Consider the following 108,122-nt stretch of genomic DNA (forward strand, 5'->3'; position numbering starts at 1 on the left):
GTCGGCTCGAAGCTCCCCGTCCGAGGGCGAAGCAGCACGGCATCGGCACGCTTGGGAAGAAGGGCATCCAGACAGCGCTTACGTTCAATTGCACGCAGCCGATGATGTTCTCGCCATGGCTGCGGCTTGGCGGCTGAAAGCCAGCCGCCAAGCCTGAACCTTGTCACGGGGTATTACCGGCAGCCGGCACTGCGCGGAGTACAAAGAGGCGGTGCGACGCGATGTCCACCATGCGGCGCATGCGTTCCAGCCACACCTTTTCTGCATCGGCCAAGCTGTGAAACGGGCCATGTAGCTCTTCAGTGCCAGCTTCTAAATCAGTGAAGCTGGTGTCGCGGAAGATTCCGCCCCAGACAACCCAAATCTCGCGACTGGCCAAGGGATCGTTCATCCTAGTCTCCTGATCATAGTCATGACGTTGACGCAGGCCATATCGCTCCGGACGTCAACGGCTGCAACGTATGCGGATCGTGACCCGACTGGCAGGGGGAGGAGCGACCTTCATCGATCGCATCCAGGTCGGTGCGTTACGCCAGCATACCAGCAGGGTCAGAAAGCCTGCTGCACACAGCGTGGCAACTAGCCCGCCGCCATCTGGCAAGGGCAGATCAGTTGCTGCCAAGAGGATGCCACTGACAAAAATGGCTAGGGGCCAGGGGCGACTGGTGTGCTGCATAGGAGTTCTTCCTCGTGTCCGGCTTTGCCGCCGATAGCGTAGATTATAGCAGCCGCAACTCACCGGCAAAGATTTTTCGCATAACTTTTTTATGCTGCTGCTGCGGATGATCATCCCCGAGCAAGACCAAAGCTAGTTCGGCTGTGGAACAAAGGGCGTTCGGGGTGTCGGTGAAAGGACGAGTCTGCCGCTTCCAATGCCTGACCACTGGAAAATTGAATTATCTTCGCAGACATCAACTTTAGGTTGATTTCTTCCTTCGAAGCCATTGGTGTTGCTCGTCCTTTCGCCGACACCCTTTTAAGGCCTTTGCTGTCACGGCCGGTTCTACCTTTCCGTTGTTCTCAAGCTTATGCGGGCGCTGTCCACAGGCCACCCGAGAAGAGTGTTGAAGAGTTTTAAAGTGAAGAAGTTACAAGGTTACCGCTCCAGAACTCGCAGCATAATCAGCTATTTACGGGGATATTTGTCGCCGTCGCGACGGGTAAGCGTCGGCTTGGCGCCGAGTCTCGGTCGCCTCCGGGACGAGTCTTTGTCCAGCAAAAGCCGAGTCTTTGTCGGCGTGGCGACGTCAGGCTCTAGTAGTGTCGGCGTGACGACGAGGCCGGCCATTGTGGATGACCAGATTGGCCCAGCTAACACCGTCTCCAGGGCCAGTGTCGGCGTCGCGACGAAGTGGTGTCGGCGTGACGACGAGTGCGACATCGGAAAAGCTCGTCGTGACGCCGACAGCTTGCAGCCAAGGCTGGCGCGCTGCTGCTCCCTCCTGCACAAAGATGCCCGTGGCGCTGCTCGCGGCGACACAGGGGCGGCCAGGATGGCGGACGCATGGACGAGCAACAGCAGGCCTTTCAGTTCGGACCGACCGACAGCCCGCTGGTGGGCAAGGTCAAAGGTGACCGCAACACCATGCGCTTCAACTTCTTCTCCCTGAGACGGGAGAAGGAGACGGAGCTACCTCGCTACGACGATGGCAAGACCTGGATTGAGGTAGTCGGCACCAAGCATGGCGTCGCCTCGATCTGGGACAAGGAATTGCTGGTTTATTCCGCGTCCTTGCTGGCCGACAAGATGAACCGGGGCGAGAAGCTGCAGCCTCGCATCACCTTCACGGCGCATGATTTTTTCCTGACCACCGGCAGCACGCCTGGCGGCTCGGCCTATGAGCGGCTCGAGGAATCCCTAGCGCGGCTGAAATCGACCTTCATCCGCACCAATATCGAGACGGGCGGAGAAGGTGAGGACCGCGGCTTCGGCTGGCTGGACGAATACAAGATCCTCTACCGCCGCGGTAAGGATGGCCAGAAGCACATGCGGGCGGTGGAGCTGACGCTTTGTGCTTGGCTGTTCCGCGCCATTGTGCAGGACAAGCACTTCCTGACCTACAGCCCGAAGTATTTCGAGCTGCCGCCGGTGGCCAAGCGCCTTTATGAGATCGCCCGCAGCGGCCCGCCGGGCGGCTTTCGCATGAATCTCAGCAAGCTGCGCAACCGGGTCGGCACCACGCAGGACCTGCGGCGCTTCAAGGCCGAGCTGGCGGCCTATTCCACGCATAAGCGCAGCCTGCCCGACTACGGCATCGCGCTGATCGATCCGCGCCTGCGGCGCGCGCTGGACAAGGGCTTCCCCAAGCCGACGGGGCAGACGCCATTGAAGGCCTGGATGGTGGCCTTCTATCCCACCACCAATATCAACAATGTCCAGCCGCTGGAGAGCATGCCCATGCTGGAAGAAGACGAGCCGGACCCGGCGGAAGCCAGCGAAACCCCGCTGCTGCCTGCCGCCTGAGCCAGCCCGTTCCCCGCCGGGAGGCAGCCTCTAAGGCCGCTGCACCCCGACGGAGCCGTCCCGGCGGAAGACCGCGCCGTGCTGCACCAGGATCTCCTGCACCTTGGCAAGGGTGCGGCTGGTGACGTTGCCCTCGCCCTCAATGCGACTGAGGGTATTGACCGAAATACCGGCCGCGCCCGCCAAGTCCCGCAGCGTCAGCCCGACCGCCGCACGAGCCATGCGGCACTGCGAGGCGGTGATCAGCATGGCCATGGCGCTCAGCGTCCCGGCGTGAGGTCGATCTCAATCTCTCGTACCTCCAGTGTCGGCGAAGTGCCGAGGCGCACGCGCACCCGGCCACCGCGTGCCAGGCGGCGGATCTCGCGCAGGCAGGCATCCTGGATGCGTTGCGCGATGCCGTCACCGAAATTCGCGATGCGGTCGCGGCTCACCTGGGCGCGCAGCCGAACGGCGGCCAAGCTGGCCGTGCTGCGGCGGTGATGGATCAGGCTGATAAGGGCGGCCATGAGGGGAATTTCCGGGCTGAAGGGGGCTTGGGGAGTCAGGCGTGGCGGAACAGGCAGCGCAGCAAGCCGCGCTGCGCCGTCTCGGCCAGCGTGGACAGGAAGCCGGCCGGCTGGGCCACGCGGCCGGCCATGGCAGGGCTGTGGCGGATTTCGGCCAGGAAGCGCATGGCGGCGGCGCGATAGGCGCGGCCGACCTCGGTGCCGGTCTCCAGGCTTACCGGGCGACCGGCGTTGGAGGCGCGCAGCACTGTCGGACTTTCCGGCACCACACCCAGCAGCGGCATGGCCAGGATGTCCTGAATGGCGGGCAGGGACAGCATCTCGCCACGCTTCACCCGCTCCTCGTTGTAGCGGGTGACGACCAGATGCTCCCGCACTGGCGTCAGGCCAGACTGGGCGCGGCGGGAACGGGCGGCGATATAGCCCATGATGCGGTCAGCATCCCGCACCGAGGTCACCTCGGGGTTGCAGACCACAATGGCATGGTCGGCGTGGTGCAGGGCCATCATGGCGCCGTGCTCGATGCCGGCGGGGCTGTCGCAGAGGATATAGTCGAAGGCCGGCGCGAGCAGGTTCATCACATGGTCGATGGCCTCCGGCGTCAGCGCCTCCTTGTCCGTAGTCTGGGAGGTGGCGAGGAGCTGCAGGTTCGGCACCCGCTTATCCCGCACCAGCGCCTGAGACAGGTTGGCCGTGCCATGCGCCACATGAAGGAAATCATAGACCACCCGCTTCTCCACCCCCATGACGAGATCGAGGTTCCGCAGGCCCATGTCGAAATCCACTACGCAGACGCGGTGGCCTTGCAGCGCCAGCGCGGCGCCGAAAGCGGCGGTGGTGGTCGTCTTGCCGACGCCGCCCTTGCCGGAGGTGACGGTGATAATGGTTGCGGACATCGGGTTTCTCCCTGAGGTCGGTGGTTCGGACAGGATCGGGGTCAGGGCAGGGGGGCGAAGCGCAGCGCGCCATCGTCCAGGCTGACCTGGGCCGGGCGCTTGGCCCAGCCGGGGGGAAAGTCCTCGGCGCCGAGGTAGAGACCGGCGATCGAGACCATTTCCGCGTCAAACGTTTTCGCAAAGATGCGGGCGTGAGGATCATCGCCTAGCCCCGCACTGGCGGCGCCACGCAAGGCGCCATAGACATGGATGCAGCCATCCGCCAGCAACTGCGCGCCGGGCGAGACGGAATGCAGCACGATCAGATCGGCCTCGGCGGCATAGATGCGCTGGCCGGAACGCACCGGTTCCTGGACGATCACCGGCGGGCGGCGGATGCGTTCGGCGGAGAGGTTCTGGCGCGGCTCAGGGTCCAGCACGCGGCCGAGGCCACTGGCCAGCGCCGCCTGCTCCACTTTAGCGTCGCCGGCGCGAAAGGCGGCGGGCACCAGGCCGCGCTGGCGCAGCAGCGCCACGGCCTCCGCCACCCGTGGCGCGGAGGCCGCAGGCAAGGCGGTGAGATCCAGGATGGCCGGGGCATGGCGGAACAGGCCCGCCATGGCCGCCAGGCGGGCGGAAAGCGCCCGGTCCAACTCCTGCACCGCCACATCGGCGATCTCGACCGTCAGAAAAGGATGCACCCGCCCGCGCAGCCGCAGCGGCGTCTCGCTGGCCTGGCGCCGCATGGCTGAAGGGGGCAGGGGTGTTGTCATCGATTAAACCGCCTTCTGTCGGTTTTCGCTGGCGCGTTTCGTGAACGCCGGCCTGGGCTATCCGCCTGCTGCGGACCTGTATGGGCTTACGTGCATCGGGAATTTTTCGCAAGATAAATCATGCGGCGTGCAACAGCCGTGGCGCGGTGGCCGTGGTCAGGCCATCCAGCCAAGCCAGGGCCTCAGCCATCCAGAGCCGGAACAGGGCCTGCCCGTCACGGAAAGGACCGTCCAGCCGCGCCTGCGCCACCGGCAGGCATTCGCCCCGTAGTTGCGCCAGCGCCAGGCGTTGTAACTGGGCGCGCAGGACGGGTTCCTCCTCCTGCGCCGGCAAGGGCAGGCCGGCAGCTTCTCGGAAGGCGGCGAAGCTGCAGCGCGGCAGGCCATCATCCTCCGGCAGGGACCCCAGGGGGCGCAGCCGTGTGCCATCCCAGGCCAGCAGGCGCAGGTCGTGCCGCGCCATGCCGGGCGGCACAATGAAGCCGGGTACCATGCCGGGCTGCAGCGCCAGTAGGCCACCCAGCCAGTCCAGTCCCGCCGAGAGCAGGGCCGGGCAGGGTATCAGGCTGGCGGAGGCCAGCAGGCGCGCTTCCCCCGCCGCCGCCTGCACAATGCGGGAGCCGCGCGTGGCATGGTCCAGACTCTCGCCCGTCAGCAGGACGGCGACATCGGGATGCCGGAACAGCGGATGCGCCGGCGGCTGCCGCGGCAGGCGGCCAGCCAGCAGCGCCACCAGCGCCTCCGCTTCCTGCAGCGGCAGTGGGTGGCGTAGGGGCGCGTCGAGTTCCAGCCGGGCTTCGCGGATGGCGGTCATGAGCCTGCCGCCTCCCGCGCCGCCAGCCGCCGCCGGCGTTCGGCCGCCGCCAGCGCCGCCTCCACCGCCGCCCGATCCGCTCCCACGCTGTGACGATGCAGCGCCAGCGGCGGCTCGTCATGCGGATCTTCCTCGATCAGCACGACTTCCGCCGGCCGGTCGGCCTGCACGGCGCCGAAGAGCCCCTCGCGATACTGCACCACCACGCGGGGCAGGGCGGCCGGGCGCAGCAGGTCTTCCAAGTGCGCCAGGGCCTGCTCGAATTCTTCCTCGCTTCCCTCGATCTGCACCAGGTCGAGAATCTCGCGGCCGTCCCGGACGAGGCTGGCCTCGCCGGGGCCACGACGGTTGATCTCCATCCGGCTTCTCCTGAAGTGGTAGCAACCAAGGCCGTGGTGACACGCCGCAAGACTCCTATCAACTGTTTTTCGCATAAGTGGCCGTTGACGCCGCGCGGCCCGGGCGGAGAATGGCTTTCTCCTTCTTGTGATTGTCCGCCATGCCGCATCCGAGCTTGCAGGATGGCCCGCTCGCCCGGGTCAACGCCTATGACCTGACCACCCCGGCGGGCCTGGCGTTGCTGCGCCGCTTCGATGCCCAGTTCCACCGCCTGCCGCAGGCGGCGCGTGAGGCCGCGCTGGCCGATCTGCAACTGGTGCTGCCGCTGGCGGACCGTGCCGAGGGCCTGCTGGTGCTGCCCGGTGGCGCCCTGGCTTGGCGCGACGGAGAGACGATTCTCCTGCCCGATCCTGGCTCTGCCACCGGCATCACCCAGGCTGCTCAACTTCGGCAGGCAACGCTGGCGGCGGGGGCCCTGATGGTCTGCCATGAGGCGGCGGGCCTGCGCATCGCCGGGGGTGCGTCCGGCATGCCGCAATCCGCCACCTTGCTGCCGCGGGCATCGGTCCTGGCGCCGCTGCTGCCGGCGCTGGCGGAATGGCGCGGACCGGCGGTGATCCACTGGCACGGCGAGGGCGCTGTGGTCTGGGAGATGGTGCCGGCGCCGCCGCCGCTGGCCCTGGCCGTCAGCCTTGTGGGCGAGCCTCTGCCCCCGGATGCCACCTTGCCGCGCTTTCTCTGGGCCATGGCAGGCGCGGATGAAAGCTACCAACTGCTATCCTCCGGCCTGTCGGCGCATCTCGACGAGATGCTGGCCAGCGAGATCAGCGACGCCCTGCGCTTCGCCCTGGTGGCGCAATGGACCGATGGGGGCGACAGCTTGGCCAGCCGCCTGGCCGATGGGCTGGCCCTGCTGCCCAGCGCCTTCGCGGCCGAGGCGGCGCAACCGGCGGGGTTGGCGGCACTGGCCGAATGGCCGCGGATGCGGGCCAGACTGGAGCCGGCGCAGGCGCTGATCGGCATCGCCGCCGCCGAGGCTGGCGGCCACTGGAACCTCATGCTGCGCCAAGCCTTCCTGGCCGCCCTGCGCGAAACGCTGCCCGCCGGCACCTGCCTGCTGGCCGAGGCTGCCCGCACGGAACCTGCGCCGCTGGATGATCTGGCGGCCGACCGGCTGGTCCGGGGTGCCGCGCCCGCCTTCGCGGCCCTGGCGCCCCTGGCGGCACAGGAGAAACCGCCGGCCTTGCTCCGCCAGGTGGGCGGCTTGGCTTTGCGCCTTGGCGTGCCGGTGCTGCTGGCGGTGCCGGACTGGGGGCTGTGCCACCTGCTGGACCCGGCGGGCACTTCCGGCTGCGGCAATGGCATGGGCTATGGCCTAGGCGCCGCCCTGGAACTCTTTGAGGACGAATAGGGGTCGGCACTGCCATCTGAGGCGCAAAGATCTCTTGCGAAAAATTCTTGCCTGCGGAATGCTGGCGCTGCCGCTCGCATCAAAAGGGACACGCGCGTGAAGATCTTGGTGGTGGACGATTACCCGACGATGCGCCGCATCGTGCGAAATCTTTTGGATCAGATCGGCTTCAAGGATGTGGAGGAAGCCGGCAATGGGGCCGAGGCGCTGGAGAAGATCAAGGTCTCCCGCTACGACATGGTGATCTCGGACTGGAACATGGAACCCATGACGGGCCTGGAGCTACTGAAGCATGTCCGTGCTGACGCGGCGCTGGCGAAGACGCCCTTCATCATGGTGACCGCGGAGAGCAAGACGGAAAACGTGATCGCTGCCAAGCAGGCCGGCGCTTCGCAGTACATCGTGAAGCCTTTCACGGCGGAAACGCTGAAGGCGAAAATCGCTTCCGTCGTGAACTGAGGGAGGTCGCGGTGACCGTGGCTCTCCCCGGGGCTTCCGCCGGAACGCCCCCAGGACCGGCTGCCCCCCAGCAGGGGCTGGCCCGCATTGCCGGCCATGTCGCCGCGATTTCCGGCGAGGTCGATCGGCTGCTCGGCCTGCCCTTCAGCGGCGCCGATGAAGACGACATGCTCGCCCGCGCCATCGCCGAGATGCGCGGCATGTCGAAGCTGCTGGCGGAAACGCGGGCCGAGATTGTCGGCCTGGCGCCGCCGCCCACAGGCCTTGGCGACACGCTAGACGCCGTGGTGGCGGAAACCGAGCAGGCCGCCATGGAGATCATGCGGCAGGCGGAGCGCGCCCAGGCGGCGGCGAAGCGGCTGCATGACGGCACCTCCACCGCAACCGCGGCCGACTTGGCCGAGGTGGATGATGCCGCGACCTGCATCCTGATGGCCTGCGCCTTCCAGGACATCACCGGCCAGCGCATCCGCAAGGTGCTCTCGGCGCTGCGCCATGTGGAAAGCCGCATCGCCACCCTGGTGGCGCTGATGGGCATCCGCCAGGAGGAAGCGCCGCAGCGCCTGGATGGCGCGGCCCCCGGTTCCGAGGCCGCGCTGCTGAATGGCCCCAGTTCCAGCGTCGAGGGCGGGCTGGGCCAGAACGCGGTGGACGACCTGTTCAACTGATGCGCCGGCCGCCTTTGCCCGCTAGGGCGGGTGGCCGGCTGGATTCCAGCCAGGAAGAATCTCATGGCGTTTTCGGTCGGCACTGATCTGGCGGCCCTGCTGACGGCGGCACCGCCGGATGCGGGCTCCCGCCGCGCGGCCGCATCTCCTGTCGCCACACCGGTGGCTCCGCCCGATTTCGCGGATCTGCTAACCGGCCTTGCGCAGGAGGATGGCGTCACCACCAATCCAGCCCTCACAGCGGGCCAGCCCACCATGCCGGCAGCGGCACAAGGCCCGCGCGGCTGCGCCGCCATGGCCACGGAATGGCCCTGGGCCAGCCTGGCCGCCGCAGCCGAGGAGACCGCCGCCCTGGCAGGCCAGTTCCAGCGCCCGTCCGCCGACACGGTGATGCCCGCCGGGGACGCCGCCCCACCCGAGGCTCCGTGGAGCGCTGAGCCAGACGAGCCGGCCCCAATACTCCTTCCGCCGGCAGTGCTGGTGGTGCAGGCGCCGTCTCATCCGCTGCCATCCTTCCCCTTGGCGCTGCCAGACTCTGAAGAGGCCGCCGCATCCTTGATGCGGCCCGCTCCCACTCCAGCGGTGGTGCCGGCTGCCGAACCCGGCATCCAGGCACCCGGCTCGTCTCTGGCCGAGGATATGGAACACCGGACGGCAGACACGCCGCCGGCACCAGACCCTGCTAAGGGTGCTCCCCCGGTTGAAGCCAGGAGATCTGAGGCAACGATGCCGGCCCTGATCGGCTTGAGCACGGATCGTCCGGCTTCGGCTCCGGCCGCCATGCCGGTGGGCATGAGCGCCTCACCCGCGGCGACATCCCCGGCGCCAGCGCCGCAGGCGGTGGAAGTGATCGCGGCTGAAGCTACGGTGGCCGCGATGGTGCCGGAACCGCTGAAGGCGGGCCCGCTGCCGCAGCGCCGCCCAGCCGAAGGGCGCAGGCCCCTGGGCCAGGACGCCATGACACCCGCATCGGGATCGGTGCGCGCTTCCCACCGCGACAACCCGCTGCCTCTTCCGGTTGAACTGACAGCCGCCCGCGACGCCGTGGTACCGGAAAGCCCGGCAGGGACGGAAACCTCGACCCTCCCGCCGCAACAGGGCCGTGTGGTGCCTGCTACCGAAGCCATCATGCGCATGGACCCGGTGGCCGAGGCCAAGGCTCCTGCCACAGAGGCCATGGCCCCGGCTCCCGCCGCGCCGGGATTCCGCGCCGAGGCCCCGCGCCAGGCCGCCCCGCCAGTTCCGGCGCGGCCGCATCTGCCGCCGGAAGCCGGGCAGCAACTGGCCCTCCGTGTTGTCACGGCGGCAGCGAACCGGGTGGAAAGCGTCTCGGTTGATCTGCGGCCGCCGGAACTTGGGCGGGTCGAGCTGCGGCTGACCTTTCACGACGGCACGGTCCAGGTCTCCATGGCGGCTGAACGTGGCGATACCTTCGAGGCTCTGCGCCAGGACCGCGTTCATCTGGAGCAGCAGATGCAGCAGGCCGGGCTCCAACTGAGCAGCGGCGGCCTGGACCTGCAGCATGGCCACCTGCCGCGCGAGGCGCCCGAGCCGCCCGCGACTCTGCCGGCCCCGACCGAGGGCGCGGCGGCAGCGGAGGACGAAGCGCCGCCATCGCGCCGGCCGCCTTCCGACAGCCTGATCGACCTCATCGCCTGACGAGACCCCCAGAGGAACCCAGCCATGGTCACCAGCACCAGCGCCATTGGCGCGGCCACCGGCACCGCCAGCGCCAACCCGACCACGCCCACCACCAGCCTCAGCAGCAGCAGCCAGGACTTCGACCGCTTCCTGAAGTTGCTGACAGCACAAATGAAGTATCAGGACCCGATGCAGCCGACGGACCCGACGCAGTTCGTGGCGCAGCTCGCTCAGTTCTCGCAGGTGGAGCAGCAGACCAAGAGCAACACCCTGCTGCAATCGATCCTGGAACAGGTCAGCGGCGCCGGCAGCCTGTCGCAGAACGCGGCGCTGATCGGCAAGAGCGTGCAGACCAGCGTCAGCAACATCACCCTTCCGGCCAGCGGCAATGCCGCGGCGGTGACGGTGAATATCTCCAGCGCCAGCACGCTGAAGAACCTGCGCATCGAGGTGCTGGACAGTGCCGGCAACGTGGCGCGCTCGGTGCTCGCCGCGAAGGGCGAGACCACCTTTACCTTCGACGGCAAGGATGGCAATGGCGCCCGCATGGCCGCCGGCAGCTATGCCCTGCGCGTGGTGGGAGAGGATGCCAACAACACGCGCCAAAGCGCTGGCACGGTCAGCAGCGCCGGGAAGATCACCGAAGTCCGCCGTGACAGCGCCGGCAGCTTCATGCTGGCCCTGGAGAACGGCAATGCCGTCTCGCTGGACGACATCGCTCGCCTGACCCAGTGAAGCAGCACCCGCCGCCTAGCTGTGCAGGAGGCGGGTGATCACCACGTCCCGCAGTCCTTCCTCGCGCACCTGCGCCAGACTGTCGTAAAGGCTGTCGCGAAGCATTGCGGGATCGGTCTGTCCGGCCCGCAACTCATTGCGCTCGGACATGGACATCAGCTTGCGCAGCACGGCCTGGCGCAGCAGCGGCGAGACATCCTTGAAGCCCTGTATCTCGGCACTTCTGGTCTCCAGCGTCACGGATACGACGACATAGCTCATCCGCCGGCCAGCGGCCGGCAGGTTCACCGTGAAATCGCCCAGTGCCAGGAATTCGTATTCCTTCTTTGCTGCTTCGGCCGCCAGGGCCGGCGCGGTCAGCATCATGGCGCCAGCGAGCCCGCCCAGCAGGGCGCGGCGGGATTGCGGTTTCGGCATCGCGTAACTCCGGCTTCAAGAGAGCCCGAATTTCGCAGCCGACCCCGCCAGCGGTCAAACAAATTGTCTCATTTTTTGTGACGCGCGACGAATTCATGACGTCCGCTTCACCAGACGCTGCTGCGCCCAGACAATGCCGATGACCGTGGCAACCGCCTCGAAATGCGCTGGCGGAATGGTGCCGCCCAGTTCCACCGAGGCATAAAGCGCCCGCGCCAGCGGCTTGTCCTCGACTACCGCGACGCCGGAGGCTTCCGCCAGGGCGCGGATGCGCAGCGCCAGCGCATCGACGCCCTTGGCGATGCAGACCGGCGCATCATCCTGGCCACGCTCGTAGCGCAGGGCCACGGCGAAATGGGTGGGGTTGGCCAGCACCACCGTCGCGGTGGGGACATCGGCCATCATGCGGCGCTGCGAACCCTGGCGCTGCTTCTTGCGCCGGGCCGCTTTCACATGCGGGTCGCCCTCGGTGGAGCGCATCTCCTCCCGCATCTCCTGCAGGGTCATGCGCTGGCGGCGCGCGTATTCGAACCGCTGGAAACCGATATCCACCGCCGCCACCACCGCCGCCACCAGGGTCATGGCGCCGAGCAGGGTGATGACCATGTGAAAGATGATCGGCGGCAAGGCGACCGGGTCGAGCGCGGTCATGCCGGCGCTGTCGTCATAGAGCGGGCGGCCGACAATCCAGCAGGCCAGGGCCACGGCGGCAGCCTTGAGCAGGTTCTTGCCGAACTCAAACAAGGCTTTCAGGCCAAACATCCGCTTCAGGCCCGCCATGGGTGAGACATGCGAGAGCTTGGGCCGTAGTCGTTCGCCCGAGAAGACCACCGTGTTCTGCAGCAGATGCGGCAACAGCGCGCCGACGATCAGCAACCCGAAGACCGGCAACAGTGCCAGGCCGATCGCCTGCATGGCGGCATGACCGGCAGCGCGGTAGCCGAGCTCGTTCAGCTCCAGGAAGGCCTCGGGTTGCTCGATCAGCGGCAGCAGCACCTCGCCGATGCGCCGCACGGCCAGGCTGCCGGCGAGGCCGACCGCCAGCAGCATGGCGGCATAAAGCCCGAAGGAGGAACCTTCGCGGGAGGCCGGGACATCGCCCTTCTGCCGCGCCTGTTCCAGCTTGCGTGGCGAAGCGTCGAGGGTTTTTTCCTGGCCACTGTCCTCTGCCATCAGCGAGGCAGCACAAAAACCTCAGCATAGGCGCCAAGGAGCTCATGGAGAATGCCGGGCGAGACCAGGGCCAGCAGCTGCAAGCCGGCCATCAACAGCGCCGGGGCCCCGATCATGAAGACCGGCATGGCCGGCATGGCGCGGTTGATGCCGGCCATGGCGAGGTTGAAGAGCATGGCCAGCGCCAGGAAGGGCATGGCGAATTGCATGGCGAGGCGGAAGGCGCGGGCCGCCATCTCCGTCACTACCTCGGCCGAGGCCGCCAGTGGCGGTGCCGCCCCCAGCGGCACCATGGCGTAGCTATCCGCCAGGGCGCGCAGCCCGCTGTGATGGCCTTCCAGGGTGAACAGCGCCGCCAGGCCGCCGACATAGAGCGCGGCGCCAACCACGGCGGCATTGTCGCTGCCGACGCCGAAGACGAAGGCGTTGCTGAGGCCGATATTCTGGCCGATGATCTGCCCGGCCGTCTGCACAGCGGACAGCAGCAGACGGGCCAGGGTGCCCAGCAGCGTGCCGGTGGTCACCTCCAGCGCCATGGCGGCCAGGATGGACCAGACGCCCGGCACCGGCACCGCCGGCCCCGCGAGGGGCGCGATGCACAGCGCGGCGGCAAGCCCGGCCAGCAGACGCACCCGCACCGGCACCGCATGCTCGCTCAGCCCCGGCAGCAGCATGAAGGCCGCCGAGACGCGGCAGAAGACCAGCGCCAGCCGGTAGATCTCGGCTGGAAGCCAGGTGGCCAGGGGCAGGGCCGTCTCCATGCCTCAGATCTGGCCCACCGTGCGCAGCTTGGCGCGTTGATGCACCTCGGCATGGGAGATGACGGCGATGGTCGGGTTGATGCGCTCCACCAGGTGCCGCACGAAGGGCCGCACCTGGGCCGAGGTCAGCACCGCCGGCCAGTCGCCCCGCGCCGCTGCCTCGGCGATGCGGGCGCGGGTGGCGGTGACCAGTTCCTGGATCTTGCTGGGGGCCATGGCGAAGGAGCGGTGGTCGCCTTCCTCATGAATGGCGGTGCCGACCTCCCGCTCCCACTCGGGGGAGAGGAGAATGGCGGTGATATAGCCATCCTCCTGCGCCAAGCCGCGGCAGATCTGCAACGAAAGGCGCTGGCGCACATGCTCCGTCAGCATGGAGACATTGCGGGTGAAACTGGCGGCCTCGTGCAGGGCTTCCAGAACCAGCGGCAGGTTACGGATAGAAACCCGCTCGGCCAGCAGCGTGGCGAGCACCTTCTGCACCGTCGCCAGCGGCAGGATGGCGGGGATGAGGTCGGACACCAGCTTCTGCTGCTCCTTCTCCAGCCCGTCCAGCAGCTTCTGGGTCGCCGCATAGCCCTGCAGCTGCGCCATGTAGCCCTTCAGCACTTCCGAGAGATGCGTGGTCAGCACCGTCTCGGCATCCACCACCGTCAGGCCCTGGGCCATGGCGGCCTCGCGCAGATGCGGCTCGATCCAGCGGGCGCGGATCTTGAAGGACGGCTCGTGCGTGTCGATGCCGGGCACGGTGAGGTCCTGGCCGCCAGGGGCGAAGGCCAGCAGGCGGCCCAGCATCAGCGTCTCCCGCGCCACCTCCACACCCTGGACCTGCACCGAATATTCGCCGGAGCCGAGGTCCATGTTGTCCTTGATGCGCACGGCCGGAAGGATGAAGCCGAATTCCAGCCCGAAGGCGCGGCGCAGCTTCTTGATCTTGTCCGTTAGGCTGCCCTGGCGGCCGGAGGTCAGGGACACCAAGCCCATGCCGAGTTCCAGCCGCACATCGTCCACCCGGATCAGCTCCGCCATGGATTCCTCGCGCGGCGTGGCATCGGGTTCCGGCTCACCGGCGGCAGCCGCGGCGGCACGGCGCTCCACGGCACGATGGGCGAACCAGCCGCCGCCGGCGGCGATGGTGGCGAGCGCCATGAAAGGCAGGAAGGGCAGGCCGGGCAGCACGGCGAAGAGCATGGAAAGACCCGCCGCCAGGTACAGCGGCTTCGGCTGCGCGCCGAGCTGGCTGATGAAGGCCTTGTCGGTGGAGCCGCGCACGCTGCCCTTGGAGACGAGCATGCCGGCGCCCACCGAGACGATCAGCCCGGGGATCTGCGAAACGATGCCATCGCCGATGGCCAGGGTGACGTAGTTGCTGGCTGCCGCTTGCAGGTCCAGCCCATGCCGCAGCGTGCCGACGACAATGCCGCCTAGCACATTGACCACGGTCACGATGATGGACGCGACCGCATCGCCGCGCACGAATTTCGAGGCACCGTCCATGGCGCCGAAGAAGGAATTCTCGTCCTCCAGCTCCCGCCGCCGGCGCTTCGATTCGGCATCGTCAATGGTGCCGGCCGCAAGGTCGGCGTCGATGGCCATCTGCTTGCCCGGCATGGCATCCAGGCTGAAGCGGGCGGCCACTTCCGCGATGCGGCTCGCGCCCTTGGTGACGACGATGAAGTTCACCACGATCAGGATGGCGAAGACGATCACGCCGATGATGAAATCGCCGCCCACAATGAAGCCGGCAAAGCCGTGGATGACGCTGCCTGCGGCATCCAGCCCCTTATGGCCATTGGCCAGGATCAGCCGCGTGGTGGCGAGGTTCAGCGCCAGGCGCAGCAGCGTCGCCACCAGCAGCACGGTGGGAAAGACCGAGAAATCCAATGGCCGCTCGATCCAGATGGCCACCATCAGGATCAGCACGGAGAGGGTGATGGAGGTGGCGAGGCCGAGATCGACCAGCCAGCTCGGCATCGGCAGCACCAGCACCGCCAGCAGCAGCACCATGGCGGCGGCGAAGAGCAGGTCCTGGTGGCCGATGGCACGACGGAGCCGCGCAAGAAAGCCCATGGTGTCAGAGCCCCACAATCATTTGCGCGATTTCTTCCGTATAGGAGCGCAGCGCCGCGAAGCCGAGCGGCAGCGACAGCATCACCACGACCATGGTCACCACGATCTTGGGCACGTAGGAGAGCGTGACTTCCTGGATCTGCGTCAGCGCCTGGAGAAAGGAGACGGCGACGCCGGTGACCAGCGCCGCCAGCAGCGGTGGCCCTGCCACGAGCAGGGTGGCGACAAAGCCGTGGCGCAGCACCTCAATGACATCGCCCTCGTTCATGACGCGCCTCAGACCGCCATGCGCAGCACGTCGGTATAGGCGCCGACCACCTTGTCCCGCAGCTGGGTCATGGTTTGCACGGTGAGCTCGGCCGCCGTCGCGGCCTGCACCACCTCCTGCACATCGGCCGTGCCGGCGACGCCGCGGGCACTGGTCACTTCCGCCTGCCGCAGCGTGGCGAGGGAGGAGCGGGCGGCCTGGCCCACCATGGCGCCGAAATCGCTGGCCGCGGGCGTGGCGGAAGCGCCATAGGCTCGCAGGGCCGCCGAGACCGGCGCAATGGCCGGGATCGCGTTAGACATGTCTAAGACCTAAGGATGTCGAGGGTTTTGCCGTAGAGCGAGCGGGCCTGCTGCATCACCGCGATGCCGGCCTCGTAGCTGCGCTGGGCGCTGCGAAGGTCAGCCTGCTCCAGCAAGGGATCCACATTGGGCAACATGACGTAGCCGCGCTCATCCGCCGCTGGATGCGCGGGGTCGTATTGCGTGCGGAAATCCCGCCGGTCGCCGGCGATGCTGCTGGTCTGCACCAGCTCAGCCCCCGTGGCGCGGTCCATCGACTGCCGAAAGGATACCAGCTTGCGCCGGTAGGGATCGCCACCAGGGACAGCCGCGGTGGATGAGGCATTAGCGATATTTTCCGCCGCGACGCGCATCCGCACTGCCTGGGTATTCATCCCGGAGGCGGCAGTGGCCATGGCCTGGGTCAGCGGCCCGCTGCCACCGATGGGATCGATGCGCAGCATCAGCGGCTGCCCACGGCGTTGCGCAGCAGCGCGGCGCTGCGTTTGTAGACGAGGGTGGCGAGGTCATAGTTCTTCGCCACATCGGCCTGCTTCACCATCTGCTCCTCCAGATCCACGGTATTGCCGTCCGGATCTTCGCTGTAAGATTTCGCATGACTGGCGACAACGGTCGCGCCACGACCTGTGCTGGTGATATGGCCGGGCTGCATGCCCGCCAGCCGCAATGGGGCCACGCCGCCCTGGTTGCGGAGCAAAGCGCTGTCGAACTGAAAGGGCTTTACGTCACGCGCGCGGTAATGCGGCGTATCAGCATTGGCGATGTTCTGCGCCAGCACATTCTGGCGTGCCGCCAGTTGGTGCATGCGGGCGCCGGTGATGCGGAAGACGTCGATGCCGTCGAGCATGGGCCGAACCTGCTTCTGGAGCCTGTGCCACAGCTATAGCTTGCGCCAACGGCCTAGTCGAGGATTTTTCGCATGGACAGCCTGCCCCATTATTGCCAGGATGCGACGACCTCTTGGGCCTGCTGTCAGGCCCGCTGCCACAAGGCGCATGACCTACATGGACTATTTTAGCAACATCGGCGCGCCACGCCCGAGCACCCGTCCCGCCGCCAGCCTGGCCGACGCGCCGGCGCTGCTGAGGCAGTTGCCGCCTCATCACCGCTGGGGCCGGCTGGCGGCGGTGCGGGGTGCCGCACTGTCCGTCGAAGGGCTGGGCGGCGGCCTCTCGATCGGTGACCGCATGATGGTGCGTCGTCCCGGCCAGCCTGCCGTCGAGGGCGAATTCGTGGCCTTCGAGGGCGGCACCGCCATCGCCGTGCCGGAGGGCAGCACCGAGGGCCTCGCCCCCGGCGCCCGTGTCTGGCTGGAGGAGCCCCTCAGCCTGGCACCCTGCGACGCTTGGCTGGGCCGCGTGATCGACGGGCAGGGGCGGCCGCTGGATGGCCGCGGCCCCTTGCCGGCGGGCCGCCGCGCCGTGCCCCTGCGCCGCCCGGCGCCGGATGCGCTGCGCCGGCGGATGGTCGGGCCCCGGCTGGAGACCGGGCTGCGGGCCCTGGATGTCTTCACGCCGGTCTGCCGGGGCCAGCGCATGGGCATCTTCGCGGCCTCCGGTGTCGGCAAATCGACCCTGATGGGCATGCTGGCGCGCTTCGTGGAAGCGGATGTCATTGTTGTGGGACTGGTTGGCGAACGCGGCCGCGAGGTGCGCGAATTCCTGGACCATACGCTGGGCGAGGAAGGCCGCGCGCGCTCCGTGGTGGTGGTTTCCACCAGCGACCAGCCCGCGCTGGCCCGCCGGCGCGCAGCCCAGGCCACACTGGCGGTCGCGGAGCATTTCCGCGCCGAGGGCAAGCAGGTCTTTCTGCTGCTCGACTCCGTGACGCGCCTGGCGCACGCGCAGCGCGAGATCGGGCTGGCGGCCGGCGAGCCGGCTACCGCGCGCTCCTATACCCCTTCCGTCTTCAACGAGCTTCCGGCGCTGCTGGAACGTGCCGGGCCAGGGCCGGAAGGCGAGGGCGACATCACCGCCATCTTCACCGTGCTGGTCGATGGCGACGACCATGATGAACCCATCGCCGATGCCGTGCGCGGCATCCTGGACGGGCATATCGTGCTCGATCGCCGGATCGGCGAGCGTGGCCGCTGGCCGGCCATCGACATCCTGCGCTCGGTCAGCCGCGCGCTGCCGCGCTGTCACTCGGCCGAGGAGAATGCGCTTTTGGGCGAAGCACGCCGCTTGCTCGGTGCCTATGCGGATATGGCGGAGATGATCCGCCTCGGCGCTTACCGTACCGGCAGCGACCCGCTGGTGGATCTGGCGATCCGGCAGCAACCGGAGCTGGAAGCTTTCCTCAGCCAGGCGGTGGACGAACGCGCCGCCGCGCCGGAGGCCTTCGCGCAACTAGCGGCGGCGCTGAAGGGCTGAGTATGGTTGGGGGCGGCCTCTACCGGCCGCCGATGACGGAGAAGAGTGCCGCCGCGCTGCTGCCTGTGAAGCTGTCACCGCCCCAGGCGATCGGCTGCACCAGCGTGGCGATGCCGGAGGAACTGGCCAGGGCCTGCGCCTCCGCCACGCCAGACTGCGCCACGTAACGGTCCAGCAGCTTGGCCAGCTTGGCGCTGTCCTTGAAATCCGCGATGTCCATGCGCCTCTCCAGCATCGCCTTCTGCTGGTCCACGTTGATCTGGCCGAAACTTTCCGGCAGGCCCAGCACGCCCTGCACCACGGAGGCGAGATTGCGGTCGGCGATCACGCTGTACCAGCTGGTGACGCCGGGCAGGCTGCGCTTGGCATAGACCGCCCTGCGCAGCGTCTCCGAGGTTTCCCCAAGCGATTCCTCGAAGCGTGCCTGGGTGAAGCGGGCGACGATCTCCTCCACTGTGGCGCTTTTGGTTACGGCCGGCCCGCCCTGTGCCGGCACTGCGACACTGCCAGTGGTATTGGCTGTCAGGGCGGCCTGCGCCGTAGTGCCAGGGCTGGCGACGAAGGCAAAACTCACCGCCGCTCCACGCCCTTTGCCGTCTGTGAAAGACAGCTTGCCGCCAAGCGCGGTGACAGTGATGTCGCTTTTCCTGCCATCGGCCTTGCGGAAGGCGGCCTGCAGGGTTGCCGCCAGATCGATGCGATTGCTGGCCTTGCTGAGATCCAGGTTCGAGACGGTAACGCCGCCAAAGGTGCCGCTGAAACTCTCAAAGGTCTTGCCCTGCCGGATACCTTCGACTTGCACCGTAGCACCGGAAGGCATTGCCGGAATCTCCGGAATGGCGATCCCACCATAGTTCAGCGTGCTGGAGATTTGCTTGTAGCGGCTGTCCACCATGCGTGCGGCAACCGAGCCCGAGTCAGCCGGGTCACTTTCCAGCACCTTCTGCATCAGGGCATTCATGCCGATCTGCGAATCCAGCCCATAGGCGGTCAACACCATTTCCTGCAGCCGGCGATCGGCCAGCAGGTCCCTGGCGGCCAACTTCGTTGGTAGCTTTTCGCGAAGATAGACGATATCGCGCTGCAGAGTCGGGTTCTTGGTGAAGGCCGTGAAATCGGTAACGCTCTTGCTTTGCAAGATCTTCCAGCCAGCGGTGCCGCTTGGCAGGCCGATGCTGATGGGCGTGATGCTCATGCTTCCAACCAAGCCCCGGCCGGCTTGTCCGTGCCTTCACCTTGAAAGGCGGCGGGCAGGCGGAGCAGGACACGCCCCGTCTCCGGATCGTGCATCTCCGTATAGAGGCGCACCGTTTCGCTATCCAGGTGCACATCGTGCACCGGGTCGCTTGGTTTCATCTGCTTCTGCCGTTCTGCCATCGCCACGGTTAGCGCGCCAGCGGTACTCTCCCGCGTCCCATGGAGGCGGGAAGGCAAGGGAGCCGGCGGCTCCACAGCCCGCTTCTTCACGTTGGGGGCGGGGGCGATCATCGCAGCAGCTCCTGGCCTAGCTGTAACGGAATGCGAGGTGTCCTCGACGGTCAGGGAATCCCCACCGGCCGCTCCGCCGACGAGGCGCCGCCGCGCTTTGATCGCATGCCACGGGCAGGTGGCAGCAGGCGGGAGGCGAGATCCTCCCGCGGAGCGCCGTCACGGCGGAATCGCTCCGGCGGCGCCATGTCCAGCAGTGCCGCCTCATACATCACCAGCTCACGCAGCGCCGAAAGCGCGCGATAGGTATTGCCTTCCTGCATCTGCGCTTCCGCTTCATCCAGCAGGCCGAGATGTTCGGGCTTCAGGAAGACGCCACGAAGGCGTGCCACCTGCTCGGCAAAGGCCTCGGTGCTGCCGAGTACGGGCTGCGCGTTCAGCAGCACGCCCTGTGCGGCAAAGTAGGCGCGCCGTACAGGGGTGGATACATCCTCGGCCAGCAGAACATCCTTCTCGCGCACGATCTGGGCCTTGGTTTCCACCATCAGGTAGGCGCGGCGGTCACCATTGGTGACCACGGCGCCATTGATGAAGAGCCGTTCTCCTGGGGCCAACTTCAGGATCAGGGACATCACATCGGGTCCGGCTGTGCGGCGGCGTCGGGCTGCAGGCCCAGCATCACCGCGCGGTTGACATCGATCAGCGCCTGCGGGCTCTTTCGTGCGCGCAGAACGCGGTCACTCTCGGCGAAAACCCAGCGCGCCAGCGACAGCAGCCGCGTGCGCAGCGTGGCTTCGCAACTGTTGCCATCCTCGGCTAGGTCGGCGGCAAAGGCTGTCCAGACCATGCGGTTCTCGTGAATGGCGGCAGGCAGGTCGGCGGGGCCGGCGCTGGGCAAGGCCGCCAGTTCGAGCATGGCGGCAGCGCGGGCGAGGACGCGGTATTCGATGGTCCGGGGGTCTTCGGTCTCCCGGATCACGGCGCCGTAGGCGGCCAGGGCGCCGGTGGGGCGCTGAAGGGCGCTGGCCGGCAGGCCTGAAGGGACACCAGGGATGGCAAGGCTCAACATCGGATTCTTCCTTTGTCACGCGCGGCGCCCCAAAAGGTGCCAGCGGTGTGCATGCGCGGGCCATGGCGCCAGCCAGCTTCACGGCTGCCCGGCGCCTGGAAGCCAAAGGGAGCGCAGCATGGCGCCGCGCTCCGAATGGCCTTACTGGAAGAGACGCAGGATGCTCTGCGGCGCCTGGTTGGCGATCGAGAGTGCCTGGGTGCCAAGCTGCTCCTGCACCTGCAGGGCCTGCAGGCGGGCGGCTTCCTCGGACATATCGGCGTCCACCAGGGCACCAAGGCCGGTGTTCAGCGTATCCACCAGCTTGTCCAGGAAGTCCTTCTGCAGGTCGATACGGGTCGCGGCGGTGCCGAAGCTGGCGGCGGCATTCGTGACCGCAGCCTCGGCATTGTCGATGTTCTTCAACAGGACGTTGTAGTCGGTCTTGGAGGAGTTGAAGGAATAGAGTTCGGCGCCAGTCGCATTGAGGGTGCTGATGCTCAGCAGGCCAGTGGTCGTGTCAACCTTGACGTTGAAGCTCTCAACAGCAACTGCAGCGGCAGAATCCGCTACGAAATCGGCTGTGCCGGCGGTGCCCATGCCTTTGCCTGAACTCGCCACATTCGTGGCGCCGACAGTCAGCGCCGCCTTGATCTTCGCTGCAATGTCCGCGCCCGTCTTGCTGCCGGTTACATCACTGGCCGCGATGGCGATGACATAGGTACGGTTGGTGTTGCTGTATTCCGGGTCACCCACCAACAATTCACCGGTGTCTTCCGAGCCGTCAACCACCTTGAGCTTCCAGGTGTACTGATTGGCAACATCATCGCGTTTGGAGTTCGAGCCGACCTTCAGTTCGAAGCTGTCACCCACCTGCAGCGGACCGTCAACAAAGGAGACGTCGATCCGGCGCTTGTCGGCATCCAGCGCAAGTCCCGTCACGGGGGGCGGACCAACAGGGTCTGCGCTCTTGAGCAGGCCGCCTGCACCCGACGTGGCATCAAGTGTCACAACGTTCGTATAGGTGACCGCCTTGGTGGCTTCATCGATAGTGCCGAGAGACTGCACGACATCGCGGTTCTTGGCGCTGATCGTGAGAGTATCGGCATCCAGGGTGGTGCCGCTGGTGTATACGCGGTCAGCCTGGAACATCTTGCTGAAGGTGGCGTCGGCATTCAGGTAGTTGGTCAGCGTTTGAACGTCCGTGATGTCCTTGGTCACCTTCACTTCCAGCGTGCGGTCGCTGTTGGTCTGGTCGACATACTTGAACTTCATGATATTACCAGCCTTCAGCGAGAGGCCGGCGTCGACGGAAATCTCCAGCTTCTGAGTGCCGTCATTGGCTTTGGCGAAGGTCTGGTCCGCACGTGACAGGACCGTCAGGTCCTTCAGGCCGGAAAGCAGGCCGTCGGCGCTGACATTCAGGTTCTGCTTGGCCACATCCGCATAAGCGGCGGTCGAGACACCATCGACCGAGTTGACAGAGGTGAGGACCTTCTGCGTTCCGCTGCCGTTGACCAGGTTCACGCCCTTGAAGGAGGCGGCACTGACGATGGACTTGATGGTTTCGATATAGCCGTCGATGTCGGCCTGGACCTGCGCCTTGTCCACCGCCGGGTTCTGCGCGGAGGTGACCTTGGTGCGGATTTGCTTGACCGCATCGGCGATCTGCTCAGCGGCCGTCTCGGCCGTACCGATAATGGAGGATGAGACGGAAAGGTTCTCGCTGACCTGCTTGGTATTGGCGATGTCGGAGCGCATCGCGGTGGCCACGGCCCAGGTCGCGGCATTGTCCTTGGCGGTCGAGACCTTCAGGCCGGTGGAGATGCGGTTCTGCGTGTTCAGCAGGCTCTTCTGCGTCGACTTCAGCGACTGCAGCGCCGTCATTGCACCGTTGTTGGTGAGGATCGAGCTGACCATGTTTGCGCCCTTCAAGGGTTCCGGTTCGGGGAGCGCCTTCTGACGCGGTCATCGCCTAGCGTGGGGGTTGAACACCCCGGCCGCGACACAACCGATCTAACAGACGGGAGTTGTTTTTCGCAAGCGCGGCGCGTGCCTCAGATGATTTTTTTGCGCAGGTCACAAACCATTAGTGCTGATGGCCGTGGGAGTGCTGGCTTGCCTCAACGTACCGTCGAGCGAGCATGATACAGGATCTGTCATGCCGTTCTGCATCCGTGTGATCCCAGCAGCAGGATAGCGGAGAGTGAGGCCGCTGCGCTTCCTCACGAAGAAAGGGCTGGGACTCTGAAGGCGGCAACCATCTCAATGGCTGCCGCCCAAACCTGCTGGCCCTAAGCCGTGCGATCAAGACTAGCGGCGAGGGTATGGCGTAGCGGCTTGCGGCGTGGCCCCGGGAAGGCGCTGCCTTGCGGTCCGTAGGTGCCAGGGTCGGCCGCCTGGGCCAGGTCGCGGCGCAGGCGGTCATGCACGGTGCCGAGGGCGTTGGCCACCGCACCCAGCACCATGCCGTTCTCCTCGGCCGCTGCCATCATGCCGCGCAGCGCCATGCGTTCCGCCACGCTCTCCGGCGGGCCCAGCCGGCTGAGCGCCAGCAGGGCTTCCCGCTTTTCTTCCATCAGGGCACCAAGAGTGGCGAGCGGCGCCGTGCCGGCCATCTCAGCCTCTCTCCATAAGACTGCTTCCAGGCGAGCGGCAGCCTCGATCAGCGCGCTCACCGCGCGGCTTCCGGCCGGGTAGCACGGCCGCTGATGATCCGCTCGATGGCCGGCGCCAGGCCGAGGCCGCCGCGGGCCGCCATGGCGTCTCCCAGCGCATGATCCATGAAGCTGTCGAAGGCGCCGGCGCCAACTCCGCCGTCGAACAGGCCCTGACGCTTCTGCGGCCGGGCGGCCTGCAACATTTCGGAGGCGAAGCTCGCCTCCAGCTGCCGGGCGACACGGCGTCCGGCGGGTGAGACAGAATCCATGATCTGGAACCTTTTCCACAGGATTTGCGCGAACTCGGGCAAAGAAGCGGCGCATTCTAAGAGAGTCTTAGGAAATCCTCGCATAGCTGTGCGTACAGAACCCGCCACCAGAACGGTCGGCTCCCGAATCTCCAGAAGGAGCTGAACCCAGCCGCGGAAAAGCGCGGCCAGACAGGACCGGCCAGCATGGGCGAGGCAATGGGCGAAATGTGGGACGAGGACGGCTTTGAGGAGGATCTGGCACCGGCGCCACGCCGGCGCCAGCAGCAGCGCCGCCGCGCCCTGGCGCCGGAACTGCGTGGTGAGTTCGACCGGCGGCTGCTGGCGGGCGAGGATATCCAGGCCTTGTCGCGCGCCTTCGGCATCGAGCCCTGGTATGCGCAGCGCCGTGCCAAGCGGGTGCTGGGTCGCGTCAGCCGCGAACGGGAGGTCGCGCCCTTGCTTGATCCGCTGTCGGAGATCGAGGAGGACATGACACCGCTGCAATATGCCTGTGGGCTGCTCGGCACCCGGGTTCGGCCGTTGCGCAACGGCTATTATATGCTGGATGGCCATGAGGCCGGGCCGCGCGAGGTCACCCGCGCCGCCAACCGCCTCTTGCGGGACCGTGGCCTGCGCGAGATCCCTTATCCAGGCCTGGTGCCGCTCTACAACTGAGAGGCCGGCGGGGCACAGGAGGGTCATCATCCTTGCCCCGCTTCGCTGGGCTTCAGAGTGCCGGGCTGGCCAGGGGCAGGCGAGCCGCGGTGTCGCGAAGCTCGCCTTCCAGCATCACCAGCTCGCTGATGCCGTTCTGCGCCAGCTCGGAGGAAGCGCCGGCGGCAGCCTGGGCGACCTCGGCCAGTTCCTGCAGTGCGGCCTCGGCAGCGGCCACCAGGGCACTGGTCGGCACGGCCGCCTCCAGTGCCTCGGCCGGCACCGGCATGGCAGTGACCGAGAGGGAGAGCGCATCCGCCTCAGCCCGCGGTGCCGGCTCAGGCTCGCGCCGGCGGTGCAGGCCATGGACACGCGCACCGCGGGCGATGCCGATCTCCTCATAAACCAGCTCAGCATCCACCATGGCCGTGCGACTGATCTCGACGTCGCGCGCGACCACGGTGCCGCGCAGCGTGCCGTCGATCTGCGCATGCTCCACCGTCACCAGACCCTCGATCAGTCCGCCCGGCGCCACCATCACGGAAGCAGCCACCAGCTCGCCGCGCAGGACGCCCTCGATTCGCACAGCACCATGCGAGCGCAAGCGGCCCTCCAGCTCACTGTCGGCCGCGATCAGCATGGCCGGGGGCTCCACCGTCGGGGCCGGGCGTACCACGGCCGTCGCCGCCGGGGCAGGGCGGGTGGTGAAGCTGGGCGCGGCCGGCGCCAGCACCGCGTCATTGGCGGTCAGGTCGATGCGTTCATAGGTGATGCGGGGCTCCCCGCCGCTGGGCTTGCCGAAGAAGCTCATCTTTGAGTCCCGTTCTAGGAAGGCCGGCCCGGCCCGACGGTCGGGCCGGCGCGTCGCCGTCCGCAACTTCTACAAATTTCGCATCCAGGTTGCAACAGTTTCGCACAAGATGGCGTGCGGATTTCCATACATGCCGTTTTTGTCACTATGCGCCGCTAGGCGAGGCCCGGCCGATGCAAGCCGGTCAGGACCATGACTTCGTCGAGATGGCAGCCATCGCGCAGGGCCAGTACCAGCCCGGTCAGCCACAGAGCCTCGGCAGTCAGTGGCCCGCATCCGAGCTTCTGGTCCAGGCAGGCCAATCCTCGCGCCAGGGCCGCATTGTCCAGGGCGCCCAGCAGCGGGGTAGCGTCAGGCCGGCCTTGCGGCCGTGGCAGCCCGGCCGGCCAGGGCCGTGAGAGTCCGCCAAGCCACAGACGGCCGTCGTTCCTGGCAAGGCACTGAGACAGAGTGGCGGCAAAGAGCAACGCGGGCGCGGCCCCCGTGGTCAGCAGCAGCGTCACGGCGCGAGCCAAATCAGAATCGCGGTTCTGCAGCAGCGACAGCAACCGGGCGCAGTCGGCCTCTTGCAGCAGCGCGAGGCCGTCCGGGGCCAACTGGAAAAAAGGATTGGATAGGTCGGGCAGGTACAGGTCGCGCAATGCGTCGATGGCCGCGGCCAGGGCCGCCTGTTCCAGCAGCATGGTGGCCTCGCTGCCTAAGGCGGCGCGGCGGCGGGCGCGCAGCAGCATCAGGTCTTCCGGCTGCAGGGCAGCCAGGGGCAGGGCGCAGACGGGATCCGCCATGACCCCGGCCAGACGGGAGACGGGGGCGAGGTGGGTGCCGCCCTCCGCCTCAGGCAATGTACCTTGGTCGATGGCCCAGCGGCGCAGGGCCTCGGCCATGGTGCCCAGCAGGCGGCGCGGGCCCAGGCGGATGGTGGAAGGCTTGACGTATTGAGCCGCCATCTCGGCCCAGGCGGCGGCCGCGGCGGCATTGGCGAAGCCGCCCCGCCCGAAGGCGGCTGGCCCCTTGCCAACTTCCACCATCCAGCCGCCATCCGGCCCCGGCTTCGGGCGCGTCACCATGCCGGGATCCCTTCGCTGCGCCTCGCAGCAAAGCCCGCGCTTCTGGCGATTGCAAGGCGGGGTGGCGCGGTGTCTCAGGCCAGCGCGGGCTCCAGCGCCGCAGGGACCGGTGGGCCATAGAGCGGGGTGGCGGCGGGGGGCGCTGGCCAGGTGCTGCCCTGGCGCAGCAGCGGCGCGAATTCATCCGGCAGCCGCGCCTCGATCGCCACGGCGGCGCTGTCGATCTCCACGGCGCCACCCGCCAGAAAGCGGGTTTCGAGCTCGACGCTCCGCGCGGAAGGGTCGGCCAGGCGCAGCGTGTCCCGCACCTGCGCCAGGGCGGCGCCGCGCAGTGCTTCCAGCACTTCGCTGCGGCTGAGGCGGATGGTGTGGCTGACAAAGAAGGGCGAGGTGCGGGTCATGAGGCTTCTCCTGCAATGATAGTATTTCGCTTATCCGTGCCTGCGGCACGCCCGCCGATTTTGGCGGCACCACGTTTCTAGCACCACACCACGGAAACTGCCATATTTCGCTTCGAGACAATGATGAAGCAAATCCATCCTTCCGGCCTCGGCCATCCGGCTATCTTGCGCCTCTACGCGGGGTACTGGAGGCATGCCAGGCGGGCAATTGGCGGGGCTGCTTCGTGTTTACCGCGGATGCGGCGAATTTTTGCTTCTAGGCAAGAAAGCGAAAAAAGGGTAAACGATCTTCAGGGCTGCCCCTTTGACGCTTCGGCGGCATGGCAGCGAAAGTCGGCAAGAGCGGCAGGAACGGAGACATCGGATGGCACGCGCGAAGGCGACCGCACGACAGACAGGCACCGGGGCCGCGAGGCAGCCGGCCCTGCAGGGTGGCCGCATCGTGCAGATCCAGGGCGGCGGTGCTGACGTGCCCTCTTTCTCGATCGAGCTGGTCACGCCCCAGGGCGCCACGGAACTGCTCAGCCGCAAGCGGCCCACCGCATCCGAGAACCCGGCCGCCATTGCCGCCTATGCCGAATCGATGCGCGAGGGGCGCTGGATTCTGAATGGCATGCCGATCATCCTCTCCCGCGCCGGCGTGCTGTTGGACGGGGTGCAGCGGCTGCGTGCCTGCATCAAGGCCGATACGCCCTTCCTGACCGTGCTGGCGCAGAACATCCCCGACGATGTGCTGCATACCATCGACCAGCAGCGCCGCCGCTCCTTTGCTGGCGTGCTGGAAACCCGCGGCATTCCGCATGCCCATGCCCTGCAGTCGGCGCTTGTCAAACTGATCCGCTACGACGACGGCAAGATGCTGCGCGGCGCCGGCACCGCCTCCTGGTCCCGCATGGACCGGGTCCTGCGCGCCAATCCGGACCTGGAAGCGGCGGTGAAGCTGTCGCTGGAGCATGAGGCCACCGTGCTCTCCGAGGCAGTGCGCACGCCGCTGCTCTTCATGGGCCAGCGGACGGCGCCCGAGGCGACGCGGCGCTTCCTGGATGCCATTGCCAATCCGGAGAATTACTCGCCGATGGAGCCAGGCGCGCGGGTGCGCGACCTGATCGACATCACGCGCGGCGACCCGACCACCCGGCTGAAGCCGGTGACGCTCTTCGCCGTCTGCATCAAGGCGCTGAATGCCACCATCAGCGGCCAGCACCAGCGCAGCTATACCTGGATCGACCCCACCGCCAACCCCACCAAGGGCGAGGACTTCCCGGCGCTGGACGGCTATGCCGGGCTGAACGACCCCGGCCATGCCGATGAGACGGAGGAAACCGCCGGCAAGCTGCGCGAGGCGGTGAAGAAGCTGTCCACCGAGGAAGGCGTCTTTCCGCTGGCGGTCGAGACCATCACGCCGCAGATGGCCGAGGAATACCTCACGCACAACACGCGCAACCGCAAGATCATCGCGGCGCATGTGGATGCCATCGCGCGCGACATCCGCGCCGGCAACTGGATGATGAACGCGCAGCCCATCTGCTTCGCGCGGGACGGCCGGCTGCTGAACGGCCAGCACCGGCTTTCCGCCGTGATCCAGGCGGGCGAATCGATCGAGGTGCCGGTGATGCGCGGATTGCCGGAGGAGGCTTATGCCACCTACGACATCCATGCGAAGCGCGGCCCGCAGCTCGGTGCCGCCTTCGACAGCTTCGGTGACAAGCCGCTGGTGGCCGCCGCCGCCGTGCTGCTGTGGAAGCACGAGCTGAAGCCCTCCGGCGTGCGCAATGCCAAGCCGACTCCGGCCGAGGTGATGAAGATCGTCGAGCAGCATCCGCGCCTGCTGGAGATGCGCACCTTCGGCCGCAAGATGATCGAGTTCGGCCGCGGCTCCGTGCTCGCCTATGCCGCCTATTGCATCGAGCGGGATGATCCGGAACTCGGCAGGATCTTCCTGGAGCGTTTCGAGACCGGCGCCGACCTGCCGCGCGGCCACCTGATCTTGGAGCTGCGCAAGCGCATGCAGATCATGCGGCGCGAGCGCACCGGGCAGGAGGAGCAGCTGAAGGAACTGCTCGCCGCCTGGGCGCGCTTCAAGGAGAACCCGGATCTGGAGCGTCTGCAGCGCGCTTCCTAGCGCGCGGCGCGGCGCAGCTCGGCATCCTCGGCCGCGCGTTCGGCGCGGCGTGCCGCCTGGCGGCGGGCGGCACTGGCCGCCGTGTCGCGGGCGATTTCCAGCCGCTTGATCTCCGCGAAATCCTCGCGCAGTGCCTCGCGGATCTGTGCCTCCTGCGCCTGGAGCATGGACAGGGCTTGCTGCAACTGCCGCTGGCGCCCGGCGGCGACGCGCGACCAATCCGCCCACAGCGCCATTTCCTCCGCTTGGCCACGTGCCCGCTCGGTTTCCCGCTGTAGATGGGCCGCGTGCCCAGCGAGCATCTCGGCAGCCAGCAGGGTCTGGCGTTCTGCCCCGGCCAGTATGGCGCGCTGCTCATCGGCACGTTTCCGCGCCAGGCGGATCAGGATGGGCAGGCCCTGCATCGTTGCTCCGATGTGATGGCGGCTTGGCAGGAGCGCCGGCGACATGGTAGCACATAGTTGTTTTTCGCAAAAAGGTCTGAATGCACATGAGGTGCTGGATCGGCGGAGTGGTGGCCTCCGGCCTGGGTCTGGCGCTTCTGGCGGCGGCCACGGCGGCCTGGCCGCTGCGGTCGGCCACTTCCCCCGTGCCGGAGGTAACCAGTGGATGGTCGGGCTCCGCCTTCGCGGTGGCGCCTGGCCTGCTGGTGACCAATGCACATGTGGCCTTGCGTTGCCGGGCCCACGGCCTGCCGTTGCGGGTGGAAGGTCGGAGCGGCCCATGGCAGGTGGCCATGCTGGATGCCGATGCCGATCTGGCGCTGCTGCAAGGCCCCGATGCGGGGGAGGCGGTGTTGCCGCTGTCCGCGGCACAGCGCCTGCCGCGCGGCACGCCGGTCCTGGCCCTTGGTTACCCGACCAGCGGCACCGAGCGACGCCTTGCCGGGCAGTTGCACGGCACGCGCGGCCCGATCCTGCGCGCCACCCTCACGGTACATGACCCGGAAGGCGGCCGCGCCGTCAGCTTCGTCATGACCGACCGGCAGGGCCATGAGATCGAGCCTGCCTGGGAAGACGGGCTGCGCTACTTCGGCCCTGCCCAGGCCGCCCGGCTGCGCTGGCGCCTGGAGATCGACGCGCCTTCCCATGGAGGCAGTTCCGGTGGCCCAGTGCTGGATGCGGCGGGCCAGGTGGTGGGGGTGGTCTATGCCGGTGGCCGGGGCCTGACCGCGGCGATCCCGCTGGAAGACCTGCGCGACCTTCTGATGCGGGCTGGCGTCACGCCCGTGACGCGGGCTCCCCCGCAGCAACGCGAGCCGGATTGGGCAGCGGTGCGGGACGCAGCCTCCCGGAGTCTCTATCGCCTCGCCTGCTGATCAGGCGGCGACGGCGGGTGCCCGCGGCAGAGCCTCGACGGGCTCGGGCGCCAGAAGGGCCTCCTGTGGCGGGGCCGGGATGGCAGCGAGCAGTGTGGCTTCCCCGGCATCGGCGAGCCGCAACATCAGGTCGCGCAGCGCCGCATCGAGCGACAGGCTGTCCAGACCGGCGCCGCTGATCCAGGCTGCCGGCTCGGAAGGTAGCGCCTGCCCTTCGGCGCAGGGATGGCTGGCGGGCAGGAGCCAGAGCCGCTCCTCATAACCCCGCATGGCATGCGGGGCATGGACGGCGCCGGCCGTGGGTGCACCGGCCAGCAGATAGACTTGGCCGTCGGCGGCTGGGCGGCAGTGAATCTGGCCGCCGCCCGGCAACTGTCCGGTCGCCTGCCACGGCGTGGTGCCAGCGAGCGCCAGGAGCGCAGTCTGCCGCCGGCCTGCTTCGTGGCCATTCAGGATGGCACGAACGCTGACAGCAGCCCCGGCAACCTGAAGTCGCGCGGCGACCTGGCTCAGTGTTGCGCGCAGCATGGCTTCCGCCGTGGCGGGAGGACCTTCCGCAGACAGGATCAGGGACGGGTCTAGGTATTCCGGGGTCAGGATGCCGATGTCCCGGCTGATCCGCGTGAGGCAGAGCTGGTCCAGCGCGGTCGCGGCCTTGTTCAGCAGCAGCGTCAGTCCCAGCATCGGCGCGTCTTCCAGTCAGGGCGGTTGGGCCAAGTGTGTCTCGAGGCCGAAACTCGCGTATTGCGTGCGTAAGAAATTTCTTACTCACCCTGAGGGTGAAGTCTACAAAAAAGTAAGAACGTTTGTTCTGAGGTAAAACGGTTCTACATCAATACGTTAAGGGCGTTTTAACGCGCACCGGCGACTGAGAGACACAATTTTCACGGGTCAACCTCGAGACTCCTACGATTGAATGCTATAAAATGAGACAAATCCCGATAAGAGAGTGTTCTGCCATGCGTAATCGTGTCAGCTTCTTGTTGCTTGCCAACTGCTTGGCGCTCCTCTCGGTGCCAACGCTGCCCGCCAAGGCTCAGCCTGATCTGCGGCACCAGAGGGAGGTCCAGGTTCCACCTCCATCAGCGGGCTGGCGCGAGAGGAGGGGCCACGTGTTTCAGCCTTCCGGCTCACACGGGCTGCAACTCGATGTCACGGCTCTGCTGGAGCCGCCCCTTCCCATGGCAGAGCCGCCGCCGCAGCGCCGGCCGATGTTCAGCAATGGCTGGACCCAGGACGGCTTCGGTGGCCGGCCGGAGGCGGAGGGGTGGCGATGACCGCAGGAGACCGCAACCGGTCCGCAGCGGCGGCCCGCGGCTTCGTGCTTGTTCATCAGGCGCTTGGCCTTTATGTGGGCCGCCTGCCAACGCAGTCCTGCTGGTCCAAGCTGAATGGCGCAGGCCGCCGCGCCGTGGCCACCTTCGCCACCGAGGCCCAGGCGCGCTGGCATATCGATCTCTGGGAAGGTGGCTGGCCGGAGGACGAGGTCGCCTTCGGACTCAGCCTGCATCCGGTACGGGTGGACCTGCCGGATGGCTGGGCCAGCCTGGCGGCATTGCGCGCCGCCGGGCTGGAGGAGCATCTGGGCGAGCTGGCCCATGCCGGCTGGCGCGGCACCGCCGGCCATTGCTGAACCCCCGCTTCAGATAAACTGCAGTTCCGCATGCAGCGCGCCGCTGGCCTTCAGGGCGTTCAGCACCGAGATCAGGTCGCGCGGCGCCAGCCCCAGGGCGTTCAGCCCATTGACCAGTGCCTGCAAGGTATTGGCCCGGGGCAGCACCGCCAGCTTACGGCCACGCTGATCGTCCACCTCCACCTGGGTGCGCGGCAGCACCACCGTCTCGCCGTTGGAGAAGGGCGCGGGCTGGCTGGCCACCGGGCTTTCGGTGACGCGAATCACCAGATTGCCATGGGTGATGGCCACCGGGTCCACCCGCACCTCGGCACCCACCACGATGGTGGCGGTGCGCTCGTCCACCACCACGCGGGCCGGGGTTTCGGGCCGCACCGTCAGGCCCTCCATCTGCGCCACCATCATCGGCAGGCGGTCGCGCAGGCCGAAGGGCACCTTCACCTCCACCGTGCCAAGGTCCAGCGCGGTAGCGCTGCCGGGGCCAAAGCGGGCATTCACCACCTCCTCGATGCGGATGGCGGTGGTGAAGTCGGGCGAACGCAGCGCCAGGCGAATGCTGTCCACGTTTCGCAGGCTGACCGGCACCTCACGTTCCACTAGGCCGCCGCCAGGAACGCGCCCCTGCGTGGTGACCCCGGAAGAGATGCTCTGCGCCTGCCCCGCCGCCTGGAAGCTGCCCACCACCACCGGGCCCTGAGCCACGGCATAGACCTCGCCATCCGCGCCCATCAGCGGCGTGACGATCAGCGTGCCGCCATTCAGGCTGCGGCTGTCACCCAGCGAGGAAACCTGCACATCGATCGGCGTGCCCTGCCGTGCGAAGGGTGGCAGGGTGGCGGTGACGATCACGGCGGCGGTGTTGCGGGTCTGCACCCGCGCATCGGCGACATTGATGCCCATCCGCTCCAGCATCGCGGTCAGGCTCTGCTGCGTGAAAGGCGTGTTGCGCAGCTGGTCGCCCGTACCCTGCAGGCCGATGACCAGCCCGTAGCCGACAAGCTGGTTGCCGCGCACGCCCTCAATGGAAACGATGTCCTTCAGCCGCACCTGGGCCAGGGCTGGCGTTGCGGCCAGGCAGGCAAGGGCGGCGGCATAGAGAAGGCGGCGCAACATGGCGGACCTCCCTGGCCTTCAGGCGCGGTAACGCAGGCCGGCCTCGGCCAGCGCGTCGAGCGGCATCAGCATGGGGGCGAGGCCCAGCAGCGCCCGCAGCGTGCCCAGCGCATCCCGCAGGTGCTGGGCGCGGAGTGGGGTCTGCGGCACGTCTGGCCGCGGCATCGTTGCCACGGCGCCACGCCACAGCATCACCGCCGCGTCGCGGGCCAGGGGCGTGGCCATCATGAAGGCCTCGCCGCATTCCTCAGGCGTGCAGCCCAGGCCTTCGGCGATGGCGGTGAAGGTGGCGATATCCTCCTCCTCCAGCGCCAACGGCAGAAAGGGGTTGCTGAAACCAGGGCTGATCAGGAGGTTCACGTCGGCTTCTCCGTCGTTCGGATGGGGGGTCAGAGGTAGTTCACCAGGCTCAGCTTCGAGAGCTGGGCCGTGATGGAGTAGGTCGCCTGCAACTGGATCTGCATGGTGCTGATCTGGTCGCTGAGGGTGTAGTAATCGGCCTGCTCCAGATCATTGATCTGCGCCGCCGCGGCATCGACGGCACGGCTCTGGATCTCGGCCAACCGCTCCAGCCGCGCCTGCTTGGTGCCCAGCGTGCCGGCGAGCGTGGTCAGGCCGCTCTGGGCACCGCGCATCAGCTCGCCGGCACGGTCGGCCAGTGCCACCTTGGCATCGTGGCTGAGCATGTCCCCGCCTTTGCCCAGCAGCGAGGTCATGGCCAGGGCCTTGAAGGCATCGCGGAAGGCGGCGTTGTCCGTGCGCACATCATAGGCCAGCGTCTGGCCCTCGCCGATGCGCACCATGTTCGGCTTGGTATCCCCCGTGGTGGAGGAGGAACCGTAATAGAGGCTGTAGAAGGCGGAACCGGGGCCGGCGAAGGCATCCTCGATATCCTGCATAAGCTCCGCCACGCCGGCGGCGTCCAGTGGCGCGCCGGCATTGGCGTTCACCGCCGCCTCCAGCATGGACTGGATCTGCGCCGGCAGCTTGGCAATGTCCCGCAGCGGACGGTTGCCGCTGTCGGTGCCGCCGAACACCTTCTGGCCCTGGAAGTCGGTGTTCAGCAGGTCGCTGATCGAGGCCAGCAGATCCGGCGTATCGGCCGCCAGCGTCTCGTAGCTCTGCTGCTTCAGGGCATCGGCCTGCAGGATCTGGGCTGAGACATCCTCGAAGATCTTGCCAACCGAGGTCATGGCGGTCTGCATGGTCTTCATCCGCTCACCGGCCAGGCTGGTGCTGTTCCTGATCGCACCGCCCTGCTGGATGTCGTCATGCAGCCGGTAGAGCAGCGAGGCGCCGACACCCATCTCGCGTGCCGGGTCGCTCTTGCGGCCGGAGGACATCTCGGCCGTCGCGCGTGCCAGCTGCGCCTGCAGGCTTTGCAGATTGGCCTGGCGGCCGATGGCGATGCCGGCGGGGGAAACACGGTCCATCATCACGGAATCTCCTGTCAGCCGCCGAGGCTGGTGAGTTGGTCGAGCATCTTGGTGGCGGCCTGGATGACCTGCACGGAGGCCGAATAGGTCTGCTGCACCATCAGCAGGCGCTGCAGTTCCTCATCCACGTTCACCGCCGTCTTGTTGGTCAGGTCCTGCCGCGCCTGCAACGCAATGGTGCTGCGGGTCGCGGCGCGGTCGGTCCAGGTCGCGCGCTCCCCCTGCATCAGGCCAACGGTCTGCGCTGCCGCCTGCGACAGCCCCATCGAGCCCGGCAGGCCGGTGGAGGCGGGATAGCTGCGGCTGGTTTCCATCGCATCCAGCCAGCCGAGGATGATGCTGTTGTTGGAGGCATGACCTTCGGTACTGGCCTGCATGCCGTCGCGCATCCGCCACAGCTTGCCGCCCTGGTCCGGGTCCACCTGTGGATTGATGGCCAAAGTCCGCGCCACGCCGGTGAAGGGCGCGGCGCCATCAAAGTGGGCCGCTCCCGCGCCGTCGCCATCGTCATCGCGGGTGAAAAGGCCGGCCTGCGTGCCGCTCCGCGACGGATCGGCCTGCTGGAATGTCTCGGCCAGATGTCCGGCCACCTGGTCCAGCATATCGGCGAACCGCGGCATCACCTCGTCGCGGATCTTCAGATTGGCGGCGATGCTGCCGCTGTCCGAGCCGCGCAGCTTCATGCCATCGATGGTGATATCCGACAGGCCATCGGTATAGGGCGCGGCGCCGTTGCGGCGGATATCGGAAGCGATACCCGGGGTATGGGTGAAGGACAGCCGGTGAACATTGCCGCTGTCGTAAAGCGTGTTGCCGCCATCGGTGGTCACCAGCAGCTTGCCGGGACCATTGTCATAGATGCGGATCGGCAGCTTGGTGGCGATATCGGCGAGGATGATGTCGCGCTTGTCCTCGTATTCGGCGGTGGAGGCACCGCGTGCTGAAGCCTGCGCCAGCTGCCGGTCCACCTCCTTCAGGTTCTGCAGCGCGGTATTGACCGCATCCACCTCGGTGGCGACGCCGAGGTCGGCATCGGTGCGCACCTTGGAGATGGCGGCATCCATGTCATGGAAGCTGCTCACCAGATCCTGCGCCGCTGAAAGCGCCTGGCTCTGCGCCACGGCATTCTCAGGTGTGACGGAGAGCGCCGTCATGGCCTCCTGAAAGGCGCCGAGGCGGGAGGACAGCGAGCGCTCATCCGCCGGCTGGCCGATCACGCTGGTATAGGTCTCGAGCAGCGCGCGCATGCGGCCGGCAAAGGCCTCGGCGCCATCGGCGGTGCGCGAGGCGGCGGCCAGCACCGCATCGGCCGCGCGCTGCGTCACGCCCGTCGCGACACCCTGGCCGCTGGAGCCCACCAGGTTCTCGCTGCGCGGCAGGTCGCGCCGCACGTAGCCAGCGGTCTGCGCATTGGCCACGTTGTTGGCGATCACCGCCGAGGCGCGCTGCTCGGCGGCCAGCGAGGTCAGGGCGGTGCTCAGCGCGGCTTGCAGGGACATGGCAGGAACTCCGTATTGAGAATTTTCGCATGGCGGCGGGACCGTGGCAGCGGCCCCGCAGGTGGCGTTACCGCTTCAGGTTGGTGGCTTCTTCCAGCATCTGGTCGGCCGTGCGGACCACGGAGGCATTGGAGCTATAGGCCCGCTGCGTCTCGATTAGGTTGGTCAGCTCCGTGCCGATATCGACATTGGAGGATTCCAACGCGCCGCCCGAGGTGGTGCCGGCCGAGCCCTCGCCCGCCGTCAACAGCCGCACGGAGCCTGCGGCGCGCGACATCTCATAGGCATCGCCACTGACCGGGTTCAGGCCATCGGCATTGGGAAAGACCGCCAGCTTCAGCTGGTAGATCGCCCGGCTCTGGCCATTGGAGAAGGTGGCGACCACCTTGCCGTCATCCTCGATCGAGACGCGCTCCAGCATGCCAAAGGCGGAACCATCCTTCTCGACCTTGGTCGGCACATAGTTGCCGCTGAGCTGCGTGAGGCCAGAAGCGCTTTCCGGCACGCCGATCTTGATCGGGAGGTCGATGCCGCCGCCCAGTTTCATGGTCAGCGTGCCGAAGTTGGGGTCATAGAGGCCCCTGGTCGCGTCGGCTGTCGGCGTGTAGCCGCTATAGCTGCCGGTCACCGCCGCCGTGGGCTCCGCATCGGTGACGCTTCTGATGGTGCCGGCCTTGTTGGCGCCGGCGCTGGCGCCCCAGAACTCGATCTCCACCTGGCCGACCAGCCGCTTCTCATCCGTGGCGGCCAGGGCGGGATCGCCGCCGGTGGCGCTGTCGAAGACCTGTACCAGCCATTTATTGGTGTTCGGGTCCGTCGCCGAGGCTGCCGTCTGCGGAATGAAGCGGTAGGTCAGGGTCTGGGTGGCGCCCAGCGCGTCGTAGTAATCGATGCTGCTGATATTGGTGTTGATGTCCTGCGGCGTATCCTTATAGGCGGTCTGGCCGGAGGGCAGATTGGCCCAGAAGGTCATGTTGGTGGTGGGCGCCGAGGCGACGCTGATGTCGTTGACATTCACCGTGGTCAGGCTGTCCACGTTGTTGTCGCCGACATTGCCGAGCGGCAGTCCGTCCGCCCCCAGCTTCACGCCTTGCAGGTAGTAGCCGCCCGCATTCACCAGATTGCCATTGGCATCGGAGCGGAAGGAACCCGCACGGGTGACGAGATACTTGCCGTTGCTGCCGGCGCTGTCGTTCACCACCAGGAAGCCATTGCCGTTGACGGCGATGTCGGTGTCGATGCCGGTGCTCTGCACCTGGCCGAGCTTGCTGATCTCCACCCGGTTGGTCGCGGACGTGCCGGCCAGCGCCGAGGCGCCGTTGGAGGAGCCTTCCAGCACCAGGCTCTCGAACTGGGTATCGACCCGCTTGTAGCCCACGGTGGAGCTATTCGCGATGTTGTTGGAAATACCGGAAAGCTTCGTGGCCTGGGCATTGAGGCCCGAGACGCTGGTGCGGAGTGCGTTGATGGCCGTCATCGGCGGCGGTCCCTGCTGTGGCTATGGGTCTTGGGGTTCAGGCGTTTGCAGTCGGGCCATGGCTGGCCCGGCTCGTTCTGGGCGGGACCGGCGTCGGCTTCTGCCGGACGGCCGGGTGGTGGCGCGGCGTCATCGCCGCGGTTCCGGCGCAAGCCGCGCGCTCTGCGCGGCGAGGTCGGCCCGCATCACCGTGATGGCGATGCGGCGGTTGCGCGGGTCGGCCGGCGCCTCGGGCAACAAGGGCTCCACCGAGGCCTTGCCTTCCACGCGATGCATCCGCGCGGGCTGCACGCCCTGGCGTTCCAGCATCCGCCGGGCGCTGTTGGCGCGGTCGGCGGAGAGTTCCCAGTTGCCATAGGCGCCGCGCGAGAAGGACTGGCCATCGGTATGGCCCGCCAGCACCACTGCATTGGGCACGGTGGCCAGCACGCCGCCCAGCACCTCCAGGATGCGAGCCAGGCGCGGCGTCGGCTCGATGGCGCCCGGGGCGAACATCGGGGCGCCGTCGCGGTCGAAGATCTGCAGCCGCAGGCCCTCAGAGGTCATCTCGATGCGCAGGTTCTGCGCGAAGTCGTGCAGCGCGCCGCCATCCGGGCCCAGCTGCCGCTCGATCTCGGCCTTCATCGCTTCCAGGCGCTGACGGTCGATCGGGTCGCGAACCCCGCCATCCTGGCGGGCGGCGGCGGCCTTGGCCGATTCGCCGTTATTCGCAGTCTCGCCGCCATCGCTGTCCGGCCGCAGGCCGCCGTCACTCGTCGGCGTCAGCGGGTCGCTGCGGGAGTCGCCCGCCGTCATGACGGAGGGGCCGCCATTCAGCACGCCGTTGCCGGCGGGCAGGCTGACAATCGAGGAAGCATTGAAGAACTGCGCAATGCCGTCCTTCTGCGCTTCCGTGGTCGAGGACAGCAGCCACATCACCAGAAAGAAGGCCATCATCGCCGTGACGAAATCGGCATAGGCGATCTTCCACTGGCCGCCATGGTCATCGTCATGCGGCGCGTGGTGCTTCTTGACGATGATCGGGCGCTTGTCGTGATCGGCGCTCATGCGGCGGGGTGATCCGGTTTCTGCTCGGCCATCACCTTATCTCCAAGATTTTTCGCATTCAAGTGCGGCGATCCTGTTCCGTGTGCCTCACCGTCAGGCTGCCGCCCAGCGCCAGGCGGTGCAGCACGGCGTCGAAAGCCTCGGCCACATCGGCCGCCGTGCTGCGCGGCAGCGGATGCGCGGTTTCCATCACCGCATCCAGCCGGCGGCCTTCCAGCCGCCCACGCAGCTCGATCCGCCCGCTGCCAGGCAACGCCAGGCGTATGGCGAAGGCACCGCGTTCCGCATGGCGCCCGGCCTGTGAGGGGCCGCCGCGCGAACGGTCCGGGCGCCAGAACAACTCCACCCAGCCGGTAGTGCCGCCGGCCTGCAAAGGCAGCCGCTGCCCGGCCCAGAGCGAGGCATCGCCCAGTGAGGCCGGTGGCAACGGCGCGCTGCCCAGCAGGCCCAGCAAGGCCTTCTCAGGCAGCTGCATGAGGCGGGCGGCGCGGGCCAGCCGCGCCTCGCCCAGCCAGAGGCGCAGTTCCGGTCGCAGCGCCGCCAGCACCAGCGGCAAGACCAGACCGGCCTCGGCCCCCGGCATCAGCGCATCCAGCCCCGCCGGCGCCGGCGGTGGGTCGAGCTCGGGCGGCGGTTCCTCCTCCCGGCTGCCGCGCGGCGGCACGATGCCGACCACGCGCGCCGTGGCGGCATAGCCGGCCTCGGCCTCCCGCCCCGGCGTGCCGGGGCGGGAGAGCGGGTCGATGGGATTGGCGCCGGCGGCCATGGTTACTCGGCGCTGCCGACCTCATCCTCATCGAGGATGAAGATGCGGCCCTCGTCCGCCAAGCGCTTGGCGATGGTGATGATGTCGGTCTGCGCTTCCTCGATGGACTTGCGGCGCTGCGCGGGCATGTTCTCGATCTCGTCGCGCATCATGGTGGCGGCGCGCTCGGACATGCTGGAGAGGAAGAGCTCGCGCAGTTCCGCGCTGGCGGCGGTCAGCGCCACCTGCAGCTTGTCGGCCGGGCATTCCGCCACCAGAGTCGCGAAGGTGGTGCGGTCGACGCGGATCAGGTCGTCGAAGGTGAACATGATGCGCTTGATGCGGCTGGCCGCATGCGGCTCGCGCGCCTCGATATGCTTCATCAGGTGCTCGACCAGCCCCTTGTCGGCGCGGTTCATGATCTCGGCCACGATCTGCGAGCTGTCGCGCTCGTAGGAGCGGCTGAGATTGGTGATGAATTCCTTCTGAAGCGTCTGCTCGATATCCTGCAGCACGCCCTTCTGGATGCTGTCCATCCGCACCATGCGCAGCACGATCTCGTCCACCGAGGCTTCGGGCAGCAGGGCCAGCACCCGCGCCGCATGCATCGCCGGCAGCTTTGCCAGGATCACCGCCGCCGTCTGCGCCAGTTCGGTGCGCAGATAGGTGGCCAGGACTTCCGGGGAGATATTCGCCAGCTTCTCCCACATGGTCTTGCCCTCGGGACCACGGATCTCGTCCATGATCTCGCTGACCTTCTCATTGGGCAGCAGGCGCTTCAGCAGCCGCTCGGTGGTCTCGGCGGTGCCGATCACCGTGCCGGTGCGGCCGACCTCGGCACGGAAGCGCATGATGACGCGCTCCACCGTGTCGATATCCACCTTGCCCAGATTGGCCATGGCGCGGGAGACGCGGCGGATTTCCTGTTCTTCCAGGCGGCCGAACAGGGACTGGATACGGTCCTCGTCCAGTGTCATGAACAGCACGGCGACATCGGCCAGCGGATCGAGCTTGCCGGCACTGGCTTCCACGGGGCGCAGGGCGCGGCGCGCTTCGGGGGCTCTCATGGTTCGGTGCTCCGGGCGGGCGGGGTGAGGAGGGGAAGAAGAAGGGCTGCCAGCATGGCCACCACTTCGGGCGGCGCGGCACCGCCGGGTGCGATGCGCGCCAGCCGCTCCGGCAGGTCGGCACCGGCGGGGATGGCGAGCTGCTGCTGTGCCGCGATGGCCTCCAGCCGCTCCGCCAGCGGTGCCAGCGCCCCGGCGGGAACCGCGGGCTGCTGTGTCACGGCCCAGCGCAGGGCGGCGGCCAGGCGGCGCTTGCGGCGGATGCGCAGCAGGGTACCGCTCACGTCGAGAAGCCCCGCACCAGCGCGCCGGCCACCAGTGCCCAGCCATCGATCAGCACAAAGAAGATCAGCTTGAAGGGCAGGCTGATCACCGAGGGTGGCAGCATCATCATGCCCATGCCCATCAGCACCGAGCTGACCGCCATGTCGATGGCCAGGAAAGGCAGGAACAACAGGAAGCCGATCTGGAAGGCCTTTGTCAGTTCCGAGACCAGGAAGGCGGCGGCAAGGATATGCAGCGGCACTTCGGTCCGTTTTTCGCGAGACAGTGGGCCGACGATCGTGCCCAAGGCCGGCTGCCACTTGGCGATGTCGATGAAGAGCGCCAGCTCCCGCTCCCGCACATTCGCTTCCATGAAGTCGCGGAAGGGGCGGATGGCGCGTTCGGCGGCCTGTTCTTCGGTGATGCTGCCTTCGATCAGCGGCCGCCCGGCGTCGTTCCAGCTTCGCTCCAATACAGGCGCCATGACAAAGGCGGCGAGAAAGAGTGAGAGGGAGACAATGACGGTGTTGGGCGGCGACTGCTGCAGCCCCAGCGCAGTGCGCAGCATGGAAAGCACGACCACGATGCGGGTGAAGGCCGTGGCCACCACCAGGATGCCGGGCGCGATGGCCAGCAGCGTGGTGATGACGATCAGGCCCACCACATTCGTGGTCAGGCTCTGCCCGCCACTAGCCACCGCATTGGCGCCCTGTGGGCCGAGACTCAGCGAGACGCTTTGCGCCAGCGCCGGGGCGGCTGTCAGCAGCAGCAGGCCCACGGCGAGCGTCAGGAGGCGGAAATGCGGCATTCTGCCTGCGGGGATCGGATGGGGTTGCGGATCAGGCGGCGGATGAGACAATCTCGGTGATCGAGATCGACAGCCGGCCGTCATCGGTGATCTGGATCTCGCCACGCGCGATCAGCCGCTCATTGGCCAGCAGGTCCACCGGCTCTCCCACCTTCTTGTCAAATTCGATGACGGAGCCGCGGCTGAGGTTGAACAAGGCCGCCATCGGCAGGCGCTTGTTGCCCAGCACCACCTGCACATTGACGGGAATGTCCATGATGCGCGGCTTGCGGTCGGAGAGGAACGGGTTCTCGGCCCCGGCGGGAAGTTCCGTGGTCATGGCTCAATCTCCTGCGAAGGATCGGAAGACGCGCACGGCGCGCCGAGGATAGCGAGGGCCCGGGCTGCCATGGCATCCGGGCGATGGATCAGGCCACCGGAGACCCAGGATGCCTCGGCGCTGCCAGGCGGCATGGTGGGTTCGGGCAGCAGCCGCAGGCGCGCGGGCGCCTCCTGCGGCGGGGGAAAGCCCTCCGCCTGGATGGCGGCCAGGGTATCGGGATGCGCGGTCAGCAGGATCACGTCCTCGCCGCGCTCGGTGAGGGCCTCCGCCAGCATCGCGGCCACCTCGGCGCCGGCGGCGCGGGCGAGGAGGCTGGGCAGCACGGCTTCCAGCGCGGCGACCAGCGCGGCCCTGGCATCGGCATCCATGGCGCGGCGGTCTGCCGCCCGGGCGGCCAGCAACTGCTCCAGCACCTGCGCGGCACGGTGGGCGCCCTGGCTGGTGCGTTGTGCAACCTCCGCCTCCAGCGCCCCCGCCGCCGCCTCGCGGGCCTCGGCGGCCCCTTCGGCACGGCCCTGCGCCAGGCCTTCCTCCAGCCCGCGGCGGCGGCCGGCCTCGAAGGCCGTGGCGCGCATCCGCTCCTCCTCCTGCAGCCGGGCGGCGGTGGAGCCGTCTTCCCCGGCCAGCAGGATACCGAGCGAGGGCGGCAGATAGGGACGGGACCTGGTGATCATGCCGGGGCCCCTTCCTCGATCCAGGCCCGCACCACCGCCAGGGCTTCCTCGGGCCGGGTGTCGATCAATTCGTTCAAGGCATTCAGGGAGGAGATGCGGATCTGGATGTCCTGGCCCACGGTGGCGATGGCCTCCTCCATCGGGTCCAGCGCCATGGCGGCCTCGGCAGCAGCAGCAGCCTCGGCGGCGGCCAGTTCCTCGGCCAGGCGGCGCAGGCGGGTGCGGCGGCGGCGCAGCAGGAAGAGGGTGGTGCCCAGGCTGCCCAGCAGCAGCAGGGCGGCAAGGGTCATCTGCGTCGTGCTCAGGCGCAGCCCGCCCTGGTCATCGGCGGAGGCCAGGCTGCCGGCGCCCTCATCAGGGATGAAGCGCAGCGTATCGACGGTGACGCGGTCGCCGCGCTTCTCGTCGAAGCCGACGGCGGAGCGGACCAGCGCCGCGAGGCGCTCCAGCTCCTCCTTCGGGCGGGGCTGCACGCTGCCATCCGGCGCGGCCACGCCATCCACCACGACGGCGATGCTGACGCGCTTCACCGCGCCCGGCTCCCGTGTGGTCTCCTCGATCTTGGAGGAGATCTCGTAATTGACGGTCTCGTTGTTGCGCTGGGCATTGGTGGCGCTGCGATTGGCGCCGCCGCCGGTCTGCTGGTTCGGCAGGTTCTGCCCCACCGTCACCGGCTGCTGCCCGCGCCCGTCCTCGCTGCTCTCGGCCTCGGTCTGGATCTGGCGGCCACGTTCCACCTGCCCCATCGGGTCGAAGGTTTCCGCCCGTGCGACGGTGCGGGCACCCTCGATCTCCACCGAGGCCACCGCGCGCACCTTGCCGCGCCCGACCAGCGGTTCCAGCAGGTCCAGCACCGATTTCTGTAGCGTGTGCTCCTGCGCCTGCCGCAACTCGCCGATCCGCCCGGCCACCGCGCCGGCGCCGCCATCGGCCGCCAGCACGATGCCGGAGGGATCGACCACCGAGACATCCTCCTGCCGCAGCCGTGGCACGGCGCCGGCCACCAGCAGCCGGATGGCGGCGGCCTGGGAACTGCCCAGCCGCTGGCCGCCGGACGTGGTCACGGTGACCGAGGCGGTTGGCTGCGGCGCGTCCCGCGAAAAACTCTCCCGCTCAGGCAACACGATATGCACGCGCGCGGTGCGCACGCCCTGCATGGTGATGATGGTGCGCGCCAGTTCCCCCTCCAGCGCCCGCACCCGCTGGATGCGCTGCATGAAGGAGGTCATCTGCATCGGGTTGGCCTGGTCCAGCAGCTCGTAGCCGGCGCCGGTCTGGCGCGGCAGGCCTTCGCTGGCCAGCTGCATCCGCAGCCGCGCCACCTGCTCGGCCGGCACCATCACCGTGCCATCGCCACGGGCTTCCACCGGCACCTTCATTTCTTCCAGCCGCGCGACGATCCGTCCGGCCTCGGAAGGCTCCAGTCCCGCATACAGCAGGCCGTTGGTGGCCTGGGGCGAGCGTGCGACCAGGACCACCGCCAGAATGGCGGCGGCCGCCACCACGCCCATGGCGCCCAGCTTCGCCGGCCCTAGCCGGGCCAGCGCGGGCCCCAGGGCAGCAAGGTCGAAACCGGGTCGGAGCGTGCTGACTTGCTGCATCGAAAACCTGTCTGTCCCGTTCTGGCCATCCGTCTTTCGCATTCCACCCGCCGGTCCTGGCGGACCGCATTGCCTGCGGGCCGGATGCTTTTTGGCGTGGAATGCGAAAGCGCATCGGGTTATATCTGCCGCCGTTGCTCTTGTCGCGCGAAAAATCGCTCTAGCCGGGAGATCCCCGCCATGTCGGCCACGACCACCGATGGTTCTGCGAAAAAATCAGGGAAGAAAGGCGGCCGCCTGCTGCTGTTCGGCGCGGCGGCTTTGTTGCTGCTGGGCGGGGGCGCGGGGGCAGCCTGGGTTTTCGTCCCCGGCGCGTCCGAGTCTATGCGAAAAATTATAGTTGGCGAGGTGGCCCCGGCGGAACAGGCCCTGGCCGCCGCCAGCCCTGCGAATGCGCGCCCCGTCTTCGTAGAGCTGCCGGAGATGACGCTGACCCTGCCCAATGCCGGCCGGCCGCGCCAGCTCCGCCTGAAGCTGGCGATGGAAGTGGCGGCCGATCCGAGCCAGCCGCCACCGGAGCTGATGAACCCGCGCGTCTATGACAGCCTCGTGCTCTATCTGCGCACGCTGCGGGACGGTGAGCTGGAAGGCGCCCTGGCCATGGACCGGCTGCGTGGCGACCTGCACCGCCGGCTCGACCTGCTGCTGGGCGAAGGCCGGGTGCGCGACGTGCTGATCACCGGCTTTGTGGTTGCCTGAGGTCATGAGCGGAACCGAGGATACCCCCTCCCAGGACCCGATGGCCGATGCCATGGCCGATTGGGGCGCCGCCGGCGTCGCCATGGGCCAGGGCGATATCGACGACCTCTTCGGCGGCGATGTGGTGAGCGAGCCGGAGCCGCCGAAAAGTGGGCTGGAAGCCCTGGTCGGCGGCGCGGTGCGCTACGAGAAGCTGCCGATGCTGGATATCGTGGTGGACCGGCTCGCCCGGCTGCTCACCACCAGCATCCGCAAGTTCACCGCCGACAATGCCGATGCGGTGATCGACCGCATGCGCCCGGTGCGCGTCGGCGCCTTCCTCGACACCATCACCCTGCCGGCGATGATCGGCATCATCCGCATCGAGGAATGGGACGGCTATTGCCTCGCCGCCCTCGATTCGCAGCTGATCGGATCCATTGTCGATATCCTGCTGGGCGGGCGGCGCAACGCGGTGCAGCCGATCGAGGGCCGCCCCTACACGCCGATCGAGCGCGCCTTCGTGGAAAAATTCGTGGGCCTGCTGACGCAGGACATGAGCCGCGCCTTCGAGGCCGTCTCCCCCGCCACCTTCCGGCTGGAGCGCTTCGAGATCACGCCCGGCTATGCGCTGATCACCAAGCCCACCGCCGCCGCCCTGACCTTCCGCGCCGAGATCACCATGGAGGGGCGCGGCGGGCATATCGACTTCCTGCTGCCCTATGCCTCCATCGAGCCGGTGCGCGACCTGCTGAGCCAGGAAGTGCTCGGCAAGAAGACCGGCGGCGACACCATCTGGCGTTCCCACCTGGCCGAGGAACTGCCGCGCGCCAGCGCCGACCTGACAGCGGTGATCGAGAGCCGGGTGATGCCTTTCTCCGAGGTGGCGCGCTGGCAGCCCGGCGCGGTGGTGACACTGGACCGGCGGCCGGAGGACAGCCTCGATGTCTTCTGCCAGGGCCTGCTGGTCTGCCGCGCCCGCATGGCGGCGCGGGACGACCGCGTGGTGCTGCGGGTGGAGGAATGCGTGATCGAAACAGCCTGGCCGGGCGATGCGTCCGCGCTGGAGGGTTGAGGAGAATGCCCATGAATTACGCCCAGATCCTCGATGCCGCGGCGCTGGCGGTGCTGGCCGCGCAGTCGGGCTGGATCGTCCTGCTCTACCGCCGCATGGGGCGGCTGCGCGTGGCGCTGGATTCGGCCGGAGACGTGATCGCGCAACTGGATGCCGCCTCCCGGCGCCTGGACCATTCGGCCGGTGGCATCGTGCAGAAGGTCAAGGACGGCATCGGCGAGGTGGATGGCAAGATCCAGGCTTGTCGCCGCGTGGCGCAGGAATTGACCGCCGCCTCCCGCCAGGCTGAGGAAGTGGCGGCGCGGCTGGACCAGGCGCTGCGGCAAAACCGCAAGCTGCAGGCTGCCCGCGCCGCCGCCCCGCCGCGCGAGCTAGCGGAGCCCCTGGGCCTGGCGGAGCGGCTGGCTGGCCGCGGCACGCCGGCGCCGGTGCTGGAGACCGGGCCCGCCGCACCCCTGCTGGCCGCCCCTTCCCCGCTGCTGTCCGTGCCGCTGCTGCCGGAGCCCGACGAAGAACTGGCCGAAGCCACCATCGAGCGCCTGCTGGCCAGCGAAATGCTGCTGGTGCCGCCGCCGGCCCTGGCCGAGCGGCGGATCTTCCGCCTGACGCTCGATTGAGCCTGAGGAGACCGCAAGCATGACCATCCCGGCATCTTACCCTTCCTGGCGCGGCCGGCTGTTCGGGCCGCGCCTCGGCCTGCCGCTGATGGCCCTCGGCCTGCTGGCCCTGGTGCCCGGTCGGCTGGAGGGGCTGGCCGAATTCTGGCCAGCCCAGGCCGGCCCCCTGCGGCCGCCGGCGCTCTCCTCTGTCCCGCCGCTGCATCCGGTGACCCTGCGCGATGGCGTGGTGGTGGTGCCCCGGATCTCGGAAACCCTGGCGGGCCCGGCCCGGCCCAGCCCGCTGGGCGAGGACCGCCCGGGTGAAGGCCGCCTTCTGCTGGAGGTTGGCCGCCGTCAGGCCGAGGTGGAGCGCCGCGAGCGCGCGCTGGAACTGCGCGAAGCCCGGTTGCAGGCCGCTGAGGGGCTGGCGCGCGGCCAGATCGCCGAACTGACCCGGTTGCGGGAGGAGGTGGAACGGCTGGTGGTGCGGGAAGGCTCGGCCGCCGAGGCCGATATCGACGCGCTGGTGGCGCTCTACGTCAATATGCGGCCGCAACAGGCAGCGAAGGTGCTGGACAAGCTGGAGCCGCCACGCGCCGCCACCATCCTGCTGAAGATTCCGGAACGGCAGGCCGGGCCGATCCTGGCCAATATGGAGCCGCTCTCCGCCCTGGCGGTGACACAGGAGATCGCCGGCCGGCGCGATCCCTTCCGGACCGCCGAGGCGAGGCGCTGAGCGAGGCCTGGCGGCCCTTGCGGCCGCCGGGCCTCGGTGCAGATCAGAAGGGCGCGGTGGGTACCGCGCTGCCACGGCGGATCAGCCCTTCAGCCGTCTCGGCAGAATGGCACGGCAGCCGTCTCCCTCGCACAAGGCATAGCCGCCTTCCGCCAGCATGGTGATCTCGCCTGCGTCCGGCAGTGGGAAGCGGAAGTCGCGGTTCAGAAGTTCCGGCTTCGCCATGCGTGGCAACCGCCTGCATCCTAGCCGCAGCAGCGCGTCCAGCGTGGCGGCGCCGGCCACTGGTGCCGGGGCTTCGCGCTGTCCAGCCGCAACTACCACCCGCCAGCCATTACGCTGAGCCTCCCAGCATCCTGGGGGCCTGCGGCATGGAAGGCCAACCGCCTTCGACGTCCCGCTAAAGGCTTCTGGCAGCGCCGCGCTTAAGCGCAGATGGCCCAGCCGCTTAGCCGCGCGGCTTTCCTGCCGGTGACGCAGCAACAGCGGCACACCATGCAATGGCAGGAGACCAGCGTCAGCCGGTCGAATGACAGAGACAGGTTCGGCAAGCCGCCCATCGGGGCACCGGTGCCGGCTAAGCCGATCGAGGCGACCAAGGTCAAAAGGCCGAAGCCGTTGTTGCTGCATGACGTAGCTGTGCGGAGGGATTTCCATCCTGCATCCTGCCGGATGTGGTGAAATAAATTGCTACGTTCCACACTGCTCAAACCTTTATGCGAAAAATAATTGACTGTGCGAGGCCTTGCTGCGAGGAATAGCCACCGCACCCGCAGAAAGGCCCCCGCCATGCGCCCCCAGCCCCTCCCCGCTTCTGACATCGCTATGCCCTGGCCGGCGCATGGCGAGGCCGCCATGATCAAGGCGGCCGCCCTGGGCCGCCGTGACGGGCTGGCCGGCCTTCGCCGCGACTTCGCCCTGGAAGAACTGGATGGCGGGCTGGCGGTGGTCGATACCATCCAGCGCGAGATCATGCCCGGCGCGCCCCTGCCCTGGCAACATTCCCGCCTGATGCTGGCGGCGGTGCGGCAATGCTATGCCGCCGGCCTGCACCATGGCGGCGATGTGCGGCTGGAAAAGCAGCGGCGCGGCGGCTTGGCCGCCGCGCGGGCCTGACGGCTCAGGCGCTGGCGCCGCCATAGGCGCGGCGCGCTGTTCCAGCGGGGGTGGGCACTGCCTCCTCCCGCAGGGCCTCCAGCAAGGAACCGGGCAGCCGGTTGCCCTCGGCTGATGCGGTGCCACTCTCCTGCGCCGCCTGTCCCCGCCCCATGCGGTTGAACACTTCCACCAGGGCGGACGCCATCATCCGCTCCGGCGCATGGGCCACCCTGGCCGGCGCGCCGCTGCCCCACCAGAAGGGTTCGGCGCTGGCAATGGCCTCGCCCGGCCGGGCCTCGGTGGTGACGGCGGCGAATTCAACCGGCCCCACCGGCGCCTGCAAACCGAGTTGGGCATAAACCTGCCCGACCTTGCCACGAATATTCTCCAGGAACTGCTGGGCGGAGAACGGCGCGCCATCGCCGCCGCGAAACAGCGTTGTGTTGGCACGCGCAGCCTCCGGCAGCAGGTCCGAGGCGGCGCGGCCAGGCTCAGCGGCCACCGCGCGCAGCAGCTTGGTGGCGCCCCCGGTGCCCAGGAAATGGCCCAGGTATAATTCCCCCACATCCGGCTTGCGGCCCAGCACCGGGGCCAGCGCGTCGGAGATGTCCTTCAAGTGTTCGGCGCCGAGGCGCGCCGAGATCTCGGGGTTGTCGCGCAACGCCAGGATGCGGGCGCGCTCGGCGGGCTCGGCCACCGTCAGGTGGCCGGAGGCACTGCGAGTGATGGCGGCGGCCTCCTGCGCCAGCCCATGCGCGGCGCCGTGCTGCCGCACCGCATCCAGCCAGGTCTGGTCGATGAACTGGAAGAGGCCGCGTGCCGAGGAACTGGGCGCCTGCGCCGCAGGCTGGAAGCCGCTCTCGATCGCCGCCTTGGCGGCCAGCACCTCGAAGCCGACGCCAGTGCTTTCCGCGGCATTGCGGAGCGCGCGGCCGACCGAACGCGGCACGGCGAAGCGGCCGAGTGTCTCCGAGGGACTCTGGCCATCGGTGGCCGAGGCGGCTGCGCGGGTCAGGCGATCCAGCGGGACAACGGGGCTGGGCATGCGGAACCTCCATGCTTATGCGAAAAATTTTTGTAGCACGCCGCGATGCGAAATGATAAGAGCAAAGCCGACGGCACCCGGAGCCTGCGCGCCGGGCGTCCGCGCCACCCGCAGCGTCACAGGCAAGGCCACCGCATCGATGATCCAGATCGCCGGAATAATCGGAGTCTTCGTCGCAATCTTTGGCGGCTATCTCATCGCCGGCGGCCATCTCGCCGTGATCCTGGGCGCGCTCGGGCCGGAACTGCTGATCATCGGCGGCTCCGGCGTGATGACCATGTTCATCGCCAATGACGGCGCCGGTGTCGCCAAGGTGCTCAAGTCACTCGCGAAGGTTTTTCAGGGTTCGCGCTGGAAGCGGGTCGATTACAGCGACCTGCTCAGCCTGCTCTACCTGCTGCTGCGGACGCACCAGAAGGAAGGCGCCGCGAAGCTGGAGAAGCATATCGAGAAGCCGGAAAATTCCCCGATTTTCTCACGCTACCCGCGCATCGCCCGCGACCCCGCCGTGGCCGGGCTGGTCTGCGACACCATGCGCACCATCACCCTGAACAACAAGGACCCGCATCTGGTCGGCGAGATGATGGAAGCCACCATCGAGAAGCGCGCGGCGGAGGAGATCAAGCCTGCCAAGGTGCTGCAGACGGTGGCGGATGCCTTCCCGGCGCTGGGCATCGTCGCCGCCGTGCTTGGCATCATCAAGGCACTGGGCGCCATCTCGGAAAGTCCCGAGGTTCTGGGCCATATGATCGGCTCCGCGCTGGTCGGGACCTTTCTGGGTGTCTTCCTGTCCTATGGCCTGGTCGGGCCCATGGCTGCGCGCCTGAAGGGCATTTTCGAGGAGGAGCGGCGGATGCTGGATGTCGCCCGCGCGGTGATCACCAGCTATCTGCAGAACCTTTCGCCACAGATCTGCGTCGAGGTCGGGCGGCAATCGGTGCCGACCAAGCTGCAGCCCAGCTTCGACCAGATGGAAGAGCAGTTGCGCGATGCCGGCCGCGTCAAGACAGACGCCGAAGGCGGCGGGGAGTAAGCCGGTGCGCCGCCCCCTCCTGCTGGCCACCACGCTGCTGACCCAGGTATCGCTCCTGGCACCAGCCGCCCTCGCCCAGCCTGCCCCGGCCGCCGTGGAGACCGCCGCCGTGCGCGTGCGCACCGGCCAGCATGCCGGCCATGGCCGCGTGGTCCTGCATCTGGGCCAGGTGCCGGTCCACTCCATGCGAAAAGCAGAAGGAGGCTTTGAGTTGCGGCTGCGCGGCCGGTATCAGTTCGACCTGTCCGATATCCGCCGCCTGGCCGAGCTGGCAGCCATTGAGCCGCGGCCGGATGGTGCCGACACGCTGCTGCTGCTGCGCGGCAATGCCGATCAGGCCGAGGCCGGTGCCTTCGGCGGCATGCTGTACATCGATCTGCGCGCCGCGCCGGCCAAGCTGGAAGCGGCGCAGCGCAAGCTGCTCGATGACGCGGTGCGGCTGGGCCTGATGAAGCCGGATCAAGCCCAGGCCATGCTCCGCGCCGCGCGCACCGGCGGCATGGAGCAGGCCGCTCCCATTCCATCCAGCGCCACTCCGCCCGCGCCGATGCCGTCGCCGGCCCCGGCTGCCCAGGCCCTGGCGCCGCAGCCCCCTGCCCCGCCTCCTCCCGCTAGCGATCTTGCCGGGCTGCGGGAGGCGGTGATCGCAAAGCTGGCGGTGCTGAATGGCCTGCGCTCGGCCGATACGCTGCCCGCCACGCCTGCCCCGCCTGAAGCCGTGGCGGCGCCTTCGCCTGCCCCCATCCCAGTGGCCACTGCACCCGCTCCCGTGGTGGCCGTGGCCCTTCCGACCTGCGCCGCGCCCTTCTCGCTGTCCGGCTGGCGTGGAGAGGAATCCTTTGCCGATCGCCTGCCGGTTCTGCGCGCCGCCCTGGCCCGCTCCGACCAGGGAGCGGCCGAGGTCGCGGCCCTGGCCGAATTCTATGCCGGGCACCAGCTTTCGCGCGAAGCATTGTCGGTGCTGGAGGCGGCCTCGGCCGAATGGCCCGTCGGTGCCCTGAAGGAGCGGCTGGAGCGGGTGCGCGACGTGGCGCGGCTGCTGCTGGGCCGCCCGATCTCCCCCGCCTCGCCCCTGCTGGCGGAAGCCGGAGACTGTGCGCGGGAAGACCTGCCACTGTGGCGTGCCCTGGCGGCGGCCGTTTCCAGCGATGCCGCCGCCCTGGCCCAGCTGGCCCCCCGCGCCCGCGCCGCCTTGCGCGGCATTCCACAGGACCTGCGGCTGAGCTTCGTGCAGCGCCTGGCGGATGCGGTGGAAAACGACCCGGCCACCCTGCGCGTCCTCCTGGGTGCCGTGCGAGCCGCCACGGGCCTGACGCCGGAACAGGCGGCGGCGCGCAACTGGCAATATGCCCGCCTCGCCCGCCAGGAAGGCAACCGGGCGGATGAGCAGCAGTATCTGGAACAGGCCCTGCGCGGCGGTGGCCGCAGCCTGCCGGAGATCTTTGCCCGGGCCCGGATGGCGGCGCTGAACCTGGGCCGCCCCGGCGCCGAGGGCCGGCGGGCGGAGGCGCAGATCCATGAACTGCTGCGCACCTACCGCCACGACGCGCTGGGTGAGGAAGCGGCCATCGCCTATGCCAGCCGGCTGCTGGAGCAGGGTGCCCTGGGCACTGCCCTGGCGGTGGCCGATGGTGCCAGTCAGGCCTCGGCCCGGCCCGGCGTGGAAAGCCGTGGCGCCCGCCTGGCCGCCACGGCGCTGCGCCGCCTGCTGGCCGATCCCGCGCCTGATGGTCCGCCGCTGCCGCCGCCGGATGAGCGCCTGGGGCTGTTCTGGCAATACGAAGGCTATGCCACCCCGGGCGAGCGCGGCGACGATATCCGCCTGGCCGCCATGCGGCTGCTGCTGCGGCAGGGGCTGGCGGAGGCGGCGCGCGACCTCGGCCAGCAGATCACCCCGGCCACCGCCCGTGCGCCGCAGGCCACCTTGCTGCTGGCGAGTGCCGAGGCGGAGGCGGCGCAGGGCGACCCGCGCCGTGCCCTGGCATTGCTGGCCAGCCTGCCGGTGGAAGACGCCACCCGCCGTGTCGCCGCCAGCGCCCTGGCCCGGCTGGACCGGCTGGAGGACGCGGCGGCGCAGCTCGATGGGCTGCGCGAGGTGGCGGACCTGTCCCGCCGGGCGGAGCTGTTGTTCCAGGCCCGCGCCTGGCGCGCCGCCGGCACCGCTTATGGCGCGCTGTTGCGCGAGCCCTCGCTGCCCGCCGCCGCACGGGCCGATGCCACCGCCCGGCTCGCCAGCGCCGCCACCCTGGCACAAGGCCGTGCCGAGGTACCGGCGGAATTGCTGGCGGCTGAGGGCGCCAGCGCCGCCATGCTGCGCCTCAATGCCTCCGCACGGCCGCCGGGCACCGGCATCACCGGCGTGCGCGAGGCCATCGAGCGCAGCCGGCAGATCGAGGCGCTGCTGCCGCCAGCCGCCCAGAACCCAGCCGCCCAGAACAAGGGGATCTGAGATGGAAGGCCCCAGCATCGTTGGCCTGTCCGGCCAGATGGCGCTTCGCCAGCAACTGGACGTGGTGGCCAACAATGTCGCCAATGCCAGCACCACCGCCTATCGCGGCGACCGCACGCTGTTCCAGTCGCATGTCAGCAGGCTGGATGTGCCGGGGCGCGAGGTCGCCTTCGTGCAGGACCGCGCCACCTATGTGGACACGCGCGCTGGCGCCATCGCCGCCACGGGCAACCCGCTGGATGTGGCCATCGACGGCAATGCCTTTCTGGCGGTGGAGCGGCCGGGCAATGCCGGGCGCGGCTATACCCGCGACGGCAGGCTGCGCGTGGCGCCCGACAATACCCTGGTGGATACCGCCGGACGCCCGGTGCTGGATGAGGGCGGTGGCCATCTGCTGATGCCGGAGCGCTTTTCCGCCGCCGAGATCCGCGCCGATGGCACCGTGCTGGCCACCACCGATGGGCGCTCGGAACAGGTCGGGCGGCTCGGCCTGTTCCAGCCCGGCGACCCGCGCGGCATCCGCAAGGGCGGAGACGGGCTGCTGGAAATCCCGCCGGCGGGTCTGCGCCCGGTGGAGCCGGGGTCGCGCGAGGTGCGGCTGGTGCAGGGGGCGCTCGAATCCTCCTCCGTGCAGCCCATCGCCGAGATCGCCAACCTCACCGCGCTGCAGCGGGCCTATGACAACGTGCAGCGCATCGTCGCTGATGACGACAGCCGAATCCGCAAGATGATCGAGGCGCTGGGGCGCCCGAACTGAGCATCAGGAAGGAGAAACCACCATGCGCGCCATGAGCATCGCGGCCACCGGCATGCAGGCCCAGCAGAGCAATGTCGAAGTCATTGCCAACAACATCGCCAATGTCTCCACCACCGCCTTCTCCCGCCGCAAGGCGGAGTTCCAGGACCTGATCTACCAGTCCTCCGAGCGTGTCGGCTCCTCCTCCTCCGAGGCGGGCACGGTGCTGCCGGTGGGGACGCAGATCGGCCTCGGCACGCGGTCCTCGGCCGTGAACCGCATCACCATCCAGGGCTCGCTGACCGAGACCGGCAACAAGTACGACCTGGCGCTGGAAGGGCGTGGCTATTTCGGCATCACCCTGCCGGATGGCACCGTGGCCTATACCCGCGACGGTTCCTTCAAGCTCTCGCCCGAGGGGCAGATCGTCACCACCGAGGGCTATCCGCTGGAGCCCGCGATCAACGTGCCGCAGGATGCCAAGGACGTCACGATCAACCAGGCCGGCGAGGTGATCGTCACCGAGGCCAATGGCCGGCAGCAGAATGCCGGCCGCGTCGCGCTCTATCTCTTCGCCAATGAGGCGGGGCTGGAAGCCACGGGCGGCAACAAGTTCCTGGAAACCGAGGCCTCCGGCCAGCCCAACCGCGGCCTGCCTTCCGATGAAGGCTATGGCAAGGTGCGGCAGAGCTACCTGGAAGCCTCCAACGTCAATGTGGTGCAGGAGATCACGCAGCTGATCCAGGCGCAGCGGGCCTATGAGATGAATTCCAAGGTCATCGAGGCCAGCGACCAGATGATGCAGACCGCCAACAACGTCCGGTAACGGAGACACGCCATGCGCACATTGCCGATTGGTGCCGCGCTGCTAGTGGCCTCGCTCTGCCACATCCCGCCGGCGGATTCCCGTGAGGTCTGGCACGCCACGCGCGACCTGCAGCCGGGCGACCTGCTGCGGCCGCAGGATATCGACCCGGCGGAGCCGCGCCGGGACAGCCCCGTCTTCATCGAAAGCAGCCAGGACATCGTGGGGCAGGAGGTGAAGCGCCGCATCCGCGCCGGCACCGCCATTCCGCAACGCGCCATCGGTGAGCAGGCGCTGGTGCATGCCAGCGAGCCGGTGCGCGTCTTCTGGAAGGCCGGCGGCATGTCGCTGGAGATGCAGGGCAAGGCGCTGGAGGACGGGCCGCTGGGCGGCGAGATCCGCATCCATAACCCTGGCAGCGGCCGCACCATCCGGGCGCAGGTGGTGGCCGAGGGCACCGCCGAAATCCGCGGCTTGCCCTAAACTGTGCGAAAAATATCCAGAAAGGACGGGGCATGACCATTGCTCGACCGCTGGGCGCCGCGCTGCTGCTGCTCGGCCTCGCCGCCTGCGACAGCTTCGGCCATATCCAGCAGCCGCCGCCCTTCTCGGCGCCCGGTTCGCTGGGCGCCATTCCGCCCGCCACGGAAGCGGACAGCCCGCTGGCCGTGGCGGCTCGCCCGAGGCTGGAAGGCACCGGGCCCACCGCCGTCGGCTCGCTCTGGCGGCCGGGCAGCCGTACCTTCTTCCGCGACCAGCGCGCCCGTACCGTGGGCGACCTGCTGACGGTGGAGATCGAGATCGACGACAGCGCGCAGTTCGACAACAAGACCGACCTCGACCGCGACAGCACGCAGAGCCTGAAGGTGCCGGCGCTCTTCGGCTTGCAGGGCTATCTGTCCCGCGCCTTCGGCGGCAGCACCGACCCGGCGCTGAGCGTCGGCGGCGGCAGCACCGCCAGCGGCGAGGGCAAGGTGCGGCGCAACGAGAAGATCAGGTTGCAGGTGGCGGCCACCGTGGTGCGCGTGCTGGCCAGCGGCAATCTGGAGATCGCCGGTTCCCAGGAAATCCGCGTCAATGACGAGCTGCGGGAATTGCAGCTGCGCGGGCTGGTGCGGCCGGAGGATATCCGCCCGAACAACCGCATCGCTTCCGAGAAGATCGCCGAGGCGCGCATCTCCTACGGCGGGCGCGGCACCTCCTCCGACATGCTGCGGCCGCGCTGGGGGCAGCAGATCATGGACCGGGTGCTGCCTTACTGAGGCGTGAAGCGCGCGGCGGCGGCGTCCAGCGCCGCGCGCAGCTGCTCGGCGGTGCCGGCCTCCAGCCCGCTGGCCAGCAGCAGCGGCGGCGCGCCGTCGCGGCGGTCCTGCAGCAGCCGTGCCTCGGCGGCGCGCTGCCGGGCGGCGATGGCGGCGGCCAAGCCGTGGATGCCGGGGGTGGGCGTCGGCCGCGCCGCTTCCGGCAGCCAGACATGGCGCCGGCCCAGGGTGGACCACGGCAGGCAGTCTCCGGCCAGGGAAAGGCCGCTGGCATCCAGGCGCAGGCTGTGCGGGCTGCGGCCCCGCAGCGCCCGCCACAAGGCCCAGCCGGCCAGCAGCAGCACCAGCAGGGCAAAGCCCGCCGCCGCCAGGGACAGCGGGTCGTGCCGCGCCGGGTTCAGCAGCACCGCCAGACCGGGCAGGCCGAACAGGCCGCCCAGCAGCACCGCCGCGGCCAGGAAGGCCAGCTCGGGCCGGGCGGGGCGGATCTCGATGAGCGTGGCATCGCCCTCGGTGCGGATGGTGAAGCGGCTGCTCTCGGTCCGGGGCATGGGTTTTCGCGGCTGTCCAGCCCAGGCTAGCCTGGATCGGCCGGCGCGGCGAGGCCGCCTTTTCGCTTGCATATCATCAGCCAAGCTCTTGTCATGCCACCCCTCCTTCCGGGATCATCCGGCCATGACCAGCGAACCTCTCTGGGATGAGGAGGCGGCGGAGGCCGACCGCCCGCCCTGGGCCAGCCGCGCTGCCGCCTCCGCCGCTGCGCTGCCGGCGGAGGCGCTGCTGCGGCCTTTGGCGGAAGCGGAAGATGCGCTGTCGCGCCTGGATGCCCTGGCAGGCGCGGCGTCGCCGGCCGTGCAGGCGGGGCTGGCGGCCCGCATGGCGCTGGCGGAGGCGGCCGGCTGGCTGGCGGTCGAGGATATCTGGGTGCATCCGCGCGACTTGGCGCTGCGCGAGGCGCGGCTGACCGGCTCCACCACCGCCGCCCTGCTGGGGGAGCGGCTTGCCGCCGTGCTGCCGGCCACCTTGCAGGAAGCCGAGGCGGCGCCAGCCGAGGCACCGGGCGATGCTGCCATCGAGCAGGCACTGGCCCTGGCCCGGCTGCTGCGCCGGCTGGCGACGCTGCAGACCGTCGACCCGCTGGATTCCGCCGAAAGCTTTGGGCTGGCCCTGGGCTTATTGGGCGCGGCGCAATGGCCGGCCGTCTCCGCCGTGCCGGGGGTGCCGGCGCCGGATTTCGGCCAATGGCGCACCCGCTTTCTGCAGGCCGGGGAGGATGCGCCGGCCTTGCTGGCCGCCGCGCGTGGCGCCAGCACCTGGGCGCGGCAGGCCGGCGAAGCGGAGCCCGCCCGGCCGGCCGCCGTGCAGGCCCTGCTGGTGGCGGCGGTGCTGGCCAAGCGGCGGGGGCGGCTGCGGTATGTGCTGCTGCCCTTCTGGTGCGCCTTCACGGGCCGCATGGCGCGGCAGCGGCCACGCCTGCACGACGCTGACTGGCCGGCCATCTTCCTGGCTGAGGTGGCCGAGGCCGCCCGGCGTGGCCTGTCGGAGCTGGACCGGCTGAATGCCGCCGCCGACCGCGCCGCCGCGCTGGCCGCCACCGAGCGCCGCCACGGCCAGGCTGGCAAGGCTGCGGAGATCGCCTTGCGCCAGCCGGTCGTAACAGCGGCCGGGCTGGCGCAGCAGCTCGGCGCCACGCCGCAGGGTGCCCTGCTGATCATCAAGCGGCTGATGGCGGCGGGCGTCCTGCGCGAGGCCACGGGGCGGGCGAGCTTCCGGGCCTTCGTGGTGTGACGCGGGGGCCGCGCGTGCCAGCGGCCCCCCTGGTGCCCCTTCCTGATGATTGGACCGGCGGCGTTGGCAACGCGGTGGCCCGCGTTGCCGTTCGGAAATTCCACCATCGGACTCCAACCTGGGGCGGCTGCCCCGCGTTAACGGCGGTGAACCGCTAGCCGGGCCCTGCCCGCCCGGCATGATCAATGCGGCCGAAAGCCACCTCAGGCGCGCTGCCCCGCGTCCGGCTTGCGGCTGCCTGCACAGGATGTCACCATGCCTGGAATCTCTGCTTCCCCTGGACAACTCGCCTCGGCTGCCGCCCTGCCGGTCAGCAGGCCGGCCGACGGCATCCCCATCACCCTCACCATCAACGGCACCCGGCGCCAACTGGCGGTGCAGCCCTGGACCACCCTGCTGGACCTGCTGCGGGAGGAGCTGAACCTCACCGGCACCAAGAAGGGCTGCGACCATGGCCAGTGCGGCGCCTGCACGGTGTTGCTGGACGGGCAGCGGATCAATTCCTGCCTCGCCCTGGCGGTGACCAAGGATGGTGCCGAGGTCACCACCATCGAGGGCCTGGCGAAGGCCGACGGCAGCTTGCATCCTCTGCAAGAGGCCTTTGTGGAGCACGATGCTTTCCAATGCGGCTATTGCACGCCGGGGCAGATCTGCTCCGCCGTGGGGCTGCTGCGGGAAGGCCATGCCCATAACGCCGATGAGATCCGGGAGCTGATGAGCGGCAATATCTGCCGCTGCGGCGCCTATCCCAATATTGTCGCGGCCATCGAGCAGGTGCGCCAGGATGGGGGGGCGGCCTGATGGAACGCTTTTCCTACCATCGCCCCTCCGGCCTGGACGAAGCGGTGCGCGCCGTCGGTCCCCATGGCAAGTTCATCGCCGGCGGCACCAATCTTGTCGACCTGATGAAATACGATGTGGAGCGGCCCAACCGGCTGGTGGATGTCGCGCGCATCCCTGGCCTCGACCGCATCGAGCCGCTGCCGGATGGCGGCCTGCGCATCGGCGCCTTGGTCAGCAACTCAGCCCTGGCTTACGATGAGCGGGTGCAGCGGGATTACCCGCTGCTGTCCCGCGCCATCCTGTCCGGTGCCAGCCCGCAGTTGCGCAATGCGGCGACCACGGGCGGCAATCTGCTGCAACGCACCCGCTGCTACTACTTCTATGATGCCGGCACGCCCTGCAACAAGCGCGAGCCTGGCACCGGCTGCCCGGCCAGAACCGGCCGCAACCGCATCCATGCCATCCTCGGCACCAGCGAGCACTGCATCGCCACGCATCCCTCCGACATGTGCGTGGCGCTGGCGGCGCTGGAGGCGGTGGTGCGGGTTTCCGGCCCCGGTGGCGAGCGCGCCATTCCCATGGCCGAGTTCCACCGCCTGCCGGGCGACCGGCCGGAGATCGACACCACTCTGGCGCCGGACGAGATCGTCACCGCCGTGGACCTGCCGGCCCCGCGCTTCCCGCGCCACTTCACCTATCTGAAGCTGCGGGACCGGCTCTCCTATGCCTTCGCGCTGGTCTCGGTCGCCGTGGGGCTGGAGATGGAGGGCGAGACGGTGCGCGACGCCCGCATCGCCCTGGGCGGCGTGGCGCACAAGCCCTGGCGGGTGCCGGCGGCGGAGGCGCTGCTGCGCGGCCGCACCGCAGGCAAGGAGGCCTTCGGCGAGGCGGCGGCGGCGCTGCTGCAAGGCGCGCGCGGCTTTGGCGACAACGACTTCAAGATCGAGCTCGCGCGCCGCGCCATCAACCGCGCGCTGGCGCAGGCCGCCGCGGGCAAGCCGCAGAGCGTGGCCGACAAGCGCATTGCCTGAGGAGGAGCGGAGCATGACTTATATCGGCACCCCGCGCAGCCGCGTCGACGGCCGCGCCAAGGTTACCGGCGCCGCCCGCTATGCCGGCGAATTCACCGCGCCGGATCTGGCGCATGGCTATATCGTATCCTCCGCCGTGGCGAAGGGCCGCGTGCTCTCGGTCGAGACCGAGGCGGCGCGGGCGCTCCCCGGCGTGCTGGAGGTCTTCACGCATGAGAACCGCCCCGGCACCGCCTGGCTCAGCGGCAATTACCAGGATGAGGTGGCGCCGCCGGGCGCGCCCTTCCGGCCGCTCTACGACAGCCAGATCCAGTTCAGCGGCCAGCCGGTCGCGCTGGTGGTGGCGGAGGATTTCGACACGGCACGGGACGCGGCCTCGTTGATCCGCGTCACCTACGAGGCCTATCCGCACCAGACGGACCTGCATGTGCAGCGCGCCAAGGCCTATGTGCCCAGTAAGAAGCGCGACGGCATCGACCCGCCGCCGCCGCCGCGCGGCGATGCCGATGCGGCGCTGGCGGCGGCACCGGTGAGTGTGCGGCAGGAATACAGCATCGCGCCCGAGCACCATAATCCGATGGAGCCGCATGCCAGCACGGTGATCTGGGAGGGCGAGGGCAAGATCACCGTCCATGACAAGATCCAGGGCGCGCAGAACAGCCACAACTACATCACCAATGTCTTTGGCCTGGCCAAGGAGAATGTGCGGGTGCTCTCGCCCTATGTGGGCGGCGCCTTCGGCTCCGGGCTGCGGCCGCATCACCAGCTCGCGCTGGCGGTGATGGCCTCCCTGGCGCTGAAGCGCTCGGTGCGGGTCTCGCTGACGCGGGACCAGATGTTCGCCCTGGGCTACCGCCCCATGACGATCAATACCATGGCCCTGGGCGCCGATGCCGATGGCGGGCTGCGCGCGGTGCAGCACGAGGCGGTGGCCAGCACCTCAACCTACGAGGATTATCAGGAGGCCGTGGTCAACTGGTCCGGCCTCGCCTACCGCTGCGACAATGTGAAGCTGGGCTACAAGCTGGCGCAGCTCGATGCGGTGACGCCACTCGACATGCGCGCGCCGGGCGCGCCTTTGGGCATGTTCGCACTGGAATCGGCGATGGACGAGCTGTCCTACAAGCTCAAGATGGACCCGCTCGAGCTGCGGCTGCGCAACTATGCCGAGATCGACGGCAATACCGGCCATCCCTTCACCAGCAAGGAACTGCGCGCCGCCTATCGCCAGGGCGCGGAGCGCTTCGGCTGGTCTCGCCGCAATCCCGAGCCGCGCTCCATGAAGGAAGGGCGGGAGTTGATCGGCTGGGGCATGGCCACCGGCATCTGGGAAGCGCAGATGCAGCAGACCAGCGCCCGCGCCACGCTGATGCCGGATGGCACGCTGGAGGTGGCGACGGCCACGGCCGATATCGGCACCGGCACCTATACCATCCTGGCGCAGATCGCCGCCGATGCGATGGGCCTGGCGATGGAGCAGGTGATGGTGCGGATCGGCGATTCCTCGCTGCCGACCTCACCGGTGGAAGGCGGGTCCTGGACCGCCGCCTCGGCCGGCTCGGCGGTGCAGGCGGTCTGCTACAAGCTGCGGGACGAACTGCTGAACCACGCGCGCAGCATGCCGGACTCGCCGCTGGCCAATGCCAGCCTGCAGCATGTCACCTTCACCGAAGGCCGCATCGCCTTGCGGAGCGACCCCGCGCGTTTCGTGACCTATTCGGATGCGATGCGCGCCGGCGGCCACCGGATGCTGTCGCTGGAACAAACCACCAGCCCCGATCCCAATGTGCAGAAAACCTATTCCTCCTACACCCATGCCGCGGTTTTCGTGGAGGTGCGGGTGGATGAGGAACTGGGCGTGATGCGCGTCACACGCGTGGTCGATGCCGTGGCGGCGGGGAAGATCCTGAACCCCAAGACGGCGCGCAGCCAGATCATCGGCGGCGTGGTCTGGGGCATCGGCATGGCGCTGGAGGAGGAAACCTTCACGGACCATGCGCTGGGCCGCTTCATGAACCACAATCTGGCCGAGTATCACGTGCCGGTGAATGCCGACATTCACGAGATCGACGTCATCTTCGTGGAGGAAGAGGACGACAAGACCAGCCCGCTGGGCGTGAAGGGTCTGGGCGAGATCGGCATTGTCGGCACGGCGGCGGCCATCGCCAATGCCGTCTTCCATGCCACGGGAAAGCGTATCCGTGATCTGCCGATCACCATCGACAAGGTGATCGGCTGAGGCCTTGCGGCGGCCTTGTGCGGGCCGCCGCGTTCCAATGCTGGACTGTGCTCCATCAGAGGCTGATGGCAGCAAAGCCCGGCGGTTGAACGGAACCGCCCCAGATCGGACATCATGTCCTTTCTCGCATCCCCCAAGTGTCGGTACCGTGACACTTGCAGATGAAAGCAGAGCTTGGCCTTTGGAAATCTTTACACCTGCGCAAAAACTTTCGCTTCAAGAACAAAATAAGCTGTTGTTCTGAAAAAGATTTCGATCAGTGGAATGCCTTTTGCAGACAGCATGAGCCAGGCGGCGCCAAGGTGGCCTGCCCTCGTTGCACCGCGCATGCGGCGCGACATCCGTTCAAAGGACCTGGTTCATGATGAAGCTTGGAGCGCATGCGGTCGGCGCTTTATTGTTGACTTCCCTCGCACTTGCTCCCCTTGGAATATCGAATGCCGAGGCGGCCGTGATTCCCGCAGGCTGGTCCTGCCTCGGGACCTGCGGCACCTCCGGAGCCGATGGCGTGGTCACCGCTCCGCCGGTCGGTGGCAGCGACTATCAGTGGGTCTCCACGGCAGGCGGCGTCAACAATGGTGGCGCGCTGGTCGGCGTCGGCGGCGCCGGCAACACCACCACGGGTTCGCGCCTTACCAGCACGCTCTTCACCGCCGAGGCCGGAGATCCGCTGAAGTTCTTCTTCAACTATGTGACGTCGGATGGCGCCGGATACGCCGATTACGGCTGGGCACGGCTGCTCGATTCCAGCATGAACCAGGTCGCGCTGCTCTTCACCGCGCGCACCCGGCAAGCCGGCAACATCGTGCCTGGCATCGACATGCCGGAGCCGGCCGCGACCCTCACCCCCACCTCGGTGGAGATCATCCCGAACCGGACCACCTGGTCCCCGCTCCAGGACAGCTCCGGCACCTGCTACGCCAGCGGCTGCGGCAACACGGGCTGGATCGAGTCCCTGTTCACCATCGCCAGCGCCGGCAGCTATTACCTGCAGGTTGGCGCGACCAACTGGACCGACACCGCCTTTCAGTCAGGCCTGGCCGTGGCCGGCCTGACCGTGGCGGGTGAGCCGGTGGGCCCTGAGCCGGTGCCGGTGCCCGAGCCCTCTTCCATCGCGCTGATGGGCATGGGCCTGGCCGGCCTGCTGGCCGCCCGCCGCCGTCGCCAGGGCTGATCCTCCAGCCTGAGTGCCCCCGCGGGTTCTGCCCGCCCGCGGGGCCTGTCAGGCCCGGCTGATGAATTCGTCGATGGCCCGCAGCAGCCTGGCGCTGCTCTCCTCATCCGCCAGCGAGGCAACCGGCGCGCCGAGCCGGGCCAGCGGGATGGTCGCGATATCAAAGGGATTGGCCACCAGCTGCCGCCCTTCCACCATGACCAGCGGCGTCAGCCAGTGTTCCTCGCCCGGAAAGGCTGCCCGCTCGACCAGCGGCAGCACCAGCCGGCTGGCCGCCCGCTCCAGCCGCGTTGCCTGGATCGAGACCACATAGGGAATGCTCTCCCGCCGCCCCGGGCTGCGGAAGACATCGAATTGCGGCACTACTGGAGCGCCGAGAATTCGTCGGACAGATAGCCGTGCTGCGCGTGGAAGCGGTTGGCGCCCTCCACCACCCGGTCCAGCCGCGCGTCCTCCGCCCGCCGCCGGGCGCGCTCCTGCTCCACAAAGCCGGCCAGGAGATCCTCCAGCGTGCCGCTGACATTGCGGGTATAGGCCCGCGCCTGGCTCAGCAGGTCGGCATTGATGGTGACATTGATGGCCCGCTTGGGCGCGTTGCGGTCATAGCCCATGACACGGCCTCATGTGGATCGAATACACATGACTCTATGGATGCGGGGACCAGATGTCGAGGCTTTCTGCTCCGACCTGTCCCATGCGGTCGCCGTGCGCGGCAGAGGCTCCATCATGGCATCCCGCGCCCCGGTCTGGGGCCGCCCTGCGGCAGAACCGGCCTGCCCTTCTTCGCAACCCGGCCGCAGCAGTACTGCCGGGGCCCTGCGCGCATAGAGTGTGGAGGTCATCCACCTCTGTCTGAACGGCGGCGCTTCAAGCGGTACTGGTCCCACCAGCCCTGCACCTTACCCAGGCAGCGCAGCGTGGGACGGCGGAGGAAGGGCACATCCTCCGCCAGCAACAGCACGCCCAGCGGAAGCATCCAGAAGCCGAGGATCGGCAGGAAACCCACGCAGCCGCCGAGGAACAGCATCAGCGCCAGCGGCACCCGCAGCCAGACCAGGTGCGGCCGGCACAGCCAGCGATAGGCGCGGACCATCGGGGCCGGCAGCGCGGCCAGCAGCCGCTGCAGGGGCCTGTCATCGGTCGCAGGGCTCAGCCTCGGCATCATGCTTTCCTTGTGCCGGGGTAGAACGCACGATGGCGCTGGCCATGCCGGGCGCCACAGATGAACTGCGCGCGACCATGGCTGGCCCTGCTGTTGCAGGCCAGGCGGTGGCTTGCACCGCCCCGGACGTCAGAATCTTGTCAGGCGCGGCGCCAACCCACCTTGAGCGTCATCGCCCTTATTCGACGCGCAGATCGGCCTGCCGCACCACCTCACCCCAGCGCTTACGCTCGGCGATGATGAAGTCGCGGAATTCCTCCGGCGTGCCGGGCGTGGCCTCGGCCCCTTCGGATTCCAGGCGCGGCCGCAGCGCTTCGCTGCGCAGGGCGCGGCCGCAGGCATCGTTCAGCTTGTCCACGATGGGGCGCGGCGTCCTGGCCGGGGCGAGCAGCCCGTACCACTGCGTCGCGTCGAAGCCGGCGACGCCCTGCTCCGCGATGGTCGGGATCTCCGGCGCCGTCACCAGGCGGTGGGGCGAGGACACGCCGAGCGCCCGTAGCATCCCCGACCGCACCGGCGGCAGGGCCGGCGGGCCGCCGGTCAGCGTCAAATCGATGGTGCCGCCGATCAGGTCGTTCATCATCGGCCCGGTGCCACGATAGGGCACATGCTCCATCACCGTGCCGGTGGCGAGGTTGAAGGCCGCCATGGCGATATGCGCCGCCGAGCCATTGCCGCCGGAGCCGTAGGAGAGCGCGCGCGGCTTCTGCTTGGCCAGCGCGATCAGCTCGCTAATGGTCTTGACCGGCACCTTCTGCGGATGGACCACCATGATGTTCGGCACCACGGCCGCCAGCACGATGGGGGCGAAGGAGTCCACCGTGTCGAAGTTGAGGTTGCGGTAGAGCGAGGGGTTCACCGCCAGCGTGCCGATATGCCCCAGCAGCAGCGTATAGCCATCGGCCGGCGCATGGGCGGCGACCTCGGTGCCGATGGTGCCGCCGGCGCCGCCACGGTTCTCGACCACGAAAGGCTGGCCGAACTCGCCCTGCAGGGCCGTGGCCAGGGCGCGGGCGATGATGTCGGTGGAGCCGCCCGGCGTGAAGGGCACGATGATGCGCACGGGGCGGTCCGGCCAGGCGCCCTGCGCCCGCGCCAGCCGAGGCATGGACAGCGCCGCCGGCACGGCCAGCAACCCGCCGATGGCGGCGCGGCGCGACAGGGTTCCGGCAAAGGCCGCGGAATGGGGTGGCTTGGGCCCGGGCATGACGCTTCCTCCTGCCTGCTCTGGGGCAGGCTGTCCCTAACCTAAGCAGGAGGAGGCCGGGGGATCGCATCACTTCTTCCGTTTGAGCTATAAGAGGATGGAATAGCTGCCGGAGCGCCCATGACGGTCCGCCGATACCTCGACCAGCGCCTGAAGCTGCATCACCTGCGGGCGGTGGAGGCCATCGTCGCGCAGCGCAGCATCCTGAAGGCGGCGGCGGTGATCGGCCTCAGCCAGCCGGCGCTGACCAAGACGCTGCGCGAGCTGGAAGACATCCTGCAGCAGCGGCTGTTCGACCGCCTGCCGCGCGGCATGCGCCCGACCGAGGCCGGCCTGCTGCTGGCCCAGACCGCCCGGCGCATCCTGGCCGAGCTGCGCCGGCTGGACGAGGAACTGGACCGGCTAGCGGACCCCGAAGGCGGCACGGTGGCGGTGGGCACCCTGCCCGTGGCGGCCACCGGCGTGCTGCCCGGCACGCTGACCCGGCTGAAGGCCGCGCATCCCGGCATCAGCGTCCGGCTGGAGCAGGGACGGACGGAGGAGCTGCTGCCCAAGCTGGCGGCGGGCGAGATCGACATGATCGTCGGCCGCCTCTACGAGCCCGCCGTCCCGGACGGCTTCCCGCGCGAGCCCTTGTGGGAGGAGCCGATCTCCATCCTCGCCCGCGCCGAGCACCCGATCTTCGCGGTGCGGAAGCCGGCGCTGGAGCAGTTGCGCCGCTACGACCTGATCCTGCCCACCGTCAGCCAGCGCGTGGGGCAGGAGATTGAGACGCTGCTGGACATGCTGGCGCTGGAGCCCACCACCTCGCTCCGCTCCAGCTCCTATGGCTTTATCCGCGAGATGCTGCATGCCACCGACCTGATCTCGGTGATGCCGCGGCTGATGATGGCGGGCGACCTGCTGCGCGGCACGCTGAAGGTGGTGCCGCTGCCGGTGCCGGCGCCGCCACGCCCGGCCGGCATCATCCTGCCGCGAGACCGGGAGCTGCCGCCGGCGGGGCATGCCTTCATCGCCTGCCTGCGTGCCCATGTGGCCGAGATCGGCCAGCGTGGGCTGGCCGCCACCACGACGGAAGCGCGCGCGGCGCCGCCACGGGCCCGGCGCCAGCCCGCGCCGCAACCGGCCTAGCGCAACGGTCCGGCGCCCTGCTGGCCGGGACAGGCTTCAGGCGCCGGCCGGCGGCATCCAGGGGCGGCGGCTGGCATCCGCGGCGGCGAAGGCGGCGATCTGGTCCTGGAAGCTCATGGTCAGGTCGATGTCGCTCCAGCCGTTCAGCAGCTTGGTGCGCCAGACGGGATCGATGGTGAAGCCGGCCTCGATGCCGGGTGCCGCGACGCGGCAGGCTTCCAGGTCCACCGAGATCTCCCGCCCGCCGGCTTCCAGCCAGCCGAGCAGCGCCTCCACCACATCTTCCGGCAGCACCACGGACAGCAGGCCGTTGTTCACCGCGTTGCTGGCATAGATGTCGCCGAAACTAGGGGCGATGACGCAGCGGATACCATGGTCCACCAGCGCATAGGCCGCCGCCTCCCGCGAGGAGCCGCTGCCGAAGTTGCGGCGTGCCACCAGGATCTGGCTGCCCTGGCGCTCCGGCCGGTTCAGCGGCATCTCCGGGCGCGGCGCGCCGCTCTCGTCGAAGCGCAGGTCGTAGAGCAGCACGTCGCCATAGCCGGCCGAGCGCGGCCGTTTCATGAAGCGGGCGGGGATGATCTGGTCGGTATCCACATTCACCAGCGGCAGCGGGCAGGCCAGCGCGGTGATCTGGCGGAAGGGTTCCATCAGTTGCGTCCCTCCAGCATCGGCCGCACGTCGGTCAGGTGCCCGGCGACGGCCGCCGCCGCCACCATGGCGGGAGACATCAGGTGGGTGCGGGCGCGCGGGCCCTGGCGGCCCCGGAAATTGCGGTTGGTAGTGGAGGCGCAGCGCTCGCCCGGCGGCACCTGGTCGCCATTCATGCCGACGCACATGGAGCAGCCGGATTCCACCCATTCCAGCCCGGCCTCGCGGAAGATGCGATCGAGCCCTTCTTCCTCCGCCTGCCGCTTCACCAGGGAGGAACCGGGCGAGACCAGCCCCGGCACCCGGGCGCGGCGCCCGGCCAGCACGGCGGCGGCGGCGCGCAGGTCCTCGATGCGGCTGTTGGTGCAGGAGCCGATGAAGACGCGGTCGATCGGCACCTCCGCCAGCGGCTGGCCGGGGCGCAGGCCCATGTAGTCCAGCGCATCGCGGATCTGGCCGGCGCGGGCGGGGTCGGGGGTCTTGCCCGGGTCCGGCACCGCCATGGTGACGGGCAGCGCATCCTCAGGCGTCACGCCCCAGGTCACCACGGGCGCGATCTCGTTGCCGGCGAGCGAGACCTCGCGGTCGAATGCCGCCCCGGGGTCGCTGGGCAGGGCCATCCAGGCCTCGGCGGCGGCGTCGAAATCGGCGCCCTTGGGGGCGAAGGGGCGGCCGCGCAGGTAGCGCAGCGTGGTTTCGTCCGGCGCCACCATGCCGCAGCGGGCGCCGCTTTCGATGGCGAGGTTGCACAGCGTCAGCCGGGCTTCCATGCTGAAGCCGCGCACGGTGCTGCCGGCATATTCCACCGCATGGCCCTGCGCCCCATCGGCGCCGATGCGGGCGATGATGGCCAGCGCCACGTCCTTGGCGCCGACGCCGGGCGTCAGCGCGCCATCCACCGTGATGCGCATGCGGCGCGGGCGGCGTTGCCACAGGGTCTGCGTCATCAGCACATGCGCCACTTCCGAGGCGCCGATGCCGAAGGCCATGGCCCCGAAGGCGCCGTGGGTGGAGGTATGGCTATCGCCGCAGACAATGGTGGTGCCCGGCAGCGTCAGCCCCTGCTCCGGCCCCACCACATGCACGATGCCCTGGCGCGGGTCATGCAGGCCGAACAGCCGCGTGCCGTGCCTGGCGGCATTGGCTTCCATCCCCTCCACCATGCCACGCACGGCGGCATCGGCGATGGGGGCGTCGCGCCCGCGCGTCGGCACGTAGTGGTCGGCGACGCCGATGGTCAGGTCCGGCCGCGCCACGCCGGCGCCGCGTGCCTTGAGCTGGTTGAAGGCGTGGTGGGAGCCTTCATGGAAGAAATGGCGGTCGATCCACAGCAGGCTCTGCCCGTCCTCGCGGGTCAGGACGGCATGCTGGTCCCAGACCTTGTCGAACAAGCTGCGCTGCCCGGTTTCCGCGGCCATCTGTTCCTCCCCGGCTATGCATCAGGATAGGCAGGGAAATTTGGTTGACGCAATGGCCCTGTCTCTTACTCTGTACAACCGCCGGTATGGAAAATAATACCGAGGCGAAGAGCTATCGGGGATATGGTGGATACCAAGGTCGAACCCTTCAAGGCGCGCAGGGTCTATCTGCTGCTGCGGGAGCGCATCCAGGCCGGCGACATGGCGCCCGGAACCCGCTTACCAGGGGAGCCGGCGATGGCGGCGGAATGCGGCGTCTCCCGCGTCACGCTGCGCCGGGCCCTGGACCAGCTGGCGGCGGAAGGGCTGGTGGAGCGCCGCGCCGGTGTCGGCACCTTTGTGCGCGACGCCCTGCCGCTGCCGCCGGCCGGCATCGATTTCGCCGATGTCTTCGCGCATCTGAAGGAAATGGGCCGGCGCACCGAGGTGCGGCTGCTGTCCTTCGGCTATGTCCTGCCGGCGGGGCCGGTGGTCACCGCCCTGGGCCTGGCGCCTGGGCAGCGGGCGCAGCGCGCGGTGCGGGTGCGCGCCATGGCGGGCGCGCCCTTCTCCTACCTCACCACCCATGTGCCGGAGCAGATCGGCCTGACCTATTCGGAAGCCGAGATGGCCAGCCAGCCGCTGCTGAGCCTGCTGGAGCGCTCCGGCATCCGCATCGCCCGCGCCCGGCAGGATATCGGCGCGACGCTGGCCGGGCCTGAACTGGCGGAAGTGCTGCAGGTCGAGACCGGCGCGCCGCTGCTGACCCTCACCCGCGTGGTGGAGGACGCGGCGGGCCGCGCCGTCGAGCACCTGCACGCCTTCTACCGCCCCGACCGCTTCACCTTCCAGATGCAGCTCGCCCGCACCGGCGAGGAGGGCGAGCGCCGCTGGAGCCCGCTTGCCCCGGCAACCCCTGAGGCGGGCGGAACACCGGCATGAAGCGCCGCCACCGGCCGCCGCCCGCCGGAACCACAGACACCCTGCGCGGCCCCAGCCGCTGAGGCATGGGTGGCGCCCCGGCTGCCTTACCCCGCTGCCGTGGCGCCGGCCGCAAGGCCGAGCGCGAAGGACTGCGCCAGCCCATTGCCCGGCACATAGCCGGCCGCGCCCGGGCCGGAAACGCCGCAGGCCGTGCCGCCCGCCGCCAGCAGCCCTGGAATGGCGCTGCCATCCGGCCGCAGTACCCGGGCGCCGGCATCCACCAGCGCGCCGCCCTGGGTATGCGCCAGCCCGCCGGTGATGGCGGCGGCGAAGAGCGGCGCCGCCAGCGGCGCGGCCCAGCGGGTACGGCCCAGCGGGTCGGTCCCCTCGCCCCGCGCGAAGCCCGCGGCTTCCGCCAGCGTCTGGGCCAGGGTCTGCTCCGGCAGCCCGAAGCGCGCGGCCAGGGCCGCGACGCCGCCGCCGCCCCAGATCAGCCCCGCCTCCACCGCCGCGCGGAAAGGGCCCTGCCGCAAGGCGGCTTCCTGCGCCGCCGCGTCCCAGATCTCCACGGCGCCGCCCGGCTGCGCCAGCACATGCGCCGTCAGTTCGGACGGGCCCATGTCCTCGGCGGCGAAGCGGTGGCCCGTGGCATTCACCATCACCGCGCCCAGCGCCGGCAAGGCCGCGCCCAGCCGTTCCGCGCCCTGCCCTTCCCGGCAGAGATGCGGCTGGCCCTGGTAGGAATCCATGCAGAGCAAAGCGGCGCCGAGCCGCTGCATCCAGCCGATGCCGCGCCCGTCGCTGGCACCCGAGCCGACATGCAGCGCGGCGGCTGCCTCAGGCATGTACCGCGCCCGCAGTTCCGCGCCGCCGCCGAAGCCGCCATTGGCCAGCAGCACCCAGGGGGCCGCGAGGCTCCGGCGCGTTCCCTGGCCGGAGACTTCGACACCGGCCACCCGCCCGCCTTCCGTCAGCAGCCCGGTGGCATCGGCGCCGTCCATCCAGGTGATGCGCGCGCGGCGGCGCACCGCCGCGCGCAGCAGCGCGCAAAGCTCGGTGCCGGATTCCGCCGGCGTGGCATGCAGGCGCGGCGCCGAATGGCCCGGGAAATGCGCTGTGCGCGACAGATGAATCGGCAAGCCCGCCACATCGGCCAGGAAATGTGCCGCCTCGCGCGCGCCCTCCGTGACGCTGCGCAGCAGCAGTGGCGGAACGCGGTTGGCAGTCTTTTCCGCGATATCGGCGGCGAAGCGCGCGGGGCTGTCCTCCACCCCCGCCGCCTGTTGCCAGCGGCTCCCCGCCGCCGAGAAGAGCCCGCCGGACAGCGCAAGATTGCTGCTGGCGGCGGCGTCGCGTTCCAGCAGCGCGACGCGCGCGCCGCCCGCTTCCGCCCGCAGGGCGCCCAGCATGCCGGCAGCCCCCGCGCCCACCACCACCAAGTCCCAGTCCGCCATCCAACCGCTCCTCCCACGCGCCGTCCGCGTGGCACGCCTTGGGCTTGATGATGGCAGAGCCTTGCGATTTTCATACCCCTCCCAGGCAGGAGCCGCCCCATGCAACGCCGCCAGATGCTCGCAGCCCTCAGCCTCATGCCCTTCGCCCGGCGGGCCATGGCGCAGGCGCCCTGGCCGGACCGGCCGGTGCGCTTCGTCAATCCCTTCTCGGCCGGCTCGGCGGTCGATGTGGTGACGCGGCTGCTGGGGCAGAACCTGGCCGAGCGCCTGGGGCAGCAGTTCATCGTGGAGAACCGCACAGGCGCTTCCGGCAATATCGGCACCGAGGCCGTCGCCAAGGCGCGGCCGGATGGCTACACGCTGCTGGTGGGCTCGCCGGGCACCATGGCCATCAATCCCTCCCTGTTCCGCAGCCTGCCCTATGATGCCGAGAAGGATTTCGTGGCGCTCAGCCACGCCGTGTCCTTTCCGCAGGCGATCATCGTCAATCCCAAGCTCGGCATCCGCTCGCTGCTTGAGCTGGTGGCGCGGGCAAAGGCCGAGCCGGGCAAGCTGAACTACGGTTCCTCCGGCAGCGGCACCACCTCGCATCTGGCAGCGGAACTGTTCAAGGCGGCGCTGGGGCTGGACATGGTGCATGTGCCCTTCCGGGGCGGCAGCCAGGCGGTGCAGGCGGTGATCGGCGGCGAGATCCAGGTGGCGGTGGAGGGCGTGCCCTCCCTGCCCGGGATGATCAGCCAGGGATTGCTGCTGCCGCTGGCGGTGACCTCGGGCGAGCGCTCGGCGCTGCTGCCCGATGTGCCCGCCGTCGCGGAAACGGTGCCGGGCTTCGATGCCGCCGCCTGGATCATCTATTTCGCCCCGGCCGGCACGCCTGCCGCGCTGGTGGAGACCATCTCGGCCGAGATGCACAAGTCGCTGCAACAGCCGGAGGTGCGGCAGAAGCTGCTGGAGCAGGGCGCGACGGTCCACGGCGGCACCGCCGCCGAAACCGCCGCCTTTCATCGCGCCGAGATGCAGAAATGGCGGCGGGCGGTGGAGATCTCCGGCGCTAAGGTGGAGTGAGGCTAGGCCGCCTCGCCGATCTCCGTGCCTTCGCGGATGGCGGACAGCATCAGCCGGGGCGCCAGGGCGTCGCCGGCCAGATGCACCGCCAGCCCCGCCGCCTGCAAAGGCGCCAGCAAGGCCTGGCGCGGCTGGCGGGGCGTAGACCAGGTGAGGAGGTCGAGGCCCTCGATCACCTCCTCCGCCCCGGTCAGCAGATGGGTCAGCCAGAGGCGCCGCGCCTCGTGCCGCAGCAGCCCGCGGCAGGTCAGGATCTCGACGCCGAGCCGCGCCATCCGGCGGTGCACGCCCTGCGCGGACAGCAGCGGCACGTCCTGCGCGATGCTGTCGCGCGGCGTCACCAGCAGCAGGCGGCTGTAGCGGGCGGCCAGCCACTCCGCCGCGGCATAGGTGGCCGGGGTATGGTCGTGGTCATAGAGGACGGCCAGCGCGCCGCCGGGCGGCGGCGCGGCCAGCAGGGCGCGCAGGTCCAGGCCGCTGCGGCTGTCGCGCAGGCCGGCGGGGCGCACCATGGCGGCGCCGGTGGCCAGGACCACCGTGTCCGGCCGCAGGGCCAGGATGCTGTCCGGGCTGGCGATGCCCTGTCGCACCGCCACCCCGGCGCGCGTGGCCTCGGCCACGAGGTAATCGAGAAAGGCCGCCATGGAGGCACCGCCCGGCAAGGCGGCCTCCAGGCGCGCCGCCCCGCCCGGCGCCCGGGCGGAGAGCAGCGTCACCCGCCGCCCCTGCCGTGCCGCCGCGATGGCGGCCTGCAGGCCCGCCGGCCCGCCGCCGACGACCACCACATGCCGCGCCTCGGCCAGGGGCGCCGCCCCGCCAGTGTCGCGGCCGCCGGCGCGTGGATTCACGGCACAGGCGATCGGCGCGCCCTTGTTGATCTCGCCCCAGCAGGCATTGCAGTTCAGGCAGGGCCGGATGGTCTCGGGTGCGCCCCGCCGCGCCTTCTCCACCCATTGCGGGTCGGCCAGCAGCGGGCGCGCCAGCATCACCAGGTCGGCATCGCCGGAAGCCAGCAGCTCCTCGGCGGCGGCGGGGTGGTTGATGCGCGCCACGGCGGCCACCGGCACGCCACCTGCCGCCTGCCGCATCCGACGCCACAGGGCGCGGTAGGGCAGCGGCGCCGCATGCTGATCCGGCGCATGCATGCCGAGCGACCAGCCATGGGTGCCCTGGCTGTAGCAGAACCAGTCCGGCGGCGTTTCCCTGGCAATCAGCGCCGTGATGCGCGCGGCTTCCTCCGGATCGATGGAACCCGCAACGCCATCATCAGCCGGCATCTTCAGGCCGACCAGGAAGCCGGGGCCGCAGCGCTCGCGGATCAGCGCGAGGATGTCGCGCAGGAAGCGGCTGCGGTTCCACAGGTCGCCGCCCCAGCGGTCCTGCCGCAGGTTGCTGACCGGGGACAGGAATTGCAGCGGCAGGAAGCCATGCGCGGCCGAAACCTCGACCCCCGCGAAGCCGGCGCGCTGCAGCCGCCGCGCCGTTTCGGCATATTCGCCGCACAGAGCTTCGATCTCCGCATCCGCCAGGATGCGCGGCACGGTCCAGGAAAGGCCATCCGGCACCGCTGAGGCGCCCACCGCATCCACCGCCCGCTGGCCGCGATTGGCCGAACCCGGATGCCAGAGCTGCCCCACCGGCAAGGCGCCGTGCCGCGCGATGACCTCCGCCATGGCGCCGAGATCCGGTAGGGCCTCCTCGGAAAAGGCGGAGACGCGCGTGGGCGTGGCGGCGGAGCGTGCCGCCGGCAAGGCCTCGGTGATGACCACGGCGGCGCCCCCGGCCGCCCGCGCTTCCAGGTGGTTCAGCAGCGCGGGCGTGGCCCGCCCCCCGGCGGCGAGGCGGCAGGACATGGCCGCGAAGCCGACCCGGTTGCGCCACGCGTGGCCACGCATGGCGAAAGGAGCGAGCAGCCGGGGAAAGGGATTCGACATGCCACGAATTGTGGCACAGATCCGCCGCCATGCGAGTGGCATGGCGGGCGGCGCATGCGCCACTCTTCCGGCTTCACCGGTCTGGCGGAGGGAGCGCGCGAGCGAGGCTAGAAGGTCTTTGCTCCGTTCACGAACATCCTTACCGAATACAGGCTGGTGGTGCCGCAGATGAAGAGGCGGTCCCGCTTCGGGCCGCCGAAGCAGAGATTCGCCACCACCTCCGGCACCCGCACCTTGCCGATCAGGGTGCCGTCCGGGTCGTAGGCATGCACGCCGTCGCCGGCCGAGGTCCAGATCCGGCCGGTATCGTCCAGCCGGAAGCCGTCGAAAAGCCCTGAGGTCGAATCCGCGAAAACCCGGCCGCCGCTCAGCTTGCCGCCCTCGCCCACCTTGAAGACCCGCATATGCGCTGGGTTCTCCGGCCCATGGGTGCGGCCGGTATCGACCACATAGAGCAGGCTTTCGTCGGGCGAGAAGGCCAGCCCATTCGGCTTCACGAAGTCGTCGCAGACCACGGTGATCTCGCCTGACTGCGGATCGACACGGTAGACATAGGAGGCGCCGATCTCGCTCTCGGCCTTGTTGCCCTCATAGTCGGAATCGATGCCGTAGGTCGGGTCGGTGAACCAGATGGAGCCGTCGGATTTCACCACGACATCATTCGGGCTGTTCAACCGCCTGCCCTGGTAACGGTCGGCAATGATCGTGATGCTGCCGTCATGCTCGGTGCGCGTCACGCGCCGGGTGCCATGCTCGCAGGTCACCAGCCGCCCCTGGCGGTCCACCGTATTGCCGTTGCTGTTATGGGCCGGCTGGCGGAAGACGCTGACGACATCATTGGTCTCGTCGTAGCGCAGCATGCGGTTGTTGGGCGCGTCGGACCAGATCAGGTAGCGCCCCGCCGGGAAATAGGCCGGCCCTTCCGCCCAGTGGCACTTGTCGTAGAGGCGGTGGATATTCGCTGTCATGCAGGGAAGGCGCGCGAAGCGCTCGTCCAGAACCTCGAAGTCTGAAGCGGCCATGGATGTTCTCTCCCAGTTCTTGTTCTTCCGGCAGCGCCGGGGCTAGCGCAGCGCCTGCCGCGTGCCGGTGATGGCGATGCCCGCGACGATGATGAGGCCGGTGAACACGTCGCGCAGACCGGAGCCGAAGCCGGCCGTGTTCAGCAGCGTGGACACCATGAAGAGAAAGAGCGCACCGCCCCAGAGCCCGGGCACATTGGCCCGCCCGCCGGCGACGGAGGTGCCGCCCAGCACCACCACCGCGATGGAGGAGAGCAGGTATTCCCGCCCCATGGAGAGTGAGGAACCGCCCGAGAAGCCCGCGAGCAGCGCGCCGCAGAGCGCCGCCAGCCCGCCGCTGAGGATATAGGTCAGCAGCCGCGCCCTCTCGACGGAGAGGCCGGCGAAATGCGCTGCGCGCATGTTCTGCCCCGCGGCCAGCACCGTGCGGCCATAGATGGTCCGTTGCAGCAGGATGGCCGCGATGACCGAAAGGACGATGGCCGCGATGGCCAGCACCGGCACGCCCAGCAACCGCGCGAAGGTGGCGTCCGTCAGCGCCGGCGGCGGCTTGATCTGCAGCCCTCGCCCATAGCTGATGCCCACGGATTGGATGATCAGGCTGGCTGAAAGCGTAGCGACGATAGGCGGAATCCGCAGCAGGCGGATCAGCAGGTAGTTGAAGCCGCCGATCAGCAGCCCGCAGCCCAGCGCGGCGAGCAGCCCGACGGCGATCATGCCGTCCTGCCCCCCCATCACCTTCATGGCGACGGCGCTGGCCAGGCCGATGGTGGCAGGGATGGACAGGTCCACGTTGCCGGGGCCGAGGGTGATGACGAACATCTGCCCCAGCCCGACCATCACCGTGAAGGCGGAGAAGGAGAGCGCCGCCACCAGCATGCCGCCGGCACCCTGGCCGGCGATGGTGAAGGACAGCACCCAGACCAGCAGGGCCGCCAGGAAGGACCAGGACCAGACTGGCAGGTTCGGCATCTTCCAGCCTGGGGGGCGCAGCGCCAGGTCGCTCATTTCTCGGCCTTGCTGATGAGGACGCGCGCGGCGAGGATCACGATCAGGAACATGCCCTGCGCGCCCACCTGCCATTCCTGCGGGATGCGCCCCCCTGGCAGGAAGGGCACCTTGAAGAAGTTCAGCGCCGAGGCCGCGAGTTGCAGTACCAGTGCGCCGATGACGGCCCCGATGGGCGAGATGCGGCCGCCGATGAACTCGGCGCCGCCGATCACGGCGCCGGCGATGGAGAGCAGCGTGTAGCCGGTCGCCATATTAGCATCGGCGCTGGAGGAGACGCCCACCAGCGTCAGGCCCGACAGGATGCCGAAGACGCCGGCCAGCGCGAACATCGCGACCTTGGCCTTCAGGATGGACCAGCCGGCCCGGCTCACCGCCCGCGCATTGCCGCCCACCCCGCGCAGCACCGCGCCATAGGAGGAGCGCATCAGCAGCAGATGCACGCCGACGCCGATCAGCACCGCCAGCAGCACCGGCAGCGGCACGAAGGGCGGCTGCCAGCGCATCAGGTCGCGCAGGAAGGCCGGCGCGGCGCCGCCCGGCGTCGGCCGGATCAGCACCGCGAGCCCGGCCCAGAAGAAGCTCAGGCCCAGCGTCACCACGATGGAGGGCACGTTGCGGAGATGCACCACCACCGCCGCCAGCATATAGACCAGGATGCCGCCGGCCAGCATCAGCAGCGCCAGCAGCGGCTGGCTGGTCATGTAGGTCGCCGTCACGCAGGCCACGAAGCCGACAAAGGAGCCGATCGAGAGATCCAGCTCATTGGTCGCCATGACGCACATCTGGGCGATGGTGGCGAGCGCCACCGGGATCGCCAGGTTCAGCATCAGGTTGAGGCCGAAATAGCTGATGGCCCGCGGGTTGAAGTACCAGATGGCGGCCAGCACGATGAGGAGCGAGGCCGCCGGCAGCGCGCCACGCAGCACGCGCTGGCGCGAGGCGGCGCCGGGCGCCTGCCCGGAGCCTGTTCTGGCAAGTCCGATTGTCATGCCGCTTCTTTGTCCTTGAACGACGACCCGATCACGCCCGCTTCGGTGATCTGCTCGCCTTCCAGCTCACCGACGATGCGGCCGTTCTGGAAGACATAGACGCGGTCGCAATATTCCAGCTCCTCGAACTCGGTCGTGTACCAGAGGAAGGTGCGGCCCCCGGCGGCCTCCTGGGCGATGATGTCATAGACATCCAGCTTGGTGTTGATATCGACGCCGCGCATCGGGTCATCCATCAGCACCACCGCCGAGCGGGTCGAGAGCGCGCGGGCGAAGAGCGCCTTCTGCTGGTTGCCGCCGGAAAGGGACAGGATCTCGTCCTTCAGGCTGGGCGCCTTGATGCCCATGGTGCGGCCCCAGCGGTCGGAAAGGTCCTTCTCCTTGCCAGGCGACAGCAGCAATCCGTTGCGTAGCGCCGGCAGGGAGGCCACGCCGATATTGTCGGCAATGGACCAGAGCGGAAAAACGCCGTCGGCCTGGCGATCCCCCGCCACGAAGGACACGTCGCCGCTGACGCTGAGGCCCGGATGCCGCGCCCGCGCGGCCTCGAAGACCCGCACCAGGAAGTCGGTCTGGCCATGGCCGGACAGGCCGGCCAGCCCGATGACCTCGCCCTGGCGCGCGATGAAAGGCAGGCCGCGCCCCGGCTCTTCCGCCCGGACGGAGATGGCGGTCTCGGCCCGCACGCGCGCCGCGCGCTGGCGGGCGGTGCGGTCCGGGTGCTCGCCGCCGCTCATCAGCTCGACCAGGCTTTCGCTGCTGAACTGGCCAACGGGGCCGGAGGCCACGAGCTGGCCGTTCTTCATCACGGCGATCAGGTCGGAGTAATTCAGGATCTCACCCATCATGTGCGAGATCAGTACGCAGGAGACGCCGCTCTTCAGCGCGCCGCGCATGAAGTCCAGCAACTGCCGCGCCGTGGTCGCATCCAGCGAGGAGGTCGGCTCATCCAGGATGACCAGCCGCAGCGCGCCCTGGCTGACCGTGAAGGCGCGGGCGATCTCGACCATCTGCCGGCGGCCGATCGAGAGATCGGCGACCACCGCATCCGGCGAGATGTCATGGCCGGGAAAGATGCGGTCCAGCATGGCGGCGATCAGCCGCCCCGCCTTGCGCCGCCAGCCGAAGCCGCGGATGGAGGGATGCAGGATGCGCGTATTCTCCGCCACCGTCAGGTTGGGGCAGAGCGACAGTTCCTGGAAGACGCAGCGGATACCGAGCCGCTGCGCGAGATTCACGGTGATGCGGTCATGCTGTTCCCCGGCCAGGGCGATCTGGCCGGTATCGGGGCGCAGCGTGCCCGCCAGCACATGCATCAGGGTGGACTTGCCGGCGCCGTTATGGCCGACAAGCCCGAGGCATTGCCCTTCCGGTATAGCCAGATCCACTCCGGAAAGGGCCCGCACCGCGCCGAAGGAGCGGGAAACCCCGGAGAGGCTGACCGCGGTTCCCTGTGGCGAGGCCATCGCGCACTCCTGCTGCTGGATCAGCGCTTGGTATTGGCCTGGATGGCCTGTGCCGCCTCTTCCTGCGTGTATTCCTTGTTGGCCACGCCGCCCACCGGCGTGGTGGAGACCGCCTGGTCCAGCGTGTCCTGCGTCACGGTCAGGTAAGGCACCGTCACGTCCTTCGGCACCTGCTTGCCGTCCAGGATCTGCTGGGCGATCCAGAAGGCCAGGGTGGACACGCCCGGGGCGATGGTGCCGGACCAGGTGGTGTAGTTATTGGCGCGGTGCTGCTGCTGCCACCAGGCCAGCTCGTCCTGCCGGTTGCCCATGATGATGATGGGCGTGTCGCGCCCCGCGGCGCGGAAGGCCTGCGCGGCGCCATAGCCGTCGCCGCCCTGGGTCACGATCGCATCCACCTTCGGCAGCGAGGGCAGCACGGTGGAGACGGCGCGCTGCGCGGTGGCCTGGTCCCAGTTCCCCGTGGCCTCGCCGACGATCTTGAAGTTCGGGTGGGCCTTGATGCCGGCGGCGATGCCCTGGTGGATCAGGTTGTCGATGGAGGTGCCGGGAAGCCCGCGGATCTCCAGCAGGTTACCGCCCTGCGGCAGGCGGCTGGCGAGGTAGTCGACCTGCTGCTGGCCAAGCTGGAAGTAATCCACTGCCACGCGCCAGGCGCAGGGTTCGGACACGACGCCGTCGAAGGAGACGACGACGATGCCGGCGTCGCAGGCCGCCTTCACCGCGCCGTTCAGCGCATCGGGCGAGGCCGCGTTGATGACAATGGCGTCATAACCTTGCAGGATCAGGTTCTGGATCTGCGCCGCCTGGGTCGGCACTTCCTGGTCAGCGGTGGTGAAGGTATCCACCGCGGCCACGACGCCATCGGCCACGGCCTTCTTGGTGACCTTCTCCCAGCTCTGCAGCATGGCCTGCCGCCAGGAATTGCCCGCGTAGTTGTTGGACAGCGCGATGCGCTTGCCGGAGGTTTCAGCGGCGGCCATGCCGGCGAGGCTGGTCGAGGCCAGCAATGCCACGGCCAGCGCCATCAAACTGCGCTTCATTGTTCTTCCTCCCACATGCCGCCAGTGCGGCGGTTCGACCAGGCACCTGACCCAGCAACGAAGCGGTCCGGGCAGTTTCCCTGCCTCATCTGGCCGCCTCGTCCAACATCGGAGCCACGTGATTCGTGCTGACGATGCTCGAATTGATGTCGTAATCTATAGGATATCGGATCGCAAGCCCGCCTTCAGCGGCGGACGGACCGCCGCCTCAGCGGAAGCGCGCCGGAAGGGCCCGCCTCATGAAGGTCCCGGCGCGGGGAGGACAAGCATGCTGCTGCGGACAAGGCCGCTGGATAAGACCAGCCTGGCGGAACAGGCCTACGGGCATCTGCGGAATCTGCTTCTCGACCGCATGATCCAGCCGGGCGGCGCGATCGGCATCGATGCGCTCGCCGGCACGCTTGGTGTGTCGCATACACCTGTTCGTGAGGCGCTCGCCCGGCTTGAAGGAGATGGGCTTGTCATCCGCCTGCGCAGTGGGCGCTACAAGGCCGCGCCGGCCATGACGCCGCAGGACTACGCGCATCTCTGCCAGACGCGGCTGCTGCTCGAACCCACCGCCGCCGCCCTGGCGGCGGCGCGGCCCACGCCGGAGATCCTGGCCGGGCTGCGGCAATCCATCCAGGACCTGGGCGCGGCCAGACGCGGCAACCACAGCCGGGACTTCGTGAAATTCGTCGATGCGGATGCGCTGTTCCACCGGACCATCGCGCATGGCTGCGGCAACAAGTTCATCGCCGGCGCACTGACCCAGCTGCAGGCGCATCACCGCATCGGCACCCTCTATCACAGCCGCGGCGTGACGGATGCCGAGGCGGTGATGACGGAGCACGGCGCCATCCTCGAGGCGATCCGCGCCGGCGATGCCGGCGCCGCCGAGGCCGCCATGCGGCGCCACATTGAGCGCGCCTGCGGCGCCATTCTCGGCTGGATCGCGGATGCCGCCGCGCCAGGGCAGGACTCCCCGCCCCGCGCTTCCGGCAGGCAGCCGGCCCGGGCCGGCCGCCGCAGGGATCAGGCCAGCTTGGCGTCGTAGAGCCGGAAGACCGCGTCCGGATATTGCGTCCAGGACAGCTTGGCGCTGGAGGCCTGGATGATGGCGTCGAAGTGCAGGAATAGCATGGCGCAATCCTCGGCCACCACGCGTTGCGATTCCTGGTAGAGCTTGGCGCGCTCCGCCTGCCCGGCCACCGAGCGGGCCTCCCGCAGCATGGTGGTCACCGGCTCGCTGGCATAGCCGGCGAAGTTGTTCGTGCCGTCCTGCGTGAAATAGTTGAACATGTTGCCGTCCGGGTCGTAGCGGCCAGACCAGGGCGCCATGCAGAGGTCGAAGTCCCGCTGACGCAGCACGGTGATGAGGCTGGTGGGGTCGATCTGCCGCACCTCCACTTTGAAGCCGGCGGCGCCGGCCTGCGCCTGCAGGATCTGCGCGATGCGCACCATGGCCGGCGAGTTGGTGACGGTGACGGTGACCGGCACCGGGCCGCTCGCGCCGGCCTGCTTCAGCAGCGCCTTGGCTTCCTCCGGCTTGCCGCCGCGCAGGGGCAGGTTGTTGTCGAAGGCCCAGGGCACGGCGGGAGACAGCGGGCCGGAGGCCGGGCGGCCGGTGTCGAAATACACCACCTTCTGGATCACCGCCGGGTCCACCGCCGCGGTGAAGGCCTGGCGCAGGCGCTTGTCGTTGAAGGGCGCGCGGGTGCAGTTGAAGGCGAAGGCATTGAAGCCCAGGCTCGGCATCTGCGAGACGCGCAGCGCATTCTCCCGGCCCAGAGCGGCCACGGTCTGCGGAGGCACGGTGTCGATGAGCTGCAGCGTGTTGCTGCGCAGATTGGCCAGGCGCACCGTCTCATCCGGCAGCGGGCGGTAGAGCAGCCGGTCGAAATTCTGTGGCGCACCGCGCCAGTAGCCGTCGAACTTCTCCAGCACCAGCTCGGCGTTCTTGGTCCAGCTCGCCAGCTTCCAGGGGCCGCAGCCCACCGCCCTGGCGGCGAAATCGGCGCCCAGCGCCTTCACGGCGGTGGGCGAGACCATCATGCCGGCGCGGTTGGTCAGCACCACCGGCAGCGGCGCATAGGGGGCGGAAAGGCGGATCTCGAAGGTGAGCGGGCCGGTCACCGACACCTCCTTCACCGGGCCGAATTCCGAGCGGCGGATGGAGCCCACGGCGGGGTCGAGGTAGCGGTCGATATTGGCCTTGGCGGCGGCGGCGTCCAGCACCGTGCCGTCGTGGAAGGTCAGGCCCTGGCGCAGGGTGAAGGCATAGGTCAGCGGGTCGGGCTGCTTGAACTCGGCGAGGCCGGCGGAGACGGTGCCGTCCGGCGCTGCCACCAGCAGCGTCTCATGCAGGTTGTAGAGGACCTGGTTCTCGAAGAAGGAGCCGGAGAAGGCCGGGTCCAGCGTCACGGGGTCCGAGACGACGCCGATGGCCAGGGTGCGCGCGGCACCCTGGGCCCGGGTGCCAGTGCCGGCGAGGATGGCCGGCAGGGCGGCGGTGCCGGCCAGCAGGGCGCGGCGGCCCAGGGCGGGAGAGGAGGTCAAAGCGGTCATGCGGAGGCTCCGACGGGCGGTGTGTTGCGGTGGAAGGCAAGCATCAGTCACGCGGGTCCAGCCGGTCGCGCAGGCCGTCGCCGAGCAGGTTGAAACCCAGCACGGTCAGGAAAATGGCGAGGCCGGGAAACCAGGCGAGCCAGGGGGCCTGATCCAGGAAGCCGATGGCGTCGCGCAGCATGTTGCCCCAGCTCGGGGTCGGCGGCTGCACGCCGAGGCCGAGGAAGGACAGGTAGGATTCCGTAATGATGGAGGAGGCCAGCAGCACCGAGGCCTGCACCAGGATGGGCGAGAGCGCGTTGGGCAGCACGGTGCGCCAGAGGATGGTCATGGCGCCGAAGCCCAGCGCCTGCTGCGCCCGCACGTAATCCAGCCCCCGCAGCGCTAGCGCCTGCCCGCGCGCCACGCGCGCCAGCACCGGCAGGTTCACCGCCGCGATGGCGATGACCGTGTTGCCGAGGGATGCCCCCAGCGCGGCGGTGATGCCGAGCGCGAGCAGGATGCCGGGGAAGGCCAGCAGCACATCCATCAGCCGCATCAGCACGGTATCCACCCAGCCGCCCAGGAAGCCGGCCAGCAGCCCGATGGTGCCGCCCAGCAGCAGCGCCGCGCCGACACTGGCAATGCCCACCAGCAGCGAAACGCGGGCGCCGGCCAGGATGCGGGAGAGCGTGTCCCGCCCCAGGTCGTCGGTGCCCAGCGGATGGCCGGCGCCGGGGGGGGCCAGGGTTGCCAGGAAGTCCGGCGTCTCCGGCCCGGGCAGCGGCAGCAGCGGCGCCAACACCGCCCCCAGCACGGCGAGCAGCACGAGGCCGAGGCCGATGGCGGCGCGGGGGTCGCGCAGCAACCGGCGCCAGAGCGGCGCGCGGGTCATGACGGCGGCGCTCATGCGCGGCTCCGCAGGCGGGGGTCAAGCACGGTGTAGAGCAGGTCGGTCAGCAGGTTGATCAGCACGAAGAGCGTGGCGGTGACCAGGATGGCGCCCTGCACCACCGGGAAGTCGCGGGCGAAGATGGCATCCACCGTCAGCTTGCCGATGCCGGGCCAGGAAAACACGCTTTCCGTCACCACCACGCCGCCCATCAACTGGCCGAATTGCAGCCCCACCAGCGTCACCACCGGCATCAGCGCATTGCGCAGCGCGTGGCGCCAGACCACGCGGCGGGCCGGCAGGCCCTTGGCGCGGGCGGTGCGGACATAGTCGGCGGAGAGGATCTCGATCATCGCCGCGCGGGTCATGCGCATGGTGGCGGCGGCGAGCGCGGCGCCCAGCGTCAGCGCCGGCAGCGCCAGGTGCCGCAGCGCCTCCAGCGGGTCCTGCAGGAAGGGCACGTGGCCGGAGGAAGGCAGCACCGGAATGGCGATGGAAAAGCCCATGATCAGCAGGATGCCGAGCCAGAAGGAGGGCAGCGAGAGGCCGCAGAGCGCCACCAGGGTGGCCGCGAAATCGGCCGGGCCGTTGCGCCGCGTCGCCGCCACCACGCCGGCGGGGATGGCGATCAGCAGCGAGACGACCAGCGCTGCCAGCGCCAGTTGCAGCGTCGGCAGCAGGGCGGCGCCGATCATGCCCAGCACTGGCCGCCCGGTCTGGATGGAGCGGCCGAGGTCGCCCTGCAGCACCTGCCAGAACCAGGCCAGGAAGCGCAGCGGCAAGGGGTCGTCCAGCGCATACTTGGCGCGCAGCGCGGCCACGGCGGCGGGGTCGGCCTCCAGGCCCAGCATGGCGGTCACGGGGTCGCCTGGCACGCTGGCCAGCAGCGCAAAGGAGAGCACGCAAAGCCCGAAGAGCACGGGCAGCAGGGCGAGCAGCCGCCCGGTGATCAGGCGCATGGGGTCGGCCTTTCGGAAGCGGCGCCGCGGTCCTGGTCCCGGGCGCGGCGATAGGCGGCGATCCGTGCCGCCAGGGCCGGCGCCGGCAGGCCCGCCGCCGCCAGGGCGGTGAAGGGCGGCAGGGCCTCGGCGAAGTGGCAGGCGGCCTGGTGAGGGGCGACAATGGTCCGCAGCGCCGGCTGCGGCTCCCGCCGGCAGGTGTCGCGCGCTTCCGGGCAGCGGGCGGCGAAGCGGCAGCCAGGGGGCGGCGCGGCGGGGTTGGGCGGTTCCCCGGCCAGGGGGGCGGGGGCGCGCGGGCCGGTATCGGTGCGCGGCGCCGCTTCCAGCAGGGCGCGGGTGTAGGGGTGGCGCGGGTCGGCGAAGACGGTGCGCGAGGGGCCGGCCTCCACCACGCGCCCGGCATACATCACCGCCACATGGTGGGCGAGGTGCCGCACCACCGCGAGGTCATGCGAGATGAAGACCAGCGCCACGCCGGTCTCCCGTTGCAGATCCTGCAACAGGTTCACCACCTGCGCCTGCACCGAGACATCGAGGGCCGAGACCGGCTCGTCGCAGATGATCAGCTCCGGCCCCACCGACAGCGCGCGGGCAATGGCGATGCGCTGCCGCTGTCCGCCGCTGAACTGATGCGGCAGGCGGTCGAGCTGCGCGGCGGAAAGCCCCACGCGCTCCATCAGCGCGGCGGCGCGGCGATGCGCCTCGGCCCGGTCGCAAAGGCGGTGCAGCAGCATCGGCCGCACCAGCGCGTCGCGGATGCGCTCGCGCGGGTTCAGCGAGCCATAGGGGTCCTGGAAGACCACCTGCACGCGGCGCCGCATGGCGCGCAGCGCATCGCCGTGCAGCTCGCGCATGTCGGTGCCATCCAGCAGGATGCGGCCGCCATCGGCTTCCTCCAGCCGCAGCAGCAGGCGGCCCAGGGTGCTCTTGCCGCAGCCGCTTTCGCCGACGATGGCCAGGGTCTCGCCCCGCGCCAGGGTCAGGTCGATGCCATCCACGGCGCGCAGCAGGCGGCCGCCGGGCAGCGGGTAGGTCCGGCGCAGCGCCTCGGCCTGCAACAGCGGGGCATTCATGCCAGGGCCTCCACGGGGGCGCGCCAGCAGGCGACGTCATGCCCCGGCGCCAGTTCGCGCAGCGGCGGGGTGGCGGCACATTCGGCGGCGGCGAAGGGGCAGCGCGGCGCGAAGCGGCAGCCTTCCGGCATCTCGCCCGGCGCCGGCATGCGGCCGGGGATGGGCTCCAGCCGCGCCGAGGTGCCGGTGAGCGCGGGCATGGCCGCCAGCAGCGCCAGGGTATAGGGGTGCTGCGCCCCGGCGAAGAGGGCGGCGGCCGGCGCGCGCTCGATGATACGGCCGGCATACATCACCGCCACCTCGTCCGCGATCTCGGCCACCACGCCCAGGTTGTGGGTGATGAAGAGGATGCCGGTGCCATGCTGTTCCCGCAGCGCCGCCAGCAGCGCCAGGATCTGTGCCTGGATGGTCACGTCCAGGGCCGTGGTCGGCTCATCCGCGATCAACAGGGCGGGTTCGCAGGCCAGGGCCATGGCGATCATCACGCGCTGGCGCATGCCGCCGGAGAGTTCATGCGGATAGGCATCCAGCCGCCGCTCGGGCGCCGGGATCTGCACCTGCCGCAGCGCGGCCAGGGCGCGGCCGCGTGCCTCGGCGGCGGAGAGGCCGCGATGCACCCGCAGCGCCTCCCCTACCTGGTCCCCGATGGTGAAGACCGGGTTCAGCGAGGTCATGGGTTCCTGGAAGATCATGGCCATGCGGTTGCCGCGCAGCCGCGTCATGCCGCGCTCATCCAGCCCGGCGACATCCTCGCCCTCAAAGCGCAGGCGGGTGGCGCCGATCTCGTATTGCCCTGGCGTCAGCAGGCGCATCAGCGCCATGGCCGTGACGCTCTTGCCCGAGCCGCTTTCGCCGACGAGGCAGGTGATGCGGCCGGGATGCAGCGTCAGGGACAGGTTGTCCACCACCCGCACCCGGCGCCCCTGTGGGCCGAGATCGACGTTGAAGCCGGCCATCTCCAGCACGGGCGCGCTCATGCGGCGACGCCTGCGAAGAGCGCGCGCAGCTCGGCGGCGGAAGGCAGGGCGGCGAAGGCGCCGGGGCGGGAGACGGTGAGCGCCGCAGCCCGCTGCGCCCGCTTCGCCGCCGCCGGCAGCGTGTGCCCGGCCAGCAGCAGGGCAGCCAGCACGCCGCAGAAGGTATCGCCGGCGCCGGTGGTATCCACCGCCGCCACAGGCTGCGCCGGGTGGTGGTGATGGCCTGCGGCCCCGGCGGAAACGCAGCCATCGGCGCCCAGCGTCACCACCGCGCAGGCGGCGCCGGCACGGTGCAGCGCCTCGGCGGCGGCGGCGGCGCGGCGGCCGGTCAGGGATTCGGCCTCTCCGGCATTGGCGACCACCAGGGCGCAGAGCGGCAGCAGCGGCGCCATGTCCCAGCGCAGCGGCGCGGTGTTCAGCATCACCCGCGCGCCCCGCGCCAGCGCCGCCCGCATGGCGGCCTCGGTGGCGGTGAAGGAGAGATTGCCTTGCAGCAGCAGCATGTCCTCGGGGCCGAGCCCCGCGGCCGCCGCCTCGGCCTCTTGCACGGAGAGTGCATCCGCGGCGGCGCCGAGGGTAAGGATGCAATTCTCGGCATCGCGCGCCACCATCAGCAGCGAGAGGTCGGTGGGCGCATCCTGCGGCAACAGGGAAAGGCCGGCGAAGGGTTCGGCACCCAGGATGGCGCGCAGCTCCTCCGCCGCCCCGTCCCGCCCTACGGGGGCAGTGAACTGCACGGCGGCGCCGGCCCGGGCGGCCACCACCGCCTGGTTCAGCCCCTTGCCGCCGGGCGCGCGCGCCTGGCCATCGGCCACCAGCGTTTCCCCCGCCCGCGGCAAGTGAGGCACCGGACAGAGGAGGTCGATGCCGGCATTGCCGAGGACGAGGAGGCGGCTCATGCGCGGGCGCGCTCCACCGCCGCCATGAAGGTCCGCAGCCGCTCGGGGTCCACCGGGTTCCACCAGACGCCATCGCGCTTCAGGTAGCTGGCGACGATCACGGCATCGGCCACCGTCAGGATGTCGCCCACATTCTCCGGCGTGACGCCGGAGCCCACGGCCACCGGCAGCGCCGTGCCGCCGGCGATGGTGGAGAGTTCCTCCATGGTCGCGGAATCGCCGGTGCGCTGGCCGGTGGCGATGGCGACATCGGCGTCGAAGAACTCGACATCGCGCGCCAGTTCCGGGATCGAGCGGTCGGCGGTGATGGCATGGGCGCCGTGCTTCACATGGACATCGGCGAAGATCTTCACCTCACGCGCCTGCAGCCAGGCGCGGTAGCGCGTGGCGGCGGCGGCGGGGCCTTCCACGAAGCCCTCGTTGGCCACATAGGCATTGGCCCATTGATTGACGCGGATAAATGCGGCGCCTGCGGCCTTCGCGACCGCTAGCGCCTGGATGGCGCCATTGGCGAGCACATTGACGCCCACCGTCAGCCCGCTGGCGCGGCGCACGGCATCCGTCATCACCGCCATGCCGGCGGCGGTTTCGGGGCCCAGGTGCTCGGGCTTGCTGAAGGGGATGTCGCCATGGTTCTCGACGATCAGGCCATCGACGCCGCCGGCGCGGTAGCGCTCGGCCTCGGCCACGGCGAAATCGACGATCTCCGTCATCGGCTGCCCCTCATAGCCGGGGGAGCCCGGCAGGGGCAGCGAATGGATGACGCCGATCACCGCCTTGCGGCGGCCGAACAGCGCCTCGATGGCATTGGGGCGGGGACGAAAGACGGGCTTGGCGGGCATCAGGCCTCGCGCCCCGCCAGCCAGCCCAGCATGTTGCGCCAGAGCGGCGCATAGCCGGCCCAGTCCACGAAGGGCTGCGGCAGCCAGTGCGGGCCGACATCGGAAGTCCAGGCCAGGGTGCGGCCCTTGCCATGCGCGCCGGTGACCAGCAGCGGGTGGCCGCCCTCGCTGGCCGGCAGGCTGGCCAGCACCTCGGCGCCCGGCTTGGCCACCACCTCATTGGCGCCGAGCAGCAGCGGCAGCGGCAGCTCCAGGCCCTTGAAGATCGGATGCGCCTCGGCACCCGGGGCCAGCTCGGCCACGAAGCCTTCCGGCACCTCGATGCGGTCGTCGTAGGGCAGGCATTCCACCGGCAGCACTTCCTCTACCGGCGTGCGGCGCCAGCGGGCGCGGCCGTCGATGCCCTGGAAGCTGAAATAGCCGCCGATCATCGCCAGGCCGCCGCCATTGGCCGTCCAGTCGCGGATCAGCTTCAGGCGGTTGGGCACCGGGCGGCCATGCAGCCAGACGGAGGGCGGCAGCAGCAGCGTATTGGCGCCGATGTCGGAGAGCAGGATGACATCGTATTGCGCCAGCCCCTCCAGGGTGAAGGGGAAGCCCTCCGCCGTCTCATGCGCCGTCATGTAGGTCAGCTCGAAGGGGCTGTCGCGCAGCGCCGCCACCAGGGGCTCGGCGCCCAGGTGGAAGGTGACGCTGCCGAACTGGTCGAAGCCCTTGTAGTGGGTGGCGGAGGTCGCCCAGCTTTCGCCGACGAGCAGCACCTTCGTCTTGATCATGCGTGATTGGCTTTCTGTGTTGGGCCGGGGGCCGGGCGCCTGCGGTGGCTGGCCGGTGGCGCGACGGATTGCCGCTCCACCAGTTCCACAGGCAGGCGGACCGGCGCCCCTGACGGTTCTCCGCGCAGCCGTGCGCAAAGCAGGGCGACACTGCGGTGGCCGAATTCGGCCACCGGTTGGCGGATGGCGGTGATGGGCGGGTTGAAGAGATGCAGCGGCCCGACATCGTCGAAGGCTACCAGCGACACATCGGCGGGCACGGAAAGCCCCGCCTCCTGCACCGCTTCGAGAAGTCCTTGCAGCAAGGCGCCGCTGCCGAGAAACAGCGCGGTCGGCCGGTCCGGCAGAGCCAGCCATTCCGCCGCGGCGGCACGGCCCTGCTCCGGCGTATGCGGCCCGTTGCTGGTCCAGGCGACACTGGCGCCGGGCTGGCTGGTCACGGCCTCGCGCAGCCCTTCCAGGCGCTCCGCGCTGCTCATCAGCCCCTGCGGGCCACCAATGAAGCCGAGCCGGCGGTGCCCCGCAGCCAGCAGGTGCGCTCCAGCCAGCTGGCCGCCCTGGATGTTGTCGCAGAAGAGTTTCGGGACGCCTGTGCCTTCCACATCCTCATCCAGCAGCACGATGGATTCCAGCGCCGCGATGCGCTGCGCCAGGGTGCCGTCGTCGCCATGGTTGGTGAGGAAGATCAGGCCATCGACCTGGTGGCTGCGCAGCCGCTCCAGATAATCCAGTTCGCGGTCCAGGCGGTTGAGCGTGGCGCAGAGCAACATGCCCATGCCCTCGGCCTCGGCGGCGCTTTCCACCGCGGCGGCCAGATGCGCGAAGAAGGGATTGGCGATCTCCGGCACCACGAGGCCGATGGTGTTGGAACGGCCGAGGCTGAGGCTGCGGGCCAGCCGGTTCGGCTGGTAGTTCAGTTCGCGCACAGCGGCATCGACGCGCGCCGCCGTGGCAGGCGGCAGCGTGAGGCCGGCATTCAGGTAGCGCGAGACCGTCGTGACCGAAACCTCGGCCAGGGCGGCGACATCCTTGACCCGCGCCGGGCGATGATGGGGCTTCCGCAACATTCCTTGTGAATCGCTTTAGTAAAGCAGTTTACAAGGGTGCCTAACTGACGTGCCCTGTCAACGCCTTTATCAGGCGGGCAGGAGGGATGAAGTGCTCGGTTGCTATGAGATGGAAGCGGCCGGCGGAGGTGGGCCGGCAAAGGGGCGCGGAGCCCCGGCAGGCCCGGCGCAACCATGCGCCGGGCCGCCGTTGTTCAGCCCAGAACGAGGTCCTGACGGAACGAGAGGCCGTTGTCGGCGAGGTCGGCGAGGATCAGCTGCGATTCCTGCGCATCCAGGAAGCCCTGCACCGCCTGGCCACGGCTGCCGCCGCCTTCCAGGAAGCTGTTCCAGAAGGCCGCCCCATCGGCATCGGCTTCGCGGCCGAGGGCATTGCTGTAGAGGCTCGCGATGAAGTCGCTGTTGCTCTGGCTGCCATAGAGCTGCGTGAACTCATCGGAATTCACGAAGGCATCCGCATAGGACTTCTCGTTGAAGGCACCGCTGGCGATGTTCTGGGCGTGGAACTGCAGCCCGGAGACCTCGCCGGAGCGGCCCAAGGCCGCCTCATAGGCGCGGGCGGCCAGCAGCACATTGTAGTTGGCGACCAGCACACCGCTCGAGGCGCCACCGGTGTCGGCGCTCAGCGCCTCGGCCGCGGTCGCCACATCGGCCACCAGTTCACCGCGCGTGGCGCCGGCGGCGAGCGACTGCACGCGGGCGGAGACTTCCTCCTCGCCAGCCTCACGGCCCAGAACCGAGGAATAGATCTTGCGCACGAAACCGGCATCGTCGAGGGCGCCCAGCGCCGATGAGCCTTCCGCCGAATTCAGGAAGGCATCAGCCAGCGCGACCTTGGACATCCCCTGCTCCACCATCGCGGTCCAGCGGGCAGCGCCAAGGCCGTCACCCTCGCGGCCCAGCAGCGCGTTGTAGAGGCGGTCCACCAGCGCGGCATCGCTGGCAGCGGTGTATTCGACGCGCGCATCCACCATCTCGGCACGCTCGATGCTGGTGAAGGTGGTCACGTCCGCAGCACTCCAGCCGATGCTGGAACGGCCTTCGGCGAGACCCAGCGAGACCGTCACGTCGCCGCGGCCCATGCCGGAGAAGATCAGCCTGTCGAAGCCCGCGCCGCCATCAACGGTATCCAGGCCGCCGGTCGCCGTGATCGTGTCGTCGCCGCCGCGGCCGAGGATGACGTTGTTGGCGAAGTTGCCCTTCAGCGTGTCGTTGCCGTCGCCGCCGGTGGCATTCTCGATCACCACGCCATTGGCGATGGTATAGCCGCCGCCGACGAAGGCCGCGTAGCTCAGCACGCCATAGCCCGTCTCGCTCATGTCGAGCGTGGCGGGGGTGAGGTCGATGATGACGTTGCGCTTGCCGGCGACGGCATTGCCGTCGGCGTCCATCACGTCATAGCGGATCTCGTCGACGCCGCCGGCGTCCCAGATGGATTCCCAATAGGCCGTGTCGGGCTGGTAGATGATCGATTCCGGCACGCCCGCCTCGTTCGGCTCGCCGCGCACGAAGGGGCGCGGGTCGTTCGAATCGGGGAGAATGTAGACGTTGTTCTCCGTCCGGTAGTTCATGTTCGCGCCATAGAGATACTGGATGGCGGCGATATCATAGGCCATCGGCGCGGCGGCGAAGCCATGGTCGAGGAAGAAGTCATCCGCCACCGGGCGCTGGCGCGTCGGCACCAGCTGCACATGGCCCTGGTCGTCGAACTCGTAGCCATGGATATAGGACATGACCGAGCCGAACATGTGGTTCAGCTCCAGCACGCCCAGGCTGCGCTGCCGCTCCGCCGAGGTCATGGTGGAATCGATGCCGGGGAAGTAGTTGCCCGCGTATTCGCCGCTGCCGCCGTCATGCGGGTGCTTCAGGCCAAGGCCGTGCCCGACCTCGTGGATCATGGTGCGGTAGAAGTTGCCGCCCGGCTCCAGCTGGTCCGGGGTCCACTGCCGCACGTTCACGGCCTCGAAGTTATAGGTGCCCATGGACTGCGCGTTGGGATTGGCGCTGGGCAGGCTGTGGGAGGCGGAGACGGTGCCGCCGGCCGTGACCTGGTCCTGCAGGCGCTCGCGGAACAGCGCTTCCTCGGCCGTGTAGACGCGGTTGAAGGTTACATTGGCCACATGGGCCCAGCCCTGCACAGCCTTTTCCCAGGCCTGCATCTCGAAGGGCCGCCAGTCGTAAGCTGTGCCGGCGCCGGTCGTCGGGTTGATGTTTCCAGGCAGTTTGTCGAAGTAATAATTAATAACAAACGGGGCGTCCATGGTTGGCTCCGCCCCGTTTGGATTGACATAATGCCGACCGTTATTGATGAACGCATCGACAAATTGATTGCCGCTTTCGGGTTTAATTGTTGTGAGCGCCATGTTTCCTCCGGGGATTGTAGTGGGGGCAGGCCAAATCCGACGACAAGTTGAGAACCTGTCTTGGATTACATTCTGACTAAAAAAATTTCATTCGGTCCAGCCACCGGAGGGAGATTTTTGTTCCGCTAAAGATTTTTCACGAAAATTTTACCACACCGTAAAATTCGCCTCGTCCATCCCCGGAATGCCCGGCCTGGGCTACCCTGACCTTGTCAGCCAGGAGCCGAAGCGCGCTGTGCAGCCCCTTTCCAATGAGGCCTTGCGCCATTTCCATGATGGAGCCGACCTGCTGCGGCAGGGCCGGCTGAAGGAGGCTGAGCCGCTGTTCCGGGCGGTCATCGCACGCTATCCCGATCTGCCGGAGGCCAATGCCACCCTGGGGGCGCTCCTGGGCGCCCTGGGCCGTCCGCAGGAAGCCGAGCCCTATCTGCGCCGCGCCCTCCGCGCCCGGCCTGATTCGGCAGATGCGCATGGCAACCTGGGCAACCTGCTGCGCGACCTGGGGCGCCTGGCGGAGGCGGAGGCCTGCCTGCGCGAGGCCCTGCGCCTGCGGCCCCGATACCCGGAAGCCCTCAACAACCTGGGCGCCGTGCGGCGGGACCAGGGCGACCAGGCGGGGGCCGGGAATGCCTTCCGCGCCGCGCTGGAGCAAAGGCCTGGTTTTCATCTGGCGCGCGCCAATCTTGCGCAACTGCTGCTGCAACAAGGCCAGGCCGCGGCAGCGGAAGCACAATACCGCCTGCTGCTGCGCGCCACCCCACAGGATGCCGCGATCCTGGCCGGGCTGGGCGAGAGCCTGCGGCGGCAGGGCCGCCACGCGGAAGCGGAGGCCCATCTGCGGGAGGCCCTGCGGCTGCGGCCGGAGTCCGGTGCCGCCTGGGTGGAGCTGGGAAATATCCTGCTCGCCGCCGCCCGCCCCGTTGAGGCGGCCCTCTGCTTCCATGCGGCGCTGGAGCGCGACCCGCGCCAGCCGGAGGCGCATCTTGGCCTCGGCATCGCTGCGGCGGCTCAGGGGGACTACGCGGCGGCCGAGAAGCATTTCAGGGCCGCGCTGGCGCTGAACCCGGATCTGGCGGCGGCGCATAACTCGTTAGGCGATACGCTGCGCAACCAGAAGGCCTTCCGTGAGGCCGAGGCCAGCCTCCGCCGGGCACTGCAACTGGCGCCGGACCTGGCGGAGGCGCAGGTGAACCTGGCTTTCACCCTGCTGCAGACCGGGCGCGACGAGGAAGGATGGGCAGCCTATGAGCATCGCTGGCAAGCGGCGCCCTGGGCGCACAGGCCGCAGCACCTGCCGGGCCGCCTCTGGCAGGGCGAGGACCTGACCGGCCAGAGCATCCTGTTGCAGGCGGAGCAGGGGCTGGGCGACACGCTGCAATTCGTCCGCTACGCGCAGCTCTTTCCGCCGGAAACCCGCGTGGTGCTGCGGGTGCAGCGCTCCTTGGTGCGGTTGCTGCAAAGGCTGCCCGGCATTGCCGGTGTTCAGTCCTTGGACGAGCCGCCGCCGGCCCTGGACTGGCATGCTTCCCTGCTCAGCCTGCCGCACCGCTTCGGCGCGGCGGCACCGGCGGTGCCTTATCTGGCGGCCGAGCCCTCCCGCGTCGCGGCGTGGCGGCAGCGGCTGGCGCATCTTCCGGGGGTCAGGATCGGGCTGGCCTGGGCCGGCAGCCCCGGCATGGCGGCGGATGCGCGCCGCTCGCTGCCGCTGCACCTTCTGGAACCCTTGGCGGAGCTCAGCGGCCTCAGCTTCGTTTCGTTGCAGCGCGGCCCAGCCGCCGATGCGACCTCCCGCCTGCCGCTGGAGCGGCCCGCCATGGATGGCGATGACTTCGAGGATACCGCCGCGCTGGTCATGGCACTGGATCTGGTGATCAGCGTCGATACCGCCGTGCTGCATCTCGCAGGCGGGTCGGGCCGGCCGGTCTGGCTGCTGAACCGCTACGACTCCTGCTGGCGCTGGCAGGAAGGCCGCGACGACAGCCCCTGGTATCCCAGCCTACGCCAGTTCCGCCAGCCCGCGCCGGGCGATTGGGCCAGCGTGGTCCGGTCACTGCAAACCGCGCTGGCGCGGAAGGCCTGGATTACGGGTACCTGCCAGGGCTGAGGAAGCATGATGCGCCGCCGCCGCAGGCTTCTTCCACAACGGCAATGATTGCAATCGCCGGGCGGGCTGGTGCAAGCTGGACCCGCCCGAAGCGGCGGCGCCCATGATCGCCCCGGGCAGGGGAGAGACGTCATGGATCAGCAAGACCCACCGCGCGGTGGCCGTCGTGCCCTCTTGACTGCCGCCGCCGCCGCGCCGTTGCTCGGTGGCCTCAGCGCCGGCGCACTCGCCGCCGAGATGGGCCGCTCCGAAAAGCCGCTGCGTGCCGCCTTCTCCAATGCCGGGCTGCAGGCGACATGGTGTGCCCAGGGCAAGGCGGCGGCCGAATACTGGGGCAAGCTGTTCAATGTCGATGTCACCTGGTTCGACGGCGAGCTGAACGCTACGCGGCAGCGCGGCGCCATCGACAACATGGCCTCGCAGCGCTGGGACTTCGTGGCCATCCAGGCCTTCGGCATCGGCACGCTGACGGCGCCGGTGCGGCGGATGATCGATTCCGGCATCCCGGTGATCGACATGGACACGCTGATCGCGCCGCTGGACCAGGTCAATGTCCACAGCTTCCTGGCCCCTGACAACGAGTTCATGGGCGCCTCCGTGACCGAGGCGCTGATGCAGGCCATCGGCGGCGAGGGCACCATCATCATGACCCAGGGCGCGCTGGGCCATACGGGGGCGCAAGGCCGCGCTCGGGGCTTCGATTCCGTGATGAAGCGCTACCCCAAGGTGGAGGTGCTGGACACCACGCCGGGCGACTGGGACGTGACCAAGGTGGCCCGCATCTGGGACACGCACCTGACCAAGTATCCCAAGATCAGCGCGGCCTATTTCCACAACGACGACATGGCGCTGGCCGCCTATAACGTGATGCGCGCCAAGGGCCGCACCGACATCAAGATCGGCGGCTGCGACGCCATGCCGCCGGCCCTCGCCGCCGTGGCGGACGGGCGCATGCATGCCACGGTGCGCAACCCCTCCTGCCGCATCCATGGCGGCGCCATCATGGCCGGTGTCGCCGCCGTGGTGGCGGGGGAGAAGACCGGGCCCGAAGGCATCCCGAAGCACGTCATCACCGATGGCCCGGTGGTCACCAAGGACAATGCCGGCGGCATGGCCTGGATGCAGAAGCACTACCTGATCTAGCGGGGCGCACCGCATGTCCGCCGATCCGCCGCCGCTGCTGGAGCTGCGCGGCGTTTCCAAGCGCTTCGCCGGCGTCACCGCGCTGGATGGCGTGGATTTCACCCTCGGCCGGGGCGAGATCCATGGCCTGGTCGGCGAGAATGGCGCCGGCAAGAGCACGCTGATGAAGATCATCGCCGGCGTCTACGCCGACTACGAGGGCGAGATGCGGCTGGACGGCCGCCCCGTCCGGCTGCGCTCGCCGCGCGAGGCGCGCGATGCCGGCATCGGCATGGTGCATCAGGAACTCTCCATCGTGCCGGCGCTCTCGGTGGCGGAGAACGTGCTGCTGGGCCGGCAGCCGCTGAACCGCCTCGGCATGGTCTCCTGGCGCCGGATGCGGGAGCAGGCGCGGGCGCAGTTGCGGGAGCTTGGCATCGATCTCGACCCGACGGTGCCGGCTGGCTCGCTGCCGATCGGCCTGCAGCAGATGATCGAACTGGCGCGGGTGCTGCTTTCCGGCGCCCGCATCGTGATCCTGGACGAGCCCACCTCCGCTCTTTCACCGCCGGAGGTGGAGCGGCTCTTCACGTTGCTGGAGCGGCTGCGCCAGTCGGGGCGCAGCGTGATCTTCATCTCGCATTTCCTCGATGACGTGCTGCGGATTTCCGACAATGTCACGGTCTTCCGCAACGGCCGCCGCGTCGGCACCGCCCCGGCGCGCGAGGTCGGCAAGGGCTGGCTGATCGAGCGCATGATCGGCGGCGGGCATGAGCGGCTGGAGGAAAGCTATACCGACGCCCGCATGCTGCCCCCCCGCCCCTCCACCCCCGCCGTGCTGGAGGCCGAGGGCCTGGGCGTCGCCGGGCTGTTCGAAGGGGCCTCGCTGCGCGTCCATGCCGGCGAGGTGGTCGGCATCTATGGCTTCATGGGCTCGGGGCAGCTGGAGCTGGCGCGGGCGCTGTCCGGCAAGCTGCCGCTGGACCATGGCACGGTGCGGGTGGATGGCCGCCCGGCGCGGCTCCGCGGCGGCACCCCGGCGGCCAAGCGCGCCGGCATCGCCTTCGTGCCGGAAAGCCGACGCGCCATGCTCTTCGCGCCGGAGCCGGTCTATCGCAACATCAGCATCTCCATCCTGGAGCGCATCAGCCGCCTGCTGCTGCACCCGCGCCGGGAGCGTGAGATCGCCGAGGGGCATGTGCGCCGCCTGGGCGTGCGGCCGGCGCGGGTGGACCTGCCGGTGGGCCAGCTTTCGGGCGGCAACCAGCAGAAGGTCGCCCTGGCGCGCTGGCTGACCCACCTGCCCCGCGTGCTGCTGCTGAGCGAGCCGACGCGGGGCATGGATGTCGGCGCCAAGGACGACGTGGTGCGCATCGTGCGCGCGCTGCGGGAGCAGGGGATCGGCATCGTCGTCGTCTCCTCCGAACCCGAGACGGTGCTGGCGCTGGCCGACCGCATCCTGGTCATGCGGCGCGGCCATCTGGCGCAGGAATTCGCCGGAGAGGCCGTGGGCAAGGACCGCCTGCTGGAAGCTGCCTGAGGCCAGAATCCCAAGAGGAAGCCTGATGTCCGCACCGCTGACCGATCCCGCCACGCTGCGCCACCCGCTCTGGCTTCGCCTCGGCGGGCAGCTTCGCAACCTGGCGCCCTTTGTCACGCTGATCGCGCTGATCCTGCTCTTCAGCCTGCTCAGCCCTTCCTTCGCGACCCTGAGCAATCTCAGCAACATCCTGCAGCAGGTCTCGATCACCGCCATCATCGCGGTGGGGCTGACCTATGTGATCCTTTGCGCCGAGATCGACCTCAGCGTTGCCAGCGTCGCCAATGCCACCGGCATCCTGCTGGCCTTCTTCACCCTGCAGGATGCCAGCGTAAATATCGCCAATATCCCGCTGCCGGGACCGCTGGCCATGCTGCTGGCGCTGGCCGGCGCGCTGGCGCTGGGCGCCGTCACCGCCTTTGGCGTCACCTGGATCGGCATCCCCTCCTTCATCATGACGCTGGCCATGCTGCAGATCGGCAATGGCATCGGCGCGCTGCTGATACGCGGGCAGATCGCCTACAACGTGCCGGAGTTGATCGTGGTGCTGGGCAGCGGCTCCATCGGGCCGGTGCCCTGGATCGTGCTGGTGGCGGCGCTGGTGCTGCTGGTGGGCCACCTGGTGCTGACCTATACGCGCTTCGGCCGCTACGTCTACATGGTGGGCGGCAACCGCGAGGCGGCGGAGCATTCCGGCGTGGCCGTGAAGGCCGTGGTGGCGGCGGTGATGATGATCTCCGCGCTCTGCTCCGGCATCGCCGGCATGCTGGGCGTGGCCTATTTCGGCAGTGCGCAGCAGAACCAGTTCGACAACTACCTGCTGGATGCCATCTCGGCCGTGGTGGTGGGCGGCACCAGCCTCTTCGGCGGCCAGGGTGGCATCGGCAACACCATTGTCGGCGTGCTGGTGCTGGGCGTGCTGAACAACGGGCTGGACCATATCCGCATGGACAGCTTCTTAAAAATCTTGATCCGCGGTCTGGTGCTGCTGATGGCGCTGGTGATCAATGTCTATGCCCAGCGCCTGCGCAGCCAGCGGCGCGGGGTGGGCTGACGGCGGGGCCCGCCACCGGGCGGGCCCCGCCCTCCGGCCTTACTGGGCCGGGCGCACCATCAGGGCGTTGAAGCGCCGCTCCGGGCGCGAGACGACGTTCAGGCCCTGCCGCACCGCGAAGTCCCAGGTCGGGTGGAAGAGCGGGATGATGGCCTGCTCCTCCATCGCGGCCTCGATGGCCTGGTGCTCCGCCTGGCGGCGCTTTTCGGCATCCATCTCGGTCAGGGCCGCCGTCACCAGCGCATCCACCCGCGCATTGCTGAAGCGGGTGCGGTTCGCCGCGCCCAGGCCGGCCTGGGCGTCATTGGTGTGGATCACCGCCCGCAGCCCGTCGCTGGCCTGATTGACGCCATACTGGGCGGAGAAGGCGCTGTATTCCTGCCGCGTCGCCGCCGCGAAGAAAACCTGGCCCGGAACGCCCTCCACCGTCACGTTCAGCCCGGCACGGGTCCACATCTGCCCGATGGCCTGGGCGATCTGGCCGTCCTTGGGGTAGCGGTCGTTGGTGGAATGCAGGGTCAGGCGGAAGCCGTTCGGATAGCCGGCCTCGCGCAGCAGGGCCTTGGCGCGGTCGGGGTCGAAGGCATCGGGCCGCAGGTTGGGGCTGGTGCCCTCGAACTCGCTGGGCAGGAACTGGCTGGCGGGGGTGGCGGAGCCTTCCATCAGCCGCTCCGTCAGCGCCTCGCGGTTGATCGACAGGGAAAGGGCGCGGCGGACACGCTTGTCCATCAGCGGATTGCCGCGCAGGGCCGGCTGGCCGGGCGCCGCGCTCACGAAGGGGCTCTGCTCGCGCGCCGCGTCCAGGGCGATGTACTGCACGACGCCGGCGGTGCCGCTGACGGAGCGGAAGCGGCTGTCGGAGGAGACGCGCTTCTTGTCCGCGGTGGGGACCAGGTCGATTCCGTCCAGCTCGCCTGCCAGCAGCCCCGCGACGCGGGAAGCGTCGCTCGCGATGGTGCGCAGCTCCACCTGCTCCCAGGGCTCGCGGCCCTGCCAGGAGGCGTCGTTGCGGGAGACGGTCATGGAGATGCCGTTCTCCCAGCGCAGGAAGCGGTAGGGGCCGGTGCCGTTCACCCGCCCGGCATTGAAATCCATGGTGGAGGCCCCGGCGTCCCGCGCCGGGATGATGAAGATCCGCGCGAGGTCGAAGGGCTGCACCGGCGCCGGGGCGCTGGTGATGACGCGGACGGTGTGGTCATCGACCTTCACCACTTCCTTCACCGAGCGGATGAAGGAGGTGAAGAGCGCCGGACTGTTCGGCACATTCGGCACGCGGGCGAGGGTGGCGACCACGTCATCCGCCGTGAAGGGCGTGCCGTCATGGAAGCGCACGTCGCGGCGCAGCTTGAACTCCCAGGTGTGGTTGTCGATCAGGCTCCAGGATTCCGCCAGCGCCGGCTCCAGTTCCAGGCGCTCGTTGATCTGGGTCAGGCCGTCCCAGATCTGCGCATGGGCGGAAGCGGTCGGGAAGCCGTTGAAGAAATGCGGGTCCAGGGTGGTGAGCTGAAGCTTGGTGCCCAGGGTCAGCTTCTGCGCGGCCACCGGCCCGGCTGTGAGCGCCAGCGCGACGGCCGCGGCCGCTGCGAGCGGCCTTGCGATGCGGATCATGATTCTCTCCCTATGGAATGTCTTTGGGGCCGAGGCCCGCTGGCGTCTCAGGCGAGGGCGACGCGGGCCTTGCCCTCGGCGATCTCCATGGTGACTCCGAAGGGCGCGGAGAGCGCGGCGAAACGGCGCAGGATGCTCTGGGCTTCCTCGCCTTCCGCCAGGCGGGGGCGGCCCCGCAGGTGCCGCGCCTCGCCCAGGCCCAGCGTGACGGGATGGATCTCGATGCCGCTCAACCGCCCTTCCGCATAGGTGCAGACCGGCATCACCGTTTCCCAGAAGCGGCGGTCGGAGGGGAAGCCCTTGCGGTCGTCGTCGGTGCGCTGGCGGTAGACGGCGGCGGGCGTCAGCGCGGGGTCGGCGCGGAAGCGCTCGAAGGAATCCATCGGCAGCCGGGCCACCAGCTCGTTCTGCCCGATGAAATTGCCGAGGCTGTAGAAGATCGGCTTGCCGCGGTAGATCTCCATGCCGCGCAGCAGGTGCGGGCCGTGGCCCACCACCATGTCGGCGCCCTCGTCGATCATCTGCCGCGCGAAGGCGACCAGGAATTCCGCCGGGTCCTCCTTGCTGGCGCCCTGCTCATGCGCATGCACGCTGACCATCACCACATCGGAGACGAGGCGCGCCTCGCGCACCCAGCGGGCGATGGCATCGAGGTCCTTCGCCTTGGCCTTGGTCCGCAGCGCCACCTCATCGGCGGCGCTGAAGACGAGGTCGCCCAGCGCCACGGCCTCGGGGTTCTCGAGCGGGAAGCCGAAGCCGAGCTGGATCTTGCTCTGCCGCTGCTTCTCCAGGCCGAGCTGCTCCGCGACTTCCCGCAAGGCGCCAAGCTGCGCGGGCGTCACCTGGTGCACGGTGTCGAAGCGGAGCGGGTTGAGGCCGGGGCGGCCCTGCATCTCCGCGCTCTGCAGCGCCGCTTCCTGGCCCTTGGCGAAGGTGGAGGCGCAGGAGAGCATCGCGACGGTGCCATGCGGATGTTCGCGATAGGCCGGCATCCGCGCCTCGCCCAGATGCTGGCCAATGCCGGCATAAAGGACGCCGCGCCGGTCCAGTTCCTCTTTGGCCGCCAGCAGGCCGGAGATGCTGTAGTCCAGGCAATGGTTGGTGGCGGCGGCGAAGAGATCGAAGCCCGCGTCGACCAGTTCGTCGATCACCCAGGGCGGCGCGGCGAAATGCGAGCCGCCGCTCTCCAGCGCCGGGTCGCCGCGATAGCCATTGGGCAGGCATTCCAGATTGGTGAAGGCCACATCGGCGTCACGCACGATGTCGAAGAGCGGGCGGACCTGCGCATCCGTCAGCGAGCCGAGGCGCCGCATGAGAATGCTGTCGCCCGTCAGGGCGATCCGGAGCGGCGGTCTCGGCGTCATGAAGCAACTTCTCCTGCATTTCTGGACATCGGCTCGATTGGTGAGCTCGGTGGTTTCTTACGGGATAAATTCCATCTCAGCCTAGAGGCCTTGAGCTTGGCCTTTGGAATGATTTGGTGCCGTTATGGCCCGTGAAGGATGGAAGGCGCGCGCCATCGCCAAGCGGCCTTGCGCTCCATGATGGCCGGAGAAATGGAAAAGGCGGAGGGCCAGCGGCGCCTGAAGGCGCGAAACCAGATGCCGGCAGGGTGTCGTGGCGGCTGTCCTGCGCCCGTGGCACGGCGACTTCAGCGTCCCGCCGGCTGAGGCCCCCGTGCCGCGTAGCGCAGCCCGTCGATGAGGACATCAGCCGTCCGCAGCACGTTCCGCCGCCAGTCCGGCGTGTCGTGCATGTAGCACATGCCCACCAGGGCCCGCAGGATCTCCTCGGCGCTGATGTCGCCGCGCATCTCCCCGGCCGAGACGGCGCGCCGCAGCAGGCGGTCCAGCGCGCCCACCATCTGCTCCAGCATGCAGACCGCCAGTTGCGAGGAACTCTGCGCCACGACGGCCAGGGCGGCCGACATGCCCTTCTTCACTGCGACGAAGCCGATCATCGCATGCACCCAGCGGCGCACCGCCTCCACCGGTGCCTCGTTGTCCAGCTGCTCTGCCAGTGCCACCAGCTGCTGCACCTCACGGCGGTAGATCGCCTCGAACAGGGCCTCCCGTGTCGGGAAATGCCGGTAGAGGGTGCCGATGCCGACCTCGGCCTGCCGGGCCACCGCTTCCAGGCTGGCTTCCGCCTCGCCCTGGTTGAACACCTGGGTCGCGGCTTCCAGCAGGCGCTCGCGGTTCCGCTGCGCATCGGCCCGCGGCTTGCGGCCGCTCCTCACCAGTTGATCCGCCATATCCCTCCGACCGCCCTTTGCCGCTTGATAAGCGGAGGGACCCTCCGTATAAACTCTCACATGCCGCTGGGTTCCTCGCGAGAGCCCGGCCTGGCCTGCCTTATCTGGTCCGCACTGAAGGGGCCAGCAAGTTCGCACCACACCAGATCCGCTTTCAGACCTGCCCTGCCACCGCCCTCATCAGGAGCGCCGCATGAGTCTGTCCATCGCCTTGAACGTGAACGGCGTGCCCCGGCAAGTCGAACTGGATGACCCCCGCGTCACCCTGCTCGACCTGTTGCGGGAGCGCCTGCACCTGACCGGAACCAAGAAAGGCTGCGACCGTGGCCAGTGCGGCGCCTGCACCGTGCTGCTGGACGGGCGGCGCATCAATGCCTGCCTGGCCCTGGCGGCCAGCTGCGACGGCGCCGCCGTGCAGACCATCGAGAGCCTGGCCGATGGCCCGGCGCTGCACCCGGTGCAGGCCGCCTTCATCGCCCATGACGCCTTCCAGTGCGGCTACTGCACGCCGGGGCAGATCATGAGCGCCATCGGCCTGATCCAGGAAGCCCAGGCCGGCGACGACCCTGAGCGGGTGCGGGAGGCGATGAGCGGCAATATCTGCCGCTGCGGCGCCTATGCCGGCATCACCGCCGCCGTGCTGGAAGCCCAGGCCCGGCTGGAAAACGCGCAGCGGGAAGAAGCCGCATGAAGCCCTTTGAATATCTGCGCCCCGGCAGCATCGCCGAGGCCCTGGCCGCTGGCGCCGCGCCGGGGGCCGCCTATCTCGCCGGCGGCACCAATCTGCTGGACCTGATGAAGGGCGGCGCCAGCCTGCCGGACCGGCTGGTGGACATCACCCGCCTGCCCGGCCTGGACCGAGTGGAACCCGCCGCCGATGGCGGGCTGCGCATCGGCGCCCTGGTCCGCAACGCCACCCTGGCGCATGACCCCGGCTTCGCCCGCGCCTATCCCGCCGTGGCGGAGGCCCTGCTCTCCGGTGCCTCGGCGCAGTTGCGCAATGCGGCCACGGTGGGCGGCAACCTGGTGCAACGCACGCGCTGCGCCTATTTCTACGACCCCACCAGCGCCTGCAACAAACGCCGGCCCGGCAGCGGCTGCGATGCCCGGGGGGGCGAGAACCGCCTGCATGCCGTGCTGGGCTGGAGCGAGCATTGCATCGCCACCCATCCCTCCGATTTCTGCGTCGCCCTGGCGGCGCTGGGCGCGGTGGTCGAGATCGCCGGCCCGGCCGGCCCGCGTGAGGTGTTGCTGGAGGATTTCCACCGCCTGCCCGGCGATGCGCCCGAGCGCGAGACGGTGCTGGAGCCCGGCGAGCTGGTTACCGCGCTGCGGCTGCCGCCGGATGCGGCGGGCTTCGCCGCCCATGCCCGCTACATCAAGCTGCGGGAAAGGACCTCCTATGCCTTTGCCGTGGTCTCCGCCGCCGCCGCGCTGCGCCTGGAAGGCGGCGTGATCGCAGAGGCACGGCTGGCGCTGGGCGCCGTGGCGCTGAAGCCCTGGCGGGCGCATGGTGCGGAGCGGCTGCTGGTGGGCCGGACGCCGGGCCCGGAAGCCTTCCGCCAAGCCGCTGAACTGGCGCTGGAGGGCGCCACCCCCTCCGGCGACAACGGCTTCAAGATCGAGCTGGCCCGGCGCATCGCCACACGCGCGCTGCTGCTGGCAGCGGCCGGCACGCCGGAGCGTGTGCCGGCACTGCCCGCCTCCCCCTTCTCCCATCCGGTCGGAGTGCCGCTCCATGCCTGATTCAGCCAATATGGCGCCCATGCAACGCCGGCACGGCTCCAGCATCGGCCAGCCGCTGACGCGACAGGACGGTTTCCTGAAGGTCACCGGCACGGCGCGCTACGCCGCCGACAACAACCCGCCCGGCCTGCTGCATGCCGTGCTGGCCACCAGCCGCGTCGCGCGCGGCCGCGTGGCGGCGCTGGATGTCGCGGCCGCCCTGGCGCATCCCGGCGTGGTGGAGGTGATGACACCCGCCAACCGCCCGCCGTTGGCCATCGACCCGGATGAACGGACCAGCCCCTTCGCCTTCAAGCTGGATGTGCTGCAGAACGACCGCATCCGCTATGCCGGCCAGCCCATCGCGGTGGTGATCGCCGAGACGCTGGAAGCCGCGACGGACGGCACCCGCCTGCTCGCGCCGCGCTATGAGACCGAGGCACCGCAGGTTTCGCTGGAAGATGGGGAGCCCTTCACCCCCCCGGTGGTCGGCCCTGGCTACCCGGCGGAGGAGCAGAAGGGCGATGCCGAGGCGGCGCTGGCCGCTGCCGCCCGGCATGTCGAGGCCCGCTACGAAACACCGTCCCAGTACCACAACGCCATGGAGCCGCATGGCATCGTCGCCAGCTGGGATGGTGACCGGCTGACGCTGGATACGCCGACGCAAGGTCTGGCGATAGCACAGATGCGCGCCGCCGAACTGCTCGGCATTCCGGCCGAGCATATCCATATCCGCAGCCCCTTCCTGGGCGGCGGCTTCGGTTCCAAGGGCCTGCTGGCGGGGCCGCAGATGCTGGGCATCCTGGCGGCGCGGCTGGTGGGGCGGCCGGTGAAGCTGGTGCTGCAGCGGCCGCAGATGTACGGCCCGGTCGGCCATCGCGCCGCGACGCGGCAGACACTGCGACTGGGCGTGGATGAGAACGGCGCCCTGCAGGCGATCGACCATCATGTGCTGACCCATTCCAGCCGCTTCGACGATTTCTTCGAACCCGCTGCCGGCGTGTCGCACACGCTCTATGCGAGCCCGGCCATCCGCACGCGGCACGAGGCGGTGCGGCTGGATGTCGGCACGCCGATGTTCATGCGCGCGCCCGGCGAGGCCAGCGGCAGCATCGCGCTGGAAAGCGCGATCGACGAGATGGCCTGGGCCTGCGGCATGGACCCGCTGGCCTTCCGGCTGAAGAACTACGCCGAGGTGGAGCCGATCTCCGGCAAGCCCTTCTCCTCCAAGGCGCTGCGGGACTGCTACGCGCAGGGGGCGGAGCGCTTCGGCTGGGCCACCCGCCCGCTGGCGCCTCGGCAGATGCGGGACGAGGCTGGCTTCCTGGTCGGCTGGGGTGTCGGCACCGCCACCTTCCCGGCCCTGATGTTCCAGGCGCAGGCGCGCGCCGTGCTGCGGCAGGATGGCAGCGGCGTGGTGGAAACCGGCGCGCATGACATGGGCCAGGGCGCCTGGACGGCCCTGGCGCAGATTGCCGCCGATGGGCTCGCCCTGCCGCTGGAGCGGGTGGAATTCCATGCCGGCGATTCCCGCCTGCCGGATGCCGGCATCGCGGGTGGCTCCGGCCATACCGCCACGGCCGGCATGGCCATCCATGGCGCCGGCGCGGATGTTGTCGCGAAGCTGGCGGCGCTGGCGATGGATGACGAGCGCTCGCCGCTTTTCGGCGCCCATAACGCCGGGGTGGTGGCGCGCGGCGGGCGGCTGCACCGGCGGGACGATGAAAGCCGCAGCGACAGCTACGAGGACATCCTGCAGCGCGCCGGCCTGGCCGAGATCGAAGGGCGCGGCAGCAGCGCCTCCGACCCCGCGGCGCAGGCGGCCTATGCCATGCATGCGCATGGCGCCGTCTTCGCCGAGGTGAAGGTGGACCCGGAACTCGGGCAGGTGCGGGTGACACGGATGGTGGGCGCCTTCGCCGCCGGGACCATCATCAATCCGCGCATGGTGCAGAGCCAGTACTACGGCGGGATGATCTGGGGGCTGTCCTTTGCCCTGCTGGAGGGGGCGGCCATGGACCACCGCAGCGGCCGCGTCATGAATGGCGACCTCGCCGAATACCACGTGCCGGTGAATGCCGACGTGCCCTCGGTGGAGGCCATCCTGGTCGAGGAGCGCGACCCGCATGTCAATGCGCTCGGCATCAAGGGCGTGGGGGAGATCGGCATCACCGGCTCCGCCGGGGCCATCGCCAATGCCGTCTGGCATGCCACCGGCAGGCGGGTGCGGCGCTTCCCGGTGAGCCTCGACCAGTTGTTGTGACGGCGGCGCTCAGCGCGCCTGCGCCGCCATCCGCACCGCGGCATTGGCGGCGCCGAAGCCGGTGGCGCCGCGCCGCTCGATGATCTCGAAGAAGAAGCGGCTTTCGAAAGCCCTTGAGTAAACGTGGAAGAGTTCGCCGCCGGCATCGCGGTCATAAAGCACGTCGTGCCGGCGCAGCTCTTCCAGCAGCGGCTCCTCCAGCCCCCACCGGGCGGCGAGGTCGTCATAGTAGTTGGGCGGGATCGGCAGGGTGGCGAAGCCGCCGTCCCGCAGCCGCCGCACCGCCTCGAAGAGATCCGTGGTCTCGAAGGCGATGTGGTGCACGCCCGCGCCGGCGAAGGCGGTGAGGAAGCGGCCGGTGGTGGTGTTGCGGCTTTCCGAGATGTTCAGCGGCAGCCGCAGCGCGCCATCGGCGCTGACCATGGCGCGGCTGCGGATCAGCCCCTGCGGGTCGGCGATCTCCAGGATCGGCTGCGGCTCCAGCCCGAAGACGGCGCGCCAGAACAGCACGAAGCTGTCCATGCTGCCGGTGGGCAGGGCATGGGCGACATGGTCCACCCGGGCCAGCGGCCCTTCGGCACCGTGCGGCAGCGGCAGGAAATCGTCTTCCCAAGAGGTGGCGGCCTCGGCCTCGTCGATCAGCAGCACCAGCGTTCCGTCGGAGGCGCGGATGCCGGCCAGGGGCCATTCATCCGGCCGCCGCCGTTCCTGCCATTCGGAACAGAAGAGCGCGCGGGCGCGTTCCAGCGCGCGGGCGGCATCGTCCACCCGCACCGCCATGGCGCAGACGGAAGGGCCGTGCAGCTGGAAATGCTCGGCGGCGGCGCTGTCCTGCTCACTGTTCAGCACCAGGCTGACATCGCCCTGGCGGTAGAGCAGCACATCCTTGCTGCGGTGCTGCCCTTCCAGGCGGAAGCCCAGGGTTTCCAGGAAGGTCGCCAGCTTGGCGCGCGCCGCCGGGTCCACGGCGAATTCCAGAAAGGCGAAGCCGCTGCTGCGCGGCGGCGCCGGCAGCTCCAGCACCCCGGCCTGCGCCTCCGCCAAGACCAGCGACCGCAGCCCGTCACGCGCGTTCAACCGCGCCGGCGCCGAGCGGAACTCGTCGTTGAAGACTTCCAGCGAAATGGGGCCGCGATAGCCGGAGCGCACCACCGCGCCGAGGAAGCCGCCCACATCCAGCTCGCCCTGGCCAGGGAAATTCCGGAAGTGCCGGCTCCAGGAGAGCACATCCATGCTCAGGCGCGGCGCATCGGCCAGTTGCACGAAGAACAGCTTCTCCGCCGGAACATCGGCGATGCCGGCGGGATCGTCGCCGATGGAGAGCGTGTGGAAGCTGTCCACGATCAGGCCCAGGGAATCATGCCCCGCTTCCCGCACGATCTTCCAGGCATGGCCCCAGCGGCGCACATGCCGGCCCCAGGCCAGGGCCTCGTAGCCGACGCGCAGGCCCCGGCGGGCGGCGCGCTCGGCCATTTCCTCCAGGTCGGCGGCGGCGCGGGCGTCATCGTCGATAGCGGCTTCCTGCACATTGCTGCAGACCAGCACGAGGTCGGTGCCCAGCGCCTGCATCACGTCGAACTTGCGCTCGGCACGGTCCATGTTGCGGGCGCGCTGCGGCTCCGGCATGGCCTCAAAATCGCGGAAGGGCTGGAAGAGGGTGATGGCGAGGCCGAGCCCTTCCGCCACGCGGCGCACATCGGCGGGGGAGCCGTCGAAGGTCAGCAGGTCGTTCTCGAAGATCTCGACCCCGTCGAATCCGGCCGCCGCGGCGGCTTCCAGCTTGTCCAGCAATGTGCCGCTGAGGCAGACCGTGGCGATGGAGCGGGGGAAGCGGCGCGCGGCATTCGGCATCGGGACGGTTCCGCCTATCGGTCGAAGGAAAGAAAGGTTTCGGTCATGCGCGCCGCGTCCGGCTCACGCCTGGTGAAGTGGCGGAAGGCATCGGCGGCCTGGAAGACCGCCATGCCGCCGCCATGCGCGGTGCGGCAGCCCAGGGCGCGGGCGGCGCGCAGCAGCGCCGTTTCCAGCGGGAAATAGACGATCTCGGCCACCCAGAGAGCCGGGTGCAGCCATTCGGCCGGCAACGGCAGGCCGGGATGCTCGGCGGTGCCGGTGGGGGTGGCATGGATCAGCCCGTCGGCCGCCGCGAGTGCGGCCTTCAGCTCGCCGCCCGCCTGGGCACGGCCGGGGCCGAAACGCGCGACCAGGCTGGCCGCCAGGGCCTCCGCCCGCGCGGGGTCCTGGTCGAAGAGATGCAATTGCCCGGCACCCAGCCGCAGCGCCGCATGCGCCACGGCCGCGCCCGCGCCGCCGGCGCCAAGCTGCACCGCGCGGCCCAGCGGCACCCCCGGCAGTTGCCGCCGGAAGCTTTCGGCGAAGCCAGAGGCATCGGTGTTGTGGCCGATCCGCCGGCCTTCCCGCAGCACCACGGTATTCACCGCGCCCAGTTCCCGCGCTTCGTCGGAGAGTTCGTGCAGATGCGGGATCACCTCCTGCTTGCAGGGATAGGTGATGTTGAGGCCGCTGAAGCCCATCCGCTCGGCGGCGGTCAGCAGTTCCGGCAGCGCATCCGGCCCCAGCCGCAACTGGTCGAGGTCGATCAGCCGGTAGAGCGTGTTGAAGCCCTGGGCGGCGCCTTCCGCCTCATGCATCGCGGGGGTGCGGGAGAGCTGGATGCCGGCGCCGATCAGCCCCAGCAGCAGTTGCGGGCGACTGACGCGGGCCGTGATGGAGGCGGGCTGCGGGCTGCTGTCTGGCACGATCGTGGTCCGGATTTTCTGGCTTGCCAAATTCATGAACTAACTAGTACGTACTCGTCAACGCGATTGAATGTCGCGGCGTGATGCGGACCAGATGCCGTATCCAGGGAAACAAGGAACGTTCCGATGAATCGACGTCAGCTTGGCGGCGCTGCCCTGGCCGCCCTTGCCGCTTCTACTGGCCTGGTGCCGCGCGGCGCCGCGCGGGCGCAGGGCGCCGGCAGCTATCCCGAACGCCCGGTGACCATCGTGGTCTCCTGGGCCCCAGGCGGCTCCACCGATTTCGTCGGCCGCCTGCTGGCGCAGCAGATGTCCAAGGAACTCGGCCAGCAGGTGGTGGTGGAGAACCGCGCCGGCGCTTCCGGCACCATCGGTCATCTCTATGTCGCCCGCGCGCGGCCGGATGGCTACACGCTGCTGATGGGCGTCAACAGCACCTATGCCATGGCGACGCATCTCTTCCCGCAGAAGGGCTATGACGACGCCAAGAGCTTCACGCCGATCGGCCGCATCGCCGAGACGCCGATCTTCCTCTGCGTCCGGCCGCAGCTGGGCATCAAGACGGTGCAGGAGCTGGTCGCCCGCGCCAAGGCGGAGCCGGGCAAGCTGAGCTACGCTTCCTCCGGCGCCGGTTCCTCCGCGCATCTGGCCACCGAGCTCTTCCTGAAGATGGCGGACATCAACGTGATGAACGTCACCTATCGCGGCGGCGCGCCGGCGGTGCAGGCGCTGCTGGCCGGCGACGTGCAGATGGCCTTCGTGGATGCCGTGACGGCGCTGCCGCTGATCCAGTCCAAGGAGGCGCTGGCCATCGGCGTCAGCAGCCTGCAGCGCAACC

General features: G+C 69.2%; 113 protein-coding genes (1 of these 113 running past the window's edge). 41 read left to right on the forward strand and 72 right to left on the reverse strand.

Going from position 1 to position 108,122, the window contains the following annotated elements; translation table 11 throughout:
* Positions 1–163: 163 nt before the first annotated feature.
* On the reverse strand, positions 164–391 hold the full coding sequence (locus EBE87_RS16600) for a DUF4170 domain-containing protein (protein ID WP_120639351.1): 228 nt from the start codon (positions 389–391) through the stop codon (positions 164–166).
* Between the two features lie 1,113 nt (positions 392–1,504).
* On the opposite strand from EBE87_RS16600, the gene EBE87_RS16605 reads away from it, so the two are divergent.
* Entirely contained in the window at positions 1,505–2,464 is a 960-nt protein-coding gene (locus EBE87_RS16605) for a replication initiator protein A (protein ID WP_120639350.1), read from the forward strand.
* 30 nt (positions 2,465–2,494) lie between these two features.
* Here EBE87_RS16605 and EBE87_RS16610 read toward each other — a convergent pair whose 3' ends face one another.
* The 6 genes from EBE87_RS16610 to EBE87_RS16635 all read right to left on the reverse strand — a co-directional run bounded on the left by EBE87_RS16610 (position 2,495) and on the right by EBE87_RS16635 (position 5,794).
* On the reverse strand, positions 2,495–2,719 hold the full coding sequence (locus EBE87_RS16610; RefSeq protein WP_233553306.1) for a helix-turn-helix domain-containing protein: 225 nt from the start codon (positions 2,717–2,719) through the stop codon (positions 2,495–2,497).
* A 5-nt stretch (positions 2,720–2,724) separates the two neighbouring features.
* Positions 2,725–2,973, reverse strand: coding sequence for a hypothetical protein (locus EBE87_RS16615; protein ID WP_120639349.1), 249 nt, complete (start codon positions 2,971–2,973; stop codon positions 2,725–2,727).
* Between the two features lie 35 nt (positions 2,974–3,008).
* Complete coding sequence (gene minD / locus EBE87_RS16620) at positions 3,009–3,869, reverse strand: septum site-determining protein MinD (RefSeq protein ID WP_120639348.1); 861 nt, start codon at positions 3,867–3,869, stop codon at positions 3,009–3,011.
* Between the two features lie 41 nt (positions 3,870–3,910).
* Positions 3,911–4,621, reverse strand: coding sequence for a septum site-determining protein MinC (gene minC, locus EBE87_RS16625; protein ID WP_120639347.1), 711 nt, complete (start codon positions 4,619–4,621; stop codon positions 3,911–3,913).
* A gap of 118 nt (positions 4,622–4,739) precedes the next feature.
* A complete protein-coding gene (locus EBE87_RS16630; protein ID WP_120639346.1) occupies positions 4,740–5,435 on the reverse strand; it encodes a hypothetical protein in 696 nt (231 codons plus the stop codon).
* On the reverse strand, positions 5,432–5,794 hold the full coding sequence (locus EBE87_RS16635; protein WP_120639345.1) for a hypothetical protein: 363 nt from the start codon (positions 5,792–5,794) through the stop codon (positions 5,432–5,434). The genes EBE87_RS16630 and EBE87_RS16635 overlap by 4 nt, the downstream gene beginning before the upstream one ends.
* A gap of 140 nt (positions 5,795–5,934) precedes the next feature.
* Between EBE87_RS16635 and EBE87_RS30335 the strand changes: the two genes are divergently transcribed.
* The 5 genes from EBE87_RS30335 (at position 5,935) to EBE87_RS16660 (ending at position 10,688) form a co-directional block, all read left to right on the forward strand.
* A complete protein-coding gene (locus tag EBE87_RS30335; protein WP_120639344.1) occupies positions 5,935–7,185 on the forward strand; it encodes a hypothetical protein in 1,251 nt (416 codons plus the stop codon).
* Positions 7,186–7,293: 108 nt separating this feature from the next.
* Positions 7,294–7,644, forward strand: coding sequence for a response regulator (locus EBE87_RS16645; protein ID WP_456316285.1), 351 nt, complete (start codon positions 7,294–7,296; stop codon positions 7,642–7,644).
* Positions 7,645–7,655: 11 nt separating this feature from the next.
* Entirely contained in the window at positions 7,656–8,312 is a 657-nt protein-coding gene (locus EBE87_RS16650) for a protein phosphatase CheZ (protein ID WP_233553305.1), read from the forward strand.
* Positions 8,313–8,375: 63 nt separating this feature from the next.
* Positions 8,376–9,971, forward strand: coding sequence for a flagellar hook-length control protein FliK (locus EBE87_RS16655; protein WP_120639342.1), 1,596 nt, complete (start codon positions 8,376–8,378; stop codon positions 9,969–9,971).
* A 24-nt stretch (positions 9,972–9,995) separates the two neighbouring features.
* Positions 9,996–10,688 carry a flagellar hook assembly protein FlgD gene (locus EBE87_RS16660; protein ID WP_120639341.1) on the forward strand — a complete coding sequence of 231 codons (693 nt, stop codon included), beginning with the start codon at positions 9,996–9,998 and terminating at the stop codon, positions 10,686–10,688.
* Positions 10,689–10,703: 15 nt separating this feature from the next.
* Here the strand turns inward: EBE87_RS16660 and EBE87_RS16665 are convergent, their stop codons facing one another.
* The 8 genes from EBE87_RS16665 to EBE87_RS16700 form a co-directional block, all read right to left on the reverse strand.
* Positions 10,704–11,105 carry a flagellar basal body-associated FliL family protein gene (locus tag EBE87_RS16665; protein ID WP_120639340.1) on the reverse strand — a complete coding sequence of 134 codons (402 nt, stop codon included), beginning with the start codon at positions 11,103–11,105 and terminating at the stop codon, positions 10,704–10,706.
* Positions 11,106–11,198: 93 nt separating this feature from the next.
* Entirely contained in the window at positions 11,199–12,278 is a 1,080-nt protein-coding gene (locus tag EBE87_RS16670) for an EscU/YscU/HrcU family type III secretion system export apparatus switch protein (protein ID WP_120639339.1), read from the reverse strand.
* Positions 12,278–13,039: a flagellar biosynthetic protein FliR gene (locus EBE87_RS16675; protein WP_120639338.1), complete on the reverse strand. Its 762-nt coding sequence runs from the start codon at positions 13,037–13,039 to the stop codon at positions 12,278–12,280. Before EBE87_RS16675 ends, EBE87_RS16670 begins: the two co-directional genes overlap by 1 nt.
* Before the next feature lie 3 nt (positions 13,040–13,042).
* Positions 13,043–15,106 carry a flagellar biosynthesis protein FlhA gene (gene flhA / locus EBE87_RS16680; RefSeq protein ID WP_120639337.1) on the reverse strand — a complete coding sequence of 688 codons (2,064 nt, stop codon included), beginning with the start codon at positions 15,104–15,106 and terminating at the stop codon, positions 13,043–13,045.
* A gap of 4 nt (positions 15,107–15,110) precedes the next feature.
* Entirely contained in the window at positions 15,111–15,374 is a 264-nt protein-coding gene (locus EBE87_RS16685; RefSeq protein ID WP_120639336.1) for a flagellar biosynthetic protein FliQ, read from the reverse strand.
* Positions 15,375–15,382: 8 nt separating this feature from the next.
* Positions 15,383–15,676: a flagellar hook-basal body complex protein FliE gene (locus EBE87_RS16690; protein ID WP_120639335.1), complete on the reverse strand. Its 294-nt coding sequence runs from the start codon at positions 15,674–15,676 to the stop codon at positions 15,383–15,385.
* Positions 15,677–15,678: 2 nt separating this feature from the next.
* On the reverse strand, positions 15,679–16,119 hold the full coding sequence (gene flgC / locus EBE87_RS16695) for a flagellar basal body rod protein FlgC (RefSeq protein WP_120639334.1): 441 nt from the start codon (positions 16,117–16,119) through the stop codon (positions 15,679–15,681).
* On the reverse strand, positions 16,119–16,523 hold the full coding sequence (locus EBE87_RS16700) for a flagellar basal body protein (protein ID WP_120639333.1): 405 nt from the start codon (positions 16,521–16,523) through the stop codon (positions 16,119–16,121). Before EBE87_RS16700 ends, flgC begins: the two co-directional genes overlap by 1 nt.
* A 157-nt stretch (positions 16,524–16,680) precedes the next feature.
* Here EBE87_RS16700 and EBE87_RS16705 point away from each other — a divergent pair, with 157 nt between their 5' ends.
* Positions 16,681–18,048 carry a FliI/YscN family ATPase gene (locus tag EBE87_RS16705; protein WP_122140089.1) on the forward strand — a complete coding sequence of 456 codons (1,368 nt, stop codon included), beginning with the start codon at positions 16,681–16,683 and terminating at the stop codon, positions 18,046–18,048.
* Positions 18,049–18,067: 19 nt separating this feature from the next.
* Here the strand turns inward: EBE87_RS16705 and EBE87_RS16710 are convergent, their stop codons facing one another.
* The 7 genes from EBE87_RS16710 to EBE87_RS16740 form a co-directional block, all read right to left on the reverse strand.
* Positions 18,068–19,243 carry a DUF1217 domain-containing protein gene (locus tag EBE87_RS16710; RefSeq protein ID WP_120638835.1) on the reverse strand — a complete coding sequence of 392 codons (1,176 nt, stop codon included), beginning with the start codon at positions 19,241–19,243 and terminating at the stop codon, positions 18,068–18,070.
* A complete protein-coding gene (locus EBE87_RS16715) occupies positions 19,240–19,536 on the reverse strand; it encodes a hypothetical protein (protein ID WP_120638834.1) in 297 nt (98 codons plus the stop codon). Before EBE87_RS16715 ends, EBE87_RS16710 begins: the two co-directional genes overlap by 4 nt.
* A 50-nt stretch (positions 19,537–19,586) precedes the next feature.
* Positions 19,587–20,108, reverse strand: coding sequence for a flagellar biosynthesis repressor FlbT (locus tag EBE87_RS16720; RefSeq protein ID WP_120638833.1), 522 nt, complete (start codon positions 20,106–20,108; stop codon positions 19,587–19,589).
* Positions 20,108–20,545, reverse strand: coding sequence for a flagellar biosynthesis regulator FlaF (gene flaF, locus EBE87_RS16725; protein ID WP_120638832.1), 438 nt, complete (start codon positions 20,543–20,545; stop codon positions 20,108–20,110). The genes EBE87_RS16720 and flaF overlap by 1 nt, the downstream gene beginning before the upstream one ends.
* A 141-nt stretch (positions 20,546–20,686) precedes the next feature.
* Entirely contained in the window at positions 20,687–22,444 is a 1,758-nt protein-coding gene (locus tag EBE87_RS16730) for a flagellin N-terminal helical domain-containing protein (protein ID WP_120638831.1), read from the reverse strand.
* A 374-nt stretch (positions 22,445–22,818) separates the two neighbouring features.
* Positions 22,819–23,142 carry a hypothetical protein gene (locus tag EBE87_RS16735; protein WP_120638830.1) on the reverse strand — a complete coding sequence of 108 codons (324 nt, stop codon included), beginning with the start codon at positions 23,140–23,142 and terminating at the stop codon, positions 22,819–22,821.
* Between the two features lie 56 nt (positions 23,143–23,198).
* Positions 23,199–23,453 (reverse strand): rod-binding protein, encoded by a 255-nt coding sequence (locus EBE87_RS16740; RefSeq protein ID WP_158600907.1) that lies wholly within the window; start codon positions 23,451–23,453, stop codon positions 23,199–23,201.
* A 186-nt stretch (positions 23,454–23,639) separates the two neighbouring features.
* Between EBE87_RS16740 and EBE87_RS16745 the strand changes: the two genes are divergently transcribed.
* Positions 23,640–24,110, forward strand: coding sequence for a type II toxin-antitoxin system HipA family toxin (locus EBE87_RS16745; protein WP_147426085.1), 471 nt, complete (start codon positions 23,640–23,642; stop codon positions 24,108–24,110).
* A 52-nt stretch (positions 24,111–24,162) separates the two neighbouring features.
* Here EBE87_RS16745 and EBE87_RS16750 read toward each other — a convergent pair whose 3' ends face one another.
* The 3 genes from EBE87_RS16750 to EBE87_RS16760 form a co-directional block, all read right to left on the reverse strand.
* On the reverse strand, positions 24,163–24,900 hold the full coding sequence (locus EBE87_RS16750) for a bactofilin family protein (RefSeq protein ID WP_120638827.1): 738 nt from the start codon (positions 24,898–24,900) through the stop codon (positions 24,163–24,165).
* Positions 24,901–25,055: 155 nt separating this feature from the next.
* Complete coding sequence (locus EBE87_RS16755; protein ID WP_120638826.1) at positions 25,056–25,967, reverse strand: hypothetical protein; 912 nt, start codon at positions 25,965–25,967, stop codon at positions 25,056–25,058.
* 74 nt (positions 25,968–26,041) lie between these two features.
* The gene (locus tag EBE87_RS16760; protein WP_120638825.1) at positions 26,042–26,368 is read right to left on the reverse strand and encodes a methionyl-tRNA synthetase; all 327 of its coding nucleotides are present in this window, start codon (positions 26,366–26,368) and stop codon (positions 26,042–26,044) included.
* A gap of 364 nt (positions 26,369–26,732) precedes the next feature.
* Here EBE87_RS16760 and EBE87_RS16765 point away from each other — a divergent pair, with 364 nt between their 5' ends.
* Entirely contained in the window at positions 26,733–28,490 is a 1,758-nt protein-coding gene (locus EBE87_RS16765) for a hypothetical protein (RefSeq protein ID WP_120638824.1), read from the forward strand.
* Here EBE87_RS16765 and EBE87_RS16770 read toward each other — a convergent pair.
* Positions 28,487–28,894, reverse strand: coding sequence for a hypothetical protein (locus tag EBE87_RS16770; protein ID WP_199707449.1), 408 nt, complete (start codon positions 28,892–28,894; stop codon positions 28,487–28,489). The genes EBE87_RS16765 and EBE87_RS16770 overlap by 4 nt on opposite strands.
* A gap of 86 nt (positions 28,895–28,980) precedes the next feature.
* Between EBE87_RS16770 and EBE87_RS16775 the strand changes: the two genes are divergently transcribed.
* Positions 28,981–29,808, forward strand: coding sequence for a S1 family peptidase (locus EBE87_RS16775; RefSeq protein ID WP_158600906.1), 828 nt, complete (start codon positions 28,981–28,983; stop codon positions 29,806–29,808).
* Here the strand turns inward: EBE87_RS16775 and EBE87_RS16780 are convergent, their stop codons facing one another.
* On the reverse strand, positions 29,809–30,492 hold the full coding sequence (locus tag EBE87_RS16780) for a hypothetical protein (RefSeq protein ID WP_120638822.1): 684 nt from the start codon (positions 30,490–30,492) through the stop codon (positions 29,809–29,811).
* Between the two features lie 428 nt (positions 30,493–30,920).
* Here EBE87_RS16780 and EBE87_RS29015 point away from each other — a divergent pair, with 428 nt between their 5' ends.
* On the forward strand, positions 30,921–31,085 hold the full coding sequence (locus EBE87_RS29015; RefSeq protein ID WP_158600905.1) for a hypothetical protein: 165 nt from the start codon (positions 30,921–30,923) through the stop codon (positions 31,083–31,085).
* A complete protein-coding gene (locus tag EBE87_RS16785) occupies positions 31,082–31,441 on the forward strand; it encodes a hypothetical protein (RefSeq protein WP_120638821.1) in 360 nt (119 codons plus the stop codon). Before EBE87_RS29015 ends, EBE87_RS16785 begins: the two co-directional genes overlap by 4 nt.
* Before the next feature lie 9 nt (positions 31,442–31,450).
* On the opposite strand, the gene EBE87_RS16790 is transcribed toward EBE87_RS16785, so the two are convergent.
* From EBE87_RS16790 to fliF, 13 genes are all read right to left on the reverse strand, one after another.
* Positions 31,451–32,554: a flagellar basal body P-ring protein FlgI gene (locus EBE87_RS16790; protein WP_120638820.1), complete on the reverse strand. Its 1,104-nt coding sequence runs from the start codon at positions 32,552–32,554 to the stop codon at positions 31,451–31,453.
* Positions 32,555–32,572: 18 nt separating this feature from the next.
* A complete protein-coding gene (locus tag EBE87_RS16795; RefSeq protein WP_120638819.1) occupies positions 32,573–32,914 on the reverse strand; it encodes a polysaccharide deacetylase in 342 nt (113 codons plus the stop codon).
* A gap of 29 nt (positions 32,915–32,943) precedes the next feature.
* Positions 32,944–33,990: a flagellin N-terminal helical domain-containing protein gene (locus EBE87_RS16800; protein ID WP_120638818.1), complete on the reverse strand. Its 1,047-nt coding sequence runs from the start codon at positions 33,988–33,990 to the stop codon at positions 32,944–32,946.
* Positions 33,991–34,004: 14 nt separating this feature from the next.
* Positions 34,005–35,489, reverse strand: coding sequence for a flagellar hook-associated protein FlgK (gene flgK / locus EBE87_RS16805; RefSeq protein WP_120638817.1), 1,485 nt, complete (start codon positions 35,487–35,489; stop codon positions 34,005–34,007).
* 67 nt (positions 35,490–35,556) lie between these two features.
* Complete coding sequence (locus tag EBE87_RS16810; protein ID WP_120638816.1) at positions 35,557–36,966, reverse strand: flagellar hook protein FlgE; 1,410 nt, start codon at positions 36,964–36,966, stop codon at positions 35,557–35,559.
* A gap of 129 nt (positions 36,967–37,095) precedes the next feature.
* A complete protein-coding gene (locus tag EBE87_RS16815) occupies positions 37,096–38,013 on the reverse strand; it encodes a flagellar motor protein MotB (RefSeq protein ID WP_120638815.1) in 918 nt (305 codons plus the stop codon).
* A 58-nt stretch (positions 38,014–38,071) separates the two neighbouring features.
* On the reverse strand, positions 38,072–38,779 hold the full coding sequence (locus EBE87_RS16820; RefSeq protein WP_122140078.1) for a hypothetical protein: 708 nt from the start codon (positions 38,777–38,779) through the stop codon (positions 38,072–38,074).
* Positions 38,780–38,781: 2 nt separating this feature from the next.
* Positions 38,782–39,825, reverse strand: a complete 1,044-nt coding sequence (locus EBE87_RS16825) for a flagellar motor switch protein FliG (protein ID WP_120640735.1) — start codon at positions 39,823–39,825, stop codon at positions 38,782–38,784.
* On the reverse strand, positions 39,822–40,109 hold the full coding sequence (locus EBE87_RS16830; protein WP_120640734.1) for a hypothetical protein: 288 nt from the start codon (positions 40,107–40,109) through the stop codon (positions 39,822–39,824). The genes EBE87_RS16825 and EBE87_RS16830 overlap by 4 nt, the downstream gene beginning before the upstream one ends.
* Complete coding sequence (fliP, locus tag EBE87_RS16835) at positions 40,106–40,897, reverse strand: flagellar type III secretion system pore protein FliP (protein WP_233553451.1); 792 nt, start codon at positions 40,895–40,897, stop codon at positions 40,106–40,108. The genes EBE87_RS16830 and fliP overlap by 4 nt, the downstream gene beginning before the upstream one ends.
* A 31-nt stretch (positions 40,898–40,928) precedes the next feature.
* Positions 40,929–41,216, reverse strand: coding sequence for a FliM/FliN family flagellar motor switch protein (locus EBE87_RS16840; protein WP_120640733.1), 288 nt, complete (start codon positions 41,214–41,216; stop codon positions 40,929–40,931).
* Positions 41,213–41,893 carry a hypothetical protein gene (locus tag EBE87_RS16845; RefSeq protein ID WP_120640732.1) on the reverse strand — a complete coding sequence of 227 codons (681 nt, stop codon included), beginning with the start codon at positions 41,891–41,893 and terminating at the stop codon, positions 41,213–41,215. Before EBE87_RS16845 ends, EBE87_RS16840 begins: the two co-directional genes overlap by 4 nt.
* Positions 41,890–43,494, reverse strand: coding sequence for a flagellar basal-body MS-ring/collar protein FliF (gene fliF, locus EBE87_RS16850; protein ID WP_158601045.1), 1,605 nt, complete (start codon positions 43,492–43,494; stop codon positions 41,890–41,892). The genes EBE87_RS16845 and fliF overlap by 4 nt, the downstream gene beginning before the upstream one ends.
* Before the next feature lie 180 nt (positions 43,495–43,674).
* Here fliF and EBE87_RS16855 point away from each other — a divergent pair, with 180 nt between their 5' ends.
* The 4 genes from EBE87_RS16855 to EBE87_RS16870 are packed head-to-tail and all read left to right on the forward strand — an operon-like array spanning position 43,675 to position 46,582.
* Positions 43,675–44,193, forward strand: a complete 519-nt coding sequence (locus tag EBE87_RS16855) for a flagellar basal body-associated FliL family protein (RefSeq protein WP_120640730.1) — start codon at positions 43,675–43,677, stop codon at positions 44,191–44,193.
* A gap of 4 nt (positions 44,194–44,197) precedes the next feature.
* Positions 44,198–45,247, forward strand: a complete 1,050-nt coding sequence (locus tag EBE87_RS16860; RefSeq protein WP_233553450.1) for a FliM/FliN family flagellar motor switch protein — start codon at positions 44,198–44,200, stop codon at positions 45,245–45,247.
* Positions 45,248–45,258: 11 nt separating this feature from the next.
* A complete protein-coding gene (locus EBE87_RS16865) occupies positions 45,259–45,864 on the forward strand; it encodes a hypothetical protein (protein ID WP_122140079.1) in 606 nt (201 codons plus the stop codon).
* A gap of 19 nt (positions 45,865–45,883) precedes the next feature.
* Entirely contained in the window at positions 45,884–46,582 is a 699-nt protein-coding gene (locus EBE87_RS16870) for a MotE family protein (protein WP_120640347.1), read from the forward strand.
* A gap of 81 nt (positions 46,583–46,663) precedes the next feature.
* On the opposite strand, the gene EBE87_RS29020 is transcribed toward EBE87_RS16870, so the two are convergent.
* The gene (locus EBE87_RS29020) at positions 46,664–46,807 is read right to left on the reverse strand and encodes a hypothetical protein (RefSeq protein WP_158601018.1); all 144 of its coding nucleotides are present in this window, start codon (positions 46,805–46,807) and stop codon (positions 46,664–46,666) included.
* A gap of 210 nt (positions 46,808–47,017) precedes the next feature.
* Here EBE87_RS29020 and EBE87_RS16875 point away from each other — a divergent pair, with 210 nt between their 5' ends.
* Both EBE87_RS16875 and EBE87_RS16880 read left to right on the forward strand, forming a co-directional pair.
* Positions 47,018–47,263: a hypothetical protein gene (locus tag EBE87_RS16875; RefSeq protein WP_120640346.1), complete on the forward strand. Its 246-nt coding sequence runs from the start codon at positions 47,018–47,020 to the stop codon at positions 47,261–47,263.
* Positions 47,264–47,371: 108 nt separating this feature from the next.
* Positions 47,372–47,698 (forward strand): hypothetical protein, encoded by a 327-nt coding sequence (locus tag EBE87_RS16880; RefSeq protein WP_147426183.1) that lies wholly within the window; start codon positions 47,372–47,374, stop codon positions 47,696–47,698.
* Positions 47,699–47,702: 4 nt separating this feature from the next.
* Here EBE87_RS16880 and EBE87_RS16885 read toward each other — a convergent pair whose 3' ends face one another.
* On the reverse strand, positions 47,703–48,725 hold the full coding sequence (locus EBE87_RS16885; protein WP_120640344.1) for a transglycosylase SLT domain-containing protein: 1,023 nt from the start codon (positions 48,723–48,725) through the stop codon (positions 47,703–47,705).
* Positions 48,726–48,864: 139 nt separating this feature from the next.
* Between EBE87_RS16885 and motA the strand changes: the two genes are divergently transcribed.
* Genes motA through EBE87_RS16915 form a run of 6 tightly spaced genes read left to right on the forward strand, consistent with a single transcriptional unit; the run spans position 48,865 to position 55,010 of the window.
* Positions 48,865–49,758, forward strand: a complete 894-nt coding sequence (motA, locus tag EBE87_RS16890) for a flagellar motor stator protein MotA (protein ID WP_120640343.1) — start codon at positions 48,865–48,867, stop codon at positions 49,756–49,758.
* Between the two features lie 4 nt (positions 49,759–49,762).
* Positions 49,763–52,207 (forward strand): hypothetical protein, encoded by a 2,445-nt coding sequence (locus EBE87_RS16895; protein ID WP_120640342.1) that lies wholly within the window; start codon positions 49,763–49,765, stop codon positions 52,205–52,207.
* Position 52,208: 1 nt separating this feature from the next.
* On the forward strand, positions 52,209–52,964 hold the full coding sequence (locus EBE87_RS16900; RefSeq protein ID WP_120640341.1) for a flagellar hook basal-body protein: 756 nt from the start codon (positions 52,209–52,211) through the stop codon (positions 52,962–52,964).
* Positions 52,965–52,986: 22 nt separating this feature from the next.
* A complete protein-coding gene (gene flgG / locus EBE87_RS16905; protein WP_120640340.1) occupies positions 52,987–53,769 on the forward strand; it encodes a flagellar basal-body rod protein FlgG in 783 nt (260 codons plus the stop codon).
* A gap of 12 nt (positions 53,770–53,781) precedes the next feature.
* The gene (gene flgA, locus EBE87_RS16910) at positions 53,782–54,231 is read left to right on the forward strand and encodes a flagellar basal body P-ring formation chaperone FlgA (RefSeq protein WP_120640339.1); all 450 of its coding nucleotides are present in this window, start codon (positions 53,782–53,784) and stop codon (positions 54,229–54,231) included.
* Between the two features lie 32 nt (positions 54,232–54,263).
* The gene (locus EBE87_RS16915; RefSeq protein ID WP_120640338.1) at positions 54,264–55,010 is read left to right on the forward strand and encodes a flagellar basal body L-ring protein FlgH; all 747 of its coding nucleotides are present in this window, start codon (positions 54,264–54,266) and stop codon (positions 55,008–55,010) included.
* Here EBE87_RS16915 and EBE87_RS29025 read toward each other — a convergent pair.
* A complete protein-coding gene (locus EBE87_RS29025) occupies positions 55,004–55,561 on the reverse strand; it encodes a hypothetical protein (RefSeq protein WP_158611654.1) in 558 nt (185 codons plus the stop codon). The genes EBE87_RS16915 and EBE87_RS29025 overlap by 7 nt on opposite strands.
* Before the next feature lie 124 nt (positions 55,562–55,685).
* Between EBE87_RS29025 and EBE87_RS16920 the strand changes: the two genes are divergently transcribed.
* The 4 genes from EBE87_RS16920 to EBE87_RS16935 all read left to right on the forward strand — a co-directional run bounded on the left by EBE87_RS16920 (position 55,686) and on the right by EBE87_RS16935 (position 60,851).
* Positions 55,686–56,798, forward strand: a complete 1,113-nt coding sequence (locus EBE87_RS16920) for a helix-turn-helix domain-containing protein (RefSeq protein ID WP_158611655.1) — start codon at positions 55,686–55,688, stop codon at positions 56,796–56,798.
* Positions 56,799–57,053: 255 nt separating this feature from the next.
* The gene (locus tag EBE87_RS16925; protein WP_120640412.1) at positions 57,054–57,599 is read left to right on the forward strand and encodes a (2Fe-2S)-binding protein; all 546 of its coding nucleotides are present in this window, start codon (positions 57,054–57,056) and stop codon (positions 57,597–57,599) included.
* Positions 57,599–58,612 (forward strand): FAD binding domain-containing protein, encoded by a 1,014-nt coding sequence (locus EBE87_RS16930; protein WP_120640413.1) that lies wholly within the window; start codon positions 57,599–57,601, stop codon positions 58,610–58,612. The genes EBE87_RS16925 and EBE87_RS16930 overlap by 1 nt, the downstream gene beginning before the upstream one ends.
* 13 nt (positions 58,613–58,625) lie before the next feature.
* Positions 58,626–60,851 carry a xanthine dehydrogenase family protein molybdopterin-binding subunit gene (locus EBE87_RS16935; RefSeq protein WP_120640414.1) on the forward strand — a complete coding sequence of 742 codons (2,226 nt, stop codon included), beginning with the start codon at positions 58,626–58,628 and terminating at the stop codon, positions 60,849–60,851.
* Positions 60,852–61,042: 191 nt separating this feature from the next.
* Here EBE87_RS16935 and EBE87_RS29030 read toward each other — a convergent pair whose 3' ends face one another.
* Positions 61,043–61,192: a hypothetical protein gene (locus EBE87_RS29030; protein WP_158601024.1), complete on the reverse strand. Its 150-nt coding sequence runs from the start codon at positions 61,190–61,192 to the stop codon at positions 61,043–61,045.
* Positions 61,193–61,215: 23 nt separating this feature from the next.
* Between EBE87_RS29030 and EBE87_RS29755 the strand changes: the two genes are divergently transcribed.
* Positions 61,216–62,025: an NF038132 family protein gene (locus EBE87_RS29755; RefSeq protein ID WP_120640418.1), complete on the forward strand. Its 810-nt coding sequence runs from the start codon at positions 61,216–61,218 to the stop codon at positions 62,023–62,025.
* A gap of 48 nt (positions 62,026–62,073) precedes the next feature.
* Here the strand turns inward: EBE87_RS29755 and EBE87_RS16945 are convergent, their stop codons facing one another.
* The 4 genes from EBE87_RS16945 to EBE87_RS16960 form a co-directional block, all read right to left on the reverse strand.
* Positions 62,074–62,388: a CcdB family protein gene (locus EBE87_RS16945; RefSeq protein ID WP_120640415.1), complete on the reverse strand. Its 315-nt coding sequence runs from the start codon at positions 62,386–62,388 to the stop codon at positions 62,074–62,076.
* Complete coding sequence (locus tag EBE87_RS16950; protein WP_120640416.1) at positions 62,388–62,636, reverse strand: type II toxin-antitoxin system CcdA family antitoxin; 249 nt, start codon at positions 62,634–62,636, stop codon at positions 62,388–62,390. Before EBE87_RS16950 ends, EBE87_RS16945 begins: the two co-directional genes overlap by 1 nt.
* 227 nt (positions 62,637–62,863) lie before the next feature.
* On the reverse strand, positions 62,864–63,190 hold the full coding sequence (locus EBE87_RS16955; protein WP_199707828.1) for a hypothetical protein: 327 nt from the start codon (positions 63,188–63,190) through the stop codon (positions 62,864–62,866).
* A gap of 175 nt (positions 63,191–63,365) precedes the next feature.
* Complete coding sequence (locus tag EBE87_RS16960; RefSeq protein WP_233553406.1) at positions 63,366–64,394, reverse strand: Bug family tripartite tricarboxylate transporter substrate binding protein; 1,029 nt, start codon at positions 64,392–64,394, stop codon at positions 63,366–63,368.
* A gap of 120 nt (positions 64,395–64,514) precedes the next feature.
* On the opposite strand from EBE87_RS16960, the gene EBE87_RS16965 reads away from it, so the two are divergent.
* Positions 64,515–65,525: a LysR family transcriptional regulator gene (locus tag EBE87_RS16965; protein ID WP_122140081.1), complete on the forward strand. Its 1,011-nt coding sequence runs from the start codon at positions 64,515–64,517 to the stop codon at positions 65,523–65,525.
* 36 nt (positions 65,526–65,561) lie between these two features.
* On the opposite strand, the gene leuD is transcribed toward EBE87_RS16965, so the two are convergent.
* Entirely contained in the window at positions 65,562–66,176 is a 615-nt protein-coding gene (leuD, locus tag EBE87_RS16970) for a 3-isopropylmalate dehydratase small subunit (RefSeq protein ID WP_120641117.1), read from the reverse strand.
* Positions 66,176–67,594 carry a 3-isopropylmalate dehydratase large subunit gene (gene leuC, locus EBE87_RS16975; protein WP_120641116.1) on the reverse strand — a complete coding sequence of 473 codons (1,419 nt, stop codon included), beginning with the start codon at positions 67,592–67,594 and terminating at the stop codon, positions 66,176–66,178. The genes leuD and leuC overlap by 1 nt, the downstream gene beginning before the upstream one ends.
* 123 nt (positions 67,595–67,717) lie before the next feature.
* Between leuC and EBE87_RS16980 the strand changes: the two genes are divergently transcribed.
* A complete protein-coding gene (locus EBE87_RS16980) occupies positions 67,718–68,515 on the forward strand; it encodes a GntR family transcriptional regulator (RefSeq protein WP_233553522.1) in 798 nt (265 codons plus the stop codon).
* 86 nt (positions 68,516–68,601) lie between these two features.
* Here the strand turns inward: EBE87_RS16980 and EBE87_RS16985 are convergent, their stop codons facing one another.
* On the reverse strand, positions 68,602–69,951 hold the full coding sequence (locus EBE87_RS16985) for an FAD-binding protein (RefSeq protein ID WP_122140082.1): 1,350 nt from the start codon (positions 69,949–69,951) through the stop codon (positions 68,602–68,604).
* 99 nt (positions 69,952–70,050) lie between these two features.
* On the opposite strand from EBE87_RS16985, the gene EBE87_RS16990 reads away from it, so the two are divergent.
* Positions 70,051–71,016: a Bug family tripartite tricarboxylate transporter substrate binding protein gene (locus EBE87_RS16990; protein WP_120641183.1), complete on the forward strand. Its 966-nt coding sequence runs from the start codon at positions 70,051–70,053 to the stop codon at positions 71,014–71,016.
* Positions 71,017–71,018: 2 nt separating this feature from the next.
* Here EBE87_RS16990 and EBE87_RS16995 read toward each other — a convergent pair whose 3' ends face one another.
* The 6 genes from EBE87_RS16995 to EBE87_RS17020 all read right to left on the reverse strand — a co-directional run bounded on the left by EBE87_RS16995 (position 71,019) and on the right by EBE87_RS17020 (position 78,481).
* Complete coding sequence (locus EBE87_RS16995; RefSeq protein WP_158611656.1) at positions 71,019–72,950, reverse strand: NADH:flavin oxidoreductase; 1,932 nt, start codon at positions 72,948–72,950, stop codon at positions 71,019–71,021.
* 107 nt (positions 72,951–73,057) lie between these two features.
* Complete coding sequence (locus EBE87_RS17000) at positions 73,058–73,972, reverse strand: SMP-30/gluconolactonase/LRE family protein (protein WP_120640133.1); 915 nt, start codon at positions 73,970–73,972, stop codon at positions 73,058–73,060.
* A 42-nt stretch (positions 73,973–74,014) separates the two neighbouring features.
* Positions 74,015–74,980, reverse strand: a complete 966-nt coding sequence (locus tag EBE87_RS17005; protein ID WP_233553377.1) for an ABC transporter permease — start codon at positions 74,978–74,980, stop codon at positions 74,015–74,017.
* Positions 74,977–75,972 (reverse strand): ABC transporter permease, encoded by a 996-nt coding sequence (locus tag EBE87_RS17010; RefSeq protein WP_120640132.1) that lies wholly within the window; start codon positions 75,970–75,972, stop codon positions 74,977–74,979. Before EBE87_RS17010 ends, EBE87_RS17005 begins: the two co-directional genes overlap by 4 nt.
* Positions 75,969–77,438 (reverse strand): sugar ABC transporter ATP-binding protein, encoded by a 1,470-nt coding sequence (locus tag EBE87_RS17015; RefSeq protein WP_120640131.1) that lies wholly within the window; start codon positions 77,436–77,438, stop codon positions 75,969–75,971. The genes EBE87_RS17010 and EBE87_RS17015 overlap by 4 nt, the downstream gene beginning before the upstream one ends.
* 20 nt (positions 77,439–77,458) lie before the next feature.
* Positions 77,459–78,481: an ABC transporter substrate-binding protein gene (locus EBE87_RS17020; RefSeq protein ID WP_120640130.1), complete on the reverse strand. Its 1,023-nt coding sequence runs from the start codon at positions 78,479–78,481 to the stop codon at positions 77,459–77,461.
* Positions 78,482–78,749: 268 nt separating this feature from the next.
* Here EBE87_RS17020 and EBE87_RS17025 point away from each other — a divergent pair, with 268 nt between their 5' ends.
* Complete coding sequence (locus tag EBE87_RS17025; RefSeq protein ID WP_158601002.1) at positions 78,750–79,517, forward strand: GntR family transcriptional regulator; 768 nt, start codon at positions 78,750–78,752, stop codon at positions 79,515–79,517.
* Here the strand turns inward: EBE87_RS17025 and EBE87_RS17030 are convergent.
* The 10 genes from EBE87_RS17030 to EBE87_RS17075 form a co-directional block, all read right to left on the reverse strand.
* Positions 79,496–81,028 (reverse strand): ABC transporter substrate-binding protein, encoded by a 1,533-nt coding sequence (locus EBE87_RS17030; RefSeq protein ID WP_120640129.1) that lies wholly within the window; start codon positions 81,026–81,028, stop codon positions 79,496–79,498. The two genes, EBE87_RS17025 and EBE87_RS17030, sit on opposite strands and share 22 nt — an antisense overlap.
* Positions 81,029–81,071: 43 nt before the next feature.
* Positions 81,072–81,917 carry an ABC transporter permease gene (locus tag EBE87_RS17035; protein ID WP_120640128.1) on the reverse strand — a complete coding sequence of 282 codons (846 nt, stop codon included), beginning with the start codon at positions 81,915–81,917 and terminating at the stop codon, positions 81,072–81,074.
* Positions 81,914–82,858, reverse strand: coding sequence for an ABC transporter permease (locus EBE87_RS17040; RefSeq protein WP_120640127.1), 945 nt, complete (start codon positions 82,856–82,858; stop codon positions 81,914–81,916). The genes EBE87_RS17035 and EBE87_RS17040 overlap by 4 nt, the downstream gene beginning before the upstream one ends.
* Positions 82,849–83,931: an ABC transporter ATP-binding protein gene (locus EBE87_RS17045; RefSeq protein ID WP_122140085.1), complete on the reverse strand. Its 1,083-nt coding sequence runs from the start codon at positions 83,929–83,931 to the stop codon at positions 82,849–82,851. The genes EBE87_RS17040 and EBE87_RS17045 overlap by 10 nt, the downstream gene beginning before the upstream one ends.
* Complete coding sequence (locus EBE87_RS17050; RefSeq protein WP_120641210.1) at positions 83,928–84,908, reverse strand: ABC transporter ATP-binding protein; 981 nt, start codon at positions 84,906–84,908, stop codon at positions 83,928–83,930. Before EBE87_RS17050 ends, EBE87_RS17045 begins: the two co-directional genes overlap by 4 nt.
* Positions 84,905–85,807, reverse strand: coding sequence for a PfkB family carbohydrate kinase (locus EBE87_RS17055; RefSeq protein ID WP_122140086.1), 903 nt, complete (start codon positions 85,805–85,807; stop codon positions 84,905–84,907). The genes EBE87_RS17050 and EBE87_RS17055 overlap by 4 nt, the downstream gene beginning before the upstream one ends.
* Positions 85,804–86,649 carry a BtpA/SgcQ family protein gene (locus tag EBE87_RS17060; RefSeq protein WP_120638814.1) on the reverse strand — a complete coding sequence of 282 codons (846 nt, stop codon included), beginning with the start codon at positions 86,647–86,649 and terminating at the stop codon, positions 85,804–85,806. Before EBE87_RS17060 ends, EBE87_RS17055 begins: the two co-directional genes overlap by 4 nt.
* Positions 86,649–87,425: a glutamine amidotransferase gene (locus EBE87_RS17065; RefSeq protein ID WP_120638813.1), complete on the reverse strand. Its 777-nt coding sequence runs from the start codon at positions 87,423–87,425 to the stop codon at positions 86,649–86,651. The genes EBE87_RS17060 and EBE87_RS17065 overlap by 1 nt, the downstream gene beginning before the upstream one ends.
* Positions 87,422–88,492 carry a LacI family DNA-binding transcriptional regulator gene (locus EBE87_RS17070; RefSeq protein ID WP_120638812.1) on the reverse strand — a complete coding sequence of 357 codons (1,071 nt, stop codon included), beginning with the start codon at positions 88,490–88,492 and terminating at the stop codon, positions 87,422–87,424. The genes EBE87_RS17065 and EBE87_RS17070 overlap by 4 nt, the downstream gene beginning before the upstream one ends.
* Positions 88,493–88,686: 194 nt before the next feature.
* Complete coding sequence (locus EBE87_RS17075; RefSeq protein WP_158600904.1) at positions 88,687–90,753, reverse strand: DUF4214 domain-containing protein; 2,067 nt, start codon at positions 90,751–90,753, stop codon at positions 88,687–88,689.
* A 337-nt stretch (positions 90,754–91,090) separates the two neighbouring features.
* On the opposite strand from EBE87_RS17075, the gene EBE87_RS17080 reads away from it, so the two are divergent.
* The 4 genes from EBE87_RS17080 (at position 91,091) to EBE87_RS17095 (ending at position 96,675) form a co-directional block, all read left to right on the forward strand.
* Entirely contained in the window at positions 91,091–92,959 is a 1,869-nt protein-coding gene (locus EBE87_RS17080) for a tetratricopeptide repeat protein (protein WP_158600903.1), read from the forward strand.
* Between the two features lie 132 nt (positions 92,960–93,091).
* The gene (locus EBE87_RS17085) at positions 93,092–94,102 is read left to right on the forward strand and encodes a sugar ABC transporter substrate-binding protein (RefSeq protein WP_120638809.1); all 1,011 of its coding nucleotides are present in this window, start codon (positions 93,092–93,094) and stop codon (positions 94,100–94,102) included.
* Positions 94,103–94,115: 13 nt separating this feature from the next.
* The gene (locus EBE87_RS17090; protein WP_120638808.1) at positions 94,116–95,621 is read left to right on the forward strand and encodes a sugar ABC transporter ATP-binding protein; all 1,506 of its coding nucleotides are present in this window, start codon (positions 94,116–94,118) and stop codon (positions 95,619–95,621) included.
* A gap of 25 nt (positions 95,622–95,646) precedes the next feature.
* Positions 95,647–96,675, forward strand: coding sequence for an ABC transporter permease (locus EBE87_RS17095; protein ID WP_120638807.1), 1,029 nt, complete (start codon positions 95,647–95,649; stop codon positions 96,673–96,675).
* A gap of 39 nt (positions 96,676–96,714) precedes the next feature.
* Here the strand turns inward: EBE87_RS17095 and EBE87_RS17100 are convergent, their stop codons facing one another.
* The 3 genes from EBE87_RS17100 to EBE87_RS17110 form a co-directional block, all read right to left on the reverse strand.
* Positions 96,715–98,283 carry an ABC transporter substrate-binding protein gene (locus tag EBE87_RS17100; RefSeq protein ID WP_120638806.1) on the reverse strand — a complete coding sequence of 523 codons (1,569 nt, stop codon included), beginning with the start codon at positions 98,281–98,283 and terminating at the stop codon, positions 96,715–96,717.
* A gap of 47 nt (positions 98,284–98,330) precedes the next feature.
* Entirely contained in the window at positions 98,331–99,647 is a 1,317-nt protein-coding gene (locus EBE87_RS17105) for a CapA family protein (RefSeq protein WP_120638805.1), read from the reverse strand.
* Between the two features lie 287 nt (positions 99,648–99,934).
* On the reverse strand, positions 99,935–100,537 hold the full coding sequence (locus EBE87_RS17110; RefSeq protein WP_120638804.1) for a TetR/AcrR family transcriptional regulator: 603 nt from the start codon (positions 100,535–100,537) through the stop codon (positions 99,935–99,937).
* 193 nt (positions 100,538–100,730) lie between these two features.
* Here EBE87_RS17110 and EBE87_RS17115 point away from each other — a divergent pair, with 193 nt between their 5' ends.
* From EBE87_RS17115 to EBE87_RS17125, 3 genes are read left to right on the forward strand one after another with little or no spacing between them, the layout of a single operon-like run.
* Entirely contained in the window at positions 100,731–101,228 is a 498-nt protein-coding gene (locus EBE87_RS17115; protein WP_120638803.1) for a (2Fe-2S)-binding protein, read from the forward strand.
* On the forward strand, positions 101,225–102,283 hold the full coding sequence (locus EBE87_RS17120) for an FAD binding domain-containing protein (protein ID WP_120638802.1): 1,059 nt from the start codon (positions 101,225–101,227) through the stop codon (positions 102,281–102,283). The genes EBE87_RS17115 and EBE87_RS17120 overlap by 4 nt, the downstream gene beginning before the upstream one ends.
* A complete protein-coding gene (locus tag EBE87_RS17125; RefSeq protein ID WP_120638801.1) occupies positions 102,276–104,525 on the forward strand; it encodes a xanthine dehydrogenase family protein molybdopterin-binding subunit in 2,250 nt (749 codons plus the stop codon). Before EBE87_RS17120 ends, EBE87_RS17125 begins: the two co-directional genes overlap by 8 nt.
* A gap of 9 nt (positions 104,526–104,534) precedes the next feature.
* Here EBE87_RS17125 and EBE87_RS17130 read toward each other — a convergent pair whose 3' ends face one another.
* Positions 104,535–106,376, reverse strand: coding sequence for a bifunctional sugar phosphate isomerase/epimerase/4-hydroxyphenylpyruvate dioxygenase family protein (locus EBE87_RS17130; protein WP_120638800.1), 1,842 nt, complete (start codon positions 106,374–106,376; stop codon positions 104,535–104,537).
* 14 nt (positions 106,377–106,390) lie between these two features.
* Positions 106,391–107,284: a shikimate dehydrogenase gene (locus EBE87_RS17135; RefSeq protein ID WP_233560124.1), complete on the reverse strand. Its 894-nt coding sequence runs from the start codon at positions 107,282–107,284 to the stop codon at positions 106,391–106,393.
* A 126-nt stretch (positions 107,285–107,410) separates the two neighbouring features.
* Between EBE87_RS17135 and EBE87_RS17140 the strand changes: the two genes are divergently transcribed.
* Positions 107,411–108,122, forward strand: partial view of a Bug family tripartite tricarboxylate transporter substrate binding protein gene (locus EBE87_RS17140; protein ID WP_120639533.1) — the 5' portion only. 284 nt of this gene lie beyond the right edge of the window; 712 of the gene's 996 nt are visible here — the first part of the coding sequence; its start codon is at positions 107,411–107,413; the stop codon falls past the right edge of the window.

The sequence above is a fragment of the Teichococcus wenyumeiae genome, assembly GCF_003696345.1.
GTDB lineage: Bacteria > Pseudomonadota > Alphaproteobacteria > Acetobacterales > Acetobacteraceae > Pseudoroseomonas > Pseudoroseomonas wenyumeiae.

Excerpts from the sequence above, each read along its gene's own strand:
- EBE87_RS16600 (WP_120639351.1), bottom strand. The coding sequence starts at position 391 with ATGAACGATCCCTTGGCCAGTCGCGAGATTTGGGTTGTCTGGGGCGGA.
- EBE87_RS16605 (WP_120639350.1), top strand. The coding sequence starts at position 1,505 with ATGGACGAGCAACAGCAGGCCTTTCAGTTCGGACCGACCGACAGCCCG.
- EBE87_RS16610 (WP_233553306.1), bottom strand. The coding sequence starts at position 2,719 with ATGGCCATGCTGATCACCGCCTCGCAGTGCCGCATGGCTCGTGCGGCG.
- EBE87_RS16615 (WP_120639349.1), bottom strand. The coding sequence starts at position 2,973 with ATGGCCGCCCTTATCAGCCTGATCCATCACCGCCGCAGCACGGCCAGC.
- minD (WP_120639348.1), bottom strand. The coding sequence starts at position 3,869 with ATGTCCGCAACCATTATCACCGTCACCTCCGGCAAGGGCGGCGTCGGC.
- minC (WP_120639347.1), bottom strand. The coding sequence starts at position 4,621 with ATGACAACACCCCTGCCCCCTTCAGCCATGCGGCGCCAGGCCAGCGAG.
- EBE87_RS16630 (WP_120639346.1), bottom strand. The coding sequence starts at position 5,435 with ATGACCGCCATCCGCGAAGCCCGGCTGGAACTCGACGCGCCCCTACGC.
- EBE87_RS16635 (WP_120639345.1), bottom strand. The coding sequence starts at position 5,794 with ATGGAGATCAACCGTCGTGGCCCCGGCGAGGCCAGCCTCGTCCGGGAC.
- EBE87_RS30335 (WP_120639344.1), top strand. The coding sequence starts at position 5,935 with ATGCCGCATCCGAGCTTGCAGGATGGCCCGCTCGCCCGGGTCAACGCC.
- EBE87_RS16655 (WP_120639342.1), top strand. The coding sequence starts at position 8,376 with ATGGCGTTTTCGGTCGGCACTGATCTGGCGGCCCTGCTGACGGCGGCA.
- EBE87_RS16660 (WP_120639341.1), top strand. The coding sequence starts at position 9,996 with ATGGTCACCAGCACCAGCGCCATTGGCGCGGCCACCGGCACCGCCAGC.
- EBE87_RS16665 (WP_120639340.1), bottom strand. The coding sequence starts at position 11,105 with ATGCCGAAACCGCAATCCCGCCGCGCCCTGCTGGGCGGGCTCGCTGGC.
- EBE87_RS16670 (WP_120639339.1), bottom strand. The coding sequence starts at position 12,278 with ATGGCAGAGGACAGTGGCCAGGAAAAAACCCTCGACGCTTCGCCACGC.
- EBE87_RS16675 (WP_120639338.1), bottom strand. The coding sequence starts at position 13,039 with ATGGAGACGGCCCTGCCCCTGGCCACCTGGCTTCCAGCCGAGATCTAC.
- flhA (WP_120639337.1), bottom strand. The coding sequence starts at position 15,106 with ATGGGCTTTCTTGCGCGGCTCCGTCGTGCCATCGGCCACCAGGACCTG.
- EBE87_RS16685 (WP_120639336.1), bottom strand. The coding sequence starts at position 15,374 with ATGAACGAGGGCGATGTCATTGAGGTGCTGCGCCACGGCTTTGTCGCC.
- EBE87_RS16690 (WP_120639335.1), bottom strand. The coding sequence starts at position 15,676 with ATGTCTAACGCGATCCCGGCCATTGCGCCGGTCTCGGCGGCCCTGCGA.
- flgC (WP_120639334.1), bottom strand. The coding sequence starts at position 16,119 with ATGCTGCGCATCGATCCCATCGGTGGCAGCGGGCCGCTGACCCAGGCC.
- EBE87_RS16700 (WP_120639333.1), bottom strand. The coding sequence starts at position 16,523 with ATGCTCGACGGCATCGACGTCTTCCGCATCACCGGCGCCCGCATGCAC.
- EBE87_RS16705 (WP_122140089.1), top strand. The coding sequence starts at position 16,681 with ATGGACTATTTTAGCAACATCGGCGCGCCACGCCCGAGCACCCGTCCC.
- EBE87_RS16710 (WP_120638835.1), bottom strand. The coding sequence starts at position 19,243 with ATGAGCATCACGCCCATCAGCATCGGCCTGCCAAGCGGCACCGCTGGC.
- EBE87_RS16715 (WP_120638834.1), bottom strand. The coding sequence starts at position 19,536 with ATGATCGCCCCCGCCCCCAACGTGAAGAAGCGGGCTGTGGAGCCGCCG.
- EBE87_RS16720 (WP_120638833.1), bottom strand. The coding sequence starts at position 20,108 with ATGTCCCTGATCCTGAAGTTGGCCCCAGGAGAACGGCTCTTCATCAAT.
- flaF (WP_120638832.1), bottom strand. The coding sequence starts at position 20,545 with ATGTTGAGCCTTGCCATCCCTGGTGTCCCTTCAGGCCTGCCGGCCAGC.
- EBE87_RS16730 (WP_120638831.1), bottom strand. The coding sequence starts at position 22,444 with ATGGTCAGCTCGATCCTCACCAACAACGGTGCAATGACGGCGCTGCAG.
- EBE87_RS16735 (WP_120638830.1), bottom strand. The coding sequence starts at position 23,142 with ATGGCCGGCACGGCGCCGCTCGCCACTCTTGGTGCCCTGATGGAAGAA.
- EBE87_RS16740 (WP_158600907.1), bottom strand. The coding sequence starts at position 23,453 with ATGGATTCTGTCTCACCCGCCGGACGCCGTGTCGCCCGGCAGCTGGAG.
- EBE87_RS16745 (WP_147426085.1), top strand. The coding sequence starts at position 23,640 with ATGGGCGAGGCAATGGGCGAAATGTGGGACGAGGACGGCTTTGAGGAG.
- EBE87_RS16750 (WP_120638827.1), bottom strand. The coding sequence starts at position 24,900 with ATGAGCTTCTTCGGCAAGCCCAGCGGCGGGGAGCCCCGCATCACCTAT.
- EBE87_RS16755 (WP_120638826.1), bottom strand. The coding sequence starts at position 25,967 with ATGGTGACGCGCCCGAAGCCGGGGCCGGATGGCGGCTGGATGGTGGAA.
- EBE87_RS16760 (WP_120638825.1), bottom strand. The coding sequence starts at position 26,368 with ATGACCCGCACCTCGCCCTTCTTTGTCAGCCACACCATCCGCCTCAGC.
- EBE87_RS16765 (WP_120638824.1), top strand. The coding sequence starts at position 26,733 with ATGGCACGCGCGAAGGCGACCGCACGACAGACAGGCACCGGGGCCGCG.
- EBE87_RS16770 (WP_199707449.1), bottom strand. The coding sequence starts at position 28,894 with ATGCAGGGCCTGCCCATCCTGATCCGCCTGGCGCGGAAACGTGCCGAT.
- EBE87_RS16775 (WP_158600906.1), top strand. The coding sequence starts at position 28,981 with ATGAGGTGCTGGATCGGCGGAGTGGTGGCCTCCGGCCTGGGTCTGGCG.
- EBE87_RS16780 (WP_120638822.1), bottom strand. The coding sequence starts at position 30,492 with ATGCTGGGACTGACGCTGCTGCTGAACAAGGCCGCGACCGCGCTGGAC.
- EBE87_RS16785 (WP_120638821.1), top strand. The coding sequence starts at position 31,082 with ATGACCGCAGGAGACCGCAACCGGTCCGCAGCGGCGGCCCGCGGCTTC.
- EBE87_RS16790 (WP_120638820.1), bottom strand. The coding sequence starts at position 32,554 with ATGTTGCGCCGCCTTCTCTATGCCGCCGCCCTTGCCTGCCTGGCCGCA.
- EBE87_RS16800 (WP_120638818.1), bottom strand. The coding sequence starts at position 33,990 with ATGATGGACCGTGTTTCCCCCGCCGGCATCGCCATCGGCCGCCAGGCC.
- flgK (WP_120638817.1), bottom strand. The coding sequence starts at position 35,489 with ATGTCCCTGCAAGCCGCGCTGAGCACCGCCCTGACCTCGCTGGCCGCC.
- EBE87_RS16810 (WP_120638816.1), bottom strand. The coding sequence starts at position 36,966 with ATGACGGCCATCAACGCACTCCGCACCAGCGTCTCGGGCCTCAATGCC.
- EBE87_RS16815 (WP_120638815.1), bottom strand. The coding sequence starts at position 38,013 with ATGAGCGCCGATCACGACAAGCGCCCGATCATCGTCAAGAAGCACCAC.
- EBE87_RS16820 (WP_122140078.1), bottom strand. The coding sequence starts at position 38,779 with ATGGCCGCCGGCGCCAATCCCATCGACCCGCTCTCCCGCCCCGGCACG.
- EBE87_RS16825 (WP_120640735.1), bottom strand. The coding sequence starts at position 39,825 with ATGAGAGCCCCCGAAGCGCGCCGCGCCCTGCGCCCCGTGGAAGCCAGT.
- fliP (WP_233553451.1), bottom strand. The coding sequence starts at position 40,897 with ATGCCGCATTTCCGCCTCCTGACGCTCGCCGTGGGCCTGCTGCTGCTG.
- EBE87_RS16840 (WP_120640733.1), bottom strand. The coding sequence starts at position 41,216 with ATGACCACGGAACTTCCCGCCGGGGCCGAGAACCCGTTCCTCTCCGAC.
- EBE87_RS16845 (WP_120640732.1), bottom strand. The coding sequence starts at position 41,893 with ATGATCACCAGGTCCCGTCCCTATCTGCCGCCCTCGCTCGGTATCCTG.
- fliF (WP_158601045.1), bottom strand. The coding sequence starts at position 43,494 with ATGCAGCAAGTCAGCACGCTCCGACCCGGTTTCGACCTTGCTGCCCTG.
- EBE87_RS16855 (WP_120640730.1), top strand. The coding sequence starts at position 43,675 with ATGTCGGCCACGACCACCGATGGTTCTGCGAAAAAATCAGGGAAGAAA.
- EBE87_RS16860 (WP_233553450.1), top strand. The coding sequence starts at position 44,198 with ATGAGCGGAACCGAGGATACCCCCTCCCAGGACCCGATGGCCGATGCC.
- EBE87_RS16865 (WP_122140079.1), top strand. The coding sequence starts at position 45,259 with ATGAATTACGCCCAGATCCTCGATGCCGCGGCGCTGGCGGTGCTGGCC.
- EBE87_RS16870 (WP_120640347.1), top strand. The coding sequence starts at position 45,884 with ATGACCATCCCGGCATCTTACCCTTCCTGGCGCGGCCGGCTGTTCGGG.
- EBE87_RS29020 (WP_158601018.1), bottom strand. The coding sequence starts at position 46,807 with ATGGCGAAGCCGGAACTTCTGAACCGCGACTTCCGCTTCCCACTGCCG.
- EBE87_RS16875 (WP_120640346.1), top strand. The coding sequence starts at position 47,018 with ATGGCCCAGCCGCTTAGCCGCGCGGCTTTCCTGCCGGTGACGCAGCAA.
- EBE87_RS16880 (WP_147426183.1), top strand. The coding sequence starts at position 47,372 with ATGCGCCCCCAGCCCCTCCCCGCTTCTGACATCGCTATGCCCTGGCCG.
- EBE87_RS16885 (WP_120640344.1), bottom strand. The coding sequence starts at position 48,725 with ATGCCCAGCCCCGTTGTCCCGCTGGATCGCCTGACCCGCGCAGCCGCC.
- motA (WP_120640343.1), top strand. The coding sequence starts at position 48,865 with ATGATCCAGATCGCCGGAATAATCGGAGTCTTCGTCGCAATCTTTGGC.
- EBE87_RS16900 (WP_120640341.1), top strand. The coding sequence starts at position 52,209 with ATGGAAGGCCCCAGCATCGTTGGCCTGTCCGGCCAGATGGCGCTTCGC.
- flgG (WP_120640340.1), top strand. The coding sequence starts at position 52,987 with ATGCGCGCCATGAGCATCGCGGCCACCGGCATGCAGGCCCAGCAGAGC.
- flgA (WP_120640339.1), top strand. The coding sequence starts at position 53,782 with ATGCGCACATTGCCGATTGGTGCCGCGCTGCTAGTGGCCTCGCTCTGC.
- EBE87_RS16915 (WP_120640338.1), top strand. The coding sequence starts at position 54,264 with ATGACCATTGCTCGACCGCTGGGCGCCGCGCTGCTGCTGCTCGGCCTC.
- EBE87_RS29025 (WP_158611654.1), bottom strand. The coding sequence starts at position 55,561 with ATGCCCCGGACCGAGAGCAGCCGCTTCACCATCCGCACCGAGGGCGAT.
- EBE87_RS16920 (WP_158611655.1), top strand. The coding sequence starts at position 55,686 with ATGACCAGCGAACCTCTCTGGGATGAGGAGGCGGCGGAGGCCGACCGC.
- EBE87_RS16925 (WP_120640412.1), top strand. The coding sequence starts at position 57,054 with ATGCCTGGAATCTCTGCTTCCCCTGGACAACTCGCCTCGGCTGCCGCC.
- EBE87_RS16930 (WP_120640413.1), top strand. The coding sequence starts at position 57,599 with ATGGAACGCTTTTCCTACCATCGCCCCTCCGGCCTGGACGAAGCGGTG.
- EBE87_RS16935 (WP_120640414.1), top strand. The coding sequence starts at position 58,626 with ATGACTTATATCGGCACCCCGCGCAGCCGCGTCGACGGCCGCGCCAAG.
- EBE87_RS29030 (WP_158601024.1), bottom strand. The coding sequence starts at position 61,192 with ATGTCGCGCCGCATGCGCGGTGCAACGAGGGCAGGCCACCTTGGCGCC.
- EBE87_RS29755 (WP_120640418.1), top strand. The coding sequence starts at position 61,216 with ATGAAGCTTGGAGCGCATGCGGTCGGCGCTTTATTGTTGACTTCCCTC.
- EBE87_RS16950 (WP_120640416.1), bottom strand. The coding sequence starts at position 62,636 with ATGGGCTATGACCGCAACGCGCCCAAGCGGGCCATCAATGTCACCATC.
- EBE87_RS16955 (WP_199707828.1), bottom strand. The coding sequence starts at position 63,190 with ATGATGCCGAGGCTGAGCCCTGCGACCGATGACAGGCCCCTGCAGCGG.
- EBE87_RS16960 (WP_233553406.1), bottom strand. The coding sequence starts at position 64,394 with ATGCCCGGGCCCAAGCCACCCCATTCCGCGGCCTTTGCCGGAACCCTG.
- EBE87_RS16965 (WP_122140081.1), top strand. The coding sequence starts at position 64,515 with ATGACGGTCCGCCGATACCTCGACCAGCGCCTGAAGCTGCATCACCTG.
- leuD (WP_120641117.1), bottom strand. The coding sequence starts at position 66,176 with ATGGAACCCTTCCGCCAGATCACCGCGCTGGCCTGCCCGCTGCCGCTG.
- leuC (WP_120641116.1), bottom strand. The coding sequence starts at position 67,594 with ATGGCCGCGGAAACCGGGCAGCGCAGCTTGTTCGACAAGGTCTGGGAC.
- EBE87_RS16980 (WP_233553522.1), top strand. The coding sequence starts at position 67,718 with ATGGTGGATACCAAGGTCGAACCCTTCAAGGCGCGCAGGGTCTATCTG.
- EBE87_RS16985 (WP_122140082.1), bottom strand. The coding sequence starts at position 69,951 with ATGGCGGACTGGGACTTGGTGGTGGTGGGCGCGGGGGCTGCCGGCATG.
- EBE87_RS16990 (WP_120641183.1), top strand. The coding sequence starts at position 70,051 with ATGCAACGCCGCCAGATGCTCGCAGCCCTCAGCCTCATGCCCTTCGCC.
- EBE87_RS16995 (WP_158611656.1), bottom strand. The coding sequence starts at position 72,950 with ATGTCGAATCCCTTTCCCCGGCTGCTCGCTCCTTTCGCCATGCGTGGC.
- EBE87_RS17000 (WP_120640133.1), bottom strand. The coding sequence starts at position 73,972 with ATGGCCGCTTCAGACTTCGAGGTTCTGGACGAGCGCTTCGCGCGCCTT.
- EBE87_RS17005 (WP_233553377.1), bottom strand. The coding sequence starts at position 74,980 with ATGAGCGACCTGGCGCTGCGCCCCCCAGGCTGGAAGATGCCGAACCTG.
- EBE87_RS17010 (WP_120640132.1), bottom strand. The coding sequence starts at position 75,972 with ATGACAATCGGACTTGCCAGAACAGGCTCCGGGCAGGCGCCCGGCGCC.
- EBE87_RS17015 (WP_120640131.1), bottom strand. The coding sequence starts at position 77,438 with ATGGCCTCGCCACAGGGAACCGCGGTCAGCCTCTCCGGGGTTTCCCGC.
- EBE87_RS17020 (WP_120640130.1), bottom strand. The coding sequence starts at position 78,481 with ATGAAGCGCAGTTTGATGGCGCTGGCCGTGGCATTGCTGGCCTCGACC.
- EBE87_RS17025 (WP_158601002.1), top strand. The coding sequence starts at position 78,750 with ATGCTGCTGCGGACAAGGCCGCTGGATAAGACCAGCCTGGCGGAACAG.
- EBE87_RS17030 (WP_120640129.1), bottom strand. The coding sequence starts at position 81,028 with ATGACCGCTTTGACCTCCTCTCCCGCCCTGGGCCGCCGCGCCCTGCTG.
- EBE87_RS17035 (WP_120640128.1), bottom strand. The coding sequence starts at position 81,917 with ATGAGCGCCGCCGTCATGACCCGCGCGCCGCTCTGGCGCCGGTTGCTG.
- EBE87_RS17040 (WP_120640127.1), bottom strand. The coding sequence starts at position 82,858 with ATGCGCCTGATCACCGGGCGGCTGCTCGCCCTGCTGCCCGTGCTCTTC.
- EBE87_RS17045 (WP_122140085.1), bottom strand. The coding sequence starts at position 83,931 with ATGAATGCCCCGCTGTTGCAGGCCGAGGCGCTGCGCCGGACCTACCCG.
- EBE87_RS17050 (WP_120641210.1), bottom strand. The coding sequence starts at position 84,908 with ATGAGCGCGCCCGTGCTGGAGATGGCCGGCTTCAACGTCGATCTCGGC.
- EBE87_RS17055 (WP_122140086.1), bottom strand. The coding sequence starts at position 85,807 with ATGAGCCGCCTCCTCGTCCTCGGCAATGCCGGCATCGACCTCCTCTGT.
- EBE87_RS17060 (WP_120638814.1), bottom strand. The coding sequence starts at position 86,649 with ATGCCCGCCAAGCCCGTCTTTCGTCCCCGCCCCAATGCCATCGAGGCG.
- EBE87_RS17065 (WP_120638813.1), bottom strand. The coding sequence starts at position 87,425 with ATGATCAAGACGAAGGTGCTGCTCGTCGGCGAAAGCTGGGCGACCTCC.
- EBE87_RS17070 (WP_120638812.1), bottom strand. The coding sequence starts at position 88,492 with ATGTTGCGGAAGCCCCATCATCGCCCGGCGCGGGTCAAGGATGTCGCC.
- EBE87_RS17075 (WP_158600904.1), bottom strand. The coding sequence starts at position 90,753 with ATGGACGCCCCGTTTGTTATTAATTATTACTTCGACAAACTGCCTGGA.
- EBE87_RS17085 (WP_120638809.1), top strand. The coding sequence starts at position 93,092 with ATGGATCAGCAAGACCCACCGCGCGGTGGCCGTCGTGCCCTCTTGACT.
- EBE87_RS17090 (WP_120638808.1), top strand. The coding sequence starts at position 94,116 with ATGTCCGCCGATCCGCCGCCGCTGCTGGAGCTGCGCGGCGTTTCCAAG.
- EBE87_RS17095 (WP_120638807.1), top strand. The coding sequence starts at position 95,647 with ATGTCCGCACCGCTGACCGATCCCGCCACGCTGCGCCACCCGCTCTGG.
- EBE87_RS17100 (WP_120638806.1), bottom strand. The coding sequence starts at position 98,283 with ATGATCCGCATCGCAAGGCCGCTCGCAGCGGCCGCGGCCGTCGCGCTG.
- EBE87_RS17105 (WP_120638805.1), bottom strand. The coding sequence starts at position 99,647 with ATGACGCCGAGACCGCCGCTCCGGATCGCCCTGACGGGCGACAGCATT.
- EBE87_RS17110 (WP_120638804.1), bottom strand. The coding sequence starts at position 100,537 with ATGGCGGATCAACTGGTGAGGAGCGGCCGCAAGCCGCGGGCCGATGCG.
- EBE87_RS17115 (WP_120638803.1), top strand. The coding sequence starts at position 100,731 with ATGAGTCTGTCCATCGCCTTGAACGTGAACGGCGTGCCCCGGCAAGTC.
- EBE87_RS17120 (WP_120638802.1), top strand. The coding sequence starts at position 101,225 with ATGAAGCCCTTTGAATATCTGCGCCCCGGCAGCATCGCCGAGGCCCTG.
- EBE87_RS17125 (WP_120638801.1), top strand. The coding sequence starts at position 102,276 with ATGCCTGATTCAGCCAATATGGCGCCCATGCAACGCCGGCACGGCTCC.
- EBE87_RS17130 (WP_120638800.1), bottom strand. The coding sequence starts at position 106,376 with ATGCCGAATGCCGCGCGCCGCTTCCCCCGCTCCATCGCCACGGTCTGC.